This is a genomic window from Terriglobia bacterium (assembly GCA_020072815.1).
In the GTDB taxonomy this organism is placed as follows: domain Bacteria; phylum Acidobacteriota; class Terriglobia; order Terriglobales; family Acidobacteriaceae; genus Angelobacter.
This window is the reverse complement of record JAIQGE010000023.1, coordinates 57,672-162,180: the sequence shown is the minus strand read 5'-3', so window position 1 is coordinate 162,180 and position 104,509 is coordinate 57,672. Positions and strand designations below refer to the sequence as shown.

Genomic DNA, 104,509 nt, shown 5'->3' with positions numbered 1-104,509 from the left:
GGTGGAACGGCTGTTTTCCTGGTTGCACTGGTTCCGCCGCCTCGTCAATCGCTATGAGTACCACATCGAAAACTTTCTCGGCATGGTCCACCTCGCCTGCCTTAAACTGCTGCTCAAACATTTATGAGACCGGTTCTAGCGCCCTTCAACGCGGCAGCGTCTCTAAAGACAGTACAACGATACTCATAGACGCCCGTTCCCGAAGCGTAGCATTCAACATTGAAGTATTGATAAGAACGAGTTAGATCCCGCGCCCTCACTATCTTCTGGCCTGAAAGGCGCAAAGTCTTGTCGGTTCCAAATGGCGACGGAACCACATCCAGCGCAATGACCCGCTCATCAGTGTGTGGAATATCGATTCCGCGGATTCTGAATGCAGCGCAATGAAATTGAGTCCAGTCGGCGCGAAACTGCAAAACTGCTTAAGGCTCGATACTTATTGGTAGGTATTTGTTGATTATAATCAATCTTGGAACGTTTTCGTAGCCATTGGAGCGATTTAATGAGCAAAGACAGGAACCGGGCCATATCGCTGGGCCTGGTGGCGATTATTGATCAGCTGGGCCTCAAAATTCCCTATCCCGCGGTTCGTTCTGAATTAACCGGAGGCGCACGACGTACCAGAATCACGAACGCGGAGGTTTTGGAACAGTATCCCACATCGTACAAACCGGACGAGGGAGTGATTGGACAACTTCGCTTTGCTCTGCGCTATGAGCCACTCGATCTGGGGGTATACAAAGCGGCTTTCCAGCAGATCGAAAAGATTAAGCTTGAGCATTGGGTGCAAAGCGAGCCCAACGGAATCTTCGCCCGGCGCGCCTGGTATCTGTATGAACTGCTCACCGGGAACACTTTCAGTGTCCCGGATCTGACCTCCGGCCCGTACATCGATTTGCTTGATCAAGACCTCCATATTGTAGGCCCGGCAATGCGCGTGAGACGGCAGCGCGTCTTCGACAATCTTCTGGGCAACAAAGACTATTGCCCGCTCATTCGCCGGACGGAAAAGCTCAAAGCTGATTTCGAAAAGAATCTGGCCGAGCGGGCGCAAGCCATGGTTGCCGGAGTTGATCCGGCGGTTTTGAAACGAGCGATCCACTATCTCTTCACCAAAGAAACGAAATCATCTTTTGCCATCGAAGGTGAGGCCCCCAGCAAAGACCGCACCGAGCGTTTTGTGGCCGCTCTGATGAGAGCAGAAAAATTTGACGCGCTCAGGAAAAAAGCCCTGGTCGAACTCCAGAATGCGATCGTCGATCCTCGGTACGCCCAAGAAGACTGGCGGGATAACCAGGTGTACGTCGGTGAGACCCTGCCCGACTATTCTCAGGAAGTTCATTTTGTTTGCCCCAGGCCGCAGGATGTCGGTTCACTCATGGACGGCTGGATGCGGATGATGGCCCGGCTGTTGGACACGGGCAGCCCCGTCCATCCGGTATGCGCCGCAGCTGCTGGAGCCTTCGGTTTCGTGTTTGTACACCCATTTCAGGACGGGAACGGGCGCATTCACCGATTCCTGGTGCACCACGTGCTGGCAAAGATGAACTTCACTCCGCGGGGTGTCCTCTTTCCTGTTTCGGCAGTTATGCTCAGGGACATGGCCGCCTACGGCCGTGTGCTGGAGAACTTCTCCGGTGCGATTCATCCATGGATCCAGTACACCATGGACGCGGACCACAGGATGACCGTATCCAGCGAGACTGCGGATCTCTATCGCTATTTTGACGCCACCATCGAGACCGAGTATTTGTTTGCCTGCATTGAAGACACCATTGACAGGGATTTAAAAACTGAATTGGAGTTTTTAAAGTTCTTCGACGCAGCCGTGCAGTTGGTCATGGAGATCGTTGATATGCCGAACCAGCGGGCGTCCCTGATCGTGCGGCTCATTCATCAGAACAAGGGTAGGCTCGCGCAAGGGAAGCGACAACTGTTTGCAGAGTTGACCGACGACGAAATCGATCAAATTGAGTCCGCAGTCCAAAGGGCCAATGTGGCCGTATGAGCCGCTAGTGTCAACGCACCGCAGATTGGAGCCGGAAAAGGCGTTGCTCGATCTGGCCATGGAGGGCGAGTTTGGCTGCTGGGGTGCAATCCCTCGTGAAGATCGCGCTCCGATATCCCGCCGTCCGCAAAACAAAGTCTTCAATGCACCCGCTCGTGGGTGAAGCGGTCCCGTCCGGTCCAATCGGGGCAGTCAGGACAGGACATTCCTTCCGGGTAATCCGTGCCCTCTTCGTTGGGGGCAGCCGAGGATCCGGTCGGCGACTACCGTAGAGCGGGGAGCGTGGGTTTTGAGAAAGGCCAGGACCTGTTCGCCGATAGCGGGATCATGGCGTTCGTCGCGTCCACCGTCGGAGCACCAGCGTTGCAGACTATCCGGCCGGCCGCTCTCGGTGAGGATGATGCTCACCGCAACCTTGGTGGCCAGTCTATCGGTGGGTCCGTAGAAGGCCACGGTAGCGATAGGGTAGCCGCGGAAACCAATACGGGGTTTCTTCCCCAGCCAGGAGCGGCTGTGGCGCTTTCTGAGGGGAAGTTCTTTCCTTCTCTTCACCAGCAAAATGATACTCCCATTTCCGCTGAATTGGGCTGGCCCTCCAACCAAGAACAATGCTAAGAGCGGAAGTCACGTAGGCCAGCCTTGCTCCCTCGCAACCACCGACGGCTCAAGCCCAAAACCGACTGGTTTCTTGTCTTCTGTTTCTAAATTCCTCCCGAACCATGGACTTCTATGCAGCCTATCTCCACACTCTTTGATTACATGAGAGCCCACTCGAATGAGCTGGGCGAACGCATTCTGAGCACTTATCCGGCGCTCCACCAGGTTGACGATCCTCCTTCGCCGCACCTCAGCGCATTACTCCGGCAGCCGTTTCCGGCACAGACCCTGGCCATCATGGGGATCGTGAAGAGGTGGAACCAGGCTCGTACTGCTAACGTGATTGCGGAGTGCGGAACCGGGAAGACCCTGATTTCGCTCGGCGCCATGTACGTCCACAGTGATCGGCGCCCATTCACGGCGCTGGCTATGGTCCCACCGCACATCGTCGAAAAGTGGGCGAGGGAAGCCCTGTATACCATTCCCGGCATTCGGGTGTTTCTGGTGGACGATCTGCGCAACGGCGGCGCTGAGAATTCGCCCCACGGAATCAACGAAGTCAGGTTCAGGCGCGGCTCAATCGTGCGCGACGGATTGCGGACAACCCTGACCGACTTGCGCCTGTGCAAAGGCTATCCGTCGGCTCGCAAGCGCTGGGAGGCGCTTTGCGGCAGGCCCACCCTCTTCATCGTAGGCCGGGACCGGGCCAAACTTGGCTACTTCTGGCGGCATGCGTACCAGGTGCCTCGTTCCGGCCGGCATCGCGGGTGCGTGGTGAATCCAGCAAGTGGAGCGCCGGTCATGACCGACGAGGGCCGGCTGACCAGTCAAGACTTTGAGAAGGTGAGAATCTCTGAAGTCCTTACGGAATTGAGCGAGAAAGGCTGTCGGGGCCGTTATGCTCCGCTCTGGCAGGCCGACAACAAAAAGATTCCGCGTGTAGCGCCCGTGGATTTCATCAGCCGTTACATGGACGGGTTCTTCGACTACGCGATTTGCGACGAACTGCACCAATTGGCCGGGGACACGGCACAGGGCAACGCGATGGGGGCGCTTGCTGCCTGCGCCGAGCGGACCCTGGGCATGACCGGCACTCTCCTGGGCGGCTATGCCGACGATCTCTACAACATTCTCTTCCGGCTGCAAGCCCCACGGATGATCAGCAAGGGTTATGAGTGGGGAACCACGGGACGGTCAGCGTTTGCCCAGGATTACGGTGTCCTTGAAACCATCACCAAGATCACGCCAGCGGAGAACGCCTGTTCCGATGGAAAGACCACGGTAACGGTTCGGCGCAAGCCGGGAGCATCGCCCTTGCTCTTTGGCGATTTCCTCATGGATACCTGCGCCTTTGTCTTCCTGGAGGACATCTCCGACGCCCTGCCGCCCTATGAGGAATCGGTCATTCAGGTTCCGATGGACGCACCCATGGGCGCAGCCTACGAACGGCTGGAAGAAGACATGAGCGAGGCGCTGAAGGCGCACCGCGGCAACCGCTCCGTGCTGAGCATCATGCTCAATGCGCTGCTGCTTTATCCCGACCATCCCTACGGGCTGGGAAAGCTCTATGGTTCAGAGATCGACGAAGATGGCCGACGGCAGCGGTTTCTGATTGCTGAGCCTGCGGACCTGCCCGAGCAATTTGTTTATTCAAAAGAGCGCAGGCTGGTAGAGGAAATCAAGAAAGAACTGGCCGAAGGCAGAAGGTGCCAGGTCTTTGCGGTGTACACGCAGAAGCGGGACGTGACTGCGCGCCTGGAACGGATCCTCCAGCAAGAGGGGATTTCTTGCGCCATCATGCGTTCCAACATCGACACCGCAAAACGCGAGGCCTGGTACGAGCGGCGGCTCAAAGAGGGTGTTCAGGTTTTCATCGCACATCCCCGGTTGGTGGAGACCGGCCTCGATCTGCTGTTCGCACCCACCATCATCTTTTATGAATCCGGGTACTCGCTGCACACTCTGCGCCAGGCCAGCCGAAGGTCCTGGAGAATCGGGCAGCGGCAGCCAGTTCGCGTGAAGTTCCTGTGTTATGAAGGCACCATGCAAGTCAAGTGTCTCCGGCTGATGGGGAAGAAGTTGCTCGTGGCCCTGGCCATGGAAGGCAAGTTTGCCGGCGAGGGGCTGCAAACCCTGGACGAAGACGATGACATGCTTACCTCCATGGCCAAGGAACTGGTGGAGAAGAACGGGATTGGCGAATCGGCTGATGCGGTCTGGAAGTGCCTTAATGCCGAGCACCAGCGGTTATTTCCGGCGTGTGCGGAAAGCACAACCATCGAACCAGGAGCGGTGCCCGATTTAGCGGCAACGGCAGGCCAATCTCAGCCCCAATCGCATCCTTTGATTGACGCGGTCCTGAACCCAAGTCAGGTCCTGGTGTTTGGACAGGCGGCCGCCAGCGCACGTAAACCGCGCCGCGGTTCTCAGGGCTTGGTTCCCGAACAGGGGGTCCTGTTCCAAATTACCTAACGAGATACTCCTGGACCGCATCGACGCACCTGTCCATCGAGTGCTGAGTTCCTTATGCGTGAACGTTGGCAAGCGTGTGAATCCTCCGAACGTGGATTTTCCTTTCGCGCTTGCGGGTTTGGGCGATGTCGTAGGAGGCTTGCATCCGCATGAGCGTGTCCATCTTCACCCCGAATGCTTTTTCGATGCGCAGCGCCATATCTCCAGAAAGGCCTGCCTTACCGTTCAGCAGGCTGGAGAGCGCGGGCCGAGAGACCTGGAGCGCCGCGGCCGCAGCCGTTACCGAGAGGCCTGTGGGCTTGATAATCTCGGTCCGAATGAAATCTCCAGGGTGGGGCGGGTTCTTCATAGGCATAGCGTTTATTCCCTCTCTCTAGTGATAGTCTTCCAAATCTACGTCGCAGATTTCACGCTCTGCGGTATCCATGCGAAACGTCAAACGGCGGTTGCGGGTAACGCTGAGACTCCACGTGCCCTTGTATCGTTGGCTGGAGAGCAACGACTATGGCCGGTTTCTAAGCGACCATGATTTGTAGAAACGCCGAGCTGAGCGGTCTCTCGCGGAACATATTTTTATTGGGTTCCTGAACCTGGCGCCCGTTTCAATTATCACGTTCGAGCGCGCAGACCAAATCACCCTGTCTATGAAGAGCCACTCCCGCATATTCAGGAAGTGATTTAGACTCCACGGCCGTGATCCATTCAAGCCCCTCAAACTCGGCACCCATCGCAGCAGACACGACGCTGGAACAATCTTTCAAAATCTATTTGGAACGGCGTCAGCTGCAGCTCAAACCTCGCACGCTTGAAAACTACCGGTTTCATTTCCGGTATCTGGTGAAATTCTTCGGCGCAGAGAAGCCCCTTTCATCGCTGCATGAGGCCCATTTTCGTGACTACCAGAAATGGCGAAGCACAGAGGGGGAGGGCCGCGGCAGGGCCGGAGCCTCCTGCATCAACCACGAGCTCAATGCTCTCGCGCAGGTGCTGGCCCTGGCCGACCTCTGGCATCCTATCAGCAGATACTACGAGCGCTTGCCCGAATCGAACTGGGCGCCGGCGCGAGTCTTGACCACAGAAGAAGAGGAGCGCTTCTTCCGTTTCGCGTCGCAACGGCCGGTTTGGAAAACCGCCTGCTACGCGTCCTTGCTCACCGCCAACACAACGATTTCAGGATGTGAACTCCGCGCGCTCCGGCTCGCGCATCTCCGGTTGAAGGACGATCCGCCCGTGATCCAGGTCGCGGCGCCAGTGAAAAACCAGCATAGGGTCAGAGGCGTCCCCCTCAACGAGGTTGCCGTGCGCGCCGCTCAGGAGCTCCTGAAAGTGGCCAAAGAACACGGGTCTTGCGAGCCCCATCACTACCTGATTGCGTATCGCGTCAAGAGGGGACTGTATGATCCCGAACGGCCGGCCAGTTCCTGCTTCATTCGCGCGGCGTTCAAGAAAATTGCGAGCGCAGCCGGCCTGCCTTGGGTAACGCCCACCTGCTTTCGGCACCAGGCCATTACGAAATTGCTGGAGTGCGGCGCCCCCGACGAGACGGTACGGGCCATTGCAGGGCACGTATCCGAAAAGGCCGTGCGCTACTACAGTCACATACGGGTTGAAGCAAAAAAGGTTGCCGTGGACCGCTTGGTGGCAATGCCAACAGAACGAGACAAAGCAAGAAGGGCGACAGGAAAGAGTTCTTTCCCAATGCTCGCAGGGGTTAAGGAAAACGCGAAACGTCTGGGCATTCCGGTTGACGCCGCTCTGGAGCTTTTGCTGGCATACGAGGGCAGCAAAGTGTCTGGTTCGTAAGGACCGGAGAAACCGAAAAGGGAAGCAAGAGGTTCGGGGCTGCACTCTTTCGCGCTAAAATACTATTAGGACCCCGTAGCTCAGTTGGACCAGAGCATCTGCCTTCTAAGCAGAGGGTCGCAGGTTCGAATCCTGCCGGGGTCGCCAGAATCTCTTTGTCCGGTCCTGAGACATAGGTAACAGAACGTACCGGAAACACGGGTTACACTTTTGCCCCGAAGGGGTTTTCGAGAGGCTGCAGGGTTTTCTCCTCCAAGTCTATATAACCAAGATCATAGTTCATGAAGCTGACGAGCCAGAAGCCGTCGTCTACCTCTTTGACACCGACAGCTTGGCCGGCCAGGCTGGAACTGAGATTGATTTTCTTGCGATAAAGGCAAAGGCGGCCGCAGTTGGTGACTACGACAGTCTGGTCGTGAAATGGGTAATGGGGATCGGGAATGCCGTGATAGGGTCGGGCTGAGACAGTGTAAACCTGGCCTGGACACTGCATGTTGAGAGCTTCATGCGGCCTTTCGCAATTGAACTCCTCGACGAAGGCATCGAACTTGGCCTGCTGTTGCAGAAGGTTAGCACCGGCCGGCCGAGTGGTTTCGTTTTTCAGCGTCAGATGCATGCGCTCGTGGCGGCCATTTTGTTGGGGATGACCCGGGCGAATCCGTTCGATACTGATCCCCAAGCGCAACCACCACACAGACAGTTTCGAGAGGTTGAAGAGTCCGTTGGGGGAAGCGAAGGGAAGGCCATTGTCGGAACGAATCGCTTGGGGCAAGCCGCGTTCCCGAAACAATCGTTCAAACCCAGGAAAGCGGGCTGCTCGCGGGTGGAATCCATGGCCTCGCACAACAGCAAATAGCGCGAGGCGTAATCGGTGACCGTTAACGGATAACAGTAGCGCTAGTTGCCAAGCTGAAACTCGCCCTTGTAGTCGGTACACCACAAGTCATTCGGGTTCAGCCCAGCAGAGAGCGGCGTTCCCTCGGCACGTGTCCTGGCCCGGCTGGCCCTGGCCACCAGACCGTGTCGATCCATAATGGCATGAATGGTGCTGCGAGCTGGCACCTTCACGTGCGAAGGCAATCGACGCAGCAGCAGCAGCTCGTAGATCTTGCGCGCTCCCCAATGAGGTTTTTCGTGTTTGGCTGCCACGATCGCAGCTTCCACTTGTGCAGGCAGTTGGTTGGCATAGCGATGCGGCCGACGCGCACGATCGCTTAACCCTTCCACACCGCAATGCTCAAAGCGGTCCAGGATCTTGTATCCCGTCTTGCGGGAAATCCCAAACTCACGGCACAACGAGGTCATGCTCTCCCCGTCTTTGAGCCGAATCACAAAGCGCATCCGTTCGTCCATAACAGAACTTTCCTTCCATGGCATCCCCTCCTCGGCCCCTCCTCAGGCCGAAAAGTGTAACCCGTGTCTCCGGTACGTTCTGTTACCTATGTCTCAGGCCGGACACTTCCATATTCAGCCCAAATGCTGCCAAACTCAAGAAGCTGAATCCGGCTGCGCCAAGACATTGACGACATCGACGAATCGAGAGCGGTGCTGACTGACAAGTGATAGCTGGCCGGGTGGTTAATCGTAGTTTCTCTATATCGGCGCTGCCTGTGCACGGAGTCATGGGCGTGGTGCTCGACATTACCATCGCATCGCCTGAATCATTCTGATCAGGAAGTGGCGGACAGGCAGCCGGTGGGTCCGCCCTCACTCTGGATATGATTCAAGGGGCGACGGAGGAAAGCATTCCGGTGCACTTGAGCGGAAGTATTCAATAGAAGAGACGGCTAGAAGAGACGACTGCCAGGAAACGGAAGAGCTGAAGCTGCTCTTTAAGCGCGTTGCGGCGGGTCAACAGTAAATTTCGCAGAAGAGCTGTCTAGTCCAGCTTCGGTCGCGCTGATCCCCCCAGCAGCGACGTGTTCATATTGAAAATGTTGTGATGGCCTTCGGGTCCGCCCCAGGCAAACATCAAAGAAACCATTGGAAAACCTCCGGCCCGCAACGTGAGCCCGCCAGCAAAGCTGTGTTTTAGATGGCTGAACCCGAGATCGCCCCGCGTGAGAGCAACGCGGCCCTGGTCCGCCATGAACTTCAGGCCAAACGGACCCCAGATTGAGTGCTCGAAACTTTCTTGCAGCAACAGAAGGTTGGGTGCGCGAAACCGGTAGTCCTGATAGCTGCCGAGCGACAACGCGCTATTGAGGTCCGATCCGCCAAGGGTTTGCTGGAAATAGAAGGGCACCGCACTCGTTCCTGATGTCATCGATTCCGATAGCAGCACCCTGATTCCTATGGAGCCGTTCAGGTTACGCGAGTGCGAGACTTCCGGGCACTTTTGGTTAGCAGGCGCACATTCATCCGGACCGTTCGCATCCACACTCTTGGGCGCCGATTTCGTGTACCCGTACAGGAAGAAGGTGTGGTCCAAGTCCACGGTCCACCGCAAAAACGAATTCTGCGAGTTCGATGGGGCTACAAACTGCTGAAAGTTTGCCACATAGTTCAACTGCAAGTGGTCTCCAATGACCGGCTTGATGCGAACTCCCTCACCCAGTTGAATGAATCCCGGCTGGCTGCTCAGCCCCGGCGCGCTGACGTCGGTATATACCGTCTCAATCGACGGCGCGGATTGTCCGAGCGCCCCGCGAATATCAGTGAATCGGCCATTCACTTCTCCAATCAGCGAAAGGTTAAGGCTGCTGATCGCCGGCCACTCGAACACCGGCTTGATCACGCTAGCACCCACGATCGTTTGTCTCATGCCGAACACCGACGCTCCACCGAGCGTCGTGTCGTTGCCCAGGCCGAAGAAATTCAGCTTGTTCAGCGAAATCGTTTGCGCGTAGAGATTGAAAACCGTGTAGGGATGAACCTTGACAGTGGGTTTCTTCTTTTTTGTCTCAGGCGATGCGGCCGATCCTTCGCCGGACGTGGGAATAATCGGGTGGATCACGACCGCCGGTGTATGCACCATCTTCATGTACCCGCCCGCTCGCCAAGATCCACTGGTGGCTCCCACTGCGTCCACGTCCCAACTCATCAGCCAATTCTTCGTGTTCTTCGCCGTGACGAATGCCCCTCCCATCCCGAATCCGTTCTGCGGTGGCATGCTGCCCGCTGCAATGTGCAGCGGATGGTCGGTAAACAGCGCAATCGCGCATCCCGGCACCGCTTTAAGGCTGAAGTTTCCGCAAGCATCCGACACCCGTTCGCCCTCGCGCCGGAAGTCCGCATGTAGCGCGCCTTCCTGGGCCCATGCTACTGTCGACGCCAGCCAAAGCACCACCGCTACACTCCAACGCATATACACCTCCAAAATCCGCTGCTACTTCTTCCGTTCACGCTTCGCCTTGTTCTTCTTTTTTGCTTTGGCGCCGCTCGAACGCTTTCGCCCTGGCCGTTCGGCGGCGGCCGCCGCAATCCCGCGCTTGCCCTTGCGTGCGTCTCTCCCTCGCTGCGCCGCCGCGTCGTCATGCGCTCGATGAATCGCTTCTGTCACCTCGCGGATGTACCTTGCCGCTTCGCCTTCGGTTTTAACGGCGTGGACGTAGATGTTCGTCCGGTATCGCAGCGGCAATCTCCTCTCCGCATGCTGCAGATGATCGATCTGGGAGATCAGAAGCGTAGAAATCCTGCGATTCGGATCATGGGCGCTTTTTGGCGGCCTGGGCACAGCGATGAGGGTCATTTAAGTCGCTCCTTATCCGTTCATTTCGCTCTTAAACGTCAAAATCCGGGCAATCTGTCCGCATGGTCGAAAGCGAAAGCAGATTGCGCGCCGGGTCGACGGGCGCCGCGCTCGGCTCAATGAACACATCAGCGTTCGTTTCCCTTGGAGACCTTGGCGCGTAGTCTCCCAGGAAGAACTTCGTCACCGTCGCCGGAATCGATGCGTGGTCGAACACCCGATCCACCACCGTCCCCTTTTGAATCCACGGCGAAACCAGGATCGCTGGCACCCGCACTCCCAACCGGTCGAACTTGAACTCCATCCCCGTCCCGGTGGCATTCGCTGAAGCCGTAAATTGGTCCTGCTTGCACGCCGGAGGCAGCACGTGGTCGTAGATTCCGCCGTGCTCGTCATAAACGATCAGCAGCGCCGTTTTCGCCCACAAGTCTGCATTCTGCTTGATCGCGTTGTACACCTGCGCAATGAACAGCTCTCCCGCCTGCACGTGATGGTCAGGGTGCTGATCGTTGGCCAGTTCCTCTCCGCTGTCGGTGTCGTGGTCGTTGTAGTTCGGCTCAACAAAGGAATAATCCGGCAGCGTTCCTTTGTTGCAGTCCTTCAGAAATTGGCCGAATGTCCCGAACAACTCCGGCTGGTTCTGCAGCAGGTTCGTGATCTCCATCGTCGAACTGGTGGTGTCGTAGTAGTAAAGTTTGGCCGTGTGCTTAGGGTTGGCGCTGATCAGCCGCTGGTAAATGCTCTTAAACGGCTCGTTGATGTAAAGAAGATTCATGTCCACTCGGCCGAAGGACGTCCCATAGTGCGCAAAGGCGCGATTGCAGATTGTTGGCCCAGGAATCGACGCGAACCACCGGTTGAACACCGCAAACTCCAGCGCCAGCGTCGTCAGCACCGGCAGGTTCTCTTTCGTGAAGTAATACATAATCTTCTGCGAGTGCGGTACGTCTCGCCGCTGGTTGAAGTAGCTTTTAACGAACCCCTGCATGTTCGCTGCCCGGTTCGGGCTCGTGTCACCGCCGAAAATCTGAAGGTCGACCGCCGGGAAATGGTGGTCCGGATCGGGATCGAGTTGTCCCTGGAACTCCGCCAGTGGCTGCGCCTTCACCGGGTTCCCGTTTGTGTCGGGGTTGCTCAACTGGGCGGTGATCCCGTCGATCCGTGGGTTCACCGCCTTCAGCGAGCCCAGCATGTGGTCGAAGGACCGGTTTTCCATCATTAGAACAACAATGTGTTTGAGAGCATCGAGTCCGGTGGCCATGCTTTCTCCTCGGGGCCAGATACCAGCCTAAAATGTGGGTACGCTCAAGGCAGGCGCCTTTCGCGACATAGGATTGTGGGACGAATGCGCAAATCGTTTCAGGTTTTTTAACGAATGTCCTGGAAACAGAAAGATTCCCTCACTTCAAAGCCACCCCAAAAACAGGATTTGAGCTGACGGCCGCAAATCTATTCGGATGGCTTCTGACAAATTCCTCAAATGCCCGGTTCATCGTCACATCATCCGACAATAGAACGCCGGATTCAGCTAGCGCCGACCAAATCGCCCCAAACTCGAACCTCATGTTCCAGTAGGAGTGGAGACTGTCGTGGAGGAAAACGTCAACCGTGCCCAATGCGCGGATCAGTTCCGGCAGAACCTTGCGCGTCCTGCCGCGAGATAGCTCCCAACGCGACTTTAAGGCATCAGGAATAAGCATCCCACTCTTAGCCCCCAGGGGAGGCAGGTCAATGCTCCAGAGACGCCCCTTTCCATTTACCGCAAGCGCTTGAAGGAAGAAAGAACTGGTAACTCCATTGCCAACACCTGTTTCGATTACAACCTCTGGTCTGCGTGCCCGAGACACCGCATAACAAAGCCTTGCGATACCGAACGTCGCGTCATGAAACCTTTCCGCCCCGCCCATCAGGCCGGGGCGCGACGAGTCTATTTGGCCCTCGATTTCTCGAAGCGCATCCTCATTTAAGAAGCGTTCAATATCCACCCCCAAGACTTCGCTCATTCTACGCGCAAGCTCTAAATAACTGATCGTCGGCATGGTCCCAGGCTTGTTGATGCGGTCCATTCGGGACTCTGCGATTGTAAGCACTCTGTCGCAAAACTCAGAAGGGTCCTTCAACAACAATCGGGCCAGTAGTCCAAACTTCATTACAGGAGTCCTACTCATTTCGACAATTTACTGGTGTCCGGTGATCGAACTATCTTGCGGTTCTTATCGTCAGCGATGAATTCATTGGACAGGTTTTTCTTGTCTATGAACCGCGAAGCGCGGCTGAAAGCCTCGCGGTAGTATGCTAGAGCCAATTGATCATAGCCGCTTGCGTCCAGGAGTGCGTCCGTCGCTTGGGCTCGGGTCATGCCGACTTCGACGGGCTTATTGTCGATGTCCCTGCCGCAAATGATCATCTGATCGGCCCGATGCACCAAATCGCTTACAGACAAACGCTTGGTATCGTTACTCGCGGATGCGTACCAAGCCTCGCGGTGGGCACGGCATTCTGCAACGGTTTTTAGCTCTTGCGCTATGCATGGCCCCGCCAACACCAAAGCCAATCCGACAATTGCGGCAATAAAAAGCGTTTTCATCTTGTTCGCCCTTGATTCCCTAAATAGAGGTTTCCGAGTCTTCTATTTGAAACTAGAGAGTGGACAACATTGTACTTCCGCAAGCAGTTTTACTCTTGCGCAATGGAGCAGCTAACGGGGCACAAAGAATCCGCACATCGCGAAACTGTGAAGGGTTCGTCAACAGTACGCGGCCCAGCAGCCCAAGCTTCATGGTCAGAGATCATTGCACCAGTTGGAATTCTGGAAACACCATATCCAGGGCTGCCATTTGTGGCCTTCCACAAGATTTTGTGGTTGCTCAAAGCCCGCGGACGGCACTATATTTAAGCGAACAAAAGGCAAATATACCTTATGCGAAGGTAATTAAGCCCTCTGCTCTGGAGGTGCCAAAATGAAAGAGCTTTTCTCGGCGTTTGGTTCAGCAGTCTTTTTCCCTTTAGTGAGTCTGGTCCTGCCCGGGCTTACCGCAATCGCACCCTGGTTTGTCTTCCTTATGGGCTCCCCCGATTTTCAGGATATGGTCAAACAGAACCACACAGAGACGGCTTTTGTTCTAATGCTGATTTCAATCTTTGTCGGGATTGTCCTTGATGATATTGGGATAAGGATCGAAAGCATCTGGCTCGACCGGCAGCGCGACGCTAGGACCAAAGGACTGCATTTTGTGGAATGGTGGGCGTATTTGCGCAAACCATTTGAGATTGAACCCTCGGGACGGCGCCATCTGCGAAACTTGGTTGCCCGGCTTAAATTTGAGCTAGGGGTACCGGTCGCGCTGGTTTTGGCTGTTCCGGGTATCTGGCTCAATGGTGCAACTCTTTATCGGCCAGCGCTGATAATCACGGCCGGCGCCGTGGTCCTCATTGTTTACCTGTTGATCGAAGCAGCAGCCACCCACGACGCTCTCGGAACGCTGCGCCACGAATTGCTGCACGAGTTGGAAGCCGTCGAGTCTGCAGCGAGGAGAGTGCCCGAGCTGCGAGTGTCTAAATAGCAAAGCCCACACGTGGACTCAGCGATGCTGCAGGATCATCTTCTCCGAATTGCAACGACCCAAGGGCCCACCAATATTGAACCGCAACTGTTGTGACTGCCCGGACTGATTGAGGGAGCTTATCGTGACGAGTACGTCTCTTGCCCGCATCCGCGCCCAGGTGGAAAGCCGCGTTCCCGGTGCACTGAGCCATGTTCGTTCCCCGGCTCCCGAAATGTTTCCCAGCGGAATCGAAGTCCTGGACCGGCTCATTGGAGGCGTGCCTCGCCGGGCATTGACCCAGATTTGTTCTGCGGCAGGAGTAAGCGCTGGACGAACGGCGCTGCTGCTGGCGTTGCTGGCGAAGATGACTGGTCAGGGAGAGTTTTGCACGCTGGTTGATGCTGGAGATGGCTTTGACGCCGAATCCGCGGAGGCCGCCGGTGTGGATCTATCCCGCCTGCTGTGGGTCAGGTGCGAAGGCGCCAGCCTTCGGTCCCTAGAGAAAGCTTTCAAGGCGGTGGATATTTTGGCGCAGAACGGAGGATTCGGACTGATCGCAGCCGATTTGAGTTCGATTCCAGAAAACCTGATAAAAAAGGTGCCTTTGAGCACATGGTTCCGCTTTGCTCGCGTGATGGAGAAAGCTCCGACCGCCCTGGTGTTTTTGATGAGTTGTCCTGCGGCACCGAGTTGCGCTGGCCTGACGCTGCATTTGACAGGCGAAGACGCTGGCTCCTGTGGCGGAGAGCTTTCACATGCACGGGTCCTGACGCACTTGCGATGCCAGTTTGACATCGGGCGAACCCGATTACGGAAACCGGTGCAATCGGCCTCCTCGAATGTCGTAACTCTGCAACGTTGGGCGTGAGGCCATGATCTTTGCGTGTATGTATGCTCCTGACTTCGCTGTCCAAGCCGCATTGAGACACGGCTTGCCGGCGCCCGACAGCCTAGCGGCTGCGATCGTGGACGGGCCAGAATCGTTGCTAAAGGTAGTTGCCTGCAATGGTGCCGCCCGAGCCGCGGGCCTGCAAATCGGGATGACTAAGGCACAGGCCGGGGTCTTTCCCGGCGTCGTTCTGAAAAAGCGGTCTACGCTACAAGAGCAAGGCGCGCAGATGGCACTGCTGGACTGCGGTCTCAGCTTTTCACCGCGCGTGGAGTCCACCAGCGGCGGCACAGTGACTTTGGATCTGATGGGGTTGGAACGATTGCTGGGATCTCCAGCCGAGATGGGCCGGCAAATTGCCTGCCGTGCCGAAGCCTGCGGTCTCTCCGTAAATGTTGCGCTCGCTGCCAATCCAGATGCGGCGCTCTGTGCCGCGCGGGGCTTCCCAGGTACCACGGTCGTACGCCCAGGGAAAGAAGCCGATCATCTGGCATGCCTGCCGGTTGAAGTACTGCAGCCTAGGGCTGAGACCTTCGACACGCTCGACAGCTGGGGCGTTCGAGATCTCAGATCATTGGCTGGATTGCCGGCAATTGCGATCACGCAACGCCTCGGCCAATACGGCCTGCACTTGCAGCGATTGGCCCAGGGGAAAGTACAGCGCGAGCTTGTCCCATTCGAGGCCCCGGCCACGTTTAGAGAGAGCATGGAGCTGGAAGAATCGTTGGAATTGCTGGAGCCTCTGTTTTTCCTGCTGAATCGTTTGCTGGAACAGCTGACGGCAAGGCTTCTGGCAAGATCTTTGGCCACAGACCATATACGGCTCGATCTGGATCTGGAAATTCACAGTGACCGGCAATTGAACGCAATGGCAGTGTCGCTCCCAGTTTCTCCTCGGTACCAGCGATCACTCAAACTACCAGTGCCCTCACAGGACTCCAAGATACTACTCAAGCTGCTGCAGCTTGAGTTAGCAGCCCACCCACCGCAGGGCCCGGTGAAGCGAATGACGATAGAAGCTTTTCCGGCGCGCATTCGTATGACGCAGACAGGACTGTTTCAGCCTCTTTCTCCGGAGCCGGCCAAGCTGGAAATCACGATGGCGCGGCTGCGGGCGGTGGTCGGTGAGAGCGACGCGCAAGGACGCGAGCGCGTGGGGTTTCCCGCAACCGTCGACTCCCATCGGCCGGACAGCTTTGCCGTCATGCCTTTTCAGGAGCGGGCGACCGTAGAGGCGGAGAGTGCGGTTAGGGCATCTTCGCTACGCTTGTCGTTCCGCTGGTTTCGGCCGGTTGTGGGGGCCAAGGTAGAGCTGAGCAACGGACGACCTACGACGATGACGTTTCAGCACAAGCAAGTGGAAATCCGCCAGGCTTGGGGGCCATGGCGCATCAGCGGCGACTGGTGGGACCAGGCGGAGCAATGGCAGCGTGATGAGTGGGACGTGGAAATCAGCGTCGAAGGGGGGATGGCGCTGTACAGGATTTTTCGCGAGGTCGGGTCAGGGCAGTGGTTTGTGGAAGGGATGTACGACTAAGAAATCGCCGGAATCGCCGACACCTCACCCAGCCCGGCAAAGGCGGCCGGTCCGGGGGGGCCCCGACATCGCAGCGTGATCGCGCGTGATCGGACTGGCAAGAACGGAAACCTAACGCGAATGATCGCGGATAAACTCGGATTCGCGAAAAAGAGCTAAGAGCCAAAAACAAAAGCTAAAACCACCATGCAATACGCAGAACTCCACTGCCGGTCAGCGTTTTCGTTTCTGGAAGGAGGGTCTCTTCCGGAAGCGCTAACCAACATCGCCGCGGGCATGGACATTCCCGCCGTGGCGCTGCTCGATCGCGATGGCCTTTACGGGTCGCCACGCTTTCATATGAGCGCGCAGAAAGCAGGATTGCGCGCCCATGTAGGAACCGAGCTTACAGTCAACGGTGAAAACGGTGCGTCAAACTATCCTCTGCTGTGCGAATCGCGGACGGGCTATCAGAACCTTTGCCGCTTGCTGACCAGGACCAAGTTGCGGGTGGCGAAGCATGCGCAGTCGTCAGCCGCGCTGGATGAGCTGGCCGAGCACGCTTCCGGGCTGGTATGCCTCACGGGCGATGAGCGTGGTCCGCTGGCACAGGCGTTGGAGCAGGGCGGAACAAGTGCCGGCAGGGAATTACTGATCAAATTGAAAGACGTTTTTGGCAGCAAGAACGTTTACGTGGAGTTGCAGCGGCACTTTGATCGCCGTCAGGAGGCGCGCAACCACGCCTCGATCGGGTTGGCGCGCGAGCTGAAGCTGCCACTGCTGGCGACCAACGGCGTGTGTTATGCCACAGCGGCAGACAGCGAGATTCTGGATGTCTTCACTTGCATCAAGAACAAACGCGAGCTTGGCGACGCGGGGCGTCTGCTGTGCAGAAATTCTGAGCGGCACTTGCGCACGCCGCAGCAGATGACCAGGCTGTTCGCCGACGTGCCGGAAGCCATCGCCAACACCGTTGAGCTTTCGCAACGGCTGGAGTTTTCTCTGGAGAAGCTGGGCTACGAGTTTCCCCGCTATCCCGTGCCAGACGGCGGCCGGCAAAGTGATTTTCTACGCGCACAGACCATGCAGGGAGCAGCGGACCGTTACAAGCCAATCAGCGATCGCGTCAGCCGGCAGCTGGAAAAAGAACTCAAGCTGATTGAGAAGCTGGAGCTGGCAGGATATTTCCTGATCGTCTGGGACATTATTCGTTACTGCCGCGAACAGGGCATTCTGGTGCAGGGCCGGGGGTCGGCGGCCAACAGCGCGGTGTGTTATTCGCTGGGGATTACCGCGGTGGACCCGGTCGGCATGGAATTGCTCTTTGAGCGCTTCCTGTCAGAAGAGCGCGGCGAGTGGCCGGACATTGATCTGGATCTGCCCAGCGGTGACGAGCGCGAGAAAGCCATTCAATACGTCTATCAGCGTTATGGACAACTGGGCGCGGCGATGACCGCCAACGTCTGCACCTATCGCGGACGGCTGGCGGCGCGCGAAGTAGGAAAAGTGTTCGGCTTCGATCCGGAGACGCTGAGCCGCGTGTCGTCGTTCGTCGGCGGATGGGAATGGCGCGGGCCGGAAGACACGTTTGATCGCCACTTCGCCAACGCCGGGCTGGACCTGACGCACGCGCGCATCGCCAAATATCTTGATTTGTGCGAACGCGTGCAGGACCTGCCGCGGCATTTGAGCCAGCATTCCGGCGGCATGGTGATCTGCCAGGGCCAGCTTGATTCGGTGGTGCCGCTGGAGCCGGCCACCATGCCGGGGCGCGTAGTGGTGCAGTGGGACAAAGATGACTGCGCTGACCTGGGCATCATCAAAGTTGACCTGCTGGGCCTGGGGATGATGGCGGTGTTAAAAGATTCCATTGGGCTGATTCGCGACCATTACGGCGAAGAGGTTGATCTGGCGCACCTACCGCCGGACGCTCAGGACGTATATGACGTGATTCGCAAGGCGGACACCATTGGCATGTTCCAGATTGAGAGCCGTGCGCAGATGTCATCATTGCCGCGCAACCGTCCTGACCGCTTTTACGACCTGGTGACGCAGGTGGCGCTGATCCGTCCAGGGCCCATCACCGGGCAGATGACCAGCCCGTATCTGCGGCGACGGCAAGGGAAGGAGCCGGTGACCTATCCGCATCCGTCGCTGGAGCCGGTGCTGAAGCGGACGCTGGGCGTGCCGCTGTTCCAGGAACAACTGCTGCGCATGGCCATGATCTGCGCCAACTTTACCGGCGGCGAAGCGGAGGAGTTGCGGCGCGCGCTGGGACATAAGCGGTCTGAGCGCCGCATGAAGGAAATTGAAACCAAGTTGCGCGCCGGCATGACGGCCAACGGCGTTTTGCCTAAAGCGCAGGACGACATCGTCAAGTTCATCAGTTCGTTTGCGCTATACGGATTTCCGGAGTCGCATTCGGCCAGCTTTGCGCTCATCGCATACGCCAGCGCATTTTTGAAAGTGCGATACCTGGCGGCGTTCACGGCGGCATTGTTGAACAACCAGCCGATGGGATTTTATTCTCCGGCAACCATTGTGAAAGACGCGCAGCGGCATGGGTTGAAGGTGAAGCCGATTGATGTGACCTGCTCGGAGTGGGACTGCACGCTGGAGAATGGCGACGAGAAACCGATCCTGCGAATGGGCCTGCGCTATGTTCGTGGGCTGCAGCAAGGCGCTGCCCGAGCGCTGATTGAAGCCCGCCTGCAGCAGCCGTTCACGGCCACGGAAGATTTGACACGTCGCGTGCCGCAGCTGAGCCGGGCGAATCTGGCGATGCTGGCCCGCATCGGCGCACTGAACAAGATCGGGGCAGCAGAGAAGAGCAATTCGCAGACGCTGCATCGTCGCGACGCACTGTGGCAGATCGAAAAAGCCGCGCGTCCGGTTGGCCCGTTGCTCAAGGACGTGGTGGAGCCGGACGCCGCCTCTCCTTTATATAGGATGGAAACCGAAGAACGCCTGGTCGCCGACTATTACGGGACTGGGTTGACGGTGGGCCCGCATCCTATGGCCTATCAGCGCAAGGCGTTGAGCCGTATGGGGATACTCTCCGCGGCTGAACTCCGCGAAACGCCCCACGGCAAGCCGGCGGTGGTGGCCGGATGCGTGATTACCCGGCAGAGGCCAGGCACGGCCAAAGGGCTGATTTTTGTCACCCTGGAAGACGAAACCGGAAACGCCAACATTATTGTTATGCCGGACGTTTACAGCAAAGACCCGGCGGTAGTGCTGCATGAGCGCTTTCTCAAAGTGCAGGGAACAGTGCAGAACCAGGATGGCATCGTGCACTTGAAGGCGCAGAAAATCTTGCCGCTGTTTGTGACCGAAGCGGAGACGCAGTCGCACGATTTCCACTAAGCCGGCGTTCAAACGTGCAAAGTATCAGCGCATCACCTGATTGCTGCGGTGTGCGCCTGCCCGGTGCCACAAACTCCACCCATGTACCGGACGCCAGCTTATCTGCAACCCAGCACTCACGTTGGTCTTGGGAGTGGCCGCGAGCAGCGGGAAATTCCAGTGTTCGTATTTCACTGTGCCGCTGAAGACCAGGCTGCCCGCCCGCACCAGGGTGCCGGTCGCGTCGAAATCTCGCAGCTTGCCTCCGCTTAGAAACTCGGGGTTCACGTGCTGGGTGCGGTAGTGCAGCTGCAAGCTGTTGTCGGCGGTCAAATGGTAGGTGCTCCAGATATTGACGCCGCGGCCTTCGCGTCCGATCGCGTTTCCAAGGATCTGGCCGTAATTCGTGTATCCGCTCAGGTAATGCGTGTTGAAGTACGAGACCCCAGCGCCCAAGTTGGGGATGTCGGTGTAGATGCCCTCTGCGCGCAAGTCAATCTGCCGCAGTTTCGGCAGCTGAGGCAGGTAAAGACCGGCGCGAAAAGCTGATTTACGGGGAAAAGAAATGGGCGAGAACTCGTCTTCCGTGAAGGAATCGCCATAAAACGTGAGCCAGTTGCGCAGTCCGGGGACGCGATAAGAAAAATCGAAGGCTGAGCGACGGTCTCCGGGATCATTGGATACTCCGGGAGTAGTGTTACTCAGGGAGTAGCTGCGAGCGAGGCTGTGCAGCGTCAGGGGAAAACCAGGACCGCTCAGGATCGTCGTTACCCCAAACCCGAACTCAAAGTTGCGCGTCGGCTTGAATGAAATCTTCTCCCCTTGAATAAACGGATGCGGCCGCAATGGAGCACTCACCACTCTCTGTGTCCCGGACGTATCGATGATTGAGACAAATTGATGGCCGTTCAACTGTCCCCATACAAGTTCGACGCGAATGCCGCCCAGCAGACCAAAGATCCAGGGCAGAACAATGGGTGAGGCCCGCGAGATGCGCAGCAGCGGCAGCGGCTCGGCGTTGTTGCTGAAGAGGAAAGGGCCGTCCTCACCCGGCCCCCACCAGAGCGTCTGTTTGCCAAACGAAATCAAATTGTCGCGGAAGTTGAATGAAACGTACGCATCGAGGGGGCGCACGCGATCCAGCGTTGCGGTCCGTTGTGGGGGTGCGAAAGGCACCAAGTCCTGGCGGGCAATCGCTGCCTGGGCGGCGGCATCCAGCGCAGGAAGCGTTCCGGCGTGCTGGTATTCACCGCGCACGTAAAACGCCATTGGTCCCACTACCGTTCGCGCCGAAACGCCGGAGACCATGTTAACGCCCTGGCCAAATGGCCGTCCAAAATCATCAGCAATGGTCTTAGCGAAATGGAAGTCATCGGCCAGGGGACGGCCGGAAATACCGCCTACACGGGCATAGACTTCTTCGATACGAGCTTCGGGCTGGGACGCGGGCGCGCCCATCTCGGGAGCAAACTCAGCGGCCAGACGCTCGTTGATGCGCAGAGCCCATTTGTCGGGCCCATCCGGGTCGATCCCATACCCGGCTTCTTCCACCAGCCGCGCACACTCGCTGCGGGTCCAAGGCCGCATGCCGGTCTGAGCGGTTTCTATGTAGCCCATGGCCGCGAGGCGATCCAGCGCGGGATACACCCAGCTATCCATCGCAACATAGGTTGTCCCGGTTTGCTCGGCTTCAAACCTGTGGCCTTCCGAAATGAAATGGCCGTACAGTCCATCGTCGAGCTCGGGATCATGATGGGCGCGGTAGATTTGGCGTCCGATCAGCCACCCCAGGGGCGCACTCACGGCAATGTCAGCGGGAAAGTGCTTGCGTCCGCTGACCCGGGCGATGCTGACGGCCCCGGCGGTCCCATAGGCGAGCGTCTGCGAGAGCCAGCCGGGATACTCGTGCGCAATGACCGAAGCGGCCGTCCAACTCAACATCGCATGGTCGGAAGGAAACGACGGATCTGCGAACTCATGGAAGAACTGTCCCCGGCCGCCGGTGGACGTGGGCCGTTCCCGCCCCAGGATTCGTTTCAACGACTCGCTTACGATCGCGCTGTTGGCCAGCGCTTCGGCAGTGAGCAGTCCGGTTTCGCGCTGCCGCGGGGAGCCGTACAAGCTTCCCCACACATACATGCCTGCCGGCACTCCGGCCAGGACCGCAAGGCCGCCGTTGGAAACGTCATTGCTACGCTTGATCGACTGAGCATTCGAACGCTCGTGCAACATGAAGTTCTCGTCACCGGCTAATAGAAGACCGGCAGTCGCAGCGAAGGGCCCCAGCCAGGAAGAATCACGTGCGCGCAGGCGGAACGGCGAGAGCCAGATGGCCTTTTGGTCGCCCGGCAGATTCAAAAGTACCTTCTTCAGTGACATCTCACCCGAAGGTTGGTCGGTCTTGGGCGTGTCTGGGTGCTGGGTTCGGCCTGAGTTCCGATTCCGATCCGAGTCCTGGGCCTGGACTTGATTTGTGCCTTGACTTTCGCTATTGCTGGCTGCTGGGCGCGGATTGTCGAGGAGTCCCTGGGCCAAAGAACTGCCAGCGGTAATGATGGGGACGACCATCACCCACAAGCTGAACGACGCTGCCGGTAAGAGAAGGCGAGGACGCATGCGTGAATTTGCAGGCTTAACTATATATAAAATTAGACAGCCGTAACCAGAACGGACCTATGAGGGGACCATCAAGAGGCCTCGGGGCCGCGTGCAGACACCATCCCGTTGATCCCGGTGGTACGCGTTGCAGCAGGCGCCGGCGGAAAGGGGCTCACGGGCCGCGATTCGGGGGAGATATGCGAGGCGGTTTCCAGGACTCGGCCCAAGGCGCCGCGCAGCTCATGCTCGAAAAAGTCAACATCAATCGGCAAATCGGCGTCTAAGCTGCGATAGAGAGACAGGCACCCTACAGTCCCGCTTGCTGCTGTGCTCAACGCAAAGGAAAACAGCATCCTTTCGCAGGCCGTCTCGTTCCAGAATCTCTTTACCCCAGGTTGATGAGCTTGCCCGGGGAAAGCAATGTGGGCCCACTCGGGAAGCAGAACAATCTCGAAGCCATCAAAGCTGCCGCGCAAGCAGCTTTCCAGAAGGTTGAGCGCCTCAGGAAAGGAGGTAGTTGTCCGCAACCTGGCAGCGATCTTGCGGACTTCGATGTTCCGCGCCATCAGTTCCTTTTGCCACGCCGCCCGATGCCATATCCTGCGGGCTTCGGCAAACTCGTGATACCCGAGCCGGCGCAATCCAAAGAACAAAAGGAACACCAGGCTGAACACGGCGGGAATAAACAACAAGCGGTTGGGACCTATCACGAAAATAAACAAGCTAAGCACCGCAAACATGGCGGAAACGCCGTAAAGAATCCATACCGCTTGGCGGTGCGTCAAGCCAAGATCAAGCAGCTTGTGGTGAATGTGTTCGCGATCAGCCCCAAACAATGAATGCCCGCTCAAAAATCGTCGCAACACGCTCATTGCGGTATCGGTTAGTGGCAGCGCAAAGGCAATCACTGGAACCAGAACCGCCGAGGTGATGGTCTTCTGGCTCTGGGATTCAGCCATCACAAACCCGCTGAGCATGAAGCCCAGAAACAGGCTGCCGGAATCCCCGAGAAATATTGACGCGGGACTAAAATTGAAGACCAGAAAACCAACAAGCGCGCCGCCCATCACCACTGTGGCCATGGCCACGCCCGGACGCTGGCCAATCAGCGCCAGAGTAAAAATGGTGACCATGGAAAAGAGCGATGCTCCTGCGGCCAACCCGTCCAGACCGTCAATCAGGTTCATTGCATTGCAGATCAGCACCACCCAAAACACCGTAGCCAGCAGGCAAATGGCGGAGTTGACCGCCGGATCGGCTCCGGACCACTGAAAACAGGTAAACCCCATTCCGCCGAAATACAAGGACGCGCCACCTGCGATCTCGATCAGAAGTTTGGTGGGTGCATTGAGGCCCTTCAAGTCGTCCACGAGGCCTGCGATAAACAGGACCACAGCAGGCAGTACCAGCTTCACAAACTTGTCGGCTGCAGGAGCGGAGGCAAGGCCATATCTCGCCACAAACAGATACCCACCGAAAACTGTAATGAACGTAAGAAGGAGAGCAACGCCGCCCAATCGCGGGATCGCGCGCGTATGAAGATGACGCGCTGACTCCGGCCTAGACACAAGTCCGTAGCGATTGGCAAGATCACGCACTATGCGCGTGAGGACGGCCGCTACAACGATGCTCAACAGCAGGAAAACGACAAACTGGACTGCCATTTCGTTATGATTGGTCAGGCTGGGGAAACCTGGCCTTCTCCATTCTGCTATCTGGGTCCTACAAATCTCTCTGACTACTGGTACAAAAATTGTCGCAATTATATTACGCTTCCGCGTAAGAAGCGATTAGGTCAGACTACTTTTATGTAGATTTAAGATAGATCGTTCGCTTGATGACTCATTACTTATCTTTACAATTCTTAGCAACACCAATGGAAGCAAGCAGTTCCATAAGCTACGAAAGAAAGTTAGTCCAGGAAAACTGGAAGATTGGCTAATTCTAATCAGGTGTGTCTTTTTGATACGGGCGAATCCGCCCTGGCAATTTTCGAAACACTTCGTTCATTTGGCTTAAGAGCTCAAGATAAACAATTTAGGATTCGGCAATCCTGATGTCCCTACTGAAAGTGGGAGAGAATCTGCCCGGCGGCTGCCTGCACCGAGAATCGGCTTTCGAGCAAGATGCGTGCGTTATTCCCCATACGCTGGCGCAGCGTGCTATCGGTGGCCAGGCGCAGCGCCGCGTCACGCAGCTTCTGATCATCACCATTTTCGTAGGCGATACCGGCATCAGCCCCCCGCAGTAGGTCGGCGAGGCCATTGCCGGGATTTAAGCTGGCCAGGACTGGCTTACCACACAACAGATAGCCGAGCAGCTTGCCGGTTGAGTTGTGAGTTTGCAGCCGGCGATCCAGGCTGACCAAGCCGACATCAAACTCGGACAAGCACTGAAGGTATTCCTCCTGCGACAACGAAGGAAGAAGTCTTATGTTGGCAAGATGTTGTTCTTCGATCTGCCGGCCTAGCCTTGACGCCTCGCTGCCACCGCCCACAAGCAAAAAGAATATCTCTTGCCGATCTTTCACAGAAGTAGCCAGCCGCATAAGATTGTCCGGGTCTTGGGCAACACCAATATTCCCGCCATAGACGAACACTACTTTATCTCGCAGGCCCAGCTGCTCGCGAAACTTTGTCCCCGCCGGCGGAGGTGGTTGCGTGTCCGTCCAGTTTGAGAGTACTTCCACGCGATGGCCCTTGAGACGCGGATCCAGTCTGAAGTATTGGAGGTCGCCTGCGCCTTCGGCGCCGATGATGTCGGCGGCGGCGTACTGCGTCAGCTCTTTGCGTCTCAGATAACGATAGAGAAGGCCCCTCTTAATGACGCCGGCATCCACCGCCCATTGCGGGAAGATGTCGCGCAGTACCAGGTAAGCCCGGCAGCCCCAAACCGCTTTCAGCTTGCGGACGAGGTCGCCGAAGAAAATTGTCGGGGAATAGAAGACGATCAGGTCGCAGTGATGGGCAGAAAAAAAAGTCTTGGCCTTGCGCCAGATCGTGGCAGGTAGACGGAACTCGCGCAGGCCGCGCATGGCACGGCTGGCGTTTTTCAGATCGCCGGTGCGAACCCGTACCACGGTGACGCCATCTTCCACGGAGATGTCGAGGCCCTGCTGCACAGGGTGGGCCGAGGTCACCACAATGGCCTGGTGGCCGTCGCGGACGAACTGCACACCCAGGTCATGCATCATCTTCGCGCCGGACTTGGTGCTGGGATAGTAGTCATCAATGAGGAGCAGGATGCGCAATCGCTAGTTCCTACGTGATGCGGCTGCGGGGATTGCCGGATGGGTTTCAGGTGCGCTCAAGTCAGGGCGGGATTGGCCGAGCACTATCCCAACGACCGTCGCGGCCACATCGGTCATCAGGTACTCAGGAGGCGGCTGCCAGTTGGCCGGCCTTTCCGTCACCAGCCTGACCAATCGGAGAATGGTCTCCGGGTCGCACCCCGCAAGCACGTTGGACCCGCAATCAATGGTCTCCGGCCGCTCCGTCACGTCGCGAATCGTCACGTTGGGAACATGAAAAATGCAGGCCTCTTCTTGCACGGTTCCACTGTCAGAAAGCAGGCAAAATGCCGACTGCTCCAGGCGAATAAAATCGAAAAAACCAAATGGCTCGGCAAAGACCAGACCAGCGCGATCCAGATCCACGCCAAACTCCCGCATGCGGGCGCGCGTATGCGGATGCAACGAGCACACCACCGGATACCCGTATTCCTGGTGCAAAAGCGCAAGCGCCTGCACCAGATCGCGCAAGCGCGATTCCACATCCACGTTTTCGGCGCGATGCATGGTCACCAGAAAGAATCCTTTCGGACTCAATCCAAGATTGGTCAACACCGGGCTGGCGTTGATGGCCGCAGCGTGATGGTCTATGACTTCCTTGATCGGATTGCCGGTAACATAGACGCTCTCCGGACTGATGCCTTCTCGCAGCAGGTTCTCCCGGCTGCGGTTCGTGTATGGCATGAGCACCGTGCTGATGTGGTCAATGATCCGGCGATTGGCCTCTTCCGGTACGCGGAAGTCGTAGCAGCGATTGCCGGCTTCCATGTGATAGACGGGGATGCCCAATCGGCGCGCGACAATCGCCGACAGGCCGCTATTGGTATCGCCCAGAATCAACACGCGGTCCGGACGATGCTCCAGCATGAGCGGTTCGATGCGACCCAGGATCTGGCCGACCTGGTCGCTAAAGCCAGTGCCGCGCACGGCCAGGGAAAAGTCGGGCTTGCGTACGTCCAGTTCGCGGAAGAAAAGACCATTGAGCCGGTCGTCATAGTTTTGCCCGGTATCCACCAGCAGATGATCAGCACGCTCGTCGAGGAGACGGATGATCAGGCTCAACCGGATGATCTCCGGCCGCGTGCCCAGGATGGTCATGACTCTCAACGCAGTGTCTCCTGAGTTTCGTGGGCCACGTCTTCCATCATCAGGCGCTCGCGTTTCAGCAGCGCGACGGTATCTTCCGGACTCATCACGTCGTCTCCCGAGCTGTACTCGTGTTCCACGCTGCCTCCCGCGGCCGTGCCTTCGCACACCTCGGGGAGCATGGATTGGATCACGTAATACTTGCCGCGCTCCACGGTGCGATGCGCCTCTTCTTCGCTGACCAGAATTTCGTGCACTTTTTCTCCGGGACGGATGCCGGTGATCTTGATCTCAATAGGGCGTTTGTCAATCAATGCTTTGGCCACGTTCGTGACCAGGGCCGACGGAACACGGGGAATAAAGGTCTCGCCGGGCAGGCCGTGTTTCACGGCGTAGATTACGGTTTCCACCGCCTCTTCCAAGCTAAGCAGAAAGCGCGTCATTTCCGGCGTGGTGATGGTAACCGGGCCGCCGTTGAAGATCTGATCATGGAATAGCGGAATCACCGAACCGCGCGAGGCCAGCACGTTGCCGTAGCGGGCGCAGACAAAGCGCGTGCCGGGGCAGCGCATATTGGCCTGGATGAAGATGCGCTCCTGGATGGCCTTGGTCATGCCCATGGCGTTGACCGGCTTGCAGGCCTTGTCAGTGGAAATGCCGATGACAGTCTCTACCGGCAGAGCGTGCTTCTGGATGGCGCGCACGATGTTTTCCGGCCCCTCGATGTTAGTGCGCACCGCTTCATACGGAAAATATTCGCAGGTGGGCACCTGTTTCAGAGCGGCGGCGTTGAAGACGATGTCCACGCCGCGCATGACGGCCTCTACCGCGTTGGCGTCGCGAACGTCGCCGATGCGGAATTCCAGCTTCTGTTGGAAGTTACGATAGATGATTTCGTCGGTGGCAGCGGTTTTCTTCTGGTAGTCCAGGCGCATGAAGTGCTGCTTGGCCTCGTCGCGGGAATAGACGATGACCTTGGCAGGATCGCCATCGTGACCGCTGAGCAGGCGGCGCACCAGCGTCTTGCCCAGCGACCCGGTGCCGCCGGTGATCAGGATGGTTTTGTCCTCAAATGGTTTGCCGTGCATTTCGCCTCCACTGCTCGTAGGGTGTGCTGTCATGCGCGAGTTGCGCCACCAGTTCAGGCCAGGAGGGTGCGCGATAACCGGTGGCCCCAATCCATCTATCGCCCTTCATGCTGCGATCGCAGAAGAAGCTATCGTCGGGGACGATCTCTACGTCCTTCCCATAAGCGTCGCGCAATAGGCACAAGAGCTCGAACTTGGAAATGGTGGCGGCGGTCACCTGAAAGAGTCCGTGCAACTCCGGCTGCTCTTCGATAATACGCGCGACCAAGCCAGCCATGTGGTTGGTAGTGACTCCCGAATAAAAAGCCCGGGTGTAACCCTTGACCGGGCCACGATTCTGGCTGAGAAACCATTCCAGCAGCGATTGAAAATGCTCCAGCTCGCGTCCAATGATCGAGGTGCGCAACGAGAGAGCATTCTTGGCGCTCACCTCGCCCAGGTACTTGGTGCGTCCGTAGAGGTCATGTGCGTCGGCAACGTCGTCTTCAGAATAGTTGCCGCGTTCGCCGCTAAAGACGCAGTCCGTGCTGAAGTGGATCAGCCGGCCATCCCAACGCTCGCACCACTCGGCCAGCAGATGGGGTAGAAGGGCGTTGATGGTGATGCTGGGGATCGCCGACTTGGCTTCAGGGCGTTGTTTGATGACGCCAACGCAGTTGACGATGACATTCGGCCGCCGTTCAGTCAACAAACGCTCGAGTCCCGTCAGATCGGCTGCGTCAACGTTGCCGATCACGTATCCATTCCCAAACAGGCCGGGCGCCAGCGCTGCGGCCTCGTCGGCGCTGCCACGCACGGTGCAAGAAGTGTCCGGGAAGCGCTCCCTGAGATGCTGGAACAGCTTGTGGCCCAGCATACCGACGCCGCCCAGGACCAAGATGTTCATCTGGCTCACTGGTTGGTACCTGCCGCCACCGGATTGTCCATGTTTGCCCTGGCCCACTGGACGTACTCGGGCAGCCCCGCGTACATGGTCACGATGGGCGAAAACCCAAGCTCTTTGCTTGCCTTGCTGATATCGGCCAGGCTGTCGAGCACATCGCCTGGGCGCTTGGGGCCATAGTCGGCGGGGAAGGTGATTCCCGAGCATTCGCGCAGCAACTGCACCAGCCGGTTAATGGTGATGCGCGTCCCACTGCCCAGGTTGAACGCGCCCCATACGCCCTTGGCCGTGGCGGCAGCGTAGTTGGCCCGGGCCACGTCGCGGACGTTGATGAAGTCCCGCGTCTGCTCCCCGTCGCCGAAAATGGTGATGGGCTCGCCACGCAGAATCTGGTGGACAAAGATGGGGATCACGTTCCCATAGGCGTCAAACTGCTGGCGCGGTCCGTAAACGTTGAAGTAGCGCAGGCACACGCATTCCAGCGCATACTGTTTGGAGTAGGCTAGGCAGAGCTTTTCGCCGGCCAGCTTGCTGGCGCCATAAGGCGTGTCCGGCTCGAGGGGATGTTCTTCGCGGATGGGCAGGGTCTTCAACTCGCCGAAGATCCCGGCTGACGAGGAAAAAACGACCTTGGGCACGCCGGCGTGGCGAGCGGCTTCCAGCACGTTCAGCGTTCCCAGCACGTTGATCTCGGAATCGGTGATGGGATGGTCAAGCGAGCGCTTGTTGCCCACCGAAGCGGCCAGGTGGAAGATCACGTCCATGCCCGCCGCCAGCTTGCTGACCAGCGGGGCGTCGCGTACGTCGCCGCGGATGAACTGCACCGCCAGCCCGTCGAGGTTGGCTTGGTAGCCGGACATCAGATTGTCCAGCACCGTCACGTCATGACCATTCGCCCGCAGAAGCTCCGCGATGTTGGAGCCAATGAAGCCCGCGCCGCCTGTGATGAGGGCCTTCATAAAACCTTTCCTCCTGGCCGACTCGCGCCAACATCGCCCCTTGCGCCATTGATGAGGAAACGCGAAAGCCTGTATAGGTTGTGCCGCCCCAACAGGGCGGAGGACAGTCGCAGAATAGGTTGCTTCAGGGCCACAGGCTAAGACCGCTTTCGTTCCCGAATGTTAGCACAGGCGCCTTTACCACTGCGGTTACCGGGGAAGTTCCCATCCAGGCATCTGGGCTGTATTATGATCTCTGTCTTCATGTTCATAGATGGCGTGGCCTAACGCTACGCTTAGTGTCCCGGTAGTTCAAAGATGGCAGAACAGGAAAAAGCAGAATACGAATATCAAGCTGATCAGGAAGCGCAGGCGGTTGCCGAGCCGCGGGTCAGCTTTCTTGAACTGGCCATTAAATTGGCGGACTGGAAGCGATTCATCTTTTATTTTGTGGGAATCGCCACCGTGCTGGCGATTGTGGTTTCCCTGCTGTGGCCCAAGAGTTATACGGCCAATGCCAAGATCATGCCGCCGCAGCAGGGGCAGTCGGCAGTTTCGATGCTGGGCCAGTTGACGCCGCTGGCCGCCATCGCCGGCCGCGACCTGGGCCTGCGCAACCCGGGTGACGTCTACATCTACATCCTCAAGAGCCGCACCGTCGCCGACGCCATTGTTGACCGTTTTTCCCTCTTGTCGGTCTACAACTCAAAAATGCGCGTCAACGCCCGCAAAAAACTGGCGGCGAACAGCCAGATCACCTCCGGACGCGAGGGCGGCATCACCATCTCGGTCACCGACCACGATCCCCGCCGGGCCGCCAGCCTGGCCAACGGCTACGTTGAGGAACTGGAGAAGCTCACCAGGACCCTCGCGGTAACCGACGCCGCCAAGCGCCGGCTGTTCTTTGAGCGCGAAGTGCAGAAAGCCGCCGACGAGCTGTCCCAGGCCGAACTGGCCATGAAACAAACGCAGGAGAAGACCGGCATCCTGCAGGTGGATAGCCAGTCCAGAGTGGTGATTGAACTTCTTGCCGGCTTGCATGCGCGCGCGGCTGCGCAAGAGGCCCAGGTGGAGGCCATGCGCTCTTACGCCACGCCCGGCAATCCTGACTTCATCCGCGCACAGACCGAACTGGCCGCCCTGCGGACCGAATTGGCCCGCGTGGAGGCCGGACAGAACGGCAAATCGGTGGTTGACGTCGCCGTAAAAAAGGTGCCGGAAGCCGCTCTCGAATACCTGCGCAGCCTGCGCGAAGTCAAGTACCGGGAAGCGCTGTATGAACTGCTGTCGCGGCAATACGAAACCGCCCGGCTGGAAGAAGCACGGGACTCCGCCATCGTCCAGATCCTGGACAAAGCCGAGCCGCCGGAACTGAAGTCTGCGCCGCAGCGGGCAATCATTGTGTTGACGACCGCCTTCGTGGCTTTCCTGCTGGCCATCGCTTTTGCTTTTTTCAGCGAGCGTATCAAAGCTGATCCGGCCACGATGGCTTCACTGCAGTTGCTCAGATCCAGGCTGACTTGGCGTTCACAGGCGCGAGAGTCCTAGGAATGTGGGAACAATGAAGTTTGCCGCAGACCAAAAAACAGAATCAGGTCTGGCCCAGGAGACGACTTGTGACGGCGTAGTCGTGCTCCCCGCGGAGAATGCGCTTGCCCCCACCGTCTGGTGGCGAAGGCGGCCTGCCCTTCTGGGAACGGTGGCCGCGCAGTTCGCCATGCTTGCTCTGGGGCTTGTGTCTGGTCTAGTGAGTGGGCGGATGCTGGGTCCACAAGGCCGGGGTGAGTTGGCAGCGATCACGCTTTGGCCCATGGCCTTCGTGTTTTTCGCATCGCTGGGACTGAACCAGGCAATCGTCTTCTACACCGGCAGGCGACAGCACTCTATCTCTGAGGTCTGGACGGCCGCCAGCGTCCTGGGCGTTATCCAGTCTCTTCTGGTTGTAATTGTTGGATTGGCGCTGATGCCTGTGCTGCTTCGCCATTACCCGGCCAGCGTGCAGCGGCTTGGATTGTTCTTTTTGATGACCACACCGGCGCTGCTTCTCGGTGGCCTTCCTGGGAATGTGTTGCAAGGCGCGGGCGATTTGCTTCGCTTCAACATCGTCCGATTGATTTCTCCGGCCTGCTACACGTTTGGTTTGCTGGGACTGTGGGCGCTCGGGCGCTTCAGCCTGCAAGCGGTAGTGGCAACGCAGGTCATCGGATTTGTAGCAGCCTTCGCCGCCGGACTGGTTTTTCTTTACCGCCGTGAGCATCCCGCATTCGTGTTTCGCACAGAGGTCGGCAAGAAACTGCTGGGCTACGGGCTGCAAACCCACCTGGCCAACTTGACTTCATATTTGAATCAGCGCGTGGACCAGCTGATACTCGCGCTGCTGATCCCGGCGCAGGAACTTGGTTTGTACGCGATGGCCGTGGCCCTGGCCATGAGTGTGAGCTTCTTCCCGGCGGCCGCGGGCCTGGTCACTTTCTCCCGAGGCTCCGGCCAGTCAGACGCCCAGGCCAGACACACCATCAGCCGCTCATTCCGCGCGTCGCTGATATGGTTGCTGGCGGGGTGTTGCGGGCTGTTTTTTGCGGCGCCCATTCTCATCTCTACCCTTCTTGGTCCCAGGTTCGCCGGGTCGGTCCTGGCCTGCCGGCTGCTTCTCCCCGGGATGGTGGCGCTGGGATTGAATCAAGTGCTTTACAACGGGGCCAACGCCATGGGCAAGCCTTCATTGCCGTCGTATGCCGAGGGCGTGGGCTTGGCGGTCACCTTCATCGGACTCATGTTGCTGGTGCCGCGATACGGTTACATCGGAGCCGCCATTGTTTCCAGCGTTGCGTACACCGTAAGTTTCGTGGTGATGCTGGTGCTTTCTGTTGCATTCTTGCAGCTCAGGATTCGGGACTTGGTTCTGCCCGCGCGCCAGATGATCACCGACCTGCCGGGAGTCACCTCGGCATGACCCGCAACGCCGTCGCACCGCTGGAAGACGCCAGGGGACAGGTGACAGCGCCCGGCAACGGACCGGCTCCTGAACGCCGCTATCGCCTGGCGATTCTGGCTTCTCACGTCATACAGTATCAAGACCCACTATTTAAGGCGCTGGGCGCGCATCCCGCTTTTGATGTAGAAGTCTTTTTTTGTTCCGACAGCGGGGCCAAGCCATACATGGATTCAGGATTTGGGCGCGAAGTGAAATGGGACATTGATCTGCTTCAGGGATACAAGTTCCAATTTCTGCGCAACCTGAGCCGGCCGGGCGCGTCGGGCTTCTGGGGCGCCATCAACCCGCAAATTGTCTCCAAGATTCGGAAAGGAAAGTTTGACGCTCTGCTGGTGCATGGCTGGGCAACATGCACCATCTGGGCCGCGATCATGGCCGCCCTGGTTTTGAAGGTTCCCATACTGATGCGAGGTGACAGCAATCCTCTCCGTCCGGTTCCGCTTTGGAAGCGGGCCATGAAGAAAGCAGTGCTGGTCCCGTTATTCAAGTGCATACGGGGCTTCCTGGCGATCGGGACGCACAACGCAAACTTCTACAAGGGCTTTGGCGCGCCGGAGAACAAGATCTTTCTCGTGCCGTTTGCGGTGAACAACGCGTTTTTCTTTGCCGCGGCAGAAAGGCTGCGCGGCTCGCGCGAAGCGGTCAGACAGAGGATCGGAGTTCCGCCAGGGTTGCCGGTGATCTTGTTTTGCGGCAAGCTGTCGGACGTAAAGCGGCCCCTTGATCTGCTGACGGCTTTCGCGCCGTTGCAGCAGGAGGCGAGCCTGGTCTTTGTCGGCGACGGCCCGCTCAAGGCGCCGCTCCAGGAGCATGTAGCAAAAAAGGACGTTCGCAACGTTCATTTTGCCGGTTTCAAGAACCAGAGCGAGCTGCCGGAGTTTTACGCCGCGGCAGATATTTTTGTCCTGCCGTCAGAGTTTGAACCGTGGGGGCTGACGGTGAATGAAGCCATGTGCTTCGGCCTCCCGGTGATTGCTTCCGACAGAGTGGGAGCGGGCGGCGACCTGGTCAAAGACCGGGAGAACGGTTTTATTTTCCCTTATGGCGACGTGCAACAACTGGCCAGTCTCCTGGCCACGCTGGTCCGGGACACAGCCTTGAGAAAGCAGATGGCGGACAGGTCGCGAGCCATCATCGAGCATTGGAGTTACGATCAGGATGTTGAAGCGCTGGCGGCCTGCTTGGCGGCCGTTGCGCCGCGACAAGAAACCATGTCTACCCGGAATCCGTCAAATTGATGTTACGCATATTGTTCATAGGCGAGAACTGGTACGGCAGCAACGCACGGTCTTGTGCGGAGGCCCTGCGACGGCTCGGCTGCAACGTCCTTGATGTTGACGCTCAAACTTTTTTCCCGCAGCCGAGATTGTTCGCCTCGCGTGTTGTCGGCCGCCTGGTAAGACCCAGACTGGTACGGGAATTCAACGACTACATTCTGGCAACAGCAGAACAGTTTAAGCCGGACATATTGCTGGCCTTCAAAGGCAATTTTGTTCTGGCCAATACCTTAAAAGCCATCGGCGCCAGGGGAGCGGCCCTTTACAACTACTATCCTGACACGTCGGCTTTTTCCCATGGCAAATGGATTCCGCAGTCGCTTCCCGAGTATGACTGCGTGTTCTATACCAAGCCTTTCTGGTATAAGGACGTGTCCCGGCAGCTCAAATTGAAGGCCGGATGCTTTGTGCCGCACGGCTATGATCCCGAATTGCACAAAATGGTAAAGCTCGACCCCAGGGACATTCAGGATTTTGGGTGCGACGTGAGCTTTATTGCGACGCACACGGCCTACAAAGAAGAGGCGGTCAAAGGCCTGCTGCATCTGCGCCCAAATCTCAATTTGCGCACCTGGGGAGGCGGCTGGAAGGAGCGTTGCCGAACGAAAGAACTGCGGAGATGCGTCCAAGGTCTTCCGCTGCTGGGTGAAAGCTATACCCGGGCAATCCAGGCAGCGAAGATCAATCTGGCCATCATGTCCGGTCAAGTCCAGGGTGCGTCGCAGGGCGATCACACCACGAGCCGCACCTACATTATTCCCGCTTGCGGCGGTTTCATGTTGCACGAGCGCAATCCTGAGGTCCTGGGACTATACGAAGAAGGCAAAGAAATCGAATGTTTCGAGTCAGCCCAGGAATTGGCAGAAAAGATTGACTATTATCTGGCGAACCCGGAAGAGCGTGAACGAACCGCCCGCGCCGGCCACGCTCGCTGCGTCCCTGCCTACTCCTATGACAGTCGGATGTCCGAGCTTATCCGCTGGCATGGTGAGCGCCACGGCATTCCCATGCCGCCGCTTCTTTCAAGCGTGGTTTGTGCAGGAACTTCAGGTTCTCCGGAGCGGGGTCAAAACTTGAAGTAGAATTAGGCGGATCGTTGGGCGTTCGGAAAGGATGTATTGAGATCTATTTTATCCAAGTCGCTCACGTTTGGCGCCGCGTGTGCGGTGGTCGTGGTGACAATCAGTCTCGTTGGCAGCTCGACTGCCACATTGTTTTTTTTGCTACTAGCCTGCTTTGTAGCACTGTCGCTGTTTTACGTCCTGAGTTCGGGGAAGTTTGAACTGGCCCGAATTTTTGACCTGCCGGTTTATGTCACCGTAATCATGCTTTTGACTTACGGATTCGGTCCTTTGGAGGTTTTTTTCGACCCAGACAGACTAGACCCTCATACTCCGGTTGATGAGAGCTCCCTCGTAACCGCACTTCTCTTGGTGATCGTAGGCATGGTAGCTTTTTGGACGGGCTGTAAAGTCTTAGAACCCAAGCATCGCCTCCGGCCCGTAATAACACGGGAGCAGAATAGTCGCGGCCGAATCGTTGCCGTTGCCCTAGTTATGTATGCGGTCGGTTTTGGTTGCAAGCTCTACCTGCTGCAGTCACAGCTTTTCGCCTACACCCAATCACTTGATGTCTACTGGGATAACCTTGCCGACGCTCAGTTATTCAACTTTGGCGCTCAGTTTGCCACCTTTAGCCTGCTGATCTTGGGCATCGAGAAGTTTTCTGATCCCTCGAATCGGTTGGCGCGATGGTTATTCTGGGGCGTGTTTTTCTCTGAATGCGTGTGGGGTCTGATTTCCGGCATGAAGATAATTTTGCTAACTAATTTCCTCGCTGTAGCTCTCGTGTCCACGATTCAACAGGGGAAATTAGCCAGGAAATGGCTTATTGCTACGGTTCTGGGACTGGTGATCATCTATCCTTTTTCCAATGCGTATCGTGCTCTGATAAGGGGAGACTATGCGATTGAGGTCACGGATTTTGGGGCGGCCGCTCAGGCTCTGAGTCTCGCGGTTGCCAGTGGGTCACAGACTCAAGGGAGCTCCAGCGATTGGCTTCAAAGTGGCTCTGACAGCACTGTTAGTCGTTTCGATACACTGCCGACTTTCGCCATGCTAATCAATATGGGAGGCAAGGCATCTGAGATTCATGGTGATGAGCGGTTGTGGATGGTCCCCTTCTATCCTTTTGTGCCGCGTGTAATCTGGCCATCCAAGCCGATCCTGGACCAAGCGGCGCGTTTCAGCGATCTTCTCGGAAAAGGAAGGGCAACCGCGACGAACCTACCATATATCGGCGACTGCTACATCTATGCTGGGTTACCCGGAATCGTAGTGGGTATGTTTGTACTCGGTCTTTTTGCCCAGAGATTTACAAACTCATTGAATGGTGTGGTTTCAAAGTACCAGGTGCTCAAGTACTCAGTCCTCCTTCTAACCTGCTTCTGGCTGGAAACGGGTGCTTTCCCCTTTTGGACTTCGCTCATGAAGACCATCGTCGCACTCTCCGTAATCGGCTGGGCAGCCTATGGGTCGCTCAAGCCGCGGACTTCCCCTGTGGTCCTGCGCCGGATGCCGGTTCCTCAGCGGGCCTAGGTGGCCTTGATTCGTGAACATCTTGGGATTGGCAAGAGACGCGCTAGAATATGGCGGAGATGTCATTTTCGGGTTTGAACATAGGCTGTGGCTTATCCGGCGCTGCGGGCTGGGTTAACATTGACAACTCGCCCACTATTCCAATTTCCCGTATTCCGGTACTGAGGCGATTTGCTCCTCCCTGGCCGCGGGATGTTAGACGGATTGACGTCCTCAAAAGGTTCCCGTTTGCTGCGGAGAGCATCGATTACATTTACTCGTCGCACACTTTCGAACATTTTTCATATGAAGCGGCCTCGGACCTCCTTAAGAATTGCCATCGGGCGCTGAAACCTTCCGGCATTATCCGTGTCGCAGTTCCTGACCTCAGCAAACTCGTTGATGGGTATCTCAAAGATCCTTCTCCCCTTGCTTCGCACGCCTTTATCGACCGACTGATGTTAAGAAGCACGGTGAGAGGATTGTTTCACCCAGGCGCGCATCATCAGCAAATGTTTGATGCCAGATCGCTCCTGCATCTCATGAGTGAAACCGGGTACAACCCGCATGTACGCGAGTTCCGCGTGAGCGCAATCCCCGGCATCGAGCAGATCGAGATCCCCGAGCGCCGAGACGAGAGCCTTTACATTGAAGCCACGAAGGTGCGCGAAGGGGGCCCAGATCCAGCCACAAGAATTGCCAGATTGCCGTGAACATCCTCATCACCAGCATTCAGCACTACACGGACCGGCCTAGCGGTTCCTCACGTCTTGCGTATGACGAAGCGCGCTACCTGGCCGCGGCCGGACATCGGGTCTTTATGCTGGCGCCGTCGGTTGACGCGGCTTCGCCGGAGTTCGAGCAGGTGAACGGACTCAGCTTGCTGCGCTATCCGCTGCGGGATTTCCATCTGGCTGATCCGCGCAGGGCCTGGGGCCATCAGCGGGCCGCCAAGGACGCAATGCGCAGGCACATTGCCGGCGGGGTGGAAGTGGTACACGGCCACGCGCCCCTGAGTTACCTGGCTGCCTGTGAACTGTTTGGAAATCACGCGCGCACGTTTTATAGCGTGCATTCCCCGGTGAGCATGGAGATGGAGATCAGCTGGCCGCGGCGTACGCTGGCTGGGAGGGTGCGTCGCGCATTTGGCCTGCCGCTGGTGAGGCGCATGGAGCGCCAGTGCCTGGTGCGCTCGACGGCGGTAACGTCAGATTCGGAGTTTACCCGGCAGCAACTGATCAGGATCCATGGAGAGGAAGTCGCGGCCAGGGTGCGGGTCTTCCCCGGCTGGGTAGACTTGGACGAATTCCGCATCATCGAAGACCGCGACGCGGCCAAAAAATCTCTGGGCTGGCCGCTGGATGTCCCGGTGCTGTTCACCTTGCGCCGGCTGGTGCCACGCATGGGGCTGGACCGGCTCCTCCGCGCGGTCCGCCGGCTGCGCGACCAGGGCCAGGCGATGCAGGTGATCGTCGGCGGCGACGGCCCGCTGCGTGAGGAACTTCAGCAACTGGCGATCAGCCTGGAGCTGGGTGACTCGGTCCGCTTCGTGGGCCGGGTGCCGGCTGCTGAGCTTCCCATGATGTATGGAGCGTGCGACGCCTTTGTCTTGCCCACCGCCGAACTTGAATGCTTCGGCATTATCGCGCTGGAGGCGCTGGCCTGCGGACGTCCGGTGCTGGCGACGCCGGTGGCGGCGATCCCGGAGATGCTGCGCAACTTCGAGCCGCGCTGGCTGGCACGGTCGGCGGATGAAAATGGCATTGCGGACGTGGTGGCGGCCTTCGTCTCCGGCAAGTTGCCGGCCCACGCCCCCGAAGAACTCAGGCTGCGCGTGCAGAAGCTTTATTCCCATGACGCCCGGCTGGCGGAACTGGCAGGCCTGGTGACCGGCGGCGACGAAACCGAAACCGATGCGGGTGGCACATCGCAAGCCGCCCAGCCGGCACATGCAAGGCGGCAATGACAAAAATCCTGGCGACAATAGACTGGTATCTGCCCGGCTTCAAGGCCGGTGGGCCGGTTCGCACGGTTTCCAACCTGGTGGAACTGCTGCGCGAGGATTTTGAGTTTTTCATTGTTACGCGCGATCGCGACCTGCACGACACCCAGCCGTACCCGTCCCTTCCGCTCGGTACGTGGACAAAGATCGGCGCGGCCCAGGTGTACTATTCCGGCAACCTCTCGCTGAGGAGCCTGCGGCGCAGAATCGCGGAGATCGCGCCCGACATCATCTATCTCAACAGTTTCTTCTCTCGCATCAGCATCCGCATCTTGCTGCTGCGCTGGCTGAGACTGATTCCGCGGTGCGCCGTGGTGCTGGCCCCGCGCGGTGAGTTTTCCCAGGGGGCGCGCAGCATCAAGAGGCGCCGCAAGTGGCTCTACATGAAGGTGGCGTTGCCATTCCTCTATCGCCAAGTCCTCTGGCAGGCATCCACGGAGCAGGAAGCAGAGCAGATCAAGCGCGCGCTGGCGGGAAAGGGCGACAAACCGCGCGGCAAAGTGGCCTTGGCCCGGAATGTGATCCACGTCGCGCCGGACGTGCCCGGCATGCTGCATGGAAGCCCAGCCAACGTACGATTACGGAAAGAGCCGGGGAGCGCGCGAATCGTGTTTCTGGCGCGTATTTCGCGGATGAAGAATCCCCGCACTGCGATTGAGCTATCCTGCGGTCTGCGCGGCGACATCACATTCGACATCTACGGGCCGCTGGAAGACCCTGCGCTGTGGGCTGAATGCCAAGACGCCATGAAGCAGGCCCCGGCCAATGTGAAGATCAGCTACCGCGGGCCGGTGGCTCCTGATCGCGTCCAGGCGATTCTGGGGCAATATCATCTGTTCGTGCTGCCAACCTTGGGCGAAAATTTTGGCCACGTGATTCTTGAGGCCCTGGGCGCCGGCTGTCCTGTGGTCATCAGCGACCAGACTCCGTGGTCGCAACTCCAGGAGAAGGGCGTCGGGTGGACGCTGCCGCTGGACCATTTGTCCGGCTGGAGACAGGCTCTCCAATCCTGTGTGGACATGGAAAATACAGCGTTCACGGAGATGTCAGAGAGAGCGCGCCGCTTCGCCCGCGAGTTCGTTGAGTTGCCGGGCACCCGTGAAGAGTACATTGATCTGTTCACGCACGCGATTTCTCTGACTGAAAGAACATAAGAAGCCCGCCAACCCCAACTCTCTTGGGAGTCGCTCGTAACCTACGGGAACAATACTTTCGCGGCGGCGGCGCCGAGGACGAACTGCCCGATGATCTGGGTCCAGTCCTTGAACCCGCGCAGGACGGCGCCCTGGTTCAACTTTTCCGGCACCACAATGGTATCGCCCGGCTCAAGCCTTAGCCTGCCGAAGTCATTGCCGATCAAACCGCGGTGTCCCTTGCCGGCGACCGTTGACCCGTCAGCGCGAATCACGAACGCGCGCCCGCGGTCTCCGCTGGCAGTGACGCCGCCGGCGATCCGCAGATAGTCGGACACGGTCTTTCCCGGCTTGAACACGAAGGCATTGCTGTTGTAGACGGCGCCGATAACGTCCACGGTGGCGGGACGGAAGGGGACAACCAGCCGGTCGCCGTCTTCCAGCACCAGGTCGGGAAGCTGTTCGATGGAGTCAGCGTTGGCCCGGAGCCCTGTTGGTTTTAACTCCAGCACGATGCGTCCGGCAGCCCGCAGCAGCCGCAATTTCTCCAGCAAGCGGCGCTGTCCTTCCAGGGCCTGGCTTTCGGCAGCCGCCTCGTCGCCGGTGCGCCCGCGCAACCCGCCGGCGGAGCGCTCCACGGTCTTCTCCATCTCATTGATGTACTGGTCCAGCCGCTTCTGCTGGTCTTTCTGCGTGGATTCGCGCGTGAACTCCGCGCCGTAAAGGTAAGCCTGGGGCGTGAATCCGCCCACCCGACTGACCAGTTGGCGCAGTGTTTCGCCCGGCTGCACGCGGTAGACACCTCCCGCCTGGAACTCACCTTCCATGCGCACGAACTTGCTCTGCCGAGCGATGGGCACCTGCAGGTCGGCCTGAGAAAAGATGACGATCACGTCGCCGGATTGCAAAGGCAGGTTCTGGGATTCTTCCCCGGCAATTGCTTTGCCCAGGTTGAAAGGCAGCAACTCTGTTGTCAAAGTATCCAGATCGAGGCGCTCGACCACGGCGTACTCCCAGTTGATCTCCGCGGCGGAGCGCTTGACTTCGTTTTTGATCTCTTCCGCTCGATCACGCTGGGCGTCGCCATTCACGGAGCGCCTCTCTGATTGCCCGGATTGCCCGGATTGCCCGGACTGCTCGAGCGGTGCGGTTTGGCCTCCCAGTGGTCCTGGTTGCGCCGGTTGCCCCGTTTGCTGAGTCTGCTGCTTCTTCTCAGCTCTCTGTTCTTCGATCGTCTTGAAACTCTGGCCCGTAGGATCGAGGGCCAGCCGGCTTTGCCGCTTCCAATATTCTTCGGTGATCAGGGCATCCCGACTGGGAATCAGATCATGTACGCGCATGCCGGCGTGCCACGCATACCTGCCCGGGATGGCCACATTCCCGCGCAGAGTGACGGCGTTCTCAAACTTCGCCGAGATATGCAGGAAGCGCACCAGGTCTCCGCTTTGCAATTCTCGCTTCAGCCCCTCGCTGGTCAGCGAAACCTCTTCGACTCTGCGGATGCGATGGTCGCCGATGCGTTCCAGGGTGGCGTGCTCGGCGGTGGCGGCGACGGTGAGGCCTCCGGCAAACCCAATGACATCGCCCAGCGTATCGTGCTCCTGCAGTTCAAATATTCCCGGGACGTTGACGCTGCCGGCCAGGGCCGCCAATCGCGCCACCGGTGGCACGTAGATCACGTCGCCGGGCAGCAGCGCCACGTCCCTGGATTTATCGCCCTTGACCAGCAGGGCGTAGAGATCGAAGGTGGTGATTGGTTTTCCCTGGCGCTGAAGCTGGATGCGGCGCATGGATCCGCGCTTGGAAGGCCCGCCGGAAGCAAATAGCGCATTAACCAGCGTGCTCAGCGAACTGATGGTGTAAACGCCCGGACGCCGCACCTGGCCCACCACAAATACTTGGATGGAGCGCAACTGGCCCATCGTCACGCTGAGTTCGAAATTCTTGAACATACTTCCGATGGCAGTCTGCAAGTAGTCATGGAGATGGTCGTAGCGCTGCCCGGCCACGGTCAGAGTGCCGACCTTGGGCAGGTAGATGGTCCCATTGCGGTCAACCACGGCACGGCCGTTGATCTCAACTTGACCCCAGGCGCGGATCAGGAGTTCGTCGCCGGGGCCGATCACGTATTCGGGCGTGACCGGCACGCGGTCTAGGGGCGCGAAGGTCGAAGGCACGTTGCGGAAAAGATCTTGTCCGAAAATCGGCAGACGGTAGCCGAGCGAGCCGGCGATCATCTCCTGGAACTCGATATCGGGTTCGGGCGGCAGCGCAACCAAAGCCGTTGGTTGCGAATAGCGCGGTAAATTGCGATCTTCCGGAGACAGCTCTCGATCACGCTCACGGCCATCGCCTTCCGGCGACAGATTGGTGATCTGCGGCGGGCGTGGCGGCAGTTGTACGCCGGGCATCTGCTGAGAGGGTGTGTCCTGAGATTGTCCGGAAGATGATTGCGAGGACTGACCGGCGGCCATCTGCCCAGCCGCAGTAGCAAAGATCATTAAACCAGCGCAAATGACCGAAACACTTTTAGTTTGCAAGATCGCTTCCTGAACAAAAACAAATTGTCTAGCTGTAATGCCTGCAACATGGCTGGCCCCGTTTGTGACAGAGTTGCAGAAATGCTGAACGCCATGCGTGGGGGCCGCTCCGGCTTGGGCGCGACTGTCAACGGGATGCCAGCAAGCCGAATCTAGCAGGTTAGGTTACTCAATATGCTCTGCTCTTGTCTATTCGCGGATCGTAGTCATGATGGCTCGCGTGTCCGTTGAGAGTGAACGTCGGTGGTTCTAGAACTTGTGCCGTTTTCGGGAGGACTGGAAATCATTGAGACGAACCCCGCCCACGCCGAAAGTTTGGAACATTTCGGAACACAAATGCTGTTTTTTGTTTGTCTAAGTGGTTGAAAAGATGGTGGCCAGGGACGGAATCGAACCGCCGACGCCAGCCTTTTCAGGGCTGCGTTGTAGCGTAACCCATTGAAATTCTAAGGCACGGATGGCTTTTCTGAGTACCCTTGGGAACGGCTGGATGCTCTTATCGAACCCCCATCGAACCCTCGTCTACCTAACTGGGCGGAAGCTGCGGGGAGGGTGGATTAAAAGACCAACACGCGACCTTGGCAATTCCGAGAAGCCCGTTTCTGGACCCAGAGCCAATTACGAACGACCGAACGGGCTTCAACTCAATAGGCCCACTGCACAATTCTGATGAGCTGTGGATCGCGTTCCAACTCTTCACTGTTCCGGAAGCATGTATTCATTTAGGGTTGCTTAGGTTGGACAACGATGCTGAAGGCTCGTTGTGACGAGTGCCGCTGGCCTGTTACGATCCATTAGGGACCGCGGGAGAATCCATGACCGCATTATGAAAAGGAGGAAAGTTGTGACGAGCAACAATGCACACGACCGAGATAGCCAAGTGGACGCTATGGTCAACAGGGCCACGGAACAGTTTCTGGGCTCGAGCGTCGTAAGATTCGTTTTCTTCTCCCTGTTCGGTGTGGCCGCTCTCGTTGGCGTGGGCGTAGGCGTAAGCGCGTACCAGGTCAAGACAGTGAGTGACCACGCTGCCCAGGCAAAAACCGAAATCGACCAGTCTGTCGCCTCTCTTAAGCAGTCAGTCGCACTCAGTTCACGGGATGTAGCGAACCTTTCCAATCAAGTCAACGGACTCGAGGCTGACGCAACCAGGCGGGTCAATGCTCTTCTCGAAAAATTAGACTCCAACGACCTTAAGAACCTCGGCGCGGCTAGGGACTCACTCAAGTCCCTGCAAGACGCGCTTCAGAACCAAGCTAGGCAAGAGGCGACTCTGGAAGACTACCTGCAGGAACTGAACAAACGCGCAGACACAGTCTTAGCGTTTACAAGGTTAAGTAAAGAAATCGACGAGGCGAACGACAAGATTGGCCGCCTTGAGACGCCCGTAACAATTGGACGTGCCTTGACTAGCCCCTTCTTTTTGACATTCATCGGCGTATTGATGTTACTTGCCGGTGCAATTGGAGGGCTAATTTCGAGAAAGAAGCCGGCCTAAGCTCGACCATAAGGCTTTTGCTCGTAGCCTCGGGGGTCACCCAAGAGCGGCCATGTAAGGTCACTTCAAAACCGGCCATAGAGAACTGAGCCAGGACGTTGACAGCGATAACAATACGACACTGAGAAGCAGCTTGTTTCGGCGGCTCATCGGGCACTTTCCTTCCCTGGGAATGAGGATTCTGAATACAAAGCATCTCTAAGTCAACTGCAAATGTTGTGTTGCATCCACGAGAATGGGTGCAACAGTGCGTTGAGGGAGTGCACAGGTTGCCGCCATCTGGCGGAAACCGGTGGAGTGAACATCCTGTGCCAAGGGTCAACCATGATTAATCCTGCAGTTCGGCGACATTGACACTTAGCTCGCCATTGGACCCTTGACGGACAGAGCCATGACCCGAAAGTTGAGCAACCTAAACAGTTCTCCCATAGCCACGTTGCTGAGTCTATTCAAGCGGCAGTCCAGACGAGGGAAACAGTGGTACCCATGTGCCTTGGTCGTGCCACATCAACGGAATCGTATTGTTCGGCACGGTATTGAAAAAGACCACAATGCCTCCTGTGTCTTCAAAGCCGAAAATGAAGCGTCTGGCCAAGCCTGGATAGTGATGCTTTGCGACATAAGTACAGAACTGTTGCAAGTTGCGGCGCTGCCGTTCGGTAGTCAAAATTCGGCTTTGTGCGCTAAAGCAGCGATCCTCTTCGTTATATGTTCTATGCGTCAAGAGCCGCAAACGCTTGCCGAGAGCGCGAGAAAGAGTCTGCGTCGCGTTCTGGATACCACGCTGATAGCCCGCGAACACCAGAATGACGAACCGGGCGTCAGGGTACCGCGCCGCCAGTTTCATCAGTGGGCTGTGCGGGCCCTTACACAGACGCCCGAGGGTTTTTCCCGAGCCAACAAAATCATCCGCCAGCACAAATACAGGGGACAGGCCCTGAACTGCTGGCCAGCTGCTCTCGTGAGCAGAGAGATCGACGTCCTCATTGATCTTCCAACGCGCTTGGTTCTTGATTTCGTGTGCTATCCACGGCGCACTCTTCCCCATTGCCTGCCATTTACAGAAGGTTACTGCGGAGCCCGGAGATATGCCTGAGTCCGAAATAAGTCTTGCCAATCCTTCGTGAAACAGTGGCCACGCCACAAAGTATCGACCAGCCACCTCGCGAATCAAGTGGACGCCAATAGGCCGAAGTTCGTCCGGAAATTGATTGAGCCATCTGCGAACGTGCTGTGCGCTTAGGGGCGTGCCGCGATAGATGAGGCCTGCTATTACCCATTGAAGATCGTCAATCATGGCTTCACGGAGCGCTTTTATGGAGATGGGCTGATCAGTAACAACAGTTGAACAAGCTGCCTCAATCCATCGTCGAATCGAGCGCAGATTCTCGGGGATTGCGGGCTGCTGCGCGAAGAACTCTCCCACATTCTTGTCGATTTCATGGGGAGCGGCATGGCTAGCCGCAATGTTAGCCGACACGAGGTGCAGATCTTCTGCTAGCACGGGTTCGGCAACAGTGATCCGGTGGTCAAAGGTCGTGGATATCCAGTGCTCCGGCCCGATTGAAGCTCCCGCCTTCACTGACACGGTAGCTATGATCCAAAGCTCGTCCCCTATTGAACGCTCACGTCCGTGAGCATCCGAATACCTCCGTCGAGTCAATACTCGCGCAAGCACATGGAGCAAACCCGGCTCCAAATCTTCGAGCCCTCGAAGATGGAGCAGCGTGGGTGCGTCCTTGCCTAACACGCCTCCAGAGGCCTCGTCTTCTGGCACGGTCGGTCCCTCGACGCGAGTGCCAAAAAGCTGCTCAAGGACGTATCTGCTTGGCTGATTGAGTCGTAGCTCAACAATGTCGAGTTGAAGCTCAGCAGCGATTTCCTCAAGAATTGTATGTTTCCCGATTCCGGGTAGGCCGATCAATAGAATGGAGGGCAGCCTAGAACTCGCGTTTTCGAGAGCACTATAGATGAGGCTACGAGCCTGATCCTGAACCGAGCAGAGAGATAGGGTCACGTCAGCGTACTCGCTTGCTGCCTCGTTCTGAGATTTCTTCTAGACGGCGAGGGATAGCCAATGGCCCCGAGAACTCAAACCTGACAATGCACTCACTTACGTCGTTCATTTTTAGTGCCGGACTGAATTGACGCGGCCGTACCGGCATGCGTTGACCCATTTCAGGTGCAAATGCTTCTCCCCTCCAATCGCCCATAACTCGCGTCACCTTGATATGCGTTACTCTCGCACGTGTTGGATCCTTGCGATCCCTCCAAACCTCACGAACCCGAGGGGGTGTATTGCCAGAGCGAGCGGTCTTGTCTCGCAATTTGCGAAATCGTTCAGCGCCTTCGACGAAGACTTCAAGCTGATAACAAAGCACGGCGTGGTAGAACAGTTCAAGAGGGCGAGGCTGGTATCCCAACCTCGTTTCAAGGGCCTGTAAGATTTCCTTCTGTGAGGCGAAATTGAATCGTTCGCCTGGGTGCCGTCGAAGAAGACTCAGGCGCAGACGCAGACTTCTAGGAGAGAGTTGAACACCGCGTGCCTCTGCTTTCTCCAGAACGCTTAGGGCATTTTCAATTGAGGCGCTATCGCTGGGAGTGCCCCCTAGCGTTAGTTGGGCCTCGCAGTAAAACCCAAGATCAGAGCTATCGGTCTGCTGGAGGCGCCGCAAATAGTCCAAGCCGGCTCCAACTTGCAGCCAATTCAGTGCTCGTGCCCTGTATTTGACAACGTTCTCTTCGAGTTCAGGGTCAGGGCTGGCGGCATCAGTCAAGAGCAACTCCGCCTCGTCAATTAAATCTAAGGCATATGCAACGTCGTCCGCATGCTCGGGGGCTAGTCGAGAACCTGCTTGATGCTCGGCATGGTCAATTAGCCTTAGGCTGAAACCAAGTAGGGCTTCAAGGTTAGTGCCACCACCGACATTGATTGCCTGCTGAAACGCACTAGAGGCCTCCTTCCATGAATTTCGCGCATTATCTTCCTGCCCGCGAATTCCCTCCAGCAATCGTGCGTATCGTGCGTATGCGGTGCCCAGAGTGTTGTATAGATGGCTGGGGTGTTCATCTCTGGCAGGTCTGCGAGGAAGCTTAATGGCTACTTTTAACTTTTCAATCGCACCGTCGAAACGCTCTCGCTTTTGATCCTCTGTCAATTTTGGTGAGTCGGTTGACTGATACAGACACCTCGCCCAGTGATGAAGTATGAGCTTACTTTGATCTCGAATAAACGGAGGTATCTGGCGGAAGAAATCAAGCCTCCAATCCCAATCAAATTGCCTGCGGCCCAGATAATCGGGTACAAGCACATCAATTACGAAACTCTCTGCCACCCATATATCTCCCTGATGGCCACCGGATAACGAGGCAATCACTGGGCTCAGGAGATTGATTTTGTCCGCAATGTCCCGAATACCCCTTCGACGCAGATATTCGTCAGCCAATGCCGGGTGTAGGAACCGCAGTGTTTGGTCACCTAGCTCTTCAACGGAATCGCCCCAAACCACAATATCCCTGGTCTGCCTGAGCGCATCAACTATCAAAGAGGAAAATGCTCCCCCAGTGATAGGCCTCAAAACAGTCCACATTGGACTCACGATTCTAAAAGACGAAAGAACAGCGACGTAGTCCAGCAGTTTCTTCATGCCGGCGTCGGTAACTTTATCCGTTCGCTTCTGTATCCACCTACCGACAGCGTCCTCAGCACGCTGTCGTTGGTCAATATCGAATGCCTCAACAACAAAGAATCTCAGCGCCACCCAAAACAGGGACGATATCTGTTTCTGGCTGCCGGGGTCATACCAGCGCGTTGCCGATTCATAAGCGCTCCATTGATCCTCTGTTTTCGCCTCAATTGGCAAGTCCCATCTCTTTGCTAAAGATTGAAACGCTGCCTCACACCTCGATATCTCTCCCGCTTCAACATGACTTTTGAGCGGAGCCAGTCTGGCGAATCTCTTTGTTCTCTTCTCCTGAAGACTGTCTTCCCAATCAATTTGAATGCCTTGAATCAGCAGGACTTTCCTGTTTCGAGAAGCGAGTAATTGAGAAATTTGTTTGATACTTGGAATCGAGGAGTGCTCAACATCTGTGACGACGACAAGCGGAGGTACTTCATCCAGCCCCAATGTCAGTGCGCCATCTGTTATTACATCTGAGAATGCCAAGATATGATCGAGATCGATGTCCACCTCGTCAGGTCTCAGCACTAGAGTCGGATAGCCAGAGCGTGCGGACTGATATGCTGCAGCGCGTAGGAGGGTTGTGGCACCCGACCCGCCCTGCGCAGGCAATTGGAGTACGAATGTGGATGTCTCAGAGTCTTTCCCCTCCATCTGCCGCAGTGTTTGTTCGACCTCCAGGGCAAATGATCGTCCCGCACTTGATTGGTATCCCCGTTCCACAGGTAGAGCAACCCCAAAAGCTTTCCAGTTCGACAGATCCCCCTCAAGGAATTGCTGCAAATCATCTAGCGCGAATGAAGTTGGAGGAATGGTGTCCCTCTCGGTGATGATTGCGAACTTCGTCAGAATATGTCGAACATCTTTTCCAGAAAGCGCAAGTGTCTTTTTACCAAGACGTATCGCCCAAGTGGGAAGCTCTCTTGAGGAAGGTGCGCCCGCATCACTAATCGCCTTCAGTAATTCAGCGGTTTCACCATTCAACCAAACTACACGTACCCCAGCGAGCATGGGCTGATTCCCGGTTGCTGTTGGTCCAGGGCCGACGATGAGGACGTCTAGGTCTAACGCTGGCGTATCCTCAAGAACTTCGAAGAGCCTGGCTAGATCGCTTTCTCCTACTGCACCGAGAACGACCAAAGTCCGTCCGCGGTATTGGTCGAGCTGTGACGCGAGATCCCACGCAGTTCTCTCGCGAACTCTTCCCTTTGTGACACCGTATTGGGCGTCAAGTGGTGCATTGGCATCAATTACTCCCGGAAGGACTCGGATCGGAAGAAACTCCTCGACTGGCACTCTTGCTTGTGTGTCCGATGCACTCGCTAGCAGGACGACCGGGCGGTTCTCCTTTCCCTGAGCGCTTGAGGCGCGAAATGTTTGTAAAAGGGGGCTTGCCGCGCCCTCCAACCAAATGGCTTCCCAATACAACTGGGCAATCTGGTTGTCAATTTTGTCAGGGAATTTGCGGTAACGCGCGATTGTCTGCGGCGTTGGGAGATCATAATCGTGTGGCTGCTCACCGCTATTGAGATCGTACTTTTGGCAGACCCATAGAATTGCCTTTCTATCGATAAAGGCACGGACTACTTCGGGAGGCAGTGATGGGCTCATAGCATTTGTGGCAAATGAGATTATATGCCATTGTCGGGCCGGGGGAGCACGAGGGGGCGGCGAGCGCCCCTCGGATTTTTTGGGAGGCTGGAAAGACAAAGAGGAGCACCCTCCTTCGGGTGCTCCTCTTTACTATTTTCTAGGTTAGTTGTGGCCTGCTAGTCGCCGGCCCAGTTGGGGAAGGGATTGCGGGAGGAGTTGCGGAAAGCCGTGATGAGGTTTCGGATCGATGAACGGCGGCTGTGTAAGCTCTCAATTAACCGCGGCAGAGCATCAGCGTCGGCGTCACCACGAGACCACCATTCTTCTGGCATACCCTCGGTGAGGCTCCACAGGTCGGCGCAATCCATCTGCTCTGCCCGGCTCAATGCAGGCTCAAAAGCGTCCCAGCCTGTTACCTGCTGATAGACGCAATTGCGGGCATAGACTCCCCGCAAGGGTGAGTCGGGAAAATCCCAATCGGAGCAATTGAAGCAATAGCCCTGGTCGATGAAGTGAACGTCATATTTCCGGGCATGGACTCGCTTGGTAAACACGGCCTGGCGTCCGTCGGCATTGCCTGTCCACTTGTCCAAAACCAGCATTGGCCAGATCACGGGTTTTCTCCAGCATGAGGGCCTCGGGCAGGTAATCAAATACCATCTCCTGCTCGGGATCGGCAACATAGCGCGAAGCCAGCTGCAATCCGCTGCTGCACGGCGTCTCATTCCCTGCATTTTGCATCCGCAATTCAGGCGTTTGGGCAATGAGCCAATCCGACACTTCGATGACCGCAACCTCGGGCATGGGAAGTCCAAGGTACAAACCAAGGCGGGTAGCCAAGAATTCATTGGCCAGTACGCGCACACTTTGCGGGTTATTCTGAAACTTGACGACGACGAAACCGCCATCGGAAGCGCGCATAAGATGTGACTGCGCCCCCCCGCGCATTCTGCGGACTTGCTGGACTGCGGAAAGGCCGCTGGCGCCGTTCATTGCTGCACCGCCTTTTCCGTCTGCACATCCTCGGGGCCAATGGCCCCAAGGATGACGGAAGCGGTGCGCTGGACAACTTCCAAACTCTCCGTAAGCAATGCTGCATTGCCGTGGTAGAGCTGGATGTAATCACTCGAACTGGTTCCGGTTTCAAGCCCCAGCACGTGACAAACCACGAAGGCCACGGCCTCGGCTTCTGTTTCGCGGACGGCTTTGGTCGTGAGGGTGCGCCGTTCGGCTCTGTGCAACATTTCATGGGCGAGTTCATGCACCAGCGTGGCCAGCGATTCGGCGGGTTCCTGACTGCGTTAAGGACAAGGTGTCAGGAGATCCTCGGAACGGAAAAGACCTGGAGTCTCGATCTGAGCAATCAAGACCCGAATGTGGTCCAATTTCGTTATCCCGCGGCCGGATCCACAAACCTTGCTTACGTTGTTCCGCAGGTGGTGCTAGAGCTTGGAACCCACGCAGAATTTGTACCCCACGATCGTTTCACGATCCGCTCATTCACTGCCGAAGAATTTCCGAATGTGGTTACCGATGGTGACGTTGGTGTCGTTGCTCTTCTCGCCAAGCGAACCTTTTGGGAGAAGGCGACGATCCTCCATGCCGAATTCTATCGTCCACAGGAAAAGGCACTGCCTGATCGGTATTCGCGGCACTACTATGATGTCGCCATGATGGCCCAAGGGGCGATCCCAGCCGAGGCGCTTAGCGACATGACGCTCCTGGCTCAGGTTGTGAAGCACAAAGAGACCTTTTATCCTTCCGCATGGGCTCGCTACGACTTCGCGCGGCCCGGAAGCCTCCGCCTCATACCGACGGAGGATCGTGTGGCGGCGTTGGAACGTGACTACCGGAACATGGGTGTGATGATCTTTGGTGAGCCGCCGGCATTCGGCAAAATCATGGAAACACTGAATAGGCTTGAACAGGAAATAAACGGGCCAATCGGTGCTACCAAAAATTCAACCTTGAGCCAGCGGACGTAGGAATAGTTAGAAGCTGAAACTCCGAAAGAACCAAGACAAGCAAGACAAGAAGGACCTAAGCGAACGCGACATTTGGAACAAGCACATCGGGCCGGGCGTCAAGCGCGTTGGCTGGGATGGCATGTTGCAGATGCGCGAAAGAGGTCGCCTTCACCAAGGGGCAGGATCATTTGTTCGCGGAAAGTTGGTTTCTCGCGGCAAGGCCAAGCGAGTAGGCGAACGCATACGCAAGCTGCGCTTGTCGCGCAATATGGCTCAGCTCACGACGGCGGACAAAGCAGGAATCTCCGAGAAGGCACTCCGAAACTTGGAGACAGGACGAGGTTCTACGGTAGAAACTCTCCTCAGAACTCTAAAGGCGCTGGACTCACTGCAAGGAATCGAGATGCTCGCGCCCGACGTGACTGTCAATCCACTCGCACTGCTACATTCGGCTAAGGCCCCGCAGCGTGTACGCACATCACGGACGCAGCGAAAGAAGTAGCCAATGAAACATGTCCGTGTCATTGTAGTTCGAGTTTGGGGAAAACGAGTTGGCGCTGTGGCTCTTGATGACCGACTTGGCTACTATGCGTTCGCATATGAACCGGAGTGGCGACGTACTGGGATTGAGTTAGCGCCGTTAACTCTGCCGCTTGATGACAGAAGAACCGCTTTTGCCTTCCCGAATCTTCCTGACGCAACGTTTCATCGACTGCCGGGAATGCTCGCTGATGCATTGCCGGACGATTTTGGCAACGCACTCATCGATGCTTGGATGGCTGAGCGCGGTTTCGAAAAGAGCCAAATGACTCCGCTGGACCGCCTAGCGTACATGGGAAAACGAGGAGTGGGCGCGTTGGAGTTCAAACCCGCGCATTGCTCCCATAGTGAGAGCGCTGCCCCGCTTGAGATGAAATCCCTTGTGGAGAATGCGCGCAAACTAGTAGCGGGAGATCTATCGATTGTTCCGCACGGCAGTATGGTGGTACTTGGCGCAGACTTCACCAATCTCAGCCAGTAACGCCAGAACAGCACCTTTGGAGCGTCCAGTCATACGGCAGGTGCTACGAATTGAATTACCCTCGACCAAAGAGGCCACTATTTGCTTGCGTTTTTCTGTGCTCAAGCGATTCATAACAATACCTATAATGCTTGAGCGGTAATGCAATGTCAAGAAATAATTCGCAATTTGCGAAGTTTTGTGCTACTGTATTGACGGTGGATTATTCCCCACGAATACCAAACATTAAAATCATTGACTTCTTCGCGATTTGCGAATAAAGTTCTGGCTTCGCTGGATGCGAAGAATTATCTCCCTCGATACGCAACTTCGCATATCGCGAAGCGTTCTTACTAATGACAGTGCTCGGAATCGACATACTGGAAGATGCAAAGCGGAGATACCCATTCGCTAGACCCGGTATAGTGCGATGGAAAACGATTACAGATGGCGCAAGCTGGAGACACTTTGAAGATCTTAAGCAACATTTCAACGCTCCAGATCCAGTTGGCAAGTGCGTCGTTTTTGACATTAAACATGATGATTTTCGCTTAATCGCGCTGGTGAATTACGCCCGATCAACTGTGATCGTTAAAGCGTTTCTCAAACATGCCGATTATGATAGGGACGGGTGGAAAAATGAATGCGGTGCTTGATTATGGAGCTCTCCTGGCACATACCCAGCCAGAGGTAGCGCATCGCGATGAGCAGTACAGAGAGATGCTTAAAAAGCTCTCTGACCTGTTGGTTCGTGATGAGCTTAATGAAGCAGAAGGAAAGCTCGCAGAACTACTTACAGTTCTCATTCAGGAATACGAAAAAGAGCGTTTCAGGGACAACGAGAAAACCCCCGCCATCGAGGCGGTCAAATACCTCATGGAACATCAAGGACTGAAACAGAAAGATTTAGTCCCGGCGATATTCGAGACTGAAAGCGTAGCATCCGAAACCTTAAAAGGGACACGTGGCTTAACCCTTAAGCACGTAAAGCGCCTTTCCGTCTATTTCAAGCTCTCTGCCGATGTTTTCATTGATGAAGATTCTGAGAGCGCCGTTGCTTAGCCCAGCGGGCCTTCGCGGCCTTCTGGGCTATTTCCTTGCGCCTCTCTGGCGACATGCCCTTAGCCCTTGCCTTGCCACCCTTAAGTCCTCCGCGTCGTCCTAGGGCCACAGCAGCAGGGTTCTTTTTTAACTGGCCTCCAATGGCCTCTTCCACGACGCGCAATGCGTTCTGGAATGTGTCCGGCTTCTTGCTTGAGCGCTTTGGCATAGCCCCTATCCTGCCACATCCCGCGCCTTACCGCCATAGCCCGTCAGTCCTGCGGAATTTCAAAATGACCCACTACCGAATTGGGTGCTGGAGTCGACTATGGGCGAATCGAATACGCATACCACTTAATGGCGAAAGCCGCTGGTATCGACATGTTTGAATGTCGCTTGCTCGAAGAGAATGCAAGAGCACATTTCATGACTCGCCGATTTGATCGCGAAGTGATCAACGGAGAAACAATTAAGCACCATGTCCAGACACTGTGCGCGATGGACCATCTTGATTTCAAGCAACGTGGCACGCACTCCTACGCGCAACTCTTCATGGTTGTATCACGCCTCCATCTGGGCAATGGAGCGTTGGAGCAGGTGTTCCGGCGTATGGCATTCAATGTGATGGCGCGGAACTGTGACGATCACGCGAAGAACTTTGCCTTTCGTCTGAAACAAGGGGGAGTCTGGGAACTCGCTCCGGCATATGACGTGACTCATGCCTATAACCCAAGAGGCGAATGGACCTACCAGCACCTGATGAGCATCAATGGCAACTTCAAAGAGATTGCACGCGAGGACCTTCTGTTGGAGGCAGAACGCTTCAGCGTAAGCCGGCCCGTGGATCTGCTGAAGGAGGTCCGCTCTGCATTGGAAAGTTGGCCGACATTTTCCAAGGAGGCGGGTTTGAGCAATTCTGCATCCGGTCGCGTGGCTACAGACTTCCGTTTACTATGATGAGCCCCGCAGTATCCCGTTTTCAGAACGCTTGTAAAAACGTCTGTGCGATCCCGTATCAACCCCTTTTCATTTTCTCTTTCATTTTCCCTTAGCTGGAAGCAACACAGGAGCGCATAAGGGAGGTTGGTCAAGGCCGCGCGTTTGTGTGCGCCGCGTCGGCGGGCGGAGCGAAGCGGAGAGCCTTGAGCAACCTCCCGCGCTCCGTACAATCGTGCCGGGAAAATGAGGCGACGGTAGGGTTAAGTGATTAAACCAGCGAGGTGCAAGAATTCCTCAATCGCTATGCGACAGTCTTGACTGATCTTTAGAATATCGGGTTGGGATGATGGCCGTTTCGCGTGACTCGCTCGTCCTCGCGATTGAAGATCGGATCGGCCAACACGGCGACCATTTTGGTGGGCTTCCGCCGCCCCATATGCTATCGCCGGAGCTCTGCGAGCACCGAGATCGATGGCAGGTTCACAACTTCGTGGTCAACGATCAGCGGCGCATTTGTAGTTGCTCCGGGCCCAGGCAGAGCAAAGACTGGAACCAATTGCAATGCGCCGTCGCTCACGATCAACAATCGTTTCTTCGCTAGCACCCCAGCCAGTGGACACAGGAGCATCTCGCTCAACTGTTGGGCCGCAGCAAGATACTCCTGATCGGTCCTCGCCCAACGCACATCCATCTGGGTGCGAGCTTCGTTCTTCTGAATGCGATTTCGCGCAGTTAGAAGTTGGTAGAGCCGGCGAGCGACCGTCTCGATTTGAATTCTCTCATCTCTATCGCGCGAGAAGATGGATTCGCTTCCAAGTGGCCAGCGGCGGAGGAGTGACTGTGCATGACTGGACTGTCTATTTATAAGATCTCGCTTATGCGTATTTGCGGCAGGGAACTGGGCAGTAGACGCCAGTCGCGCCGTTGACGAACGGCCGGAGTTTCTGCTGCAACTCTGTGCCCAAAACAGCTTCAAAACCGCGCTTGCGGTATTCAAGTGACTCTGCGTCGGGCGGGGCGCAACACTTCTCACGTTACTACAGTTCGTAGAAAGCAACTATTCTCTAACCTTTGTTCGTGAAAACGAAACCAATCAAGCTGCCGTCGCGCCAGAGTTCCTCGCATGTGAAAATGATGAAAATATCGTGGCGGGAGCACACTCTACGGTTCGAGGCTTCAAAATCCGCAGGACCGTGCATGTCGCGGTGGGCCGAGCCTCTTGGGAAAGACTGCGTTCGGTACAAAGGGTATCTGGCAACGGCTGGAGAGCAGCAGGCGCTCAATGCCGCGCCAGGTCACGGAATTCCGAAGAGCGCGGTTCCGCGCGCGAATTCGGACGGAAGCAGGGGCCATTTTGGTGCGACGTGCGTCACAAGTCGCATATCTCCGCGACCTTCAAAAGCGGCACAAGATAAGCGCCCCAGAAATGGCGCGGCTCAGCCGTGTCTTCGCCGACTCCCTGCAGCAGCCAAGCCTGGCCTTTAAGCAACAGGCGGCCTGGGCGTGGCTGAACGGTACGCGCACACCCAGGCCTGAACACCGCAGGGCGCTGGCCCTGATCTTCCAGGTGCCATGGGAAGAGCTGAACCGCGCCCTCGACGAATCGCCACCAATTTCAACTGAGAAACCAGTTGTGAGGCCGGTCCTGGTACATCTACAACGCAACGACCGGGATTTTGAGTACCGGCTGACGGTGAGAAATGACATCGACCTGGCCCAACCGGCCGTGTATCGCCACTGGGCGGAAGTGTTTCAACCGGAGCCCGTCCGGTTGAAGCGGCACCTGGAGCGAAGCGACTACGCGTGTTACGGGTGGGTTCCCGATACATCTCTCAGCCCGCTGGTTCGGCACCCCAGATCCATGGTTCCCTTGAGCGCCGGACGCTCAGCGCTAGGCGACGTCAACACCATCGACAAGCGCTGCTGGTTTTTGTACTTGCCCGATGGCAAACTGGATTTCGGCATCGCGTTTCAGGAAGGGCGATGGCTTCACCTGGCCAAGCCCAACCGCTCCGGGACAGCAACCGAGAGATATCCTTTGTCCCGAGTCGATCTAGTTGGCTATATCGCCGGCAGAGTACTGTTTCAGGTCGAACTCCTGTAAGAGTCGTGGTGTTATTGATTTCGCGCACACGTGGCTGAACAGTCTTCCGGCCCGATGCCAGCTCCAACACTCCTTTAAATGTAGTTGCCGGTTGACCGAGCCGCCCGTATAAGCCTGCCGCCAAAATTCATAATTTGTGCCAGTCAAAAATGAAAATATTGGGCTAGCATGCGAGCTAAGTTTTGTGATAAACGTTTCCTCAAAGTTAAGATTCTTTAAGGACCCAGGAATCTACGGCCCAGTTCGGCAAGAAAAAATGTGCTCGGAGCCAGCATCCGTTTTTCGTTTGCACTTGCATTTTCTAACTCAGAGAAAGTTTGTGGACTCTCAATCTCAATGGTTTATCGAGAGCCAACTACAAGAGCGCGTGCGTCTGCCCGCAATGACAAGCTCCAGACCTACGGAGACGAGGATCTGATGGGGCAATTGGTTGCGGGAAATGACGATGCCTTCGCGGTGATTTTTGACCGCTACCATCGCCTCGTGCTGGTGACCGCGCTGCGCATCGTCTGCGATGCGGGAGAAGCGGAAGACCTCGCCCAAGCTATTTTTCTGGAGATTTATTGTAAAGCGGCACAGTTTGACCCTGGAAAAGGCATACTGAAAAAGTGGATCTTGCAGTATGCCTACCACCGCAGCATCAATCGGAAAAACTACCTTATGCTGCGGCAGTTTTATCGGCCGAGCGCCGAGCCAGCGTATAAACTGGGGCAAGTATGGGAAACCCAGATTTCGCCTCCCTCCCAGGAAACTAAGGTTCAGACAGGCGAATTGCTCAAGCTGTTGAACGGCCGCCAGCGAGAAGTCATGGAGATGGTATTTTTTGAGGGCCTGAGCCTAAGCGAAGTCGCGGAGCGGACCGGCCAGACCTTCGTGAACGTGCGGCATCACTACTACCGGGGCCTGAAACGGTTACGAGCCAAGTTTTTTTCCGGACGGGACGAGAGGGACGCGGTGGTGCCCTTCGGGAAAGTGAGCCGTGCGAATGCATGAGCACTATCAGGAACTTTGTGCGGCGGCCAGCCTCGGGCAAGCGGAACCCGAAGATCTGGCGCTGCTCGACCAACACATGGCCGGATGCGCCGAGTGCCGCAGGGCCTATGCCGATTACCTGAATATCGCGGCCCATCAGTTTAGCCTGCGCGACAACGTGCCAGAGATTTCTGAGGAAGAGGCGGAACTCTACTTCGTTTCCGCTGGTTCCCGCCAGCGCGTTCTCCTTGGGCTCGCCGAGGAAGGGATCGCCGCGTCGCCGACATTGCAGCAGGCGCCCCAATCGCGGAGCCCGCTTCCAGTTTCCCGACCAGGGCTTTCCATCCCGGGCACTAGGCGCTGGAGTTTCCCAGCACGGGTGGCCGCCGGCCTGGTCCTCGCGGCTGCTATCTTGGGAGCGTTTGAAACCGGAAAACGCTCGGTAACCGGAAAAACAATGCCAGTGCCGCAGGCGACAAAAGCGCCGACGGCGATACAAGAGACTGAAGATGTAGTGCGATTGACCGCTCTCAATGCCCGGCTGGAGTCTCTGATTGAAGACCTCAGGGCGGACCTGAAGAAGACCACCGGCCGGCTCACCGCCAGCAGCGCCAGCCTGCAATCGGTCTTGGCTCAAGAACAAGAACAGCGGACCATGCGGGACTCCAGGATCCAACAATTGCAGCAGGCACTCGCCGATGCGGAAGCGGCATCGAGCGCAGCGAAGGACGAAGCGGCCCGGCTACAAACTTCTGCGGCTGAGTCCCAGGCCAACGATGTCGCCGCGCGAATCAGAAGCAGGGAACTGGCTGATCAGCTTGCGGAAAAGGCCGCTGCTCTGGATCGCGAACGCCAGTTGCTGCAGGGCGGGCGTGACATCCGTGAGCTGATGGTGGCGCGCAACCTGCACATCGTGGATGTTTTTGACACCGATGCCAAGGGGAAAACCCGGCCCGCTTTCGGCCGGGTCTTTTACACCGAAGGCAAATCGCTCATCTTTTACGCCTATGATCTCAATGAAGCTAAGCTGCAGCAGGCTAATTATCACTACCGGGTTTGGGGCGGGAAAGAGGGGCACGAAGACAAGGCCAGGAGCCTGGGCATATTCTATTCCGATGACCGGGCGCAGCGCCGCTGGGTCTTTAGATGTGATGATTCCAGAGTCCTGAGCGAAATCGATTCGGTTTTCGTGACCCTGGAGCCGCCTGGGGCCGATGCGTCGCATCCCAAAGGGCAAAAATTGATGGACGCATATCTTCGTGGTGTGCCGAACCATCCATAAGTTCCCGCCGTCTATACCACTCACGCAAAAAACTGCAGGCTGTCCTGGGACAGACCGCACCGTCCGGCAGGCATACTCTGACGAAAGAAAGGATAAAAGATCCCATGTCAGAGCCTGCATGTAGTTCCCGCCGCAACGTAGGGCTGGGAGGGTTAGTCACTCTTACGCTGATGTTCCTCGCGTTCGCATCCCCGGCGATGGGGCAGGCCAACACGGCGACGGTCTTTGGACGGGTCACCGACGAGCAGGGCGCCCTGATTCAAGACGCGACCATCGAAATAAGAAACGTCGATACCAATATCGTGGCCGTTTCGAAGACCAACAAGGTGGGGCTTTACACTGTTCCCAACCTGCCCCCCGGGCACTACGTCATCACCGTCAGCAAGCAGGGGTTCCGGTCAGTGACGGCTACTGGAGCTACACTCGAAGTCCAGGACAATGTGACCCGTAATTTCGTGCTTCAGGTGGGGGCACTTTCTGAGTCGGTGACGGTATCGGCGAGCGCCACCAACATCAATACCGTGGACGCGTCGGTCAGCACGGTCATCGATCCGAAGCTAGTACAGGAGCTTCCTTTGAACGGGAGGTCGTTTCAGGGGTTGTTTCAATTAACGCCCGGAGTAACGATCACGCCGACCAGCAATAACACGCAAGGCCAGTTCAGCGTCAATGGACAGCGCACCAATGCCAACTACTTCTTGGTGGATGGGGCCAGCGCAAACGCGGGAATCTCCGCCAGCGGAGGCAATGGTCAGACATTCGGCGGGTCGCTCCCGGCCTTCAGTGCTTTAGGCGGAACCAACACCCTGGTTTCTACGGAGGCAGTGCAGGAATTCGCGATTCAGACCTCGACCTATGCGCCGGAATTTGGGCGGACGCCTGGAGCTCAAGTTTCCATCGTGACGCGGTCGGGCACAAATGATTTCCATGGCAATGTCTTTGACTACCTGCGCAACGACTTTTTCGATGCCAACGACTGGTTTGCGAATCAAAAGGTTCTGCCGCGAGCTGCCCTCCGGCAAAACGATTTCGGCGGCGTGCTAGGTGGGCCGCTGTTCAAGAGCAAGACATTTTTCTTCTTCTCGTACGAGGGCTTGAGGTTACGCCAGCCGACAACCGGACTAAGCGATGTTCCAACGGTGGCTATAAGGAGCGCTGCTCCAGCCTCGAGGCAACCGTTGTTCAATGCCTATCCGCTGCCCAACGGAGCGGATGAAGGCAACGGCCTCGCTCCGGCGAATTACACATTCTCCAATCCCTCAGGATTGGACGCCGTAAGCATTCGCATCGACCATCATTTTACTGATTCTCTCTCCGTTTTCGGACGCTACAACAATGCCCCTTCCGACACCAAGCAAAGGGGAGGAGGCGGCGCCCGCACGCTCAACACAGTTGCGGTAACTTCAGCCACCAACCAGAGTGCCACCATCGGATTCGCGTGGCTGGCCAGGCCGAACCTAACAGAGGATGTGCGGTTCAACTGGACCCGGGTTTCCGGAGCCGGGTCCTTCCAGCTGGACAATTTTGCCGGAGCAGATCCGTCCGGGGTACAAGCCCTTCTCCCCAGCCCCTTTACCACGAATGACAGTGAAGAGGTAGTCGCTCTGGACCTGAATGGACAAAATCCGATTTTGACGGTGGGAAGGATTCTCAGCAACGTGCAGCACCAGATGAACATCGTGGACAATGTGGCGCTGCAAGCGGGCAGGCATCTGATGAAATTCGGCCTGGACTACAGGAGACTGACGCCGCAAACCAGCCCGGCGGCGTACACGCAATTGGCGGAATTTGCCACGATCCAGTCGGCCCTCACGGCGAATGCAACCATCGGCGTCATTCAGGCCCGAGCCGCGGTCAACGCCGCTTTCAATAACTATTCCCTCTATGCGCAGGACACTTGGAGGATCCACTCTCGAACCAGCCTGACCTATGGTCTGCGGTGGGACTACAATCCTGCACCCGACGCTCTAGGAAGCAACGGTCTGTCTCCCTTTGCGATTCAGGGCATCGACAATCCGAAGACTCTCTCGTTCGCACCGGCAGGGACTCCGCTCTACCACGCTACGGTCAATAACTTCGGCCCGCGCCTTGGCGTGGCCCATGAAGTCAGGAGTGATCCGAAGACCCAGCTGGTCCTTCGGGCCGGGGCAGGCATCTTCTATGACTTGGGGAACGGACCATCGGGAACGGCCTTTACCAACTTTCCCTTCCTTTCGCAAAAGCTCGTAGGCGGCCATCCTTTCCCCTTCAGCGCGGCCGATGCCACGCCAGTCGCCATTACCGCAAACCCACCAGTCACGGCCATTACGGTGTTTCCATCGACACTTAAAGCGCCGTACACCGAGCAGTGGAACCTTTCTCTCGAGCAGTCCGTGGGAACCCAGCAGACGGTCACCGTCGGGTACATCGGGGCAGCCGGGCACAGCTTGCTGGATCCACAGCTGTTTCTGCAGCCCAATCTGCCGCCGGGTTTTGGTCAGGTCACCTTCGTCAGCAACGCCGGTTTTTCCCGCTATGACGCCCTGCAAGCGCAATTTCGGCGCCGGACCAGCAAGGGGCTGGGCGTCATTGCGTCCTATACTTGGGCCCATGCCCTCGACAACATCTCCACAGATGCGGGTGTGAGCGTACCCGGACAGTTCCTGGACCCGCGCATTGACTACGCCTCTTCGGACAACGACATCCGCCACACCGGCGCGCTGGCATTGGACTATGACATACCCAACCGGGCGGATTCGCGGCTGCTAAGAACCCTTCTCTCCGGGTGGTCCGTGGACCCGGTCGTGACCGCGCGCTCCTCGCCACCCATCAACGTCTTTTTCCTGCGCAATATCGGGTTTGGAAACTACAGTTTTCGCCCCGACCTGGTTCCCGGAGTCCCTTTGTACCTGGACAGTTCCGCGATACCGGGCGGACGTCAAATCAACGCTTCGGCTCTCACCGTGCCAGCGGCCCAGCGTCAAGGCGACCTGGGCAGAAACGCTTACCGGGGATTTGCGCTGGTCCAGGCCGACCTCGCCGTGCGGCGCCATTTTCGGCTGACAGAGAGGCTAGGCTTGCAGGCGCGCGCTGAAGCCTTCAACGTTTTGAATCACCCCAACTTCTCACCGCAATCAGGCTTCCTTGGCGTGGTCACTGCAGCGGGGCAATTGGTCGTGCAAAACACTTTCGGAACTACCCAAAGCATGTTTGGGCAAGGGCTCAACACGACCGGATTCGGGAGCGGGTTTAGTCCCCTGTATCAGACGGGCGGATCCCGGTCTCTGCAATTAGCGCTGAAACTTGAATTCTAAAAGTTCTTGCGATCGGATTCACTGGGATATAGGAGCCGTTTTTCCGAGGAGGTCATGCCGCGTACTGTGGGATTATTTCAGTGGGCGCAATTCATAGTTCTGCTGGCGGCGATAGGGGCCGTGGCCCAAACACGGCCCAATTCGCCGGGGCATGCGGCGCAACGGGCCGTAACTGTCGCCGATTCCATCACGATGACCGTGGCCGGCAATGGCCTGGCCGAATATCTGGATAGGCCGCCGGCGGAGTTTTCACCGGACCGCCAGAAATTCACCGTGGTCACGCGGAAGGGAAACATCCGGGACAACACCAACGAGTATTCACTGTGGCTGTTCCGCAGCCGGGATGTCTTGCGCTCGCTCCGCCCCAAATTGCTGCTGACTCGGGCCTCTTCTTCCAGCCGTCCCGCGATCGACGATGTCCGCTGGCTGCGGGACAATGAAACCATCGCGTTTATTGGCGAGCAGCCCGGGAAACTGCCGCAAATCTACTCGCTGAACACCAGGACTTTGGCGCTGGCGAAGCTGTCTTCGCATAGAACCAGCATTGTCGCTTTCGACACCACGGCCGACTTGAACACCGTCGCGTTCCTGGCCCGCCCGGCGGCAGCAAAATACTTGACACGCGAGGCCCTGCAACGCGGCATCCTGGTTTCCACGCAGCAGCTAACCGAGTTGATGATGGATCGCGGCTCGGATCCTTCCGGGATTCTTCATCCCTTTGAGCTTTTTGTGAGGCGGAAAGGCGGTCCCGCCAGGCCAATTGATCTTCACGGCGACAAACCGGAGCCTCAGGGCGGACTATTTCTATCGCAATCTGGTAGATACCTCGTGTTGAAGGCCCGCGCGGGAAGTTTTCCGGATTTCTGGAAAGACTACAAGGACCCGTGGAACAATGCGATTCACGATATCGTGACCTTGCGGCGCGGCGGCTTTGTTCCCCGGTACCTGCTCATCGATACCCGCAGCGGCTCGGTGCGGCCGCTGGTCAATGCCCCAGTTGCCATGAATGCCATCGGCCCGCACCTATGGTGGTGTGCGGACGGAAAATCGGTCGTGGCAGCCGCGACGTACCTCCCGCTCGACCTGGCTGACGAAGCGGAGCGGTCCGAGCGCGAATCGAACCTGTTCGCGGTCGAGGTCGAGGTTGAAACCGGAAGAGTAACCAAGATTGCAACCGGGAATTCAGATCTCCTGCAGGCAAGCTCCAGATCCAACTCGGTGCTCCTGCAACCGACGTCCGCCACGGGGAGAAAAGCCGGCGCGCCGGTGGCCTTCCGCAAGACAACTCAAACGTGGGAACAAATCGATCCGCTCCAATACAGCGCGAAAGCGGGTGGTGATCTTGAGGTGCTGGAAGAGCAAGATATGAATACGGCACCCCGCCTGGTGGCCGTCAATCGCAAAACACACGAGAAGTCGGTCTTAATGGACCTGAATCCTCAGTTCCGGAACCTCAGGTTGGGAAAAGTGGAGGAGATCGCCTGGCAAGCCAGCGACTCGCATGAGGCAAAAGGCGGCCTCTATCTGCCGCCGGACTATGTTCAGGGGCAAAGGTATCCTTTGGTCATCCAGACGCATGGATGGCAAGCAACAAAGTTTTGGATCGATGGAGTGTCGACCGCGGGTTACGCCGCTCAAGCCTTGGCTGCGAAGGGATTTGTCGTCGCCCAGGTTGGCGACGAAGTACAGGAAGGCACCACGGAGGAAGGCCCGCGCGCCATGGCCACTTTTGAGGGGCTGATCGACTGCCTGGACAAGCGGGGTCTGATCGATCGTGAGCGAGTCGGCCTCATGGGATGGAGCCGCACCGGCTTTCACATCCGCTATGCCCTCACGTTTTCGAAGTATCACTTCGCTGCCGCGGCCATCGCTGATGGCATGGACAGCTCCTATGTGCAGTATATGTCGTTCCTCAATCTGGGCCGCAATGCAGTGAGCGAATACGAGAGGATCAACGGAGCCGCTCCTTTCGGAGAAGGCCTGAAATCCTGGGTCAGCCGGGCGACTGGCTTCAATCTCGAAAAAGTGCATACACCGGTCCGGCTCCTGGGATTCCGGACGTATTCTCTGCTGAATAATTGGGAATGGTTTGCCGGCCTGCGGAATCTGGGAAAACCAGTGGAACTGATATGGCTCCCCGAAGCCGAACACGCCCCGGTGAGGCCAGGAGAGCGCATGACCGCGCAGCAAGGCGATGTGGACTGGTTTTGCTTTTGGATCCAGGGGAATGAGGATCCTGACGCTGCCAAGGTGGAACAGTACCGCAGATGGCACGAACTCCGCAGACAACAGGAGAACGTCTTAACTGCGGGGAAGCCGGACTGATCCGCCGAAAGTACGGCATTGCTGGAGCTTCGAGAGCGCACCGGGCAGGCTTCGGTTGCGGCGGTTCGACGGCTAATCCTCGTCGAGCCTGCTGGAGAGCAACGACTGAAAGCCCGGGGTGACAATATCGGATTCAACGAAATTGCCCGCCACGCCTGCGATCAGTTCACTGGCAGTTCCTACCGCACTCAGTTCTGGCTTCTGGTACATGGCTTTTTCTCTCCTGAATTCGACACTGCCCAGCCACCGTTTGTAATGCAAATGGACGGTACGCGAACGCGCGAACTTGCACTGCAAAGTTGTCGCATTCCAAGGCTGGAGCAGTTGCAGACTCTGGCGGAGGGCCACCGAATCCGGCTCCGCAACCTCGGTTTACTCTTCCTCGAGCTTGCTGGAGAGCATGGTCAGTTTGGGCGTGATGTTGTCAGGGTCGAGAAACTCGCCCGCTACGCCCTGGATCAGGTCACTCGCGCTCCCAATCAGGTTTACGGCCGGCTGTTCGTACATGGCTCCTCCTTTCTCCACCCGGCTTGAAACAGTTGGACAGAGGAGCACGAGCGGAGCCGGCCGGTCCGGCCGGCTCCGATGGTCCACTACTCCTCTTCGAGTTTGCTCGAGCACGGAGTCACTTTCGGCGTGATGTTGTCAGGGTCAAGGAATTCGCCTGCCACGCCCTGAATCAGATCACTGGCAACTCCAACCACGTTCAATGCTGGTTTTTCGTACATGACTCCTCCTTTCTCCGCCAATTTCCCATTCTTTCCATCCCGGACCTTTGGCGGACGGTCCGGGCGAACTCGTGTCCCGCTTGGCCCTCTTTGCCGGGAGGGGCACCGTTTCATCCGGCAGCACGGACACCTCTGCAATCCTCCGTCAACTCGCGGCCACCTGCAGATCGTGGCGCACGCGGCTCAAGCTCCTTAGCCAGCGCTCCAGAGAGAAGACACGAACCATCCGGTTGGTGGGCGCCTGGAGGCCGAGCTTCATCAATTCCACTTCCCGGCGAAGCCGCTGCGGATCGACCAGTTCACGTTCACAGACCTGCCACCGGGAGAGATGGTCGAATTCGTTCCATTCCCGCTGCACCGCCCGGCAGAGGGCCTCATCCACCGATCCCTTGCTGTTGCGACGGAGGATTCTTGGGGGCAAGACATCACGAAGGGCTCGTCGCATCAGAGATCTCCCCTGCCCATTCCGGACCAGCTGGTTCAGAGGCACGGCCAGGCAGAATTCAATGAGCGGCCGGTGGAGGTACGGATGAGTGACGAAGACAGCGCCGTATTCGCCGAAATAGCCTGAGGAAAGGTGCGACAGCGCCAAGTGGATGAGGTTGAGTTTTGCGGCAAAACCGGGGGTGCGGCGGGTCCCCGGCGGCCCAATCTGCCAGGAATCGTCACGGATGTTCTTTTTGCATCGCGGATGAAGCCATTCGGGCGGGGGAGCATTCTGACCGCCAGGCGCAAGCCGCAAAATCGAGGAGACTGCCAGGGGAAGCGCGCGCTTCAGCAGTAGAGAGAAGTAGGTATTGGCGGTGGCGCGGCTCCAAGTCCGGCATTGCCGGTGCATTTCGCGGATGTTTCCCTGCAATAGTTCATCGGCAACCAGGGCGGCGCCGTCAGGCTCGCTACAGAACAGGCCGTCCCCGCCGCTTCCGGTCAAGACTACCCGGGCTTGGTGCTTGCAGAGATGTTTTGCCAGAGCCCGATGCTTTCCCGGAAAGCAGTGTAAGGGGTTGGGGACCCCTGTAAATTCGATATCGCGCAATCCCAGGGTGATCTGCTGCTCTTGTTCGCTGATACGAATACCGGGAATTCCCCGATGCTCTTCGACAGACCGGATGAAAAAGCTCTCGTCGCAGCTTTCCGACTGCTCGTAGACATAGGACACGGTCCGCAGGCGCTCGGGAGGCTCATGCGCCGCGCGCAGCAGCTGGTCGGCGAGGAGAACGACCGAGGAGGAATCAAAGCCCCCGCTGAGTTCCGCAAACAGCGGGTGGCGCGAACGCAAGCGAACGCGAACCGCCTGGGTCAGGATTTCGCGACAATGCTCCTCGTGCTCTTGGTCCGAACGGTCCGTAAGGGGCCGGACCGTGCTCGGGCTCCAAAGCTCGCGGCAAGCCCTCACGCCACCATCGTGAAACCGCAGAACAGTGTTGGGCTGTACTGCCTGGATCTGCAGGAAGGGCGTTTGCTGGGGAAGCGGGCGAGCCAGGAGGTAATTGAGCAAGTAGCTCTCATTGGGGGTAAGTTCTACATCTGAGATCCTGGCCAGATGCGCAAAACTGCTGGACCACAGGAGAGCGTGTTTGCCTGGCAAATAGTACAGCGGCCGTGCGCCGCAGGCCGACCGGCAAAAGAGCAGGGACCTGGAACGCCTGCACCACAGAGTAAAAGCAAATTCTCCGATCAGATCATTGAATATGGAATCTCCGATTCCGGCGTAGGCGTTGGCCACCAGGACCGGATCGGGAAGCGATTGCATCGGGGTGAGTCCGACACGGGCTGCGACGTCTTCCCGGTTGTCGAGGCGGCCATCCCAGGTAATGACGTACGGCCCGTGTTTGAACGGCTGGATTTCGCTCTCTTCTTCCCAGGTGATCCGGTCACCGCGGTAGGCCATGATCAGCGGGCCGTCTGCGAATTCTCCCCGGGTTTCGGCCGGGACGGCAGCAAACTCCCCCAGAACCCGGGCCGCTTCCGGCAGACGGGCTGCGCGGCCATCGACGTAAAGCAGTCCGCATTGCAATTTCATGCTGTTGCCTCGCTTGTCTTGCCCTCGCGTGCTCAATACGAACTCACCGAGCTGTAAAACTTCTGGACCCGCGGAAAATCGTTGACCACCGACCCCTCGGCTTCGACCCATGCGTGGGCCACAAAGGGCATGGGGCGCACCCCCAGGACCATGCGCGCGAAAATGCCCCGGCTCCGCAGCAGGCAAGTGGTCACTGCCGACCGCTGAAGACACAGGGTTTTCTTGGGATACCACACGCACGCCCGCTCCACGGCTGCGCACAGCCGTCCGATTACATCAGGCTGGTCCTTGACGGCTTGGTTTTTGACCGGCCAGGCCTTGACGAAGGCACACAGGGAATCCATGGAAAAGAAGGAGAGAATAAAGTCAAATAGCGCCAAACCCACAACCGCAAAAAGCACACTTGGAGCCGATGGATGGGGCCGCGGCACAGCCGGGTCTTGCGCATACCATGGAAATGCGGCTTGCGTATTGTGTACGGCCGGCAGCCCAGCGTGCTCAGCCAGCAGCACACCCCGGGGAGTGAGTCCCAATTCGGCCGCACTGGCCACAAGCTGGTGAAGGTCTTCGAGCACGCGCCCTGGATCGACGGCATACCGGGCAGCCATGTGCCGGGCAACTTGCGACTCACTCTCTCCGGAAACAAGCAGCATCCACATCTCAACCGCGATCGAATTCAGTTTCAGCAGGCGGTCGCGTTCCGGATCAAAAATGACACCGCCATCTTTAGAGATCGCCAGGTGTAACTTCGGAGGCTTCACGGCGGGTTGCAGGGAGCGGAGCATGAGGAATCCTCCCGGTGGCGGTACGCACTCAAGACTAAAAGCGGGTCCGGGCGGGCCCCAAAAAAATGTGAGGGCCGTCAACGGAATGTAGAGACCCAAAAGGGGAAACAGTGGACGGTCAAGCAAATGCGGTTCCTGTCGCCATGATTACAAGTTCCTAACGGGGCTTGCCGCACCGCTTTCGGTTTTATTGTCCTGTGGTAAACCGTTGACGAGAGTCAGCCGGACCCGTGGCGGGTTCCACAAAGTGTGGAAATCTAATCGGGAATGCAGCCACCGGCTGCGGAGCAAAAGGCAACGTTTGCCAGCAATCGACGGGGGGGCTTTAAGCTTAACTGGCTGGACGAGGACGTCAAGCGAGATTTCAAAGCTTGCTTCTGCCTTGGCCAGTCCGGTTCCCGGCAGCCCCGATCCTTTTTCGCAAGTAAAATGCCGATCACGACCCGGTTGCTGGCCGGCCTCGGGGCCGGCAGCCGGAGAATATTCCGTGAAAATGATCATGCATGCGCGGGGCTGGTTTTCCCGAGGGCAGCAGAGACCACGCGCTTGGCGTCGCCCCCGCGACGGGTGGACAGCGAATCGCGCAGATGCTGTATGCCGCGGTAGTAATGATGGCGCACATTCGCGAAGGTCTGGCCAGTCCGCTCCGCTACATCCTTCAAGCTCAGGCCCTCAAAGAACACAAGCACCATGACCTGCCGCTGCCGGTCGTTCAACAAAGCCAGGGCTTCGTCGACCAACCGGGTGGCCTCCTGCGTGGGCGGAGAAACCTGGGTGACCCAGGGATCCTCCTCACCAGTTACGTTCGTCGTTGCCTGATGATAGAAGTGCCTGAGCGCCAGGTAGTTCCGGCGGTTGATGCTGCGATGATAGGCATATTGAAGGATCCAGTTCTTGAGGGTGCCGCGGCTGGGGTCAAATTGGCCTGCATTGGAATAGATTTCGAGGAAGACGGACTGGGCCAGGTCTTCGGCCTCACCCATGTCCCCGAGAATGCGCAAGGCCGTCACCAGGACCAGGCGGTGGTAGCGGTTGAAGATGGCTGCAAACGCTTCCCCATTTCCACCGCGCAAATCCCTAATCAGTTCGTCGTCCTCAAACGTGCGGAGTGGTGTGGAGGCACAGGCCGATTGCACTGGGGTTTCGGTTTGAGGTCTAGAGGCCATGGGCTCGACGGTACGAGGTCGTTCAGACTGTCAGAGCACCACCGCTTTGCGGCCGTAAGCGCTGCTAGTAAGGCAGTCCAGGTCATCATTATGCCACAGTCCACGCTAATCTGCTCGTGGTGATTTTGCACGTGTTGGACTACAAGACAATGCGTGGTAGACAAAGCTAAATTTTTCCGGAATCTCGGGCAACGAGTGAAGAAGGTACGCAAACATCGCAGCCACAGCCAAGAGGACATGATTTCCTTTGGTTTCTCCGCGCGTCATTGGCAACAGATTGAGGCGGGTAGACCAATCACGGTCACGACCTTACTCCGAATTTGCGCTGCATTTCAGATCTCGCTGGGGAAACTGGTGTCCGGTCTGGATCGCGGTATCTACAGATAGCCACGAGCCTAAGAAAAGACAGGAAAATCAACGGGTTAGGCTAACCCGAGCTTGTTGCTGCCTTGGGCCGGTCACGACCAAAGACTGCCGCGCGGGACGACTATCGACTCAAGGGCTGGGTAGGGGCCACTGAGAAAATGTTCGGTCAAGGCTGGGACAAAGGGCATTTCATAGCGCACTCGATTGGCGGCGCAGTGGATGGACTGGAGGCGAACGTATTTTACGACGGGATCTCAATCGCGGCTGGTCAGCGACGGGCAAGCGGTTTCGCGAAATGGAAAAGTACTGCGTATTGAATCCCGGCACGTTTTGTTTCAGCCGACCGTTCTACATTGAGCAAACGGCCAAGCCCGCATTTGTCGAGATCGGTCTTCTCAAGATTGACTCCGAACTCTGGGTGGAGTGCTTCGACAACCGTTAGCGCCGGGGGCGCCGGTCGGGCATAGTCAACTGGGGAGACGATTCCAATAATGCTCCGCACCGTTCACTTTGGCCCGGCAAGCTGGATCTGAACGTTCGTCCTCCGCATGGCCGTTCAAAGGCTCCTCTTCGGGGTCGAGCGATAACCGAAGGCGATGAAGCGAGTAGAGGAGGTCGTCAACTGAACTGCGCCGCAGGGGATTGCCCGCAATGCGCAGTTTGGCCATTGTCCACGCTTGTCACCATATTCAGTCCAGCAGAACGGGAGGTGAGTATGGCCCGGAAGGTCAAATTCATAAACGTTAAATGTTGGTCTGTGCAAACCGGGCTATCGATTCACTACGCCAATCAAGTTTCCCCCCTGTCTTGACTCGGTTGTCGCAGTCTCAGATACCAATCGGCAACAACGGCCAATAAATATACTGCCGAGCGCTGGTCCCAAATCTTGTTACCGGAAGATCCGAATGCCAGCCCCCCGACCTGAATCAACGCAAAATCAAAGACCATCAGAGCATATACGTCCGGGTCGTTCCAAGCTCTGGCAGCGTCCCGCAGCCCTCGGATAAACTCGACTATGTTTTTTCCCACCGGATTGACGATAGATCCAACACTCTCCTTGACCGGCGGATCCGAACCATAAAGAACCGAGCAGATTTGAGACAAGGTGTCGAAATCAATCCGCTGATGCAGAACGACCGACACCTCGAGCACAGCAAGGTCTCGCCCGGCAACACTCCGCTTGATAACACCTGGATCGAAGATATAAGCGGCTGCTTTATCGCCGTCAATATCGAGAGCAACGTTCCTGATGTGCAGGTCGCCGTGAACAAGAGATCGCTCTTTAACTCGCAGCTTGTCTTCACACGCGACCAGTTCCGAGTAGAGGGAGATCGGGTCAACGTTGGACCCTATCTGTTGTTGTATTTCCGGTCCAAACTGATTCCATTGTTCGCTCAATAAGGTCCTGTCGTGGGCTGGCCAAAGAATTGTCTTCAGCGGCCTGCTTTCCGGCAAAAGATCCCCCAGTTGTTGCACCTGGTTAGTAATTTGACGAGCGATGTCAAAAGCCTGTTCCGGGCGAGCTCGTCCGAGAAATTCCTCCAAGGACTTCGGCCTTGCATCTTGCGCCCCGACCTTCTCGGTGACTATGAGGGCGTTACTCTTTGCCGCAACAGTACTGGTGAGCTTGACGTGATTCAGTTTTTGCTCCAGATGCCGAGCACTCTCTATAACGAATTGTGCATCGGATCCAGCCAGTAACTTGAAAAATTTAGGCCTGGATGCGCCGCGTCCGCCGTCCAATAAGTATCTTCCCATCAGTACCTTAGTCCAAGGGTTTGCCGCGGTGCCATGGCCCTCAATGTCCCTGTGGAACTGCTGGGCCGACCACCAGTTCAAGTCTAGTCCGATCCCTCCCTGCTGCTGCAGCACGGAGCGACGCAATAAGTCTTCCTCACGAGGAGTAATGGTCGGGCATTGCTGGTCTCCCGCATCGCGAAGGTGAACGCCAACTGAGCAATAACGAAGTGCCGCCGTACAAGCTCGACGTATCTCGTCCTCGAGTCCTTCGTACGTCTTCACGAAAGCGCGGCCATAGTAGAAACCCTGACGAACCGTTTCCTGCATGCGAGTCTGCTCAGTTGAACCGATGTGGCCACTTATCACTAGTAGCGCAGGGATCGGATAGTGATCTCGGTCGACGCAAAGAGTCAGGAGTTTGAGGCCAAGTTCAGTGCCATCGATCGGCGGCAGCTTCGGTTTCTCAGGAAGTCGTAGGTCAAGAATGACAACATGAAAGATCTTGCTGCCGTCCAAATATTCCTTTGCCTCTTCATAAGAAAAGGCGAAACAGGGAGGAGCGGGAGCGAAGGGAAGATCGCCGTAGTCTGCGGCAATCGCTTCGAAGATGCCTTTGTAAGCATCTTTCGCGCCTTCATCGTCCTCGATGACAAGAGGCTGAAGAGTGAGAGGGTAACTCATTGCGCATCCAGGGGCAGGAAGATGCGGACTCGATATTGTGACGGATTCGCCTCATATAGCTCAACTCGTCCGGTGAGGCGCTCCACAGCGTCTTGGATCTCGAGCAGTCCGCGACCGCGACCGTGGTTCTTCGTTGAGTACACTTGTTGAAACACCACATCCTTCAGTTCATTGGGAAATCCCTCGCCGTTGTCAGAAATGACGAGTTCGAGTTCCTTCTCCGAAACCTGGAATACTATCGTGATTTCGCAGTTAACTCCTATCGCCTGTTGCGCATTTAGCCAAACATTCCAGAAAATTGTGTCCAGAAGGTAATCGTTCGCGAACACCCGAAGTCGCGGATCATCAGCATTGATCAACCGCAAGTTCACTGCGCTGTATTGAGTTGTATATCGCGAGTTCAGCTGCCTAAGCCAGTCCGCCAAAGCAACGGACCTCTGGCGAAAATACTCAGGATCAACATCCGTTGCGGCAAGTTCCCTAGCCAGCGAAACCATGGCATCGTTCAACTTTGCAATTGTCGTCTGGACGTCCGTTCCAAGATCGGCCGACACCAACTTCTTCAGGCGGCTTGCCTGCGCTTGCGCCGAAAACATTGAGTTGCGCAATCGATGCCGTAATCGATCTGATACATAGCGATATACCTCCGTGAGCTGATTGGGCGCAGTAATCTGTTGGTGCACCCTGCCTAGAATTGCGATGGGATCGACATCAACGAGAGCTCCTTCAATCGCTCTACGGGTAAATTCATCGGTTTCCGTTTCACGCCACTGGAGTAGCTCCGGGATGATTCTGCCCTTCTCGGGATGTGCCCGGACGGCATTGGCAACGACCTGACGCAAGCGTCCCTCGTTGGGTTTCCCTAGTTCAGGAAGCTCTGAAGAGGAAGCCCCACAGCTCACGGAAACGGAGCGGCGAACAATCATGGATCATGTTGCCGGGGGCCCTGGGCTGCACCAGCGAGTTACGCCCAGAGTTGTAACGGTGATGGTCCACGGGGCAGAGCGCGCCCGGCTGGACGTTGATCGCGAAAGCACACAAAGCTTTGAGATTCAGGCGGGCGTCAAGCTGATTGAATTCTGGATGCAGGATCAAGGCGAAAAGCTCCTGCTGGCCACGCATTGGGTCGACTATACGGAGTGGCAGGGCATCGCCCGGTCAACAGCGACAGTGGCCCTCGGGAACGGAAGAGAACTGTTGCTGGAAACCCTCCCCGCAAGCCCAGCGGACGGGGGCCCCGCTGGCGCCTCAATGTTGTTGAAATGCCGGCCAGTTTCGCGGCTAGCTGGCTGGGGAGAATCCCTACGGTCCTGCTACTGGTGGCGTTACAGCATGCCCAAATATGCTTTGGCATTGCTGTCGCTGATAGCGGCTGGCTGGATTCTGGGTACGCTCAAATATCGCGGTGATCTGGCTGAGCAGCAAGCGAATATCGAACGCATCAACAAACAACTTGCGCAGGAAAAAGCCGAGCGCGCCAAGCTGCAGCACCGCCTCGATACCCAGCAGGGCGCAGCAATTCTCATCGCCAGCCGGCTGACGCCCGACGATCTGCGCGTGCGCGGGCAAAATGGCGGGAAAGAGCCGGTCGTCTCGGTGCCTCCGCATACAGCTCTGGTGGTTCTCGAACTCCCGGTCAGCGGCGACCGGAGTACGCTATACCGCGCGGCCTTGCGGCCAATCTCCGAAAAGCGAGAAATCTTGAGCGAGAATGACTTGAAGCCTGAGCAAAAGGGCGGAAGAATGCTGCTCATGTTCTCACTGCCCTCCTCTCTCATCGAAGACGGGAAGCACTATGTCGTTGATCTCTACTCAACGAGTGCAGCCGGAAGTACCGAAAAAACTCGCACTTTCACTTTCTCTGTTCTAAGAGAGTAGTCCCTGACCCAGTAAGAGTTCGCGCCACAGAAGCACACACGACAATCCGGCCTCGAGGGGATCAGAAGCAATGAGCACACCCTCTAGAATGGTGGGAATCTGGACCTTAATTGTCTGCCGCGTCCTCCGCTTTGGTTCCCGCATACGCGCTTCTGGGGCCAAGCTAAGCACCAGTCGCAACACAACAAATCTCAGAAGTAACTCCGAAAATCACACACTTCTTGTTTCGCTGCCACTGTATAACCGGCGAAAGCTGCAATTCGCAGCGACATATACATGAAGGAGGATTTCCGGAGGTTCAGGGGCCGTGGGTTGCCGCTGCCGAACTGTGTACCTCGGCCTGTTACTTCTGGAAATCTTGAGGAACATGAATGAGATAAACTCTGGGAATCCCCGCCGCGAATGTCGCTGGTCGAAAGCGGCACGCGACCTCGTGCGGGCAAACATGAGCGCTGTGGGAACCGAAGTGAGTGCTTTGGTTACGCGACTGGTTGAGGAATCTGGGAACCCAAGATGGGCTTGCCGAAGATTCGTGCGGCGCATGGGAATCCAATCGAAACGACCGCAACGTGTGTGGACAGCACCGGAACAGCAGCGCCTGCTGAAACTGATCGACCTGCATCCGGTGAATGAAATCGCCAAATTGATGCGCCGGTCGCAGAGCTCGGTCTGGCACATGCTCCAACGCCTGGGAGCAAACGCCAAGATGGGCAAGGACAGCTTCACGAAGTACACGCTGGCCTTGGCGCTCCATGTCCGTCCAGAGACGGTGCAGGGATGGATCACCCAAGGCTGGCTCAAGGCACAAGAGATGGAAACAGGCCGAAGCAAGAGGATGGTGATCGAGGCGGAAGACTTTTGCGAATTCTGCAGACAGCACACAAAGGATGTCGTTGGAAACCGCCTCACGGAAGCACGGCTAGACTTTGTATATCATTTCGTGTTTCCGCCGAGCCACGCAGAGCTCCTACCAGTGCGCGACAGCAAAAAGGAGCGAGGCGCTTACGCGGCGCAGCTAAAGGACGGTGAACTCCCAGAGGCTTCAGCCGGCTTCGGCGCGGAGAGCTCCGGCGAGGGCGATGATTTCCTTGGCCGAATGGCGTGATCCCGGCGATAAATGGCACACGGGGATCTTCGGGCCTTCTAAACTCCTATTGAGTTCCACCGAGATCCTGAGACGGTAGGTTTTGTGAGCTTTCTTGAAGCCAAGATCACAACGTGATGCCGAACCGCATGCACGGAATTGTCAGGCGAAGCTGAAGAAGTCGAACACGAGCACTGTGGCGCCGTTCGATTGAGAGAATTTACCCGCGGCCCAAGGATCCGCTCGCTTCGCCGCAGGGCGAAAAAATGCTGGTATTCAGCGTAAATCGGGATCGCCGGCCGGTTCGATCAGTAAGTGAGTCTAAGTCTCCTGGCTTTGCACTGCAATCTGTTTCAGGCGGCCCATCATCGTGGTAACTCGAGCTTGGCTGGCCGCATCCGGAAGAAGATATCCAGGCAGGGCATCAAGAAAGGCGGGCGTCGCAAGCAGCTTTCTAATTCCTGAAGCGATATAGGAACGAACGCTGCGCTCCGCCAATTGGATATCCTGGATGAGCTCCGGCCTACCGTCAATTACTGCCACCAAATCTTCGAGGTCGGGGCTCGCTAAAAAATCGCTTTTGCCTCTGCCTGCAAATGCCTCCAGCTTGGTGGCGCAAAACAAAACTGCACTGACGACTCGTATACTGAGGCCGGCTTCTATCTCCCGTTCCTCCGACGCGTCCATTGCTGGCTTGTACCAGCGATTTGAAAACCCAAGAATCTTCTCATCGAGTGGCATTACATCCAAGGTCGTCTTCTTCTGACGCCAGCGGCAAATGGGGGCTCCCTCGGAAGTGTCTTCGGCGAATCCAAGCTGCCTCAGCCGTTCAGAGAAGTTTGCGTATGCCGCGTAAGAGGTGATCTCGGCAATGGCATCGACATCGAATGTCGGCCGGACATCAGCAGCGGCCTTGTCCGTAATAAGGAGAGCGGTTGTGCAGCCTCCTACAAATACCAACTCACCGAGCAGCGGTTTCAGGAGCCGTGCGGCGTCCGTAAGGAGTTCCAAGTTATGCTTTGACATTTACCAATCGCAATCTCTTGAGCAACTCTCGTTCAGCAATCTTGCGTTCTCGGGCTCGGCCATCTCGGATAGCGTCCACGAGAGCCAAGAGTTCATAGAAGCTCGGATCGCGCAAGGCGGCGATGGGCGCCGTTTTGTAGAGCGGCTCCAGAGCGATCCCACGAGTGTCGCCCTTTGGCCACGGCCACACAGGAGGCAATTCATCGCCCGGCAGGATTTCTCCCTTAAGCGGTGCAGCGGCGTATGAAGTCGGAACGCCGCGGGTTACCTGTCCGTGCTCGGCGGGAAATGCGTACTTTAAGCCGTGTAGGAGAAACTCTTCAAGGGCTGAGACATTGGGTTTATCTCTCATTTCCGGCCCATGTAACAACCGTGCACGGTGAAGCCTTTTGAGAGCGCCATGCACCTCCGACGGGCTTATAGCGAGTTCGCTCGCGAGAATAGAGATAGCGGGACGCGAGGTGGCGTAGGTACATAGCTTTAGGACCACCATGACATCCTGTGGTTTTAGGTTCATGTGTCTATTCTACATTCGCGATTCGCGAATAGCGAACACATTCACGTGACCTGGCCGGATACACGGCTACCTCCGCGATTCCGGCCCGCTATGCGCTGGAGCGAGGTGCCTGGGCCGAAGCTGCAGCCCTTGCGGCTTCGATGGTGATGCCGTCCCATTGCAACCGGTGTTTCTTGGTATGCAGCGCTCATCGCACGCCGACGGTGTTGTTCTTGTTCGCCAGCATGATGCTGGTGGTGGTGATCATCATGGTGCTGCTGGCGGTGGCCGGAACCATGGCGCTGCTGGCCATGTAGGCCACAGCAACAAACACGATCATGATGGTCTCATCCTCATCGGTGATTTCAACGATGCGGGAGGTCTTGACGCCCATGGGCGCGGCCGTTTCTTGCAGGGTTTCCATGGCCATGGCTGCCACTCCGACGCCTACATATTAAGGATGGCTAAGAGTGGGTCGAATCGCCGCTATATTTACAAACAAGAAACAGAACTAACCGGCTGTATTTTCATCACAACAGCATGATTTGCTTGTAAGCGTAAAGCATAATTTGCTTGTAAATGCACAACATGATATGCTTGTCTTAGTACAGCATGAAAAGCTTGTAAGCATACAGAACGCACTATGCCGACACCGAATGAAAAACTGGCCGACTCCCTGGCAGTGCTCCAAGACCTCCAGAAGGGAGGGCGGCGTGTGTTCAAGTCGGACGATCTCAGCCGCACGCACAGGGAACGTTTGGTTCAGAACGGATTTCTGCAGGAAGTCATGAAGGGTTGGCTAATCTCATCGAGTCCGGGCGCGCACGCGGGCGATAGCACGCCCTGGTATGCATCGTTCTGGGAATTCTGTGCCCGTTACGGTGACGACCGTTTTGGAGAAGAATGGCATCTGTCGCCCGAGCAGTCGCTGCTCCTTCACGCCGAAAACACGGTCATTCCAATGCAGGTGGTGATCTACAGCCCCAAGGCCACAAACCACAGCATGGACCTGCTTTTCGGCACGTCTCTCTATGACCTGAAGCAGGCTGACATGCCAGCCGGACCGGATCTAGCCTTGAGAAACGGCCTGCGCCTGTTTTCGCCGGCGGCGGCGCTGGTCAAGGCACCGGAGGCATTCTTCGCTCGAAATCCCATCGAGACGCAGGTTGCCCTTGCAAACCTTGGGGACGCGTCTGACGTGCTGCGGCATCTTCTGGATGGCGGCCGGACCGTCAAGGCGGGACAGCTCGCCGGCGCGTTGCGCCGCACCGGCCGCGCAACCATGGCGGACGAGATTGTCAGCACAATGAAGGCGGCGGGATATATTGTCCGCGAGACCGATCCTTTCGCGCCCGAACAGACATTCGGCGCGCTTCCCGCGGCGAAATCACCGATTGTCACGCGCATGCGCGCGATGTGGGAATCGATGCGCGGCACGGTCGTTGAAGTATTTCCGAAAGCGCCGGGCCTTCCCAAAGACAGGGAGAAGTACCTCGGTTTTGTGGATGACATCTATAAGAGCGATGCCTATCACTCGCTGTCCATCGAGGGCTACAGTGTTACGCCTGCGCTGATCGAAAGAGTGCAGCGGGGGGACTGGGACCCCGAGCATCATGAAGGTGACAGCAGGGATCGCGACGCGCTGGCGGCGCGCGGATACTTTCAGGCTTTTCAGAGCGTAAAAGCGTCAGTTGAAAAAATAATCGCGGGCGATAATCCCGGTACGCTGGCGCGCATCGCTCACAAGGATTGGTACCGCGAATTGTTTCAGCCAAGCGTCGCGGCGGGGCTGATTCCGGCCGGCGCGCTCGCCGGCTACAGGAATGACGCGGTTTACCTGCGGACCTCGCGTTATGTGCCACCGCGATGGGAAGCGGTGCGCGACGCCATGCCGGAGCTGTTCGACCTGCTCGAAAAGGAAACCGAACCCGGCGTCCGCGCTGTGCTGGGACACTGGCTGTTCGGCTATATACATCCGTATCCCGATGGCAACGGGCGCATGGCGCGGTTCTTCATGAACGCGATGCTGGCGTCAGGCGGTTATCCGTGGACAGTGGTTCGGCTTGAGGACCGCAAGGCGTATCTCAAGGCGCTGGACAGCGCCAGCATAGACATGGATATCCGGCCGTTTGCGGGGTTCATCGCGGAGCGGGTACAGTGGTCGATGAAACAAGAGGCCGCAAAGGTGCGTGCCGGGGAACAACCTCGGTGACTGGGGAGGGCATGCAACGGACCGTGAAGTGGCGGGCACGGGCAGGAGGGGGAGATTTTATTTCTCGGGTGATGGCGCCGATGGAATATCAAATGCCATTACGGTCAGCGCAATCTCGCGGTTCGCATCATTCGGCTGTCCAAAAACATATCGGAAAGTGCTTTCGTCTGACTTGCCGAGTGCGCGTTTGAAATTGTTATGTTTTTGCGTGATCTCGGCAATTTTCGAGAGAACGGCAGTGAAATCGGCATTCCTGTTGAACACGAGGACCACGGCCTTTGTGTCCCGCCAGCTCAGATAGGAAAGGAGCTGTTCTATCGTTCCAAGAAAGACCTTTTCACGTTTCCAGAACTTGCACTCAGCGATGAAAACGTCCTTCCCCTCGACGCGGATGACAATGTCGGGTTTGCCCTGTAAATTTGAAAGTCTCACCGGTGGCCTGCCCCTTGCACGCGCCGTCGAGCTGTACGAGAAAGTGGGAACGCAGGCCCTCCTCTTCATGCGGAGTTTCGCTCACAACCGGAACTACTCGACCCGATTTCGAGGGCGTGTTATGGGATAACCGGAAGTTCTTGCGGGCCAGAAGTCGTGATGGCGAAAGGGACCGGCGCAGTTACAGCCACAATCACGGCCACCAGTGCTATCCGAAGGACACCTGCGAGTATTGAGCCGAGTGTCAGTGCAGCGGCCAGGACCGCAGCCGCGACTGCGGCGACTGCAATCCCGATAATGAGCAGCTTGAATCGCTGCCAAAAGGTCAAGCGCGGAAAGGTTCCCGACGGACCTACGCACCCAGCATCGCTTGCACAGTGCGCGACTTGGTGTCGATCAGCCTAACACGGCCATCTGCCTCCGCAAGGCGCTTGCTGTATTCATTTGAGCCTATAGGAGGCCGCTTCGAAGGACGATCACTTGTGAATCACGATGCTTTACCCGATTTTCCCACAAGCTGCGGCCAGCCATCAAAACGAGCTGCAATCCCAATGCAACCGCGACCACGGCCACGGCTGCTCTAAGTTTGGCGCTGGCAATGTGTCTCGCCAAAGCGCAGCCTAAGAGCACACCTGGCAGTCCGCCAGCCGACAAGCGCAGCAGAGTCTCAGTGTGCACTGAACCCCAGCCTAAATGGAATGCGCTGCCGACGATTGCCAGAACAATCCCAAACAAAATGTCAGTTCCGACAACTTGTGCGACTGGCATTTCCGAAAAATTCAGCAAGAGGACTGTTCCGAGCGCGCCGGCCCCGGCGGAAGAGAAGCCTGTTTCCATGCCGATGGGCAAGGCCAGCAAAGCCAGCCAGGGAGTATTTCTTCGCGCAAAATCCGGCTTTCGCAGGCGAGGAACGAAACTCAGGAGCGAAGAAATTACCAGCATCAACCCCACAGCCAACAGCACAGCTGGTTTCCAGGACGAAGCGCCGAGGGAGTGCAGCGCCCAGCTTCCGGCGAGGACGCCGGGGACCGCCCCTATCAACAGCGACGCCAGATATCGAGTATGGACATGCTTGCGCCGAAGGTAAATCGGCGCGGCAACCAGGCGTAGGAAGGCCGCGAATAGCATGGCGGTTCCCACGGCTTCAGCAGTCGGCAGGCCAGCTAGCACTAGAATCGGCACAGTAAAGCTGCCCCCACCCATTCCAGTCAGCCCAACGGTTGTGGCAATTACAAAGCCGGCAATCCATTCCATGATTAACTCGATTCAAGGATCCTGAATTTCGCGTTCCTCTTTGCTTGCGGCACTTGTCCGAGTCGATACCGAAAAGGGCGACCGAAATCCCGGCCGCGTCTCGCGGCTGTTAGCGCGCTCGAGTGCAGGGGAACTTCGATCGAGCCAAACAGGTCAGTCAACAGGTCGTGCACGACTAACCGGAGATACGCGTTCCTCACCGGCACGTCAATTTCCTGGTGCAGAGGTAACCCCTCGTTCACCAGCTTTTCATACTCGGAGGGCCGCAGGTGAAGTTGGAATGCCGCGTTGGCGATGTTCAGAGGCTTTCCTTCCGGATCATAAGCGATCGCCACCAACTCCAGACCAAGATGATAACTAGTATCAAATCTGTACCCGATGTTCGGCATCTCCAACTTATAGTCGAGGAGATAGCGTTCCACCTGCCCAGTCTGTTTTATCAGGCCTGCGGGACCGGCCTGGACACGTGATGTTGCGTCTGCACGCAGAACTCGGATGCGGAACAGAACCTGGGAGGAAGGAGGAGCGCCAAGCTGGATGCCGGGATTGTACGGACTTAGAAGCGCGTCGGCATCTTTTGGATTGTGGAGTTCCGGCACCCTTGCAAAATAGCCGCGGCGGTAGGCCAGACGGTAATTGCCACTGGAGAGCTTCACAGTTATATTGCGAAAGCGACCGTCGAACGATTTATTATCAGGTGAGTAAGTTAAAGTGTAATAGTTTGCACCATCTTCCAGGGCCGCCGCCAAAGCTTCCTTGAAGCCATTGGTAGAATAAAAAGCCGCACCTCCGGTTTCTTCGGCGATCTGCTTCATACTGTTGTGTTCTGCGTCCGTCTGCCGCAAGAACTGGGAGTGGTCGTGAACGAATGCTCCGGGGCCTCCGGGCAGGGCGCGTCCCCTACCTGATGACCGCGGAGTTGAAGTTCCATAAGCAGAATTCAACGCGGCCGCGCTAAAGAGTGTTTCCGGCATCAAGCCACGTGCGTCCACTGGATAAACGGCCACACGCGCGGCTGCCAGGTCATTACCAACCTGCCGCAGATCGTCACTGTAGACGCGCTGCCCACGAAAGCGATCATCGGATGATTCACTGGGCTCCAGGCTCAACGGGAAAGAACCAGAGAACCAGATCAGATTCTTACGGCCCGGAATGCCGCTTAGATATCTGGCAATTTGTTTGAACGCATCAACCGTGATCTGGACGCGAAGGTCGGTGTGGATGGCGGTGGTCTCGGTCTCGAACTGTTCCAGCAGTTGCAAAGGTTGTTCAGCCGCGTCCGCCTGCATGACGGAAGCGTCCGAACCATTCTGATCTTCGAGTAGCGGCGAGGGGCTGGCCGGGCTCTTGGCCCCGTTCAGTGCTGCCAGGAGGGATGCGGTATCTGCGGTGAGTCCGTGCAAGAGTCGCAGCCTGGATACGAGGGTGAACACTGCAATGGGGGCCTTGGCTGGGATGCTCCTAAGGTAGTCTGCCATCTCCACGCGAAGAGCGCGTTGGTCCGACACGGGCGTGTTCAGTGCGTCAAGCAGGAGAATGTTGATGGATTCTGTGCGAGCCAGCTGGTTGCTGTAGGTATGAGGGGGCAGCGGCCGTGCTTTTTCGGCTTGGGACTGGTTGGCTATGGTGTGCTCTTCGAATCCAGTGATGGTCTGCTCGCGTCCTTTTTCAAAAACCTCAAATGCTTCCTTCGATAAGCCCTTGACGGGAGCATGGCCGTCGCTCACAACCACATCGACCACCACAAGACGAGAATAGCTTCGCCATCGCGGGGATTCAGCCTGATCCGTTGTTCTGTTACTGCGCTGTGCGCTGGCGGCGCCGCAGAAGAGGCAGGCGAGAATTGCGGTTGCCATGGTCACGACCGAAAATAGTCGAGATGCCTTCACGAATCCTCCAGAATGGGCCCTGTCCACCAGATCGGCGATAACACATCCAGGACAATGTAACGGCGCCGTAGATATTACTTCACCTATGTCCCTCGGAAAAGTGGAAGTGGAGAAATGATGGCCACTATTCCCAAAATGGGAAAGCAGGACACGCCCTTGAACCTTCGGGTGACTATTATGATGAGCAATTGCACACCGGAAAGATTTACTAACAAAACTAATGGTAATCCCCATTCTCGGTAACGCGGCAGCTGTGATTGCCTTTGAAGTAGCGATAGTGCCATTGGCATTCGGCCAACAAGCAACCAATCATCTTTGAGGCCTTCCGCCGCAGGTACCGGGACAAGTCGCAAGGACAGCAGAAATGCCTCGGTTTCGCCATCAGCCGAGAGCTATGCGAGACGCAAATTACAAGCAGAAAATGTAACTTTCACGTTAGCGTAAGAAAAGCAGAAATGCGCATGGGACGTGGATGACCGAAGTGCCAGCCAAGCTCGCAATGTTGATACCATACGATAATGAATCACAAGACCTCGCACGACGAGCGGATTTTCCAACCCCGCGACCAGTTGTCCGTTGAGATAGTCCTTGAGGAACGTCCGATCGAGGATGACGCGATTATTCCCTGGACTACTATCTGCTTGCGCGAGACTAGCCAGTGGAAACGCCGATCTTTCACGGATCCTTTACCATACAAAGATTTCCCCCGAAAAAAGATAGTAGATTTTCTGCAAATATACCGGAAATAGTGTGACTGAGCCTGGAAGCCGGGCTTGACTAGCAATTGAGGATGACAACCGCAATTGCAGAAAAGATAAACCAGGCTTCTGTTTTGGCCTCACCCAAGAGTTCTGCCATCACTATTAAGGAACTTCGGTATAATACGCGCGATGCAGACAGTCGATCGCCAGCCCGTAAAAGCACTCACTGGGGATCCGTTGGACGATGCCGTGGTGCAAGCAGTTTATGAACCTTCCGTCGCGGGTGTGTTGCTTCATGGTTCCCGGGCTGCAGGCGCTGCCGATGAACTCAGTGACTTTGACGTGATATGCGTTTTAGCCCCCGGCCACTATGAGTTACGACGCGAATTCTTGCCGTTCCGCAGTACTTACATTGACGCTTGCTATTCCCCTGTGGCGCCGCTGTTCCGCCGCCTGCACTCGACCTTCCCCAACAACAATAATTTTTTACTGAATGCGCTCACAGGTGGCCGCATTCTTCTCGATACCACGGGCGAATTATCCCGATTGATGGCCAGCGCGCAGGAAAAGCGGGCCGCCGGGCCGCCGGGCGTGCCCGAATCCGAGGCCATCATCACTCGCAAGCAGATAAGAGCGGCGCTGTCGTCGGCGGAGAGGATTTTGCAGCGGGGACAGGACGCGGCGGAATTCGGGGCGCTTGCACAAGTACGGTTGGCGGAAATTTTTTCCAAAGCAATCTATACGTATCAAGTGGAGCGCCGGCGCTGGACGTCTTCTCTTCCATCCGTGATCCGGTGGGCAGGGCTCAATTGTCCCGAGCTTTATCTGCGGGCGCGCGCTTACCTCATAGCCATGTCCGACAAAGAGCGTATTTCTGCCTTGCATAATTTGCTGGACATGATAGATGGCTCACTGTTGAAGTAGCCTATAACGGCCATCCATAAGCTTTTGAGCAGTCTTTAACATTCTATGGCCTGATAGCCTGCTTGGGTGGGAGCAATGCCCTCTTATGGTGCTCGTGGGGAATAGGAGGCCATATTCCGCATCAGTAGCAGGGCAATACCATTACTGTCTAATAGGTGCATACCCTCGTTAACGCTTCGAGCCTTCCCGAAATGGAACTAGACGCTTCCGAAATTTACAAAAGTTAACTCACAAACCTTGACACGTGGTTGTCTCAATACTACTGTGACTCTCCTTTACCCATCAACGAGCATAGGCACAGCTGACTTACGGTTGCAAGCCGACTCTTAAGCCTAGTGATCAAGAAATGGATTCTCAAGAACATTGAGCGAACGAGGAGAGATCGATGTCATACGATCTGAATGGGCTGTTCAACCGCATACAACTCAATCTGCGCTCCACCCCGTATCTATCCTTGAATGAGCTTTCCACTCGGATCGGCGTTGAACGCCATACCATCGAGAAAGCGGTCAAACAAGCGACCTCGAGAACGTTTCGCGAGTTGCGCAGTGAAATGCTGTTGGAGTATGCCAGGGGCCTGCTTGATAACAATCCTCATCAGAGCATCAAGGAAGTTGCTTTCCAGTTGGGCTATCGGTCACAAAGATCTTTTTCCAGGTTCATCAAGAGCAGCGTAGGTTGCTCGCCAAAGGAACTTCGAGCAGATCGTAACTTTGAAGCTGTGGCGGTGGGTCCGCGCACGCGGGGCAAGCCGGCAAATTCCAGATCTGTCCAATCAACATCCAAAGTGTCTCATCAAGTTGCTTGCGCTGTGGTCATCAAAGAATAGAATCCACATGCTGTCAGATCACAGTCTGACTGTGACCCGACCGCAAGTGAGTCTTGACAGCTGCGAGGAAATCCCAAAACCGCTACGTCGCAAAGGTTCAAAAGATTGTTGGGGTGGCCATGATCACAATTAAGAAGTTCCACACTCGCGTACTCGTTTTCATCGTGTTCCTCGGAGTTTGCGTTCGGATGGTTGCTACACAATTCTGGCCTTTTCGCAACTCATCTCGAGGATTGTCCAAACACGCAGTGCCGGATGACCTCCGGCGGAGCTTGCTGCTGAAACTGGGCAGCGCGCGAACTGAGGAACGGCATTACGCCCTGGAGATCACAGGCATTTTTCCGTTCGTCCGTGTGGTTTCGGTTTCCAGCAGTGCAGTCGGCGCTCCCATGGAGAGCGCTGCTTTGTCGCTGACAACGGATGCTCTTGACCTGCACGCCGTTACCGGTTTGATAAATGCGCAGCAGGGTGCCTCCACGAATCAGGTACTCCCTATTGAAAGCTGCTCTGGATGTTCCGGTTGTTCCGGTTGTTCCGGATGTTCCGGCTGCAGTTGCGGCTGCACGGGATGCGGCGGATGCTCCAGTTGCTCCAGCTGCTTCTCCTGCTTCTGCGCAGGCTGCACCAGCTGCTTCTACTAAGCGCCTGGTCTGCCGGAACTTCAACCTGGTGCCGTGAGGCGGCGATCACGGCCATATCCGGCGGTGCACCAAACAGATCCCGGAGCCGCCCGGAACGGACGATAAGAGGAACAAGACAATGTTGCGAATCACCAGAAATGAAACCATGCGCGAAGTGCCGGGGAAAAAGAGTGCGTTGTTTTGCGGAATCCTGATTACCTGCGCATTTGTGGCGCTCGTGGTGTCGACGGGCTGGACGCAGGCCCCTCCCGGCAATGGAAACGACCCAACCGCCAACCCTGCATTCCAGAAAGACCTCGCAGCCGCCAATGCCGGCGACGTACAGGCGCAGATTAGAGTGGCCAAGTTTTACCATCAGGGCCCCAACCGCGCCAGAAATTACAGTGAGGCGGCCCGGTGGTTCAAGGCAGCCTCGAACCAGGGCTCACAGGAAGCCAGCGCGTGGTTGGGCAGCTTCATGATGTATGGCCGGGGAGTGCCCAAGGACTATGACCAGGGAATAGCGCTTATCACGCAGGCGGCAACTGCCAATGATCCGGTCGGTTTGAGATTCGCAGGCCAGCTGGCCCAGAAAGCGCTACATGATGACGTGCAGGCAGCATCTTTGTTCCAGCAAGCGGCGGATCTGGGTGATGCGAACGCAATGGCCTGGTTGGGGAGAATGTACCTGATGGGTAAGGGAGTTCCCAAGGACCGGAACAAAGCCATCAGCCTGTTCAATCAAGGAGCGGCCAAGCGAGATCCATGGGCGGAGCTGGCATTGGGCCGCATATTCCTCCAGAAAGACCAGAAAAATCCAAACCGCGCCGTCCAATTATTCACGGATTCCGCGGCGCAGGGTAACGCCATCGCGGCACTGCGGCTGGGGCTCATGCTGCAAGCCGGCACAGAGGTGCCGCAGGACCTTACTACCGCTGCTCGATACCTGCGGCAATCTGCGGGTTCCGGCTATGGTCCGGGTGAGCGGGCACTTGGACGTACCTTTGAACTCGGTATTGGCGTTCCCGCAAATCCGGTGTATGCGTTCATCTGGTACAACCTGGCTTCGCAGCAGGGAGACAAGCTCGCTGGAGACCGGCTGGCCAAATTGACCGGAAACATGAGCTCTGCCGATCTGCAGAAGGCGCGGCTGACTCTGAGCAAGTGGGACGCAAGGATCTACGCCGACGAGCAGCAGTGATCCTGCACCTCGGGTCGGACGCACGAGTCGATGGCCGCGTCCATAAAAGCACGGTATTGAATACGGCAACAGGACCACAGGTATTTTTTTGACTGAAAGTCAAGAGGCGGAGACTTCCATGTTCAGCAACAGCTACTTAATGACGGCTTGCCAGGCATTCACAGGAATGCTGCTGCTCGCCTCGGCCGTTGCCAAGATGGGAGATCCGATCAAGTTTGAAGCGGCGGTCCGCGGATTTCAGCTTGTTTCTCTTCGCGTGGCGCTGCTTCTCTCCCGGGCCATTCCCGTCACCGAGTGCCTGCTGGGGCTGGTTCTGTTGCTCGCGGCCGCCATGCAGCAACCGCTGCTGGCTACGGCTGCCCTGTTCGCGATGGCTCTTTTTATCGTGTTCGGGGCCGCCATCGCCATCAACCTGTTGCGCGGCCGCCGCAAAATCTCCTGCGGATGTTTCGCCGGCGACGACGAATCGGAGATCAGCTGGTGGCTGGTGGCTCGCAATACAGTGCTGGTCCTGTTTTCGATGCTGGCGGCAGGATGGTTCAGAGTGGCTTCGCCGCAGGCGCTCTCCGGGCTCAGGCGCCTGGATGCCATGCTCCTGGGCGTCTCCGCGCTGGTCGCCTGGCAGCTGTTCGCGCATATTCACAGGCTTAGAACGTATAACGTGGTATTTACCGAACTTAATCGATGAGGGTATTTGAATGGCGTCGAGTCTCTTTGTGGGCTCTTACATCGCGGCTTGGGTCCTGCTGTTGCTGTTGTGCGTGGCTATTCTGGTTATGACTCGCCAGATTGCTCTCCTGCATGGGCGCATTTTGCCGGCTGGAGCCAAGGCAACCAGAGTAGGCCCACAGGTGGGACGCGCAGTTCAGAAATTCGAAATAGAAGACATTTATGCCAACAAGGTACAGGTGCCTTCCAACGAGAAAAACACGCTGGTGCTCTTTCTATCCGAAGGATGTTCGGTCTGCGAGCAGCTCGCTCCGGCGATCGTGGCCCTGGTGCGGCAGGAGCGGCATATCTCCGTGGTGCTGGCCACTTTCAACGGCGACGCGGAAAGCAACAAACGCTACGCCAAAAAACATGGACTGTCGCACCTCCCGTACATCTTCTCTAAGGATTTTGCTTTCGGCATGATGGTATTTACCGCTCCCTACGCTCTCCTAATCGACCGTGAGGGGATCTTGCGCAGCAAAGGCCTGGTAAACAGCAAGGAGCATCTCGACAGCTTGCTGAATGCTCTCGACCTGGGAGTTTCCGGCAATGTGGAGTACTATCAGCGCGCTTTGGGGCAGGCAGCGGCCGGGCACGGGGATTCTCTGGAGTCTAAAACAGTCAACGGAAATGGACCGCGAGGATAGCAAAATGAATGACGAACGGGATATTCAGGACAATTTAGACGCACGAGTAGCGCGATATCTGGCTAAACATTCGCAGAAATTCTCCCGGCGCGGAGCAATGGTCAAAATAGGAAAGACGCTGCTCTCGCTATCCGGCCTGGCCCTTGTACCTCTGTTGCCGTCCCTCGGTTGCGACGAGACTCCGGTTGGCAGCTGCGACTGGACGACCTGCGGGATGTGCGGCAACCTGTGCTCCGGGAGCTCGAGCTGCTGCGGCGGCTCCGGAGGAGTTTCCACCTGTCCGAATTGTACGACCCAGGGCGGAGCGTGGTTCGGATGCTGCTTTGACTCCACCACCTGCCAGTGCCAAAACGGCACCCAGTTCGCATATCGGGATTGCATTGGGACTTCGTCGACCAATCTCAGCGCCTGCAGGGGCACACCTTGCAGCAACGGCTGCAATCAGGGCATTCAGATCACGGTTTACCCCTTTGGCGCGCCCTATGCGTGCACGATCGTAACCGCGGGTGGGCCATGCAACGCGTGCAACGGACCATTTGGGTTCTAGGGACCTATGACGCACTCTTGTGAAGCTACGACCTACGCGGTTACCATGCCCAGCAGGCGCCGCCGCTTGGCGTTGCTGGGAATCATGAGCTGCGTCGCCTTATTTGTAGCTTATTGGTTTCCGCACGTGGGATCGTTCTGGGTCATGGGATGCCTGGCTTTTTGGGCCGGCATTGCGGCGCTCTGGTCTCCTTGAGGGGGCTCCATGGCCGGGACCATGATTCCCGTGGTCTACGGGAAAGAAGCAGGTGGGAGAAAGATGCCGGTTGTGCTCCTGGCCCACACGGGCGGCAGCCTAATAGGCGGTTTGATCGGCGGGCTTGTCCTGGGTGGGCTGGGAAACCTGATGCAGCGATTGGTGAACGGGCGAATGGCGGCGGTGAACGTCTTCATCGGTGTGGTAGCGTTCCTCCTGGCCCTGCGGGCCGCCCGGTTAACTCAACTGCACCTACCAGAGTCAACCTGGCAGGTGCCTCGCATCTGGCTGGTGAAGATGCCCGAAGCCATGGCGGCGGTTTTCTTCGGACTATGTCTGGGCGCGGGTTTCCTGACCAGGATTACCAATGCGCTCTATCTGGTGATGGGATGGGTGGTGTTGGCCGGAGGTATTCGCTGGGGCATCACCGTCATGGTAATTTACGCATTGTCCCGGAACTTTCCCTTGTGGGCGCTGTATCTCGCAGCGAAAGGAGACCAGGAAAAGCAGGGTAGGTATAACTCTATAACCCAGCTATGGTGGCCGGCATCTTTCATCACCAGCGCCGTGGCTCTGGCGATAACAGGGGTGTTCCTGATCACCTTGGGTGTGAAATAATTTTGGAAACATTCAGCACAGACGCTGCAATGCGAACCTAAAAGGCTGGATGACAGCAACCTAAGAAGGAGTTCATGGCTATGAGTTTCGATACGGCGAAAGGCAAAGCACGCAAAGTGCATACATGGATTTCATTAATTGCGATGGTGCTGCTTGGGACCTGGAGCGGCTGGTCGCAGACTGGCGCTGCAAAGTCGGGATTGCTCTACGTTCTCGACACCCAGAAACTTGGCCCCACCTCCAGCATCCTCTTGGTGGATCCCGCCCAGGGCACGGTGATTCGCACGATAACGGCGGGTACATCGCCGGACATGACTATGGCTCCGGACGGCAGCGCGCTCTACGTTACTTCGCAGTATTGGGTCGCAGGGAATGTAGACAATCGCCTCGAGATTTATGACAGCTCCGGAAACCGGGTGGCTTCCATGACCAATCCTGATGCGGTCAATGCGACCATGCCCGCATACCCGACCCGAATGGCCATGGCGCCATCCGGGAAATGGATTTACATGCTCAAGGGGCGTTGGCTCGGCTACGGGGAATTTTATCTGTCGGCGTTCAACACCACGACCAGGCAATTCCTGCCCGCGCACGCCCTTTTGCCCAATTGTCCGGGCATGCTGATACTTCCCTCGGCGGAGGACCTGAAGGCAGCCGTGGTTTGCAACTATAGCTCCGTGGTAAGAGACATCACGTTCGGCGATTCCGACGCCACCACCAAGACCAGAGGGATTACCGCCACCCCGGAGCGCACCACGCGGTCGCGCCAATGGCAGTTGGCTTTCCTGGATCCTTCGCAAAAGGTCGGCCTGTTCGCCGCCAACGGCGCTCACCTGGTGGTGGACCGCCAGCAGGGCAGGGTCAACTCGGCTGCTCCGGCCACGGACTTGAAGCGCTACCTGGGCATGCAAAAAGGCTTGCTGGCCAAGGACAACTCGACCGTATTTTTCGGCGACCAGGCGACCTCGGGCGACGTCTATTCCAGCGCGTACGACGAGGTGACCGCGGTGGATCCTGCAACGCTGTCCCCCAAGGGAAGCATTCCCACGAACGTCCGTTTCTATACTCTTACCATGAGTGGCGATGGAAAAACCCTGTATGCGGTCAGCCCTGATAAGGCCGCGGTGACGGTCATTGATGTGGCTGCCGGCAAAGCCGTCCGGCAGCTTCAGGTTGGCCAAACTCCCACTATGGCGTTTGCCGTTCCGTAAGTGGCGATGGCCTGGCGGCATGTCAGGCCATCAAAGGCGCGCGGGCTTTTGCGCAGTTTATGGAAACAAACAACCGTTCAAGAGCCTGCCTCAGCTTCTTCCACTTATGTCCAATCAATGTCCAAACTGTGTAGCTCACGCTCTATGAAAATCAAATTTGAACGATAGAATCTCCGCTACATTCGTAAGGCTTCTGCGTGAACCGAACAAGGGTGGGCTATGGATCCCGGTCATCAACCCGATAAATTGAATGGTTTATTCCAACCGCTCGGAGGGTTGCTCGGCGGATTCACGCGCTTTCGCGCCGCATCGGACGAGCCGCTTCTTTTCACGAGGATTGAGCGGCTCGGCGACGTGGGACAGGTCTGGTCCAATGTGGGCAGGAAACGGCGCGGTCCCCATGTGCGCGAATCAGTGGAGGGAGCGGGAGTTGGCCTGAGCGAGCCTGCCGCCGCTGTCCGGGCAAAAGCGGAAGCCTTGGAGAGATATTGCGCCTGCGTTTTGACCGATGACCAGTTTATCCGCGCCAGCGCCAATGAACTGGGAGGCGCGGCACTGGACCTCTCGATTATTCCTCGATGCAGCGCCAACGAACTCTCAAATCCGAGATGCCCTCTCCTGTTGCCGGATAAGGCCCTTCCAATTCGATGGGTGAAAGGTATCTCGCTTTTTGACGGCAGGCAGGTCTATCTGCCGGTGATAATGATTTATCTCTATGCCGGAATCGAAGGGCCGGGCGAACGAATCTGGTTTCCGATCTCCACCGGCTGCGCCGCACACACCACGTTGGAGTCTGCATTGCTGGCGGGCATTCTGGAGGTGGTGGAGCGCGATGCCATCAGCCTCACTTGGCTCCAGCAGCTTCCACTTCCGCGCCTTGAACTCGATCTCTTCTCCGGAGAGCTGGCCTCATTTTTGGAGCGGTACCAGCGTGCATGCAAGGAACTGGAGTACATGTTTTTCGATGCCACGACAGACGTGGGGCTTCCGACCGTCTACGGCTTGCAGTTGTCCCCGGCGAACAGGCGAGTGACGACCCTCGTCTCTTGCAGCACGTCGCTTGATCCCGCAACGGCCGTAATGGGTTCGATTCGTGAAATGGCCGCGGGCCGGATAGCCTTCCGGCAACCCAGGCCCACCCCCGAAAACCTGGAGGAGTTCACGGAAATATTCCATGGCGCCAGCTACATGGCGCGCGCTGAACAGGCCGGTGCATTCGATTTCCTTGTGCACTCCGGCCGCACGCGGCTCTTGAGTGAAATGCCTGGCATGTCCAACGCGGATTCCAGGCAGGCCTTGCGCACGGTGCTGGATAGGCTCAAGCAGAAACAGCTTGAGGCATTCGCCGTTGATCTGAGCACGGACGAAGCCTTGCGAGCAGGCATGCGCGTGGTGCGGGTATTGATACCGCGCCTCCAGCCGCTCGCTTTTCACTATCGCGCACGCTATCTCGCACATCCGCGCCTTTATGAAGGGCCGGAACAGATGGGCTATCCGGTCCATCCGGAAGAGAGATTAAACCAATGGCCACAGCCATTTGCATGAGATGAGGTCCGGAAAACCGGGCAGCCGGGTTTAAAGATGAACAAACGAGACACGTCGCCCAGCACAGTTCACATATTTTCGGTAGGCGATTTCGGACAGGCTGTTGCCGCGCGGCTGAAAGCGCAGCGGTCTGAAGTCATCGAAACGGTGGTAATGAACGACACGGTTCCCATACCCGGCGTGTGGCCTGATAGCCGTGTGACCGTGATAGCGGGCTGGCGTCCCAACCCAAACCTGTGCGAACTGCTGGAAGAGTTCAGCTACCAGCGGCAACGGCCATTTGTACCTTTATTTCAGGTCTCGGGCGCTCTTCGTCTCGGCCCTGTTGTGGTTCCCGGCGAAGGCCCATGCTGGAGCTGTTGGATGCGACGTTTCAAGCAGCATGCGGAATGGTCGGAAGCGGAAACGGCATTGCTGGACCACTATGCGCGGCAACCTGAGTCCGGTCCCCGTGGATTTCTGGAGCCATTTGCCGTAATGGCGGCTGCCAGGCTGTCGCACACCATTCAGCAACTGTTGGACCAGGAACCCATCGCCGGGCAAATCTGGCAGATTCATATGCTGACCCGCGAGATTACCAAGAGTCTGGTAATCGGTATGCATGGTTGTCCGCGATGCGGGCTGAATCGCGCCGCGCCGGCACGGACCTTCGTCCGCATGCATGAAGAGCTCGCACATCTCTGGGATTCGGCAAGTGGAGAAGGGGATTGAACATGGTGACGATGAGACCTCGGGCCCCGTCTTTACGGCAACAATTCAGCAAGATGCCCGTTTCGTCGCTGTTGGCGAAGATACGCCCTCGCCTGGTGCGCGAACTCGTGCTGCTGCCATTCCGGGAAGAGCTGATCGTGGACGGGACCAGTTACCTGCAGATCCTTCGCGGCAAGTCAACGCGGAACGTGCTTCCGGCAGTCATGGCCCTGCTGGATGGCACACGGACCCTGCTAGAACTCGAATCTGCTGTGCCGGGTGTTCCCGCGGAACACGTCCAAACCACCGTGAGCCTGCTCTTTAACTGCGGCCTGATCGAAAACGGGGTTGCCGAACCTGACCCCACCGCGAACCAGCAAACGCTGGATTTTTTCCGCCGTCATGTTGGCGTAACCGGGACAAACTCCAGCGGCGAGCAGGCCTATAAAAGGCTGCAAACGTCAGAAGTGGTCATTCTCGGCGGCGGACGACAGGAGCAGGCGCTGAAGTCTGTGCTTGAAACAACGGGAGTAGGCCGCGTGCTCTTGCTTGACCGGGAATCGTTGAATGGGTTGTCTCCCGCATCGGGGGTTGCGCCAGAGCAATCTCTCGTTATTTCTCTTGCGTTCGGCCCCGAGGACGTTGAGTGGCACTTTTCGGTCGATGACTGGTGCCGGAATCATCATCTCTCCTGGTTGCGAGTATCTGTGGGTTCAGTGGACAATGTGGCTGACATTGGACCGTTGTTCAGCGAAAAGTCGAGCGCGTGCTACGGCTGTTTCCAGGCCGTACATGGCCCGATTCCCACGGTTGCGCCTGTGGATAGTGCTGCAACCCTGAGCGCCGACGAAATTCAATTCTGGCTGAGCATGGTGGCGGTTGAAGTTATCTACCTTTTGAGCAAGATGGCGCCGCCTACCACCGGCCATGATTTCCAACGATATCGCATGAAGGAGTGGCAGGCCAGCCGTCTGTCTGTGCCGCGCATTCCGGGATGCGAAAAGTGTCGTCCGATTCCGGCAGTTTTCCCGATGAACAGTAAGCTTTTGCACACGGCGACCGTCTTCGAGGACTGCGTCAGCATACAATCGCTGGCCTTTTCCGGGCCGAACAACGGCGCCGCGACCGCGCAGAAAGCAATTGCGCTCACCTTTGAGACCAAGCGGGCGCCCAATTGCCCTCTTTTTGCTTTACCGGGTGAAATGCCGAAGCTGGACCGCGGCAGCCTGGACGTCCTCCATGAACGGTCTGTCGGTTCCAATCAACCGCTCACACTGCGAGAAGTCGCCGCCATTCTCATGTTGACCGGCGGCATCCGGGAATCCGCTCGAGGAGAGGAACAGACAAAGAGATGGGCAGCCACCGCGGGAAATCTTGGCTCGGTTGAACTCTACTTGCTGGCCCGCAATGTGGACGGCCTGCCCCCGGGACTCTATTTGTACCAGCCGCGCGAGCATTCCCTGGCAGCTTTCCACCGCCGCGGAGGCGAGCTGAAAGCAGGCGAGTTCATGCAGCGCCTGGTGCGCAAAAGAGGGGATGAATTGCCGGATGCTCTCGTGCTCTTTACCGGCGCTTATCACCGGCTCAGCCGCAAGTACGGACCATTCGGCTACCGCCTGGTAAATCTAGATGCCGGGGCCGCGCTGAGCCAGATGCATCTGGCGGCAACAGCCCTGGGAATCCGGTCCAGCACCGCGAAGCTCTGGGCAGACGATTTAATGGAAGAGCAGTTGAATCTCGAACCCTGGCAGGAGCAGTCGACGGCAGTAGCCGAGCTGTATGGAACGGCGGCGGTTTCGAGCGATCACTCTCAGGAAAAGTCTTTGGCGGGCTGTGTGCCCGCATCGGGCAAAGCGGCGCATGAGTTCCGTGACCTGCCCGTGCATGAGATCGTGCAAACACTCTATCGCGAAAGTAGACGGCTGGAACAGGATCTTGAAGCGCCGCCCGCACACATTCCGCAGGAGCTTCTCGTCCGCGACCAGCAGGAGGAAAACCTGGTTCCATTGCCGGAACCGGCGCGGGGAGGAAGGCTGATTTCCGATAATTTTGGCCGGCGTTATTCCACACGCCATTACGGCCACGAGCCCGTGTCCTTGAGCCAGATCAGCACCATGTTGCAATGTGCCTATGCGGAAGACATGCATGTGTGGCCTGAAGAACACGCGGCTGGGCTTCCGCTGACGTTCATCGTGCTTGCGTTGAAGGTGGAAGGATGCGAGCCCGGAATCTATCGATATCAGCCGTCGCGCCATGAACTGGCGTGGATCGCTCCCGCTCCTTCAAAACAAGATGCGTTGGAACTGTTCCCCCAACCCGAGTTCTCAGCGGCACCCGTGGTGATATGGAGTTTTGGAAATCTGGTTGCGGCATGCACCCGCCATGGCTCGTTTGGACATCGGCTATTGCTTTTACGCGCAGGATCAGCCGGCCACCGGCTCTGGATGGCCGGGCTGGGAATGGGCCTTGCCGGTTGCCTGGTCGCTGGAGTTGTGCCCGGCGCGGCACGGCGGCAGTTCGGATTTGATGGTTACAAACACGCTAGTCTGCTTGCCTTTGCCGTTGGTTATGGGGCCCAAGGCGCCAAATAAGCCTGGCTATTCCCTGCGCGGCAGTCATAACGGCCTGTGTCTTGTGTAGTGAAAATTTACGCGCGGTTTTAGGTTATTTATGAAAAGTGCTTTAGTTCAGAAATTCAAAGAGATGAAGGCGAGTTTGCATCCCTGGAAGGAGGGGCCATCGCTGGTTGCGGACCCTCCTTTTTATCTGCAGACCAATTTCTTGAGTAACGTGGACACTCTCTGGTCCCAATTCGAGAAACAGATGACGGCTGCCGTGGAATCTAATGACGGCTTGACCGCATTGTTGTACGTGTTTCGCCGGGATACGTACCAGTTCCTTACCGCGACCGCGGAACGATTTTTTTCACAAGAAGCCTTAAACGAGCTTACCGATGCCCTGCGTGCGTGGGGCAAAGACACCATCGGCTGTTCTTACGTCACTACGCCGCAGCTGCGGGTCTACGTTGACGGCTGCCGGCGCGAGCTGCTGCGTGACAGCACTGAAGCACGGTGGCATTACCTGGTTTCCCTGACCCGCAATAAGGCCAGAGATGCGGGGCGGATCAAGCTGATATCAGAAAGCGTTTCAGGGCCGCGGAACCATGCTGCCGGGGTCGCCAGCCTGATCGACCTGCAACTTCAGTTCAACCAATTACTGGTACATGACACCCGCCGTGCTTACGGAATAGCCTCTGCCCGGACGGGGATGGACGCGATCCAGGGATCGCTATTTCTCGATGGATACCTGTGGTGAGTGGGTACGCTTGAAGAAAAATGGCCATTCAGGCCTTGACCGAACGGCAAGCTGGCGAACGGAGCACGCATGAATCGATTACAAGACCTGTTTATATCCCCTGATCTCTATCCGCTGCTGCTGGATACGGAACGGAGTATTCTCACGTTCCTTCGCATGTCCCGGGAAAGTTACCGCAATTCAGTATTTCTAGATCTCCGGGCCCGTCCGGCCGGAGAGGGCACCTACGATTTCCGGCTAGCCGATCTTTTGCTGGCTGCCACCAGGCAGCCGGCTGCGCGCAAGCGCACCCATTACATCCTGAACTCAGCCTATTGCTGCTCAACGCTGCTCGCCCGCTATTTCGAACTACTTCCATCCTGCTTCGTGCTCAAGGAACCGCGTTTGCTGGCCCAGATGGCGATGGTGGAACGCCAATCCCTGCCCTGGTGGGATGCTGCCTTTGATTTATGCCTGCGGTTGCTTTCACGCACTTACGATCCCGATCAGATGGTTGTCATGAAGCCCGTGGATTGCTGCAGCATGATTGGCCACCGGCTGCTGCAACACAACCCGGAGGCAACGATCACATTTCTGATGATCCCGCTGCGGAATTTTATATTGTCCATTTTGAAATCAGGCGAGCGGCGGGACTGGGCAGGGATGCGGGTCCGGCAGATATTCAAGCGGGGCGCAACCTGGCCCCGGATCGCCGGCAAAAACCTGGAGCAATTGAGCGTGGCGGAATCGTCCGCATGCCTGTGGCTGGTGCACAGATATCTTGCCGAGGAGCTGCTTTGCGGCCCGCATCGTTCCCGCGTGCTGCTCGTCGACGGCGACGAAGTGGCGGAGTCGCCACGGCAGACGCTGGCGGCGATCACTGCGCTCTGCCGGCTTCCCGTCGACGACGCGCAACTGGACTGGCTCGTGTCACATCCTTCGGTCGCCAGGTATTCCAAGGACCTTTCCCGGCCGTACGATGCGAGTACACGCGCCGCTGAAATTACGGAACTGGAGAGATGCTGGAGCGCCGAGGCGGATGCCGGCATGGAATGGGCGGCGCGCCACGCCTGGCCCGGCCTCGACGTATTCGCACCCACGCTGGCGAAGAGCACCGCATCGCAGCCGCTGGCGGCCACCCAAATGAATTAGAACGTGATCATGCCCACATCGGCCAAACCACAGCCCGGAATGGAAGTTTTCACCGCGAGAGCGCGGGAGGCGGACCTGCGCGTCCCGCGACTTTCCCATCTGGATCTCCTCGAGGCGGAAAGCATTCACATACTTCGGGAGGTGGCAGCCGAGTTCGCGAATCCCGTGATGCTCTACTCCATCGGGAAAGACTCGTCCGTCATGCTGCGCCTTGCGCAGAAGGCCTTTTATCCCGATAAAGTCCCGTTCCCCATGTTGCATGTGGATACGGGATTCAAGTTCCGCGAGATGATCGAATTTCGCGACCGGAATTGCCGCCAGTTGGGTTTGCGGCTGATCGTGCATTCCAATCTCCAGGCAATCCAGGAAGGCGCCAATCCTTTCCGGCTCGGCACTACGCGTTGTTGCGCCCTGCTGAAGACCCAGGCGCTCCTTGATGCGCTCAGGACCCACAACGTCGATGCCGCGATCGGAGGCGCGCGGCGCGAGGAAGAGAAGTCGCGGGCCAAAGAAAGAGTGTTTTCGTTTCGCGACTCTTTTGGACAATGGGAGCCGAAGAACCAGCGCCCCGAACTGTGGAACATCTATAACACGCGCACCAACAAGGAAGAAAGCATACGAGTATTTCCGCTTTCGAACTGGACGGAGCTGGACATCTGGCAGTACATCGAGCGCGAAAACATACCCGTGGTGCCTCTCTATTTCGCGGAACTCCGCGAAGTGGTCATCCGCGGAAACATGATCATTCCGCTGCAGCACGCCGGGAAACTGCTGCCCGGAGAGGAGGCGCAAAAAATCTCATGTCGGATGCGCTCCCTGGGTTGCACTTACTGTACGGGCGCCATGCTGTCGACTGCGGACACGGTTCCGAAAATCGTGGAAGAGCTGCAAACGCTCACACGCTCGGAGCGCGAGAGCCGAGTGATCGATCACGACCAGGAAGCTTCCATGGAGCTGAAGAAAAGGGAGGGATATTTTTGAGCTCTCCAGCACAAGCGCGTGACATGCTGCGGTTTCTGACCGCCGGCAGCGTGGACGATGGCAAATCGACACTGATCGGCCGCCTGCTCTATGAGTCAGGCGGCGTTTACCAGGACCAGTTGGATTCAATCCGCAAAGCCTCAGGGCGGACGACAAGCGGCATGGACCTTTCTCTCCTCACCGATGGCTTGAAAGCCGAGCGCGAGCAGGCAATCACCATTGACGTGGCTTACCGTTATTTTTCCACGAAAAAACGGAAATTCATTATCGCGGACGTTCCGGGTCACGAGCAATATACGCGCAACATGGTCACCGGAGCTTCCACGGCGGACGCGGTTGTGCTCCTGGTGGAAGCCCGCAAAGGCATTCTGGAACAAACACGCAGACATGCCTACCTGACGCGGCTGCTGGGCATCCGGAGGATGGTGGTTGCAGTGAACAAGATGGACCTGGTCGGCTTCAGCGAACCGGTTTTCCAGTCCATCAAGGAAAAGTTCAACGCGGCCAGTGGATACATGAACGGAGTAGAAACCTACTTTCTTCCCGTGAGCGCCCTCACCGGCGACAACGTAGTGCGGCGCAGCAACAAGATGGGCTGGTACAACGGGCCGTCATTGCTGGAGCTGCTGGAGACGCTTCCCATCGAAGATGACCGCAACCTGCATGATTTCAGGTTTGCCGTGCAGTACGTGGTGCGTCCGAACCAGGATTTCCGCGGCTACGCCGGGCAGGTTGCGTCGGGGATCATCCGCCCCGGCGACGAGGTCACTGCCTTGCCTTCGGGCCGCACCACGCGGATCAAAGAGATCCTGCTCCATGCCAGAAGCCTGGACCAGGCTTTTCCGCCGCAATCGGTGGTGCTCACTTTGGCTGACGAGATTGACCTGGCCCGGGGGGACATGCTGGTTTGCCCCGAGCGGCCCCCAGCGGTCACGAACCGGCTGATCGCGGACGTGATCTGGATGTCACAAACTCCCTTGCGAGTCAATTGGCCCTATCTTATCAAGCACGCGGGACAAACCCTATGCTGCAGTGTTCTCAGCATTCTCCACCGGACAGACGCCGGCACCCTGAAGAAGATCAGGTGTAACAACCTGTGCCTGAATGAGGTTGGAGTGGTGGAGATACAGACCCACAAGCCGGCGTTCGTCGATTCGTACGCCGCCAATCGGGCAACGGGGAGTTTCATCCTCATCGATCCTTCGAACAACGACACGGCCGGAGCGGGAATTATTTCAGCTCCGTCCTCACTGCCTCTGCCGGGGCCGCACACGAACCCGGTTGCGGGCCTTCCCTCAAATCTGGTCCAGCAGCAGCAGCGCGGGCTCACGGTGTGGCTCACCGGGCTGAGTGGCGCGGGAAAAACGACGATCTGCAGCGCGCTCTATACGGAGTTGCTGGCCCGCGCGTTTCGTGTCGAGGTGCTCGATGGCGATGTGATCCGCAAGCTGTTTTGCAGCGATCTGGGCTTCAGCAAGGAAGACCGCGACGAGAACATCCGCAGAATCGGGCTGGTGGCCGAGTTGCTCACCCGGAACGGCGTCGTGGTGCTGATTTCCGCCATTTCTCCTTATCGCGTCGCGCGTGAGGAAGTACGCGCCAGGATCGGTGACTTCATTGAGGTATATGTAAACACGCCGCTGGAGGTATGTGAACGGCGCGATCCGAAAGGGCTCTACAGGAAAGCGCGCCGGGGCGAGATCGCGGGGTTCACCGGCATTGACGATCCTTATGAGGCGCCGCTAGCCCCTGACGTGGAGTGCCATGCCGACAGGGAAAGCCTGCGCACGTGCGTGGGCAAAGTCATGTCCGCCATTCTTGCTTTCTTTGCCGCGGCGCCGCCGGATTCCTTATCCGAAATGCAGGATGGTGCTGCGATTGAATGAACTTGGAGATGATGAGATGGCCAGCAAAACGATTCCCGGTGCGGCAGCTCTCGGCGATGACGCGCAGCGGCAGCCGACGGTTGCCGTCGATTTCGATGGCGTCCTGGCCGACTACGATGGCTGGAAAGGGGCCGGCGTCCTGGGCAAACCCCGTTCCGACGTTGTGGAGGTGCTGCGCATCCTCAGAAATGAAGGCTGGAAGATCGTGGTGCATACCACCCGAGCGCAGAAGGAGATCAACGGCTATCTGCGCAAGTACGGGGTTCCTTATGATGAAATCAACAGGAACTCCTCGTATCGAAACAGCGGGAGCAAGCCGGTGGCCACCGTTTACTGGGATGATCGCGCCCTGCGCTATACCGGAAATGCTTTCGATGATCTTAAGGACATACGCGTGTTTCGCACCTGGAGCGGTCGCCGGTGAAGGTTGTCGTGTGAAATCGCACTTTGACATCAGACGTGTTGCATTGACTTGAGTTTAGGAGCTATCCATGGCTGCGAAGACCGTCATTCATCATTACACCGGATACAAAGCCAAGCCATTCAGAGCGGAAGAGCGCGACGGCGTGACCCTTCTTTATGGAGGTCTCACGTGGAAGCATGAGCGGCTCATCCAGGGCATTCTGCACAACCTTGGCTACAAGGCTGAACCGCTCCAGAGCATCTCCCGCAAGGATCTTGATACGGGTAAGGAACTCATAGATGTGGGCGCCTGTTGTCCCACGATTTTCACGACAGGAAATCTCGTCAACACCCTTAGACGCAAAGTGGCTGTGGAAGGAAAGCAGAACGTCGCCGACAAATATGTGTTTCTTACGGCGGGAGCGTGCGGCCCCTGCCGTTTTGGCCAGTATCATCAATCCTACACAATGGCCCTCGATGGCCTGGGGCTACGCGATTTTCGCGTGTTGTTGCTGGCGCAGGACCAGTTGGACCAGGGAGCGGTGGGAGGAGGCGGGCTCGAAATCAACTTGCCGTTGAGCCTCGGCCTGATCTGGGCAATTCTCATGGCCGACGTTCTGACTGACCTGGAATACATGACGCGGCCTTATGAAGTGGTCCCGGGGCAGACCGACCAGATGGTGAAAGAGTGCGCGGACTATCTGTATGCGGTGCTCCGCGACCGGCCGGTCAGGAGCGGCAAGTGGAGTGCGTTCATCTGGCACTTGCGCACGCGGTATTTTGTAAACGCTCTGCGGGACGTTTACCGGCGCTGGCAGACCATTGAAGTGGATCGCCTGCAGGTGAAGCCCAAAGTGAAAATCACGGGCGAGTTCTGGTTGCAAACGCACGAAGGCGAAGGCAACTACAACGTCAAGCGCTGGCTGGAGCAGGAGGGGGCTGAGGTGATTCCTCCGCCGATCGCGGTTTGGTTGCATTATCTTTTCCACCCGATGATCAGGGAGCTTGAACACAGGAACGACCGGACCCGAAGCGCGCTTTTGAAAAGAGGGCTGTTCACTGCACTGGAACGGCTATACCGCGTGACCTATAACAGGTTCCGGAAAGCCGTGGGCGGACTTCCGCGTGAGCTGCCGGACCAGTTGGAATTGAAGCGGTTGGCAGAACCGTTCTTTCATTTTGAGCTTCGTGGCGGCGAAGGGCACATGCTTGTGGGGAAGGCACTGCATGCCTACCATCATCGTAACGCCCACATGATCTGTGAGCTGTCTCCTTACAGTTGCATGCCTAACACCATGTCAGTGGGCGCCATGTCCAACGTCCTGGGCCGCTACCCCGATCTGCTGTATGCGCCTATTGAAGTAAAAGGCGATGCCGAAATTCATGCGCTGAGCCGCTGCCAGATGATCCTCACTGAGGCGAAGCAGAAGGCGCGGCAGGAATTTGATGCGGCCCTCGCCGCGACCGGTGTCAGTCTGACCGACATAAGGAGACGTGAAAACCGTCATCCTGAGCTTCGTAGGAGCACGTATCCGGTAACCCACAGGGGGTATGCCGGAACGGCAACGAATTACATGCTGGCGCTCTCGAAATTGAGCGCATAGCAAGCCAACAGGCACGCTGGATTAATATGAGCTCAAATCGGCTTTACCAGATCGAATTGGATTCCCCGGACCGGAGTCCTGCCGTAACACCGGCCCCTGAGCGTTCTGAATGCCGAGACGGGATGATCTGCGCCATTGACGTTGGCAGCACCACGTGTAAGTACGTGCTTGAATCGCCGGAGGGCGCCGTCATCGCCAAAGGCTACGAGCGCCATCACACCCGCCAGGCAGAAAAGGTGCTGGAATTTCTGGTTACGCTGGAAGCCCGGCACGCTTTGCGCTCGCTTCGCGATCGCGTGTTCCTTACGGGCTCAGGCTGTGGCGTTGTTGCTCATTTGGTCGGCGGGAGAGTAGTACAGGAAGTGGTGGCCGTCGCCGCAGCAGTGGAGAAACTTTATCCTGACGTGCGTTTCGTGAGCGAAATCGGCGGCGAGGACATGAAAACCATTTTCTTGTCCGGCGGAGCCAGCGCCGGATCGAAACAGGTTTTCATGCAGAGCGCCTGCTCAGGCGGCACCGGCACCTTCATTGAGAAGACCGCGCGCAAACTCGAGGTCGTGCCGGAGAAGCTGGCAACGATGCGGTACTCCGGGGTCACTCTTCACAAGATCAGCAGCAAGTGCGGCATTTTTGCCGAGGCGGATGCCAATACCCTTCTGAAGTCGGGGGCAACGGTGGAGGAGATCATTGCTTCATTGTTTGAAGCGGTGGTTTACCAGAACCTTGCGACCCTTACCCGCGGGAATACCCCTTTTCCTCAAGTTCTGCTGCTGGGCGGTCCCAATCTTTTCTTCACAGGACTACAGCAAGCCTGGCAATTTCACCTGCAGCGCCTATGGCAAGAACGCAAGGTCGCCCTGCCGCGTGACAAGGATTCTTCGTCACTGATCGAAGTCCCGGCGGAAGCGCTTTATTTCGGAGCCCTGGGATGCGTCGTGTTGGCGAAGAAAGAAACCGGTAATACCGGCGTCTATCGCGGAACGGAAAAGCTCCGGTGGTGGATCGAAGAAGGTCAACTCGAGGAGAAGAAGAGGCTGGGACGCGGCGGTTTATGGAAAACCGCAGAAGAACTGCAAGCGTTCAAAACACAATACGGCAGCCGGAAAAATGGCACGACCACGACTACTCGATCCGGCAATACGAATGGGCAGTCATCCTCTGGGGCCCCGCTCTCCACCAACTTTCATAAAGGCCCACTCGTGATTGGCTGCGATTTCGGCTCAACCACCGCCAAAGCCGTTTGCTTGTCGCTGGAGAAAGAGGTCGTATTTTCCACCTACGCGCTCAGCCGCGGAAACCCCATCGAAGACGCGAAAACACTCTTTCATGAAGTGCGCCACGTAACCGCTGACCGTAAGATCGTTGCGCTTGGAATAACCGGTTACGGAAAAGACCTTCTCAAAGACATCCTGGGGGCCGATGGCGCTGTCGTGGAAACTGTGGCCCATGCAGCGGCTGGCCTGCATTTCTTTCCCGATGCCGATTGCATCTGCGACGTGGGTGGTGTTGACGTAAAAATCATGATCCTGCGCCAGGGGAAGGTAATCGATTTCCGCCTGAACTCTCAATGCTCGTCAGGCAATGGTGCCTTCCTGCAAGGCGTTTCCGAGCGCTTCGGCATCTCGCTGAGCGACGTGGCTGAGCGTGCTTTTCAGGCCGAGGCAGTGCCGGAATTATCCATGGGGTGCGGCGTTTTTCTGCAGAGCGACATCGTGAATCAGCAGCGAAAGGGATGGGGCGCCGATGAAATACTGGCTGCTTTGTGCGCCATCCTGCCGTTAAACGTCTGGATTTATGCCGGCGGGCTCAACAATCTTCAGCAGGTCGGACGAAAGTACATTCTACAGGGCGGCACGCATAAGAACCTGGCCGTCATCAAGGCGCAGGTGGATTTTATCCGCAGCAGAATTCCCCAGGCAGAGGTGGTAGTTCATCCGTATTCCGGCGAAGCCGGGGCCATCGGTGCGGCACTGGTCGCACTCGACGCGGCGCGCTCCGGAGAAAAGAGCCGGTTTCGCGGCTTTGAGGCGATTGAGAACCTCTCTTATAGAAACACTACCTCGGAGGAGACGGTATGCCACTGGTGTCCGGTCAATTGCCGCCGCACGTTTATCGACGTCGAACTGCCGGATGGGCACGGCAGGCCCTGGAGCAAAGTGCCGCTTGGACGCGGGTGGGAAAGGGTCATCGTCAATAATTCCTGTCCTAAAGGCCTGGTGGAAGACGTGCAGGAGCTCAGAATCGTCAAAGAGCGCATGGAGAAAACGAGAAATGCATTCCCAAGCATTGCACAAATGGTTCGAGAGGAAGCGTTCCACCGCACTACCAGGTAAGGACCGCGCGGCTTTGCGCGTCGGAATACCGCGTGTGCTGAACGCCTGGTCGACACACCAGTTCTGGATTGGCTTTCTCCTGGCTTTGGGCATTTCCGAAGAGAACGTGATTTTCAGCTCCCAAACCAGCGAAGAGCAATTCCGCGAATACGGCAAAGGCCGCGGCAGCGTCGATTGCTGCTATCCCGTGAAGTGCATGAGCGGGCACTACGGAGAGCTTTTATTCGGTCTCAAGAACAAGATCAACGTGCTTCTGAGCCCGATGATTTACTCGCTACCCTCCTTCCTTCACGGCAACGTGGTGGATACTCTGAGTTGTACGAGGGTGATGGCCAGCCCGGAAAACATCAAGGCCGGATTCGTAAAAGAAAGAGACCTGTTCCAGGAAAACAACATTGTCTATGCTTCTCCTTTCGTGTCGATGGGCGATTCAGAAGACACCGTGGCCGGCCAGATGTTCCGCCACCTGAGAGATACGTTCGACCTGGACTGGGCGGAGACAAGGCAGGCGGTGAAGGCCGGCTTCGCTGCGTTGTGGGCCTTCGACCAGAAAATGCGGCAAAGAACAAGGTCCATTTTGCAGGACTGCGCTCACGAGGAAAGAGGAAGCATATTGCTGCTGGGGCGTCCTTATCATGTCGACACGGGAATCGGCCATGAGATTGAAGGCGAATTGCAGGCCTATGGTTA

At 57.1% G+C, this 104,509-nt stretch carries 79 protein-coding genes, 1 tRNA gene and 4 pseudogenes (1 of these 84 running past the window's edge); 50 read left to right on the top strand and 34 right to left on the bottom strand.

Going from position 1 to position 104,509, the window contains the following annotated elements; genetic code table 11:
• Nucleotides 1-502: 502 nt before the first annotated feature.
• Nucleotides 503-2,008 carry a Fic family protein gene (locus tag LAO20_22030; GenBank protein ID MBZ5534114.1) on the top strand — a complete coding sequence of 502 codons (1,506 nt, stop codon included), beginning with the start codon at nt 503-505 and terminating at the stop codon, nt 2,006-2,008.
• A 140-nt stretch (nt 2,009-2,148) separates the two neighbouring features.
• Here the strand turns inward: LAO20_22030 and LAO20_22025 are convergent.
• Nucleotides 2,149-2,560: pseudogene (locus LAO20_22025) on the bottom strand (hypothetical protein).
• A 177-nt stretch (nt 2,561-2,737) separates the two neighbouring features.
• On the opposite strand from LAO20_22025, the gene LAO20_22020 reads away from it, so the two are divergent.
• Complete coding sequence (locus LAO20_22020) at nt 2,738-5,077, top strand: DEAD/DEAH box helicase (GenBank protein ID MBZ5534113.1); 2,340 nt, start codon at nt 2,738-2,740, stop codon at nt 5,075-5,077.
• A 52-nt stretch (nt 5,078-5,129) separates the two neighbouring features.
• Here the strand turns inward: LAO20_22020 and LAO20_22015 are convergent, their stop codons facing one another.
• Nucleotides 5,130-5,432, bottom strand: a complete 303-nt coding sequence (locus LAO20_22015) for a HigA family addiction module antidote protein (GenBank protein ID MBZ5534112.1) — start codon at nt 5,430-5,432, stop codon at nt 5,130-5,132.
• Between the two features lie 338 nt (nt 5,433-5,770).
• Between LAO20_22015 and LAO20_22010 the strand changes: the two genes are divergently transcribed.
• Complete coding sequence (locus tag LAO20_22010; protein MBZ5534111.1) at nt 5,771-6,880, top strand: site-specific integrase; 1,110 nt, start codon at nt 5,771-5,773, stop codon at nt 6,878-6,880.
• 69 nt (nt 6,881-6,949) lie between these two features.
• Nucleotides 6,950-7,027: transfer RNA gene (locus tag LAO20_22005), tRNA-Arg, on the top strand.
• 55 nt (nt 7,028-7,082) lie between these two features.
• Here the strand turns inward: LAO20_22005 and LAO20_22000 are convergent.
• The 6 genes and pseudogenes from LAO20_22000 to LAO20_21975 form a co-directional block, all read right to left on the bottom strand.
• Nucleotides 7,083-8,257, bottom strand: a pseudogene (locus LAO20_22000) (integrase core domain-containing protein).
• A 502-nt stretch (nt 8,258-8,759) separates the two neighbouring features.
• Nucleotides 8,760-10,199: a hypothetical protein gene (locus LAO20_21995; protein ID MBZ5534110.1), complete on the bottom strand. Its 1,440-nt coding sequence runs from the start codon at nt 10,197-10,199 to the stop codon at nt 8,760-8,762.
• Between the two features lie 9 nt (nt 10,200-10,208).
• Nucleotides 10,209-10,571, bottom strand: coding sequence for a hypothetical protein (locus LAO20_21990; GenBank protein MBZ5534109.1), 363 nt, complete (start codon nt 10,569-10,571; stop codon nt 10,209-10,211).
• 31 nt (nt 10,572-10,602) lie between these two features.
• A complete protein-coding gene (locus tag LAO20_21985) occupies nt 10,603-11,832 on the bottom strand; it encodes an alkaline phosphatase family protein (protein MBZ5534108.1) in 1,230 nt (409 codons plus the stop codon).
• A 139-nt stretch (nt 11,833-11,971) separates the two neighbouring features.
• Nucleotides 11,972-12,637 (bottom strand): class I SAM-dependent methyltransferase, encoded by a 666-nt coding sequence (locus LAO20_21980; GenBank protein MBZ5534107.1) that lies wholly within the window; start codon nt 12,635-12,637, stop codon nt 11,972-11,974.
• A 98-nt stretch (nt 12,638-12,735) separates the two neighbouring features.
• Entirely contained in the window at nt 12,736-13,158 is a 423-nt protein-coding gene (locus LAO20_21975) for a hypothetical protein (GenBank protein ID MBZ5534106.1), read from the bottom strand.
• A gap of 373 nt (nt 13,159-13,531) precedes the next feature.
• On the opposite strand from LAO20_21975, the gene LAO20_21970 reads away from it, so the two are divergent.
• From LAO20_21970 to LAO20_21955, 4 genes are all read left to right on the top strand, one after another.
• Nucleotides 13,532-14,134, top strand: a complete 603-nt coding sequence (locus tag LAO20_21970) for a hypothetical protein (protein MBZ5534105.1) — start codon at nt 13,532-13,534, stop codon at nt 14,132-14,134.
• Nucleotides 14,135-14,258: 124 nt separating this feature from the next.
• Nucleotides 14,259-14,984 (top strand): DNA recombination/repair protein RecA, encoded by a 726-nt coding sequence (locus LAO20_21965; protein MBZ5534104.1) that lies wholly within the window; start codon nt 14,259-14,261, stop codon nt 14,982-14,984.
• Between the two features lie 64 nt (nt 14,985-15,048).
• Nucleotides 15,049-16,542, top strand: coding sequence for a hypothetical protein (locus LAO20_21960; protein MBZ5534103.1), 1,494 nt, complete (start codon nt 15,049-15,051; stop codon nt 16,540-16,542).
• 186 nt (nt 16,543-16,728) lie between these two features.
• On the top strand, nt 16,729-19,887 hold the full coding sequence (locus LAO20_21955) for an error-prone DNA polymerase (GenBank protein ID MBZ5534102.1): 3,159 nt from the start codon (nt 16,729-16,731) through the stop codon (nt 19,885-19,887).
• A gap of 24 nt (nt 19,888-19,911) precedes the next feature.
• On the opposite strand, the gene LAO20_21950 is transcribed toward LAO20_21955, so the two are convergent.
• The 7 genes from LAO20_21950 to LAO20_21920 form a co-directional block, all read right to left on the bottom strand.
• A complete protein-coding gene (locus tag LAO20_21950; protein MBZ5534101.1) occupies nt 19,912-22,224 on the bottom strand; it encodes a phosphatase PAP2 family protein in 2,313 nt (770 codons plus the stop codon).
• A 329-nt stretch (nt 22,225-22,553) separates the two neighbouring features.
• The gene (locus tag LAO20_21945) at nt 22,554-24,128 is read right to left on the bottom strand and encodes an undecaprenyl/decaprenyl-phosphate alpha-N-acetylglucosaminyl 1-phosphate transferase (protein MBZ5534100.1); all 1,575 of its coding nucleotides are present in this window, start codon (nt 24,126-24,128) and stop codon (nt 22,554-22,556) included.
• Between the two features lie 398 nt (nt 24,129-24,526).
• Nucleotides 24,527-25,714, bottom strand: coding sequence for a glycosyltransferase family 4 protein (locus LAO20_21940; GenBank protein ID MBZ5534099.1), 1,188 nt, complete (start codon nt 25,712-25,714; stop codon nt 24,527-24,529).
• Between the two features lie 3 nt (nt 25,715-25,717).
• Nucleotides 25,718-26,860: a UDP-N-acetylglucosamine 2-epimerase (non-hydrolyzing) gene (wecB, locus tag LAO20_21935; protein MBZ5534098.1), complete on the bottom strand. Its 1,143-nt coding sequence runs from the start codon at nt 26,858-26,860 to the stop codon at nt 25,718-25,720.
• Entirely contained in the window at nt 26,857-27,927 is a 1,071-nt protein-coding gene (locus LAO20_21930; protein MBZ5534097.1) for a polysaccharide biosynthesis protein, read from the bottom strand. The genes wecB and LAO20_21930 overlap by 4 nt, the downstream gene beginning before the upstream one ends.
• Nucleotides 27,908-28,813, bottom strand: coding sequence for an SDR family oxidoreductase (locus LAO20_21925; protein ID MBZ5534096.1), 906 nt, complete (start codon nt 28,811-28,813; stop codon nt 27,908-27,910). The genes LAO20_21930 and LAO20_21925 overlap by 20 nt, the downstream gene beginning before the upstream one ends.
• A gap of 5 nt (nt 28,814-28,818) precedes the next feature.
• The gene (locus LAO20_21920; protein ID MBZ5534095.1) at nt 28,819-29,769 is read right to left on the bottom strand and encodes an NAD-dependent epimerase/dehydratase family protein; all 951 of its coding nucleotides are present in this window, start codon (nt 29,767-29,769) and stop codon (nt 28,819-28,821) included.
• Between the two features lie 297 nt (nt 29,770-30,066).
• Between LAO20_21920 and LAO20_21915 the strand changes: the two genes are divergently transcribed.
• The 8 genes from LAO20_21915 to LAO20_21880 are packed head-to-tail and all read left to right on the top strand — an operon-like array spanning nt 30,067 to nt 39,752.
• The gene (locus tag LAO20_21915) at nt 30,067-31,296 is read left to right on the top strand and encodes a hypothetical protein (GenBank protein MBZ5534094.1); all 1,230 of its coding nucleotides are present in this window, start codon (nt 30,067-30,069) and stop codon (nt 31,294-31,296) included.
• A 13-nt stretch (nt 31,297-31,309) separates the two neighbouring features.
• Nucleotides 31,310-32,701: a flippase gene (locus LAO20_21910; protein ID MBZ5534093.1), complete on the top strand. Its 1,392-nt coding sequence runs from the start codon at nt 31,310-31,312 to the stop codon at nt 32,699-32,701.
• Entirely contained in the window at nt 32,698-33,981 is a 1,284-nt protein-coding gene (locus LAO20_21905) for a glycosyltransferase family 4 protein (GenBank protein MBZ5534092.1), read from the top strand. The genes LAO20_21910 and LAO20_21905 overlap by 4 nt, the downstream gene beginning before the upstream one ends.
• Nucleotides 33,981-35,102, top strand: coding sequence for a glycosyltransferase (locus LAO20_21900; protein ID MBZ5534091.1), 1,122 nt, complete (start codon nt 33,981-33,983; stop codon nt 35,100-35,102). The genes LAO20_21905 and LAO20_21900 overlap by 1 nt, the downstream gene beginning before the upstream one ends.
• Nucleotides 35,103-35,138: 36 nt before the next feature.
• Entirely contained in the window at nt 35,139-36,617 is a 1,479-nt protein-coding gene (locus LAO20_21895) for a hypothetical protein (GenBank protein MBZ5534090.1), read from the top strand.
• Nucleotides 36,618-36,667: 50 nt separating this feature from the next.
• Nucleotides 36,668-37,309 (top strand): methyltransferase domain-containing protein, encoded by a 642-nt coding sequence (locus LAO20_21890; GenBank protein ID MBZ5534089.1) that lies wholly within the window; start codon nt 36,668-36,670, stop codon nt 37,307-37,309.
• Nucleotides 37,306-38,562, top strand: a complete 1,257-nt coding sequence (locus tag LAO20_21885; GenBank protein MBZ5534088.1) for a glycosyltransferase family 4 protein — start codon at nt 37,306-37,308, stop codon at nt 38,560-38,562. Before LAO20_21890 ends, LAO20_21885 begins: the two co-directional genes overlap by 4 nt.
• Nucleotides 38,559-39,752 (top strand): glycosyltransferase family 4 protein, encoded by a 1,194-nt coding sequence (locus LAO20_21880; GenBank protein MBZ5534087.1) that lies wholly within the window; start codon nt 38,559-38,561, stop codon nt 39,750-39,752. Before LAO20_21885 ends, LAO20_21880 begins: the two co-directional genes overlap by 4 nt.
• A 41-nt stretch (nt 39,753-39,793) precedes the next feature.
• On the opposite strand, the gene LAO20_21875 is transcribed toward LAO20_21880, so the two are convergent.
• Complete coding sequence (locus tag LAO20_21875; GenBank protein MBZ5534086.1) at nt 39,794-42,142, bottom strand: SLBB domain-containing protein; 2,349 nt, start codon at nt 42,140-42,142, stop codon at nt 39,794-39,796.
• A gap of 973 nt (nt 42,143-43,115) precedes the next feature.
• Between LAO20_21875 and LAO20_21870 the strand changes: the two genes are divergently transcribed.
• Nucleotides 43,116-43,769, top strand: coding sequence for a hypothetical protein (locus LAO20_21870; GenBank protein ID MBZ5534085.1), 654 nt, complete (start codon nt 43,116-43,118; stop codon nt 43,767-43,769).
• A 445-nt stretch (nt 43,770-44,214) separates the two neighbouring features.
• Here LAO20_21870 and LAO20_21865 read toward each other — a convergent pair whose 3' ends face one another.
• The 4 genes and pseudogenes from LAO20_21865 to LAO20_21850 all read right to left on the bottom strand — a co-directional run bounded on the left by LAO20_21865 (nt 44,215) and on the right by LAO20_21850 (nt 50,319).
• The gene (locus LAO20_21865; protein ID MBZ5534084.1) at nt 44,215-45,693 is read right to left on the bottom strand and encodes a hypothetical protein; all 1,479 of its coding nucleotides are present in this window, start codon (nt 45,691-45,693) and stop codon (nt 44,215-44,217) included.
• 94 nt (nt 45,694-45,787) lie between these two features.
• Nucleotides 45,788-49,063, bottom strand: a complete 3,276-nt coding sequence (locus LAO20_21860) for a hypothetical protein (GenBank protein MBZ5534083.1) — start codon at nt 49,061-49,063, stop codon at nt 45,788-45,790.
• A gap of 158 nt (nt 49,064-49,221) precedes the next feature.
• Nucleotides 49,222-50,038, bottom strand: a pseudogene (locus LAO20_21855) (phosphatidylinositol kinase).
• A pseudogene (locus tag LAO20_21850) lies at nt 50,035-50,319 on the bottom strand (DUF1738 domain-containing protein). Before LAO20_21850 ends, LAO20_21855 begins: the two co-directional pseudogenes overlap by 4 nt.
• Between LAO20_21850 and LAO20_21845 the strand changes: the two are divergent.
• The 6 genes from LAO20_21845 (at nt 50,293) to LAO20_21820 (ending at nt 54,010) form a co-directional block, all read left to right on the top strand.
• A complete protein-coding gene (locus LAO20_21845) occupies nt 50,293-51,030 on the top strand; it encodes a nucleotidyl transferase AbiEii/AbiGii toxin family protein (protein ID MBZ5534082.1) in 738 nt (245 codons plus the stop codon). The pseudogene LAO20_21850 and the gene LAO20_21845 overlap by 27 nt on opposite strands.
• 130 nt (nt 51,031-51,160) lie before the next feature.
• Complete coding sequence (locus LAO20_21840) at nt 51,161-51,514, top strand: helix-turn-helix domain-containing protein (protein MBZ5534081.1); 354 nt, start codon at nt 51,161-51,163, stop codon at nt 51,512-51,514.
• Nucleotides 51,515-51,517: 3 nt separating this feature from the next.
• The gene (locus LAO20_21835) at nt 51,518-52,033 is read left to right on the top strand and encodes a HipA N-terminal domain-containing protein (protein ID MBZ5534080.1); all 516 of its coding nucleotides are present in this window, start codon (nt 51,518-51,520) and stop codon (nt 52,031-52,033) included.
• 335 nt (nt 52,034-52,368) lie between these two features.
• Complete coding sequence (locus LAO20_21830) at nt 52,369-52,668, top strand: type II toxin-antitoxin system HigB family toxin (protein ID MBZ5534079.1); 300 nt, start codon at nt 52,369-52,371, stop codon at nt 52,666-52,668.
• Nucleotides 52,622-53,074, top strand: coding sequence for a transcriptional regulator (locus LAO20_21825; GenBank protein ID MBZ5534078.1), 453 nt, complete (start codon nt 52,622-52,624; stop codon nt 53,072-53,074). The genes LAO20_21830 and LAO20_21825 overlap by 47 nt, the downstream gene beginning before the upstream one ends.
• Nucleotides 53,075-53,410: 336 nt before the next feature.
• The gene (locus LAO20_21820; GenBank protein MBZ5534077.1) at nt 53,411-54,010 is read left to right on the top strand and encodes a HipA domain-containing protein; all 600 of its coding nucleotides are present in this window, start codon (nt 53,411-53,413) and stop codon (nt 54,008-54,010) included.
• A 421-nt stretch (nt 54,011-54,431) separates the two neighbouring features.
• Here the strand turns inward: LAO20_21820 and LAO20_21815 are convergent, their stop codons facing one another.
• A complete protein-coding gene (locus LAO20_21815; protein ID MBZ5534076.1) occupies nt 54,432-54,989 on the bottom strand; it encodes a CHAT domain-containing protein in 558 nt (185 codons plus the stop codon).
• Between the two features lie 429 nt (nt 54,990-55,418).
• Between LAO20_21815 and LAO20_21810 the strand changes: the two genes are divergently transcribed.
• The 5 genes from LAO20_21810 (at nt 55,419) to LAO20_21790 (ending at nt 63,968) form a co-directional block, all read left to right on the top strand.
• A complete protein-coding gene (locus LAO20_21810; GenBank protein MBZ5534075.1) occupies nt 55,419-56,096 on the top strand; it encodes a hypothetical protein in 678 nt (225 codons plus the stop codon).
• Nucleotides 56,097-56,354: 258 nt separating this feature from the next.
• Nucleotides 56,355-57,089: a sigma-70 family RNA polymerase sigma factor gene (locus LAO20_21805; GenBank protein ID MBZ5534074.1), complete on the top strand. Its 735-nt coding sequence runs from the start codon at nt 56,355-56,357 to the stop codon at nt 57,087-57,089.
• A complete protein-coding gene (locus LAO20_21800) occupies nt 57,082-58,350 on the top strand; it encodes a hypothetical protein (GenBank protein ID MBZ5534073.1) in 1,269 nt (422 codons plus the stop codon). Before LAO20_21805 ends, LAO20_21800 begins: the two co-directional genes overlap by 8 nt.
• Nucleotides 58,351-58,454: 104 nt before the next feature.
• Nucleotides 58,455-61,643, top strand: coding sequence for a TonB-dependent receptor (locus LAO20_21795; GenBank protein MBZ5534072.1), 3,189 nt, complete (start codon nt 58,455-58,457; stop codon nt 61,641-61,643).
• A gap of 192 nt (nt 61,644-61,835) precedes the next feature.
• Nucleotides 61,836-63,968, top strand: coding sequence for a hypothetical protein (locus LAO20_21790; protein ID MBZ5534071.1), 2,133 nt, complete (start codon nt 61,836-61,838; stop codon nt 63,966-63,968).
• Between the two features lie 72 nt (nt 63,969-64,040).
• Here LAO20_21790 and LAO20_21785 read toward each other — a convergent pair whose 3' ends face one another.
• The 4 genes from LAO20_21785 to LAO20_21770 all read right to left on the bottom strand — a co-directional run bounded on the left by LAO20_21785 (nt 64,041) and on the right by LAO20_21770 (nt 68,640).
• Nucleotides 64,041-64,178 carry a hypothetical protein gene (locus LAO20_21785; GenBank protein MBZ5534070.1) on the bottom strand — a complete coding sequence of 46 codons (138 nt, stop codon included), beginning with the start codon at nt 64,176-64,178 and terminating at the stop codon, nt 64,041-64,043.
• Nucleotides 64,179-64,841: 663 nt separating this feature from the next.
• Entirely contained in the window at nt 64,842-66,719 is a 1,878-nt protein-coding gene (locus LAO20_21780) for a hypothetical protein (GenBank protein MBZ5534069.1), read from the bottom strand.
• 32 nt (nt 66,720-66,751) lie between these two features.
• Complete coding sequence (locus tag LAO20_21775; GenBank protein MBZ5534068.1) at nt 66,752-67,327, bottom strand: lasso peptide biosynthesis B2 protein; 576 nt, start codon at nt 67,325-67,327, stop codon at nt 66,752-66,754.
• Nucleotides 67,328-68,001: 674 nt separating this feature from the next.
• Nucleotides 68,002-68,640, bottom strand: coding sequence for a sigma-70 family RNA polymerase sigma factor (locus LAO20_21770; GenBank protein MBZ5534067.1), 639 nt, complete (start codon nt 68,638-68,640; stop codon nt 68,002-68,004).
• Between the two features lie 691 nt (nt 68,641-69,331).
• Between LAO20_21770 and LAO20_21765 the strand changes: the two genes are divergently transcribed.
• Nucleotides 69,332-69,478 (top strand): hypothetical protein, encoded by a 147-nt coding sequence (locus tag LAO20_21765; GenBank protein ID MBZ5534066.1) that lies wholly within the window; start codon nt 69,332-69,334, stop codon nt 69,476-69,478.
• 347 nt (nt 69,479-69,825) lie between these two features.
• Here the strand turns inward: LAO20_21765 and LAO20_21760 are convergent, their stop codons facing one another.
• Both LAO20_21760 and LAO20_21755 read right to left on the bottom strand, forming a co-directional pair.
• Entirely contained in the window at nt 69,826-71,457 is a 1,632-nt protein-coding gene (locus LAO20_21760) for a phosphotransferase (GenBank protein ID MBZ5534065.1), read from the bottom strand.
• Nucleotides 71,454-72,299: a HAMP domain-containing histidine kinase gene (locus tag LAO20_21755; GenBank protein ID MBZ5534064.1), complete on the bottom strand. Its 846-nt coding sequence runs from the start codon at nt 72,297-72,299 to the stop codon at nt 71,454-71,456. Before LAO20_21755 ends, LAO20_21760 begins: the two co-directional genes overlap by 4 nt.
• Before the next feature lie 82 nt (nt 72,300-72,381).
• Between LAO20_21755 and LAO20_21750 the strand changes: the two genes are divergently transcribed.
• Nucleotides 72,382-73,335 (top strand): hypothetical protein, encoded by a 954-nt coding sequence (locus tag LAO20_21750; GenBank protein MBZ5534063.1) that lies wholly within the window; start codon nt 72,382-72,384, stop codon nt 73,333-73,335.
• A gap of 541 nt (nt 73,336-73,876) precedes the next feature.
• Nucleotides 73,877-74,440, top strand: a complete 564-nt coding sequence (locus tag LAO20_21745; protein ID MBZ5534062.1) for a hypothetical protein — start codon at nt 73,877-73,879, stop codon at nt 74,438-74,440.
• Nucleotides 74,441-74,740: 300 nt separating this feature from the next.
• On the opposite strand, the gene LAO20_21740 is transcribed toward LAO20_21745, so the two are convergent.
• The 3 genes from LAO20_21740 to LAO20_21730 form a co-directional block, all read right to left on the bottom strand.
• Nucleotides 74,741-75,445 carry a hypothetical protein gene (locus tag LAO20_21740; protein ID MBZ5534061.1) on the bottom strand — a complete coding sequence of 235 codons (705 nt, stop codon included), beginning with the start codon at nt 75,443-75,445 and terminating at the stop codon, nt 74,741-74,743.
• Nucleotides 75,432-75,962, bottom strand: a complete 531-nt coding sequence (locus LAO20_21735; GenBank protein MBZ5534060.1) for a hypothetical protein — start codon at nt 75,960-75,962, stop codon at nt 75,432-75,434. The genes LAO20_21740 and LAO20_21735 overlap by 14 nt, the downstream gene beginning before the upstream one ends.
• 187 nt (nt 75,963-76,149) lie before the next feature.
• Complete coding sequence (locus LAO20_21730) at nt 76,150-76,371, bottom strand: hypothetical protein (GenBank protein ID MBZ5534059.1); 222 nt, start codon at nt 76,369-76,371, stop codon at nt 76,150-76,152.
• A gap of 213 nt (nt 76,372-76,584) precedes the next feature.
• Here LAO20_21730 and LAO20_21725 point away from each other — a divergent pair, with 213 nt between their 5' ends.
• Entirely contained in the window at nt 76,585-78,153 is a 1,569-nt protein-coding gene (locus LAO20_21725) for a Fic family protein (GenBank protein ID MBZ5534058.1), read from the top strand.
• Nucleotides 78,154-78,210: 57 nt separating this feature from the next.
• Here the strand turns inward: LAO20_21725 and LAO20_21720 are convergent, their stop codons facing one another.
• The 3 genes from LAO20_21720 to LAO20_21710 form a co-directional block, all read right to left on the bottom strand.
• Nucleotides 78,211-78,585: a hypothetical protein gene (locus tag LAO20_21720; protein MBZ5534057.1), complete on the bottom strand. Its 375-nt coding sequence runs from the start codon at nt 78,583-78,585 to the stop codon at nt 78,211-78,213.
• Between the two features lie 450 nt (nt 78,586-79,035).
• Nucleotides 79,036-79,839 carry a sulfite exporter TauE/SafE family protein gene (locus tag LAO20_21715; GenBank protein MBZ5534056.1) on the bottom strand — a complete coding sequence of 268 codons (804 nt, stop codon included), beginning with the start codon at nt 79,837-79,839 and terminating at the stop codon, nt 79,036-79,038.
• Nucleotides 79,840-79,841: 2 nt separating this feature from the next.
• Nucleotides 79,842-81,728 carry a VWA domain-containing protein gene (locus tag LAO20_21710; protein ID MBZ5534055.1) on the bottom strand — a complete coding sequence of 629 codons (1,887 nt, stop codon included), beginning with the start codon at nt 81,726-81,728 and terminating at the stop codon, nt 79,842-79,844.
• Between the two features lie 890 nt (nt 81,729-82,618).
• On the opposite strand from LAO20_21710, the gene LAO20_21705 reads away from it, so the two are divergent.
• On the top strand, nt 82,619-83,353 hold the full coding sequence (locus tag LAO20_21705) for a nucleotidyltransferase domain-containing protein (protein MBZ5534054.1): 735 nt from the start codon (nt 82,619-82,621) through the stop codon (nt 83,351-83,353).
• 385 nt (nt 83,354-83,738) lie between these two features.
• Complete coding sequence (locus LAO20_21700; protein MBZ5534053.1) at nt 83,739-84,182, top strand: helix-turn-helix domain-containing protein; 444 nt, start codon at nt 83,739-83,741, stop codon at nt 84,180-84,182.
• Nucleotides 84,183-84,663: 481 nt separating this feature from the next.
• Here LAO20_21700 and LAO20_21695 read toward each other — a convergent pair whose 3' ends face one another.
• Nucleotides 84,664-84,807, bottom strand: a complete 144-nt coding sequence (locus tag LAO20_21695) for a hypothetical protein (GenBank protein MBZ5534052.1) — start codon at nt 84,805-84,807, stop codon at nt 84,664-84,666.
• A 134-nt stretch (nt 84,808-84,941) separates the two neighbouring features.
• On the opposite strand from LAO20_21695, the gene LAO20_21690 reads away from it, so the two are divergent.
• The 16 genes from LAO20_21690 to LAO20_21615 form a co-directional block, all read left to right on the top strand.
• Nucleotides 84,942-86,003, top strand: coding sequence for a sel1 repeat family protein (locus tag LAO20_21690; protein MBZ5534051.1), 1,062 nt, complete (start codon nt 84,942-84,944; stop codon nt 86,001-86,003).
• Nucleotides 86,004-86,169: 166 nt separating this feature from the next.
• On the top strand, nt 86,170-86,691 hold the full coding sequence (locus LAO20_21685; protein ID MBZ5534050.1) for a hypothetical protein: 522 nt from the start codon (nt 86,170-86,172) through the stop codon (nt 86,689-86,691).
• A gap of 10 nt (nt 86,692-86,701) precedes the next feature.
• Nucleotides 86,702-87,361: a hypothetical protein gene (locus LAO20_21680; GenBank protein ID MBZ5534049.1), complete on the top strand. Its 660-nt coding sequence runs from the start codon at nt 86,702-86,704 to the stop codon at nt 87,359-87,361.
• A gap of 751 nt (nt 87,362-88,112) precedes the next feature.
• Nucleotides 88,113-88,721: a hypothetical protein gene (locus LAO20_21675; protein MBZ5534048.1), complete on the top strand. Its 609-nt coding sequence runs from the start codon at nt 88,113-88,115 to the stop codon at nt 88,719-88,721.
• A gap of 74 nt (nt 88,722-88,795) precedes the next feature.
• Entirely contained in the window at nt 88,796-89,932 is a 1,137-nt protein-coding gene (locus LAO20_21670) for a hypothetical protein (protein ID MBZ5534047.1), read from the top strand.
• 219 nt (nt 89,933-90,151) lie between these two features.
• Nucleotides 90,152-91,477 (top strand): YcaO-like family protein, encoded by a 1,326-nt coding sequence (locus LAO20_21665; protein MBZ5534046.1) that lies wholly within the window; start codon nt 90,152-90,154, stop codon nt 91,475-91,477.
• A gap of 36 nt (nt 91,478-91,513) precedes the next feature.
• Nucleotides 91,514-92,188: a TOMM precursor leader peptide-binding protein gene (locus tag LAO20_21660; protein MBZ5534045.1), complete on the top strand. Its 675-nt coding sequence runs from the start codon at nt 91,514-91,516 to the stop codon at nt 92,186-92,188.
• 203 nt (nt 92,189-92,391) lie between these two features.
• Nucleotides 92,392-94,758, top strand: a complete 2,367-nt coding sequence (locus LAO20_21655) for a SagB family peptide dehydrogenase (GenBank protein ID MBZ5534044.1) — start codon at nt 92,392-92,394, stop codon at nt 94,756-94,758.
• A 79-nt stretch (nt 94,759-94,837) separates the two neighbouring features.
• Complete coding sequence (locus LAO20_21650; GenBank protein ID MBZ5534043.1) at nt 94,838-95,482, top strand: hypothetical protein; 645 nt, start codon at nt 94,838-94,840, stop codon at nt 95,480-95,482.
• Nucleotides 95,483-95,551: 69 nt separating this feature from the next.
• Nucleotides 95,552-96,613, top strand: coding sequence for a hypothetical protein (locus LAO20_21645; protein MBZ5534042.1), 1,062 nt, complete (start codon nt 95,552-95,554; stop codon nt 96,611-96,613).
• Nucleotides 96,614-96,652: 39 nt separating this feature from the next.
• On the top strand, nt 96,653-97,594 hold the full coding sequence (gene cysD, locus LAO20_21640) for a sulfate adenylyltransferase subunit CysD (GenBank protein MBZ5534041.1): 942 nt from the start codon (nt 96,653-96,655) through the stop codon (nt 97,592-97,594).
• A gap of 23 nt (nt 97,595-97,617) precedes the next feature.
• On the top strand, nt 97,618-99,480 hold the full coding sequence (gene cysC, locus LAO20_21635; GenBank protein ID MBZ5534040.1) for an adenylyl-sulfate kinase: 1,863 nt from the start codon (nt 97,618-97,620) through the stop codon (nt 99,478-99,480).
• 16 nt (nt 99,481-99,496) lie between these two features.
• A complete protein-coding gene (locus LAO20_21630) occupies nt 99,497-99,904 on the top strand; it encodes a hypothetical protein (GenBank protein ID MBZ5534039.1) in 408 nt (135 codons plus the stop codon).
• Nucleotides 99,905-99,971: 67 nt separating this feature from the next.
• Nucleotides 99,972-101,486 carry a hypothetical protein gene (locus tag LAO20_21625; protein MBZ5534038.1) on the top strand — a complete coding sequence of 505 codons (1,515 nt, stop codon included), beginning with the start codon at nt 99,972-99,974 and terminating at the stop codon, nt 101,484-101,486.
• A 122-nt stretch (nt 101,487-101,608) separates the two neighbouring features.
• Nucleotides 101,609-103,819, top strand: a complete 2,211-nt coding sequence (locus LAO20_21620; protein ID MBZ5534037.1) for an activase — start codon at nt 101,609-101,611, stop codon at nt 103,817-103,819.
• Nucleotides 103,758-104,509 carry the 5' portion of an acyl-CoA dehydratase activase-related protein gene (locus tag LAO20_21615; GenBank protein MBZ5534036.1) on the top strand. Its footprint extends 505 nt past the window's final position, so 752 of the gene's 1,257 nt are visible here — the first part of the coding sequence; the start codon lies at nt 103,758-103,760; the stop codon falls past the right edge of the window. The genes LAO20_21620 and LAO20_21615 overlap by 62 nt, the downstream gene beginning before the upstream one ends.

Coding starts and splice junctions, on each gene's coding strand:
- LAO20_21670 (MBZ5534047.1), top strand. CDS start 88,796: ATGGCTATGAGTTTCGATACGGCGAAAGGCAAAGCACGCAAAGTGCAT.
- LAO20_21665 (MBZ5534046.1), top strand. CDS start 90,152: ATGGATCCCGGTCATCAACCCGATAAATTGAATGGTTTATTCCAACCG.
- LAO20_21985 (MBZ5534108.1), bottom strand. CDS start 11,832: ATGGCCACCGGACTCGATGCTCTCAAACACATTGTTGTTCTAATGATG.
- cysD (MBZ5534041.1), top strand. CDS start 96,653: ATGGAAGTTTTCACCGCGAGAGCGCGGGAGGCGGACCTGCGCGTCCCG.
- LAO20_21920 (MBZ5534095.1), bottom strand. CDS start 29,769: ATGAAGGCCCTCATCACAGGCGGCGCGGGCTTCATTGGCTCCAACATC.
- LAO20_21875 (MBZ5534086.1), bottom strand. CDS start 42,142: ATGCCCGGCGTACAACTGCCGCCACGCCCGCCGCAGATCACCAATCTG.
- LAO20_22015 (MBZ5534112.1), bottom strand. CDS start 5,432: ATGCCTATGAAGAACCCGCCCCACCCTGGAGATTTCATTCGGACCGAG.
- LAO20_21880 (MBZ5534087.1), top strand. CDS start 38,559: ATGACAAAAATCCTGGCGACAATAGACTGGTATCTGCCCGGCTTCAAG.
- LAO20_21825 (MBZ5534078.1), top strand. CDS start 52,622: ATGCCGATTATGATAGGGACGGGTGGAAAAATGAATGCGGTGCTTGAT.
- LAO20_21810 (MBZ5534075.1), top strand. CDS start 55,419: ATGGCGCGGCTCAGCCGTGTCTTCGCCGACTCCCTGCAGCAGCCAAGC.
- LAO20_21745 (MBZ5534062.1), top strand. CDS start 73,877: ATGGGAATCCAATCGAAACGACCGCAACGTGTGTGGACAGCACCGGAA.
- LAO20_21795 (MBZ5534072.1), top strand. CDS start 58,455: ATGTCAGAGCCTGCATGTAGTTCCCGCCGCAACGTAGGGCTGGGAGGG.
- LAO20_21845 (MBZ5534082.1), top strand. CDS start 50,293: ATGGGCGAGTTCATGCACCAGCGTGGCCAGCGATTCGGCGGGTTCCTG.
- LAO20_21645 (MBZ5534042.1), top strand. CDS start 95,552: ATGAATCGATTACAAGACCTGTTTATATCCCCTGATCTCTATCCGCTG.
- LAO20_21800 (MBZ5534073.1), top strand. CDS start 57,082: ATGCATGAGCACTATCAGGAACTTTGTGCGGCGGCCAGCCTCGGGCAA.
- LAO20_21650 (MBZ5534043.1), top strand. CDS start 94,838: ATGAAAAGTGCTTTAGTTCAGAAATTCAAAGAGATGAAGGCGAGTTTG.
- LAO20_21700 (MBZ5534053.1), top strand. CDS start 83,739: ATGTCATACGATCTGAATGGGCTGTTCAACCGCATACAACTCAATCTG.
- LAO20_21705 (MBZ5534054.1), top strand. CDS start 82,619: ATGCAGACAGTCGATCGCCAGCCCGTAAAAGCACTCACTGGGGATCCG.
- LAO20_21860 (MBZ5534083.1), bottom strand. CDS start 49,063: ATGAGCCCATCACTGCCTCCCGAAGTAGTCCGTGCCTTTATCGATAGA.
- LAO20_21990 (MBZ5534109.1), bottom strand. CDS start 10,571: ATGACCCTCATCGCTGTGCCCAGGCCGCCAAAAAGCGCCCATGATCCG.
- LAO20_21735 (MBZ5534060.1), bottom strand. CDS start 75,962: ATGAACCTAAAACCACAGGATGTCATGGTGGTCCTAAAGCTATGTACC.
- LAO20_21690 (MBZ5534051.1), top strand. CDS start 84,942: ATGTTGCGAATCACCAGAAATGAAACCATGCGCGAAGTGCCGGGGAAA.
- LAO20_21625 (MBZ5534038.1), top strand. CDS start 99,972: ATGGCTGCGAAGACCGTCATTCATCATTACACCGGATACAAAGCCAAG.
- LAO20_21930 (MBZ5534097.1), bottom strand. CDS start 27,927: ATGCACGGCAAACCATTTGAGGACAAAACCATCCTGATCACCGGCGGC.
- LAO20_22030 (MBZ5534114.1), top strand. CDS start 503: ATGAGCAAAGACAGGAACCGGGCCATATCGCTGGGCCTGGTGGCGATT.
- LAO20_21830 (MBZ5534079.1), top strand. CDS start 52,369: ATGACAGTGCTCGGAATCGACATACTGGAAGATGCAAAGCGGAGATAC.
- LAO20_21915 (MBZ5534094.1), top strand. CDS start 30,067: ATGGCAGAACAGGAAAAAGCAGAATACGAATATCAAGCTGATCAGGAA.
- LAO20_21675 (MBZ5534048.1), top strand. CDS start 88,113: ATGGCCGGGACCATGATTCCCGTGGTCTACGGGAAAGAAGCAGGTGGG.
- LAO20_21840 (MBZ5534081.1), top strand. CDS start 51,161: ATGCGCGAAAGAGGTCGCCTTCACCAAGGGGCAGGATCATTTGTTCGC.
- LAO20_21785 (MBZ5534070.1), bottom strand. CDS start 64,178: ATGTACCAGAAGCCAGAACTGAGTGCGGTAGGAACTGCCAGTGAACTG.
- LAO20_21730 (MBZ5534059.1), bottom strand. CDS start 76,371: ATGGCCATGGAAACCCTGCAAGAAACGGCCGCGCCCATGGGCGTCAAG.
- LAO20_21900 (MBZ5534091.1), top strand. CDS start 33,981: ATGTTACGCATATTGTTCATAGGCGAGAACTGGTACGGCAGCAACGCA.
- LAO20_21980 (MBZ5534107.1), bottom strand. CDS start 12,637: ATGGACCGCATCAACAAGCCTGGGACCATGCCGACGATCAGTTATTTA.
- LAO20_21975 (MBZ5534106.1), bottom strand. CDS start 13,158: ATGAAAACGCTTTTTATTGCCGCAATTGTCGGATTGGCTTTGGTGTTG.
- LAO20_22020 (MBZ5534113.1), top strand. CDS start 2,738: ATGCAGCCTATCTCCACACTCTTTGATTACATGAGAGCCCACTCGAAT.
- LAO20_21790 (MBZ5534071.1), top strand. CDS start 61,836: ATGACCGTGGCCGGCAATGGCCTGGCCGAATATCTGGATAGGCCGCCG.
- LAO20_21620 (MBZ5534037.1), top strand. CDS start 101,609: ATGATCTGCGCCATTGACGTTGGCAGCACCACGTGTAAGTACGTGCTT.
- LAO20_21685 (MBZ5534050.1), top strand. CDS start 86,170: ATGCTGCTGCTCGCCTCGGCCGTTGCCAAGATGGGAGATCCGATCAAG.
- LAO20_21955 (MBZ5534102.1), top strand. CDS start 16,729: ATGCAATACGCAGAACTCCACTGCCGGTCAGCGTTTTCGTTTCTGGAA.
- LAO20_21760 (MBZ5534065.1), bottom strand. CDS start 71,457: ATGAGTTACCCTCTCACTCTTCAGCCTCTTGTCATCGAGGACGATGAA.
- LAO20_21630 (MBZ5534039.1), top strand. CDS start 99,497: ATGGCCAGCAAAACGATTCCCGGTGCGGCAGCTCTCGGCGATGACGCG.
- LAO20_21765 (MBZ5534066.1), top strand. CDS start 69,332: ATGGAAAAGTACTGCGTATTGAATCCCGGCACGTTTTGTTTCAGCCGA.
- LAO20_21740 (MBZ5534061.1), bottom strand. CDS start 75,445: ATGTCAAAGCATAACTTGGAACTCCTTACGGACGCCGCACGGCTCCTG.
- LAO20_21775 (MBZ5534068.1), bottom strand. CDS start 67,327: ATGGCTGCCCGGTATGCCGTCGATCCAGGGCGCGTGCTCGAAGACCTT.
- LAO20_21750 (MBZ5534063.1), top strand. CDS start 72,382: ATGGATCATGTTGCCGGGGGCCCTGGGCTGCACCAGCGAGTTACGCCC.
- LAO20_21890 (MBZ5534089.1), top strand. CDS start 36,668: ATGGCGGAGATGTCATTTTCGGGTTTGAACATAGGCTGTGGCTTATCC.
- LAO20_21905 (MBZ5534092.1), top strand. CDS start 32,698: ATGACCCGCAACGCCGTCGCACCGCTGGAAGACGCCAGGGGACAGGTG.
- LAO20_21660 (MBZ5534045.1), top strand. CDS start 91,514: ATGAACAAACGAGACACGTCGCCCAGCACAGTTCACATATTTTCGGTA.
- LAO20_21820 (MBZ5534077.1), top strand. CDS start 53,411: ATGGCGAAAGCCGCTGGTATCGACATGTTTGAATGTCGCTTGCTCGAA.
- LAO20_21715 (MBZ5534056.1), bottom strand. CDS start 79,839: ATGGAATGGATTGCCGGCTTTGTAATTGCCACAACCGTTGGGCTGACT.
- LAO20_21680 (MBZ5534049.1), top strand. CDS start 86,702: ATGGCGTCGAGTCTCTTTGTGGGCTCTTACATCGCGGCTTGGGTCCTG.
- LAO20_21925 (MBZ5534096.1), bottom strand. CDS start 28,813: ATGAACATCTTGGTCCTGGGCGGCGTCGGTATGCTGGGCCACAAGCTG.
- LAO20_21725 (MBZ5534058.1), top strand. CDS start 76,585: ATGCCGACACCGAATGAAAAACTGGCCGACTCCCTGGCAGTGCTCCAA.
- LAO20_21970 (MBZ5534105.1), top strand. CDS start 13,532: ATGAAAGAGCTTTTCTCGGCGTTTGGTTCAGCAGTCTTTTTCCCTTTA.
- LAO20_21945 (MBZ5534100.1), bottom strand. CDS start 24,128: ATGGCAGTCCAGTTTGTCGTTTTCCTGCTGTTGAGCATCGTTGTAGCG.
- LAO20_21835 (MBZ5534080.1), top strand. CDS start 51,518: ATGAAACATGTCCGTGTCATTGTAGTTCGAGTTTGGGGAAAACGAGTT.
- cysC (MBZ5534040.1), top strand. CDS start 97,618: ATGCTGCGGTTTCTGACCGCCGGCAGCGTGGACGATGGCAAATCGACA.
- LAO20_21910 (MBZ5534093.1), top strand. CDS start 31,310: ATGAAGTTTGCCGCAGACCAAAAAACAGAATCAGGTCTGGCCCAGGAG.
- LAO20_21655 (MBZ5534044.1), top strand. CDS start 92,392: ATGGCCCTGCTGGATGGCACACGGACCCTGCTAGAACTCGAATCTGCT.
- LAO20_21780 (MBZ5534069.1), bottom strand. CDS start 66,719: ATGAAATTGCAATGCGGACTGCTTTACGTCGATGGCCGCGCAGCCCGT.